This is a genomic window from Citrobacter portucalensis (assembly GCF_002042885.1).
In the GTDB taxonomy this organism is placed as follows: Bacteria; Pseudomonadota; Gammaproteobacteria; order Enterobacterales; family Enterobacteriaceae; genus Citrobacter; species Citrobacter portucalensis.
Map to the genome: position 1 here is coordinate 114,746 of NZ_MVFY01000001.1, position 114,546 is coordinate 229,291.

General features: G+C 50.6%; 113 protein-coding genes, 2 tRNA genes and 3 pseudogenes (2 of these 118 only partly in view). 54 read left to right on the top strand and 64 right to left on the bottom strand.

Going from position 1 to position 114,546, the window contains the following annotated elements; all coding sequences use genetic code 11:
* Positions 1–414 carry the 3' portion of a cysteine desulfuration protein SufE gene (sufE, locus tag BZK40_RS00590; RefSeq protein ID WP_003832654.1) on the top strand. The gene continues 3 nt to the left of window position 1, outside the view, so 414 of the gene's 417 nt are visible here — the last part of the coding sequence; its start codon lies beyond the left edge, outside the window; the stop codon is at positions 412–414.
* Between the two features lie 123 nt (positions 415–537).
* A complete protein-coding gene (ldtE, locus tag BZK40_RS00595; protein ID WP_079933945.1) occupies positions 538–1,542 on the top strand; it encodes a L,D-transpeptidase LdtE in 1,005 nt (334 codons plus the stop codon).
* 68 nt (positions 1,543–1,610) lie between these two features.
* Here ldtE and lpp read toward each other — a convergent pair whose 3' ends face one another.
* The 3 genes from lpp to ynhH form a co-directional block, all read right to left on the bottom strand.
* Positions 1,611–1,847, bottom strand: coding sequence for a murein lipoprotein Lpp (gene lpp / locus BZK40_RS00600; RefSeq protein WP_003029373.1), 237 nt, complete (start codon positions 1,845–1,847; stop codon positions 1,611–1,613).
* Positions 1,848–2,156: 309 nt separating this feature from the next.
* Positions 2,157–3,569: a pyruvate kinase PykF gene (gene pykF / locus BZK40_RS00605; RefSeq protein WP_003029366.1), complete on the bottom strand. Its 1,413-nt coding sequence runs from the start codon at positions 3,567–3,569 to the stop codon at positions 2,157–2,159.
* A 7-nt stretch (positions 3,570–3,576) separates the two neighbouring features.
* The gene (gene ynhH, locus BZK40_RS24730; RefSeq protein ID WP_244293978.1) at positions 3,577–3,771 is read right to left on the bottom strand and encodes a protein YnhH; all 195 of its coding nucleotides are present in this window, start codon (positions 3,769–3,771) and stop codon (positions 3,577–3,579) included.
* A gap of 375 nt (positions 3,772–4,146) precedes the next feature.
* Between ynhH and BZK40_RS00615 the strand changes: the two genes are divergently transcribed.
* The 3 genes from BZK40_RS00615 to BZK40_RS00625 are packed head-to-tail and all read left to right on the top strand — an operon-like array spanning position 4,147 to position 6,664.
* Entirely contained in the window at positions 4,147–5,169 is a 1,023-nt protein-coding gene (locus BZK40_RS00615) for a methionine ABC transporter ATP-binding protein (protein ID WP_032943213.1), read from the top strand.
* The gene (locus BZK40_RS00620; protein ID WP_048214308.1) at positions 5,162–5,830 is read left to right on the top strand and encodes a methionine ABC transporter permease; all 669 of its coding nucleotides are present in this window, start codon (positions 5,162–5,164) and stop codon (positions 5,828–5,830) included. The genes BZK40_RS00615 and BZK40_RS00620 overlap by 8 nt, the downstream gene beginning before the upstream one ends.
* A gap of 21 nt (positions 5,831–5,851) precedes the next feature.
* The gene (locus tag BZK40_RS00625) at positions 5,852–6,664 is read left to right on the top strand and encodes a MetQ/NlpA family ABC transporter substrate-binding protein (RefSeq protein ID WP_003029358.1); all 813 of its coding nucleotides are present in this window, start codon (positions 5,852–5,854) and stop codon (positions 6,662–6,664) included.
* 94 nt (positions 6,665–6,758) lie between these two features.
* Here the strand turns inward: BZK40_RS00625 and ttrA are convergent, their stop codons facing one another.
* Genes ttrA through ttrB form a run of 3 tightly spaced genes read right to left on the bottom strand, consistent with a single transcriptional unit; the run spans position 6,759 to position 11,574 of the window.
* Positions 6,759–9,824 carry a tetrathionate reductase subunit TtrA gene (ttrA, locus tag BZK40_RS00630; protein ID WP_079933946.1) on the bottom strand — a complete coding sequence of 1,022 codons (3,066 nt, stop codon included), beginning with the start codon at positions 9,822–9,824 and terminating at the stop codon, positions 6,759–6,761.
* On the bottom strand, positions 9,817–10,839 hold the full coding sequence (ttrC, locus tag BZK40_RS00635) for a tetrathionate reductase subunit TtrC (protein ID WP_079933947.1): 1,023 nt from the start codon (positions 10,837–10,839) through the stop codon (positions 9,817–9,819). Before ttrC ends, ttrA begins: the two co-directional genes overlap by 8 nt.
* Positions 10,840–11,574, bottom strand: coding sequence for a tetrathionate reductase subunit TtrB (ttrB, locus tag BZK40_RS00640; RefSeq protein WP_020996438.1), 735 nt, complete (start codon positions 11,572–11,574; stop codon positions 10,840–10,842). It abuts the gene before it with no gap.
* A 227-nt stretch (positions 11,575–11,801) separates the two neighbouring features.
* Between ttrB and ttrS the strand changes: the two genes are divergently transcribed.
* The 9 genes from ttrS to ydhT all read left to right on the top strand — a co-directional run bounded on the left by ttrS (position 11,802) and on the right by ydhT (position 20,746).
* On the top strand, positions 11,802–13,535 hold the full coding sequence (gene ttrS, locus BZK40_RS00645) for a tetrathionate respiration histidine kinase TtrS (RefSeq protein ID WP_095533100.1): 1,734 nt from the start codon (positions 11,802–11,804) through the stop codon (positions 13,533–13,535).
* Entirely contained in the window at positions 13,510–14,094 is a 585-nt protein-coding gene (gene ttrR, locus BZK40_RS00650) for a tetrathionate respiration response regulator TtrR (RefSeq protein ID WP_000974596.1), read from the top strand. Before ttrS ends, ttrR begins: the two co-directional genes overlap by 26 nt.
* 92 nt (positions 14,095–14,186) lie before the next feature.
* Entirely contained in the window at positions 14,187–14,396 is a 210-nt protein-coding gene (gene fumD, locus BZK40_RS00655) for a fumarate hydratase FumD (protein WP_003029345.1), read from the top strand.
* Positions 14,397–14,890: 494 nt separating this feature from the next.
* Entirely contained in the window at positions 14,891–15,517 is a 627-nt protein-coding gene (locus BZK40_RS00660) for a ferredoxin-like protein (RefSeq protein ID WP_016152920.1), read from the top strand.
* 119 nt (positions 15,518–15,636) lie between these two features.
* The gene (locus tag BZK40_RS00665; RefSeq protein ID WP_003832676.1) at positions 15,637–17,739 is read left to right on the top strand and encodes an aldehyde ferredoxin oxidoreductase; all 2,103 of its coding nucleotides are present in this window, start codon (positions 15,637–15,639) and stop codon (positions 17,737–17,739) included.
* A gap of 10 nt (positions 17,740–17,749) precedes the next feature.
* The gene (locus BZK40_RS00670) at positions 17,750–18,415 is read left to right on the top strand and encodes a YdhW family putative oxidoreductase system protein (protein WP_079933949.1); all 666 of its coding nucleotides are present in this window, start codon (positions 17,750–17,752) and stop codon (positions 18,413–18,415) included.
* A gap of 64 nt (positions 18,416–18,479) precedes the next feature.
* Positions 18,480–19,148, top strand: a complete 669-nt coding sequence (locus BZK40_RS00675) for a 4Fe-4S dicluster domain-containing protein (protein WP_020996435.1) — start codon at positions 18,480–18,482, stop codon at positions 19,146–19,148.
* Positions 19,145–19,930 carry a thiosulfate reductase cytochrome B subunit gene (gene phsC / locus BZK40_RS00680; protein ID WP_048235471.1) on the top strand — a complete coding sequence of 262 codons (786 nt, stop codon included), beginning with the start codon at positions 19,145–19,147 and terminating at the stop codon, positions 19,928–19,930. The genes BZK40_RS00675 and phsC overlap by 4 nt, the downstream gene beginning before the upstream one ends.
* 51 nt (positions 19,931–19,981) lie before the next feature.
* The gene (gene ydhT / locus BZK40_RS00685) at positions 19,982–20,746 is read left to right on the top strand and encodes a protein YdhT (RefSeq protein ID WP_020996434.1); all 765 of its coding nucleotides are present in this window, start codon (positions 19,982–19,984) and stop codon (positions 20,744–20,746) included.
* Positions 20,747–20,755: 9 nt separating this feature from the next.
* Here ydhT and BZK40_RS00690 read toward each other — a convergent pair whose 3' ends face one another.
* From BZK40_RS00690 to BZK40_RS00705, 4 genes are read right to left on the bottom strand one after another with little or no spacing between them, the layout of a single operon-like run.
* Positions 20,756–21,433, bottom strand: coding sequence for an amino acid ABC transporter permease (locus BZK40_RS00690; protein ID WP_079933951.1), 678 nt, complete (start codon positions 21,431–21,433; stop codon positions 20,756–20,758).
* Positions 21,423–22,208 (bottom strand): amino acid ABC transporter permease, encoded by a 786-nt coding sequence (locus tag BZK40_RS00695; protein ID WP_008784624.1) that lies wholly within the window; start codon positions 22,206–22,208, stop codon positions 21,423–21,425. The genes BZK40_RS00690 and BZK40_RS00695 overlap by 11 nt, the downstream gene beginning before the upstream one ends.
* Positions 22,208–23,026, bottom strand: coding sequence for an amino acid ABC transporter ATP-binding protein (locus tag BZK40_RS00700; protein WP_079933952.1), 819 nt, complete (start codon positions 23,024–23,026; stop codon positions 22,208–22,210). The genes BZK40_RS00695 and BZK40_RS00700 overlap by 1 nt, the downstream gene beginning before the upstream one ends.
* A gap of 1 nt (position 23,027) precedes the next feature.
* Positions 23,028–23,861, bottom strand: coding sequence for an ABC transporter substrate-binding protein (locus tag BZK40_RS00705; protein WP_079933953.1), 834 nt, complete (start codon positions 23,859–23,861; stop codon positions 23,028–23,030).
* A 305-nt stretch (positions 23,862–24,166) separates the two neighbouring features.
* Here BZK40_RS00705 and BZK40_RS00710 point away from each other — a divergent pair, with 305 nt between their 5' ends.
* A complete protein-coding gene (locus BZK40_RS00710) occupies positions 24,167–25,060 on the top strand; it encodes a LysR family transcriptional regulator (protein WP_032943239.1) in 894 nt (297 codons plus the stop codon).
* Positions 25,061–25,112: 52 nt separating this feature from the next.
* Here BZK40_RS00710 and BZK40_RS24110 read toward each other — a convergent pair whose 3' ends face one another.
* Complete coding sequence (locus BZK40_RS24110; protein WP_003832695.1) at positions 25,113–25,253, bottom strand: hypothetical protein; 141 nt, start codon at positions 25,251–25,253, stop codon at positions 25,113–25,115.
* 332 nt (positions 25,254–25,585) lie between these two features.
* On the opposite strand from BZK40_RS24110, the gene BZK40_RS00715 reads away from it, so the two are divergent.
* Positions 25,586–27,067, top strand: a complete 1,482-nt coding sequence (locus BZK40_RS00715; protein WP_003832697.1) for an APC family permease — start codon at positions 25,586–25,588, stop codon at positions 27,065–27,067.
* A gap of 21 nt (positions 27,068–27,088) precedes the next feature.
* Here the strand turns inward: BZK40_RS00715 and BZK40_RS00720 are convergent, their stop codons facing one another.
* Entirely contained in the window at positions 27,089–27,787 is a 699-nt protein-coding gene (locus BZK40_RS00720; protein ID WP_032943241.1) for a cache domain-containing protein, read from the bottom strand.
* Between the two features lie 24 nt (positions 27,788–27,811).
* Entirely contained in the window at positions 27,812–28,537 is a 726-nt protein-coding gene (locus tag BZK40_RS00725) for a FadR/GntR family transcriptional regulator (RefSeq protein ID WP_003029304.1), read from the bottom strand.
* A 315-nt stretch (positions 28,538–28,852) separates the two neighbouring features.
* On the opposite strand from BZK40_RS00725, the gene BZK40_RS00730 reads away from it, so the two are divergent.
* From BZK40_RS00730 to BZK40_RS00745, 4 genes are all read left to right on the top strand, one after another.
* Positions 28,853–30,280, top strand: a complete 1,428-nt coding sequence (locus BZK40_RS00730; RefSeq protein WP_079933954.1) for a gamma-aminobutyraldehyde dehydrogenase — start codon at positions 28,853–28,855, stop codon at positions 30,278–30,280.
* 11 nt (positions 30,281–30,291) lie between these two features.
* Positions 30,292–30,765, top strand: coding sequence for an ester cyclase (locus BZK40_RS00735; RefSeq protein WP_032943249.1), 474 nt, complete (start codon positions 30,292–30,294; stop codon positions 30,763–30,765).
* Between the two features lie 88 nt (positions 30,766–30,853).
* Complete coding sequence (locus tag BZK40_RS00740) at positions 30,854–32,746, top strand: NAD(P)-binding protein (protein ID WP_008784633.1); 1,893 nt, start codon at positions 30,854–30,856, stop codon at positions 32,744–32,746.
* 3 nt (positions 32,747–32,749) lie between these two features.
* Entirely contained in the window at positions 32,750–33,958 is a 1,209-nt protein-coding gene (locus BZK40_RS00745) for a c-type cytochrome (RefSeq protein WP_079933955.1), read from the top strand.
* A 43-nt stretch (positions 33,959–34,001) separates the two neighbouring features.
* Here BZK40_RS00745 and pdxR read toward each other — a convergent pair whose 3' ends face one another.
* Positions 34,002–35,477 (bottom strand): MocR-like pyridoxine biosynthesis transcription factor PdxR, encoded by a 1,476-nt coding sequence (gene pdxR, locus BZK40_RS00750; protein WP_079933956.1) that lies wholly within the window; start codon positions 35,475–35,477, stop codon positions 34,002–34,004.
* A gap of 106 nt (positions 35,478–35,583) precedes the next feature.
* On the opposite strand from pdxR, the gene puuE reads away from it, so the two are divergent.
* The 6 genes from puuE (at position 35,584) to BZK40_RS00780 (ending at position 43,165) form a co-directional block, all read left to right on the top strand.
* Entirely contained in the window at positions 35,584–36,846 is a 1,263-nt protein-coding gene (gene puuE, locus BZK40_RS00755) for a 4-aminobutyrate transaminase (RefSeq protein ID WP_071446917.1), read from the top strand.
* 213 nt (positions 36,847–37,059) lie between these two features.
* Positions 37,060–39,192 (top strand): TonB-dependent receptor, encoded by a 2,133-nt coding sequence (locus BZK40_RS00760; RefSeq protein ID WP_079933957.1) that lies wholly within the window; start codon positions 37,060–37,062, stop codon positions 39,190–39,192.
* A gap of 9 nt (positions 39,193–39,201) precedes the next feature.
* The gene (locus tag BZK40_RS00765; protein ID WP_079933958.1) at positions 39,202–40,212 is read left to right on the top strand and encodes an ABC transporter substrate-binding protein; all 1,011 of its coding nucleotides are present in this window, start codon (positions 39,202–39,204) and stop codon (positions 40,210–40,212) included.
* A 157-nt stretch (positions 40,213–40,369) separates the two neighbouring features.
* Entirely contained in the window at positions 40,370–41,425 is a 1,056-nt protein-coding gene (locus BZK40_RS00770) for an ABC transporter substrate-binding protein (RefSeq protein WP_079933959.1), read from the top strand.
* Positions 41,412–42,416 carry a FecCD family ABC transporter permease gene (locus BZK40_RS00775; RefSeq protein ID WP_079933960.1) on the top strand — a complete coding sequence of 335 codons (1,005 nt, stop codon included), beginning with the start codon at positions 41,412–41,414 and terminating at the stop codon, positions 42,414–42,416. Before BZK40_RS00770 ends, BZK40_RS00775 begins: the two co-directional genes overlap by 14 nt.
* Complete coding sequence (locus BZK40_RS00780) at positions 42,413–43,165, top strand: ABC transporter ATP-binding protein (protein ID WP_079933961.1); 753 nt, start codon at positions 42,413–42,415, stop codon at positions 43,163–43,165. Before BZK40_RS00775 ends, BZK40_RS00780 begins: the two co-directional genes overlap by 4 nt.
* On the opposite strand, the gene BZK40_RS00785 is transcribed toward BZK40_RS00780, so the two are convergent.
* The 4 genes from BZK40_RS00785 to BZK40_RS00805 form a co-directional block, all read right to left on the bottom strand.
* Positions 43,152–43,874, bottom strand: coding sequence for a substrate-binding domain-containing protein (locus BZK40_RS00785; protein WP_079933962.1), 723 nt, complete (start codon positions 43,872–43,874; stop codon positions 43,152–43,154). The genes BZK40_RS00780 and BZK40_RS00785 overlap by 14 nt on opposite strands.
* A 186-nt stretch (positions 43,875–44,060) precedes the next feature.
* Positions 44,061–44,137 (bottom strand) — tRNA-Val (locus tag BZK40_RS00790).
* Positions 44,138–44,141: 4 nt separating this feature from the next.
* A tRNA-Val gene (locus BZK40_RS00795) sits at positions 44,142–44,218 on the bottom strand.
* 199 nt (positions 44,219–44,417) lie between these two features.
* Entirely contained in the window at positions 44,418–44,900 is a 483-nt protein-coding gene (locus BZK40_RS00805; protein WP_032943274.1) for a glutathione peroxidase, read from the bottom strand.
* 44 nt (positions 44,901–44,944) lie between these two features.
* Between BZK40_RS00805 and BZK40_RS24945 the strand changes: the two are divergent.
* Positions 44,945–45,166 (top strand): annotated as a pseudogene (locus tag BZK40_RS24945) (GNAT family N-acetyltransferase); the annotation flags it as partial.
* 2 nt (positions 45,167–45,168) lie between these two features.
* On the opposite strand, the gene BZK40_RS00815 reads toward BZK40_RS24945, so the two are convergent.
* The 3 genes from BZK40_RS00815 to BZK40_RS24925 all read right to left on the bottom strand — a co-directional run bounded on the left by BZK40_RS00815 (position 45,169) and on the right by BZK40_RS24925 (position 46,427).
* A complete protein-coding gene (locus tag BZK40_RS00815; RefSeq protein ID WP_079933963.1) occupies positions 45,169–45,717 on the bottom strand; it encodes a GNAT family N-acetyltransferase in 549 nt (182 codons plus the stop codon).
* 33 nt (positions 45,718–45,750) lie between these two features.
* Positions 45,751–46,083 (bottom strand): EmrE family multidrug efflux SMR transporter, encoded by a 333-nt coding sequence (locus BZK40_RS00820; RefSeq protein ID WP_063941528.1) that lies wholly within the window; start codon positions 46,081–46,083, stop codon positions 45,751–45,753.
* A gap of 161 nt (positions 46,084–46,244) precedes the next feature.
* Positions 46,245–46,427, bottom strand: coding sequence for a GNAT family N-acetyltransferase (locus tag BZK40_RS24925; RefSeq protein WP_128611921.1), 183 nt, complete (start codon positions 46,425–46,427; stop codon positions 46,245–46,247).
* A 168-nt stretch (positions 46,428–46,595) separates the two neighbouring features.
* Between BZK40_RS24925 and BZK40_RS00825 the strand changes: the two genes are divergently transcribed.
* The 5 genes from BZK40_RS00825 (at position 46,596) to BZK40_RS00845 (ending at position 51,168) form a co-directional block, all read left to right on the top strand.
* Positions 46,596–47,231 carry a GNAT family N-acetyltransferase gene (locus BZK40_RS00825; RefSeq protein WP_234692304.1) on the top strand — a complete coding sequence of 212 codons (636 nt, stop codon included), beginning with the start codon at positions 46,596–46,598 and terminating at the stop codon, positions 47,229–47,231.
* A 122-nt stretch (positions 47,232–47,353) separates the two neighbouring features.
* Complete coding sequence (locus BZK40_RS00830; protein WP_079933964.1) at positions 47,354–47,653, top strand: hypothetical protein; 300 nt, start codon at positions 47,354–47,356, stop codon at positions 47,651–47,653.
* A 213-nt stretch (positions 47,654–47,866) separates the two neighbouring features.
* A complete protein-coding gene (locus tag BZK40_RS00835) occupies positions 47,867–48,484 on the top strand; it encodes a hypothetical protein (RefSeq protein ID WP_079933965.1) in 618 nt (205 codons plus the stop codon).
* Between the two features lie 361 nt (positions 48,485–48,845).
* The gene (locus BZK40_RS00840; RefSeq protein ID WP_079933966.1) at positions 48,846–50,072 is read left to right on the top strand and encodes a ParB N-terminal domain-containing protein; all 1,227 of its coding nucleotides are present in this window, start codon (positions 48,846–48,848) and stop codon (positions 50,070–50,072) included.
* Between the two features lies 1 nt (position 50,073).
* Positions 50,074–51,168, top strand: a complete 1,095-nt coding sequence (locus tag BZK40_RS00845) for a hypothetical protein (protein WP_079933967.1) — start codon at positions 50,074–50,076, stop codon at positions 51,166–51,168.
* Positions 51,169–51,884: 716 nt separating this feature from the next.
* On the opposite strand, the gene BZK40_RS00850 is transcribed toward BZK40_RS00845, so the two are convergent.
* A complete protein-coding gene (locus BZK40_RS00850; RefSeq protein WP_079933968.1) occupies positions 51,885–52,799 on the bottom strand; it encodes a LysR family transcriptional regulator in 915 nt (304 codons plus the stop codon).
* A 114-nt stretch (positions 52,800–52,913) separates the two neighbouring features.
* Between BZK40_RS00850 and BZK40_RS00855 the strand changes: the two genes are divergently transcribed.
* The 4 genes from BZK40_RS00855 (at position 52,914) to BZK40_RS00870 (ending at position 58,487) form a co-directional block, all read left to right on the top strand.
* Positions 52,914–54,056: a M20 family metallopeptidase gene (locus BZK40_RS00855; protein WP_079933969.1), complete on the top strand. Its 1,143-nt coding sequence runs from the start codon at positions 52,914–52,916 to the stop codon at positions 54,054–54,056.
* 114 nt (positions 54,057–54,170) lie between these two features.
* Positions 54,171–55,553 carry a C4-dicarboxylate transporter DcuC gene (dcuC, locus tag BZK40_RS00860; RefSeq protein ID WP_071446930.1) on the top strand — a complete coding sequence of 461 codons (1,383 nt, stop codon included), beginning with the start codon at positions 54,171–54,173 and terminating at the stop codon, positions 55,551–55,553.
* A 40-nt stretch (positions 55,554–55,593) separates the two neighbouring features.
* Positions 55,594–57,288: an NAD-dependent malic enzyme gene (locus tag BZK40_RS00865; RefSeq protein ID WP_079933970.1), complete on the top strand. Its 1,695-nt coding sequence runs from the start codon at positions 55,594–55,596 to the stop codon at positions 57,286–57,288.
* Between the two features lie 155 nt (positions 57,289–57,443).
* A complete protein-coding gene (locus BZK40_RS00870; protein WP_079933971.1) occupies positions 57,444–58,487 on the top strand; it encodes a ParB/Srx family N-terminal domain-containing protein in 1,044 nt (347 codons plus the stop codon).
* A 109-nt stretch (positions 58,488–58,596) separates the two neighbouring features.
* Here BZK40_RS00870 and trpS read toward each other — a convergent pair whose 3' ends face one another.
* From trpS to BZK40_RS00890, 5 genes and pseudogenes are all read right to left on the bottom strand, one after another.
* A complete protein-coding gene (gene trpS / locus BZK40_RS00875) occupies positions 58,597–59,601 on the bottom strand; it encodes a tryptophan--tRNA ligase (protein WP_032943285.1) in 1,005 nt (334 codons plus the stop codon).
* 215 nt (positions 59,602–59,816) lie between these two features.
* Positions 59,817–60,872, bottom strand: a complete 1,056-nt coding sequence (locus tag BZK40_RS24990; protein WP_410731045.1) for a sensor domain-containing diguanylate cyclase — start codon at positions 60,870–60,872, stop codon at positions 59,817–59,819.
* Positions 60,852–61,529, bottom strand: a pseudogene (locus BZK40_RS24995) (HAMP domain-containing protein); the annotation flags it as partial. The pseudogene BZK40_RS24995 and the gene BZK40_RS24990, both read right to left, overlap by 21 nt.
* Positions 61,530–61,720: 191 nt before the next feature.
* Positions 61,721–62,830, bottom strand: coding sequence for an AI-2E family transporter (locus BZK40_RS00885; RefSeq protein WP_003832733.1), 1,110 nt, complete (start codon positions 62,828–62,830; stop codon positions 61,721–61,723).
* Between the two features lie 299 nt (positions 62,831–63,129).
* Entirely contained in the window at positions 63,130–63,495 is a 366-nt protein-coding gene (locus tag BZK40_RS00890; RefSeq protein ID WP_008784652.1) for a VOC family protein, read from the bottom strand.
* Positions 63,496–63,815: 320 nt separating this feature from the next.
* Between BZK40_RS00890 and BZK40_RS00895 the strand changes: the two genes are divergently transcribed.
* Positions 63,816–64,775 carry a YbgA family protein gene (locus BZK40_RS00895; RefSeq protein WP_079933972.1) on the top strand — a complete coding sequence of 320 codons (960 nt, stop codon included), beginning with the start codon at positions 63,816–63,818 and terminating at the stop codon, positions 64,773–64,775.
* Positions 64,776–64,787: 12 nt separating this feature from the next.
* On the opposite strand, the gene BZK40_RS00900 is transcribed toward BZK40_RS00895, so the two are convergent.
* The 7 genes from BZK40_RS00900 to BZK40_RS00930 all read right to left on the bottom strand — a co-directional run bounded on the left by BZK40_RS00900 (position 64,788) and on the right by BZK40_RS00930 (position 71,181).
* Positions 64,788–66,716: a putative bifunctional diguanylate cyclase/phosphodiesterase gene (locus tag BZK40_RS00900; protein WP_048235445.1), complete on the bottom strand. Its 1,929-nt coding sequence runs from the start codon at positions 66,714–66,716 to the stop codon at positions 64,788–64,790.
* A gap of 17 nt (positions 66,717–66,733) precedes the next feature.
* On the bottom strand, positions 66,734–67,228 hold the full coding sequence (locus tag BZK40_RS00905) for a putative pterin-binding protein (RefSeq protein ID WP_003832739.1): 495 nt from the start codon (positions 67,226–67,228) through the stop codon (positions 66,734–66,736).
* 410 nt (positions 67,229–67,638) lie between these two features.
* Positions 67,639–68,280, bottom strand: coding sequence for a helix-turn-helix transcriptional regulator (locus BZK40_RS00910; RefSeq protein WP_048235444.1), 642 nt, complete (start codon positions 68,278–68,280; stop codon positions 67,639–67,641).
* 127 nt (positions 68,281–68,407) lie between these two features.
* A complete protein-coding gene (locus tag BZK40_RS00915) occupies positions 68,408–69,376 on the bottom strand; it encodes a threo-3-hydroxy-L-aspartate ammonia-lyase (RefSeq protein WP_079933973.1) in 969 nt (322 codons plus the stop codon).
* Between the two features lie 27 nt (positions 69,377–69,403).
* The gene (locus BZK40_RS00920) at positions 69,404–69,799 is read right to left on the bottom strand and encodes a RidA family protein (protein WP_079933974.1); all 396 of its coding nucleotides are present in this window, start codon (positions 69,797–69,799) and stop codon (positions 69,404–69,406) included.
* Positions 69,800–70,044: 245 nt separating this feature from the next.
* On the bottom strand, positions 70,045–70,353 hold the full coding sequence (locus BZK40_RS00925) for a monooxygenase (RefSeq protein ID WP_057067232.1): 309 nt from the start codon (positions 70,351–70,353) through the stop codon (positions 70,045–70,047).
* Positions 70,354–70,389: 36 nt separating this feature from the next.
* Positions 70,390–71,181: a PhzF family phenazine biosynthesis protein gene (locus tag BZK40_RS00930; RefSeq protein ID WP_079933975.1), complete on the bottom strand. Its 792-nt coding sequence runs from the start codon at positions 71,179–71,181 to the stop codon at positions 70,390–70,392.
* 129 nt (positions 71,182–71,310) lie between these two features.
* Here BZK40_RS00930 and BZK40_RS00935 point away from each other — a divergent pair, with 129 nt between their 5' ends.
* Positions 71,311–72,009: an RluA family pseudouridine synthase gene (locus BZK40_RS00935; protein WP_079933976.1), complete on the top strand. Its 699-nt coding sequence runs from the start codon at positions 71,311–71,313 to the stop codon at positions 72,007–72,009.
* Between the two features lie 37 nt (positions 72,010–72,046).
* Here BZK40_RS00935 and mdtK read toward each other — a convergent pair whose 3' ends face one another.
* Positions 72,047–73,420 carry a multidrug efflux MATE transporter MdtK gene (mdtK, locus tag BZK40_RS00940; protein WP_008784661.1) on the bottom strand — a complete coding sequence of 458 codons (1,374 nt, stop codon included), beginning with the start codon at positions 73,418–73,420 and terminating at the stop codon, positions 72,047–72,049.
* A 217-nt stretch (positions 73,421–73,637) separates the two neighbouring features.
* Here mdtK and BZK40_RS00945 point away from each other — a divergent pair, with 217 nt between their 5' ends.
* Positions 73,638–74,285 (top strand): riboflavin synthase subunit alpha, encoded by a 648-nt coding sequence (locus BZK40_RS00945; protein ID WP_079933977.1) that lies wholly within the window; start codon positions 73,638–73,640, stop codon positions 74,283–74,285.
* Between the two features lie 41 nt (positions 74,286–74,326).
* On the opposite strand, the gene cfa is transcribed toward BZK40_RS00945, so the two are convergent.
* The gene (cfa, locus tag BZK40_RS00950; RefSeq protein ID WP_048214272.1) at positions 74,327–75,475 is read right to left on the bottom strand and encodes a cyclopropane fatty acyl phospholipid synthase; all 1,149 of its coding nucleotides are present in this window, start codon (positions 75,473–75,475) and stop codon (positions 74,327–74,329) included.
* Positions 75,476–75,765: 290 nt separating this feature from the next.
* Positions 75,766–76,971 (bottom strand): purine nucleoside transporter PunC, encoded by a 1,206-nt coding sequence (gene punC, locus BZK40_RS00955; protein WP_079933978.1) that lies wholly within the window; start codon positions 76,969–76,971, stop codon positions 75,766–75,768.
* Between the two features lie 112 nt (positions 76,972–77,083).
* On the opposite strand from punC, the gene punR reads away from it, so the two are divergent.
* Entirely contained in the window at positions 77,084–78,016 is a 933-nt protein-coding gene (gene punR, locus BZK40_RS00960) for a DNA-binding transcriptional activator PunR (RefSeq protein ID WP_003029215.1), read from the top strand.
* Here punR and purR read toward each other — a convergent pair.
* Positions 78,013–79,038, bottom strand: a complete 1,026-nt coding sequence (gene purR, locus BZK40_RS00965) for an HTH-type transcriptional repressor PurR (RefSeq protein WP_003832757.1) — start codon at positions 79,036–79,038, stop codon at positions 78,013–78,015. The genes punR and purR overlap by 4 nt on opposite strands.
* A 297-nt stretch (positions 79,039–79,335) precedes the next feature.
* Between purR and cydH the strand changes: the two genes are divergently transcribed.
* Both cydH and BZK40_RS00975 read left to right on the top strand, forming a co-directional pair.
* On the top strand, positions 79,336–79,425 hold the full coding sequence (gene cydH, locus BZK40_RS24115) for a cytochrome bd-I accessory subunit CydH (protein WP_003029209.1): 90 nt from the start codon (positions 79,336–79,338) through the stop codon (positions 79,423–79,425).
* Between the two features lie 176 nt (positions 79,426–79,601).
* Positions 79,602–80,771 carry an MFS transporter gene (locus BZK40_RS00975; protein ID WP_008784665.1) on the top strand — a complete coding sequence of 390 codons (1,170 nt, stop codon included), beginning with the start codon at positions 79,602–79,604 and terminating at the stop codon, positions 80,769–80,771.
* A 39-nt stretch (positions 80,772–80,810) separates the two neighbouring features.
* Here BZK40_RS00975 and sodB read toward each other — a convergent pair whose 3' ends face one another.
* Complete coding sequence (gene sodB / locus BZK40_RS00980; RefSeq protein ID WP_003029205.1) at positions 80,811–81,392, bottom strand: superoxide dismutase [Fe]; 582 nt, start codon at positions 81,390–81,392, stop codon at positions 80,811–80,813.
* A gap of 127 nt (positions 81,393–81,519) precedes the next feature.
* Entirely contained in the window at positions 81,520–82,350 is an 831-nt protein-coding gene (locus tag BZK40_RS00985; RefSeq protein WP_079933979.1) for a C40 family peptidase, read from the bottom strand.
* A gap of 334 nt (positions 82,351–82,684) precedes the next feature.
* On the opposite strand from BZK40_RS00985, the gene grxD reads away from it, so the two are divergent.
* Positions 82,685–83,032: a monothiol glutaredoxin 4 gene (grxD, locus tag BZK40_RS00990; protein WP_003832760.1), complete on the top strand. Its 348-nt coding sequence runs from the start codon at positions 82,685–82,687 to the stop codon at positions 83,030–83,032.
* 53 nt (positions 83,033–83,085) lie between these two features.
* On the opposite strand, the gene rnt is transcribed toward grxD, so the two are convergent.
* From rnt to BZK40_RS01010, 4 genes are all read right to left on the bottom strand, one after another.
* Positions 83,086–83,733: a ribonuclease T gene (rnt, locus tag BZK40_RS00995; protein ID WP_003029200.1), complete on the bottom strand. Its 648-nt coding sequence runs from the start codon at positions 83,731–83,733 to the stop codon at positions 83,086–83,088.
* Between the two features lie 95 nt (positions 83,734–83,828).
* Positions 83,829–84,236, bottom strand: coding sequence for a lactoylglutathione lyase (gene gloA / locus BZK40_RS01000; protein WP_003832762.1), 408 nt, complete (start codon positions 84,234–84,236; stop codon positions 83,829–83,831).
* 97 nt (positions 84,237–84,333) lie between these two features.
* Positions 84,334–85,431, bottom strand: coding sequence for an alkene reductase (locus BZK40_RS01005; RefSeq protein ID WP_032943320.1), 1,098 nt, complete (start codon positions 85,429–85,431; stop codon positions 84,334–84,336).
* Positions 85,432–85,485: 54 nt separating this feature from the next.
* Positions 85,486–86,085, bottom strand: a complete 600-nt coding sequence (locus BZK40_RS01010) for a TetR/AcrR family transcriptional regulator (protein WP_003832766.1) — start codon at positions 86,083–86,085, stop codon at positions 85,486–85,488.
* A 101-nt stretch (positions 86,086–86,186) separates the two neighbouring features.
* Here BZK40_RS01010 and BZK40_RS01015 point away from each other — a divergent pair, with 101 nt between their 5' ends.
* The 3 genes from BZK40_RS01015 to sodC all read left to right on the top strand — a co-directional run bounded on the left by BZK40_RS01015 (position 86,187) and on the right by sodC (position 87,978).
* Positions 86,187–86,426, top strand: coding sequence for a DUF1289 domain-containing protein (locus BZK40_RS01015; protein ID WP_003832768.1), 240 nt, complete (start codon positions 86,187–86,189; stop codon positions 86,424–86,426).
* A gap of 49 nt (positions 86,427–86,475) precedes the next feature.
* Entirely contained in the window at positions 86,476–87,372 is an 897-nt protein-coding gene (locus tag BZK40_RS01020) for an aldo/keto reductase (RefSeq protein WP_079933980.1), read from the top strand.
* 81 nt (positions 87,373–87,453) lie between these two features.
* Positions 87,454–87,978, top strand: coding sequence for a superoxide dismutase [Cu-Zn] SodC (sodC, locus tag BZK40_RS01025; protein ID WP_060682257.1), 525 nt, complete (start codon positions 87,454–87,456; stop codon positions 87,976–87,978).
* Here sodC and BZK40_RS01030 read toward each other — a convergent pair.
* The 3 genes and pseudogenes from BZK40_RS01030 to BZK40_RS01040 form a co-directional block, all read right to left on the bottom strand.
* A pseudogene (locus tag BZK40_RS01030) lies at positions 87,954–89,994 on the bottom strand (FUSC family protein). The gene sodC and the pseudogene BZK40_RS01030 overlap by 25 nt on opposite strands.
* Positions 89,991–90,854 (bottom strand): efflux RND transporter periplasmic adaptor subunit, encoded by an 864-nt coding sequence (locus BZK40_RS01035; RefSeq protein ID WP_032943329.1) that lies wholly within the window; start codon positions 90,852–90,854, stop codon positions 89,991–89,993. The pseudogene BZK40_RS01030 and the gene BZK40_RS01035 overlap by 4 nt, the downstream one beginning before the upstream one ends.
* 2 nt (positions 90,855–90,856) lie before the next feature.
* A complete protein-coding gene (locus tag BZK40_RS01040; protein WP_003029180.1) occupies positions 90,857–91,093 on the bottom strand; it encodes a DUF1656 domain-containing protein in 237 nt (78 codons plus the stop codon).
* A gap of 192 nt (positions 91,094–91,285) precedes the next feature.
* On the opposite strand from BZK40_RS01040, the gene slyA reads away from it, so the two are divergent.
* A complete protein-coding gene (slyA, locus tag BZK40_RS01045) occupies positions 91,286–91,726 on the top strand; it encodes a transcriptional regulator SlyA (RefSeq protein WP_008784672.1) in 441 nt (146 codons plus the stop codon).
* A gap of 46 nt (positions 91,727–91,772) precedes the next feature.
* On the opposite strand, the gene slyB is transcribed toward slyA, so the two are convergent.
* Positions 91,773–92,240: an outer membrane lipoprotein SlyB gene (gene slyB, locus BZK40_RS01050; RefSeq protein ID WP_003029175.1), complete on the bottom strand. Its 468-nt coding sequence runs from the start codon at positions 92,238–92,240 to the stop codon at positions 91,773–91,775.
* Positions 92,241–92,514: 274 nt separating this feature from the next.
* On the opposite strand from slyB, the gene anmK reads away from it, so the two are divergent.
* The 5 genes from anmK (at position 92,515) to pdxY (ending at position 97,095) form a co-directional block, all read left to right on the top strand.
* On the top strand, positions 92,515–93,636 hold the full coding sequence (anmK, locus tag BZK40_RS01055; RefSeq protein WP_008784673.1) for an anhydro-N-acetylmuramic acid kinase: 1,122 nt from the start codon (positions 92,515–92,517) through the stop codon (positions 93,634–93,636).
* 87 nt (positions 93,637–93,723) lie between these two features.
* Positions 93,724–94,053, top strand: a complete 330-nt coding sequence (mliC, locus tag BZK40_RS01060; protein WP_003029170.1) for a C-type lysozyme inhibitor — start codon at positions 93,724–93,726, stop codon at positions 94,051–94,053.
* Positions 94,054–94,112: 59 nt separating this feature from the next.
* On the top strand, positions 94,113–94,769 hold the full coding sequence (pdxH, locus tag BZK40_RS01065; RefSeq protein ID WP_079933981.1) for a pyridoxamine 5'-phosphate oxidase: 657 nt from the start codon (positions 94,113–94,115) through the stop codon (positions 94,767–94,769).
* Between the two features lie 126 nt (positions 94,770–94,895).
* Positions 94,896–96,170, top strand: a complete 1,275-nt coding sequence (gene tyrS, locus BZK40_RS01070) for a tyrosine--tRNA ligase (protein ID WP_020996426.1) — start codon at positions 94,896–94,898, stop codon at positions 96,168–96,170.
* Between the two features lie 64 nt (positions 96,171–96,234).
* Positions 96,235–97,095 carry a pyridoxal kinase PdxY gene (gene pdxY, locus BZK40_RS01075; RefSeq protein ID WP_079933982.1) on the top strand — a complete coding sequence of 287 codons (861 nt, stop codon included), beginning with the start codon at positions 96,235–96,237 and terminating at the stop codon, positions 97,093–97,095.
* An 83-nt stretch (positions 97,096–97,178) separates the two neighbouring features.
* On the opposite strand, the gene gstA is transcribed toward pdxY, so the two are convergent.
* The 12 genes from gstA to blr form a co-directional block, all read right to left on the bottom strand.
* The gene (gene gstA / locus BZK40_RS01080; protein ID WP_003832787.1) at positions 97,179–97,784 is read right to left on the bottom strand and encodes a glutathione transferase GstA; all 606 of its coding nucleotides are present in this window, start codon (positions 97,782–97,784) and stop codon (positions 97,179–97,181) included.
* Between the two features lie 104 nt (positions 97,785–97,888).
* Positions 97,889–99,394, bottom strand: a complete 1,506-nt coding sequence (gene dtpA, locus BZK40_RS01085; RefSeq protein ID WP_020996425.1) for a dipeptide/tripeptide permease DtpA — start codon at positions 99,392–99,394, stop codon at positions 97,889–97,891.
* Between the two features lie 613 nt (positions 99,395–100,007).
* Positions 100,008–100,643, bottom strand: a complete 636-nt coding sequence (gene nth, locus BZK40_RS01090) for an endonuclease III (protein WP_079933983.1) — start codon at positions 100,641–100,643, stop codon at positions 100,008–100,010.
* Entirely contained in the window at positions 100,643–101,335 is a 693-nt protein-coding gene (locus BZK40_RS01095; protein ID WP_008784678.1) for an electron transport complex subunit E, read from the bottom strand. The genes nth and BZK40_RS01095 overlap by 1 nt, the downstream gene beginning before the upstream one ends.
* 2 nt (positions 101,336–101,337) lie before the next feature.
* Entirely contained in the window at positions 101,338–101,958 is a 621-nt protein-coding gene (rsxG, locus tag BZK40_RS01100; RefSeq protein WP_079933984.1) for an electron transport complex subunit RsxG, read from the bottom strand.
* Between the two features lie 9 nt (positions 101,959–101,967).
* Complete coding sequence (gene rsxD / locus BZK40_RS01105; RefSeq protein ID WP_008784680.1) at positions 101,968–103,020, bottom strand: electron transport complex subunit RsxD; 1,053 nt, start codon at positions 103,018–103,020, stop codon at positions 101,968–101,970.
* The gene (rsxC, locus tag BZK40_RS01110) at positions 103,021–105,138 is read right to left on the bottom strand and encodes an electron transport complex subunit RsxC (protein ID WP_079933985.1); all 2,118 of its coding nucleotides are present in this window, start codon (positions 105,136–105,138) and stop codon (positions 103,021–103,023) included.
* Complete coding sequence (gene rsxB, locus BZK40_RS01115) at positions 105,131–105,709, bottom strand: electron transport complex subunit RsxB (RefSeq protein WP_032943340.1); 579 nt, start codon at positions 105,707–105,709, stop codon at positions 105,131–105,133. Before rsxB ends, rsxC begins: the two co-directional genes overlap by 8 nt.
* Positions 105,709–106,290, bottom strand: coding sequence for an electron transport complex subunit RsxA (gene rsxA, locus BZK40_RS01120; protein WP_003029144.1), 582 nt, complete (start codon positions 106,288–106,290; stop codon positions 105,709–105,711). The genes rsxB and rsxA overlap by 1 nt, the downstream gene beginning before the upstream one ends.
* Before the next feature lie 75 nt (positions 106,291–106,365).
* The gene (locus BZK40_RS01125) at positions 106,366–106,806 is read right to left on the bottom strand and encodes a DUF2569 domain-containing protein (RefSeq protein ID WP_020996422.1); all 441 of its coding nucleotides are present in this window, start codon (positions 106,804–106,806) and stop codon (positions 106,366–106,368) included.
* A 91-nt stretch (positions 106,807–106,897) separates the two neighbouring features.
* A complete protein-coding gene (gene ydgT / locus BZK40_RS01130) occupies positions 106,898–107,113 on the bottom strand; it encodes a transcription modulator YdgT (protein ID WP_008784684.1) in 216 nt (71 codons plus the stop codon).
* Between the two features lie 291 nt (positions 107,114–107,404).
* Positions 107,405–107,530: a division septum protein Blr gene (gene blr / locus BZK40_RS01135; protein WP_003029134.1), complete on the bottom strand. Its 126-nt coding sequence runs from the start codon at positions 107,528–107,530 to the stop codon at positions 107,405–107,407.
* Between the two features lie 241 nt (positions 107,531–107,771).
* Between blr and BZK40_RS01140 the strand changes: the two genes are divergently transcribed.
* On the top strand, positions 107,772–108,812 hold the full coding sequence (locus BZK40_RS01140) for an oxidoreductase (protein ID WP_079933986.1): 1,041 nt from the start codon (positions 107,772–107,774) through the stop codon (positions 108,810–108,812).
* Positions 108,813–108,916: 104 nt separating this feature from the next.
* On the opposite strand, the gene add is transcribed toward BZK40_RS01140, so the two are convergent.
* Positions 108,917–109,918: an adenosine deaminase gene (gene add / locus BZK40_RS01145; RefSeq protein ID WP_079934112.1), complete on the bottom strand. Its 1,002-nt coding sequence runs from the start codon at positions 109,916–109,918 to the stop codon at positions 108,917–108,919.
* A 443-nt stretch (positions 109,919–110,361) separates the two neighbouring features.
* Between add and BZK40_RS01150 the strand changes: the two genes are divergently transcribed.
* Positions 110,362–110,778 carry a hypothetical protein gene (locus tag BZK40_RS01150; protein WP_048235434.1) on the top strand — a complete coding sequence of 139 codons (417 nt, stop codon included), beginning with the start codon at positions 110,362–110,364 and terminating at the stop codon, positions 110,776–110,778.
* 44 nt (positions 110,779–110,822) lie between these two features.
* Here the strand turns inward: BZK40_RS01150 and BZK40_RS01155 are convergent, their stop codons facing one another.
* The 3 genes from BZK40_RS01155 to malX form a co-directional block, all read right to left on the bottom strand.
* Positions 110,823–112,172: a sensor domain-containing diguanylate cyclase gene (locus BZK40_RS01155; protein ID WP_079933988.1), complete on the bottom strand. Its 1,350-nt coding sequence runs from the start codon at positions 112,170–112,172 to the stop codon at positions 110,823–110,825.
* Positions 112,173–112,370: 198 nt separating this feature from the next.
* Positions 112,371–113,543: a MalY/PatB family protein gene (locus BZK40_RS01160; protein ID WP_079933989.1), complete on the bottom strand. Its 1,173-nt coding sequence runs from the start codon at positions 113,541–113,543 to the stop codon at positions 112,371–112,373.
* 10 nt (positions 113,544–113,553) lie between these two features.
* On the bottom strand, positions 113,554–114,546 hold the 3' portion of the coding sequence (gene malX, locus BZK40_RS01165) for a maltose/glucose-specific PTS transporter subunit IIBC (protein ID WP_032943348.1). It continues 600 nt past the right edge of the window; 993 of the gene's 1,593 nt are visible here — the last part of the coding sequence; its start codon lies off the right edge, out of view; the stop codon is at positions 113,554–113,556.

A 114,546-nucleotide genomic window follows, 5' to 3' on the forward strand; every position in this document is an offset into this window, starting at 1 on the left:
GCTGCGCTACCGGATAAAGAAAAGTTGTTGCGTAATTTTCTGCGTTGCGCTAATTGGGAAGAGAAATACCTGTACATTATTGAACTGGGTCAGCGTTTGCCGGAATTAAACGACGACTTACGCTGCCCGGAAAATAGCATCCAGGGATGTCAAAGTCAGGTATGGATTGTTATGAACCAGAATGGCGAAGGGATTATTGAATTACAGGGCGACAGTGATGCGGCAATTGTGAAAGGACTTATTGCCGTGGTATTCATTTTGTATGATCGCATGACGGCCCAGGATATTGTGAATTTTGATGTGCGTCCGTGGTTTGAAAAAATGGCGCTCGCACAGCACCTCACGCCGTCTCGTTCACAAGGGCTGGAGGCGATGATTCGGGCTATTCGCGCCAAAGCCGCAACTCTTAGCTAAACTGATAAAACACGTTAACTTTCAGACCGACTTGAAAGCGTTCGTGTAAGGCAACGCAGTGACTCGTAAGCCGGATTGGGCGCTCGCCGCCGTCCGGCAAGAACGCCAGGGGGGTGAGTGAGTATGAAACGCGCGTCTGTTATTACGTTAATGCTAATCGGCGCTTGCAGCGCTATTCAGGCCGCATGGGCGGTCGATTATCCTTTGCCCCAGGCGAACAGCCGCCTTGTTGGGCAAAACCAAACCTACACCGTGCAGGAAGGCGATAAAAACCTACAGGCGATAGCCCGTAAGTTTGATACCGCTGCCATGCTGATCCTTGAAGCCAACAACACTATTGCCCCCGTACCTAAACCCGGAACCCTGATTACTATTCCCTCACAATTGCTGCTGCCGGATGCACCACGCGAAGGCATTATTGTGAATCTGGCGGAACTGCGTCTGTATTACTTCCCGCCAGGAGAGAATATTGTTCAGGTATTCCCAATTGGTATCGGTTTGCAGGGGCTGGAAACGCCGGTAATGGAAACCCGGGTTGGGCAGAAAATCCCGAATCCTACCTGGACCCCTACACCAGGCATCCGTAAACGCTCTCTGGAGCGTGGCATCACATTACCGCCTGTTGTACCTGCCGGGCCAAATAACCCGTTAGGACGCTTTGCACTGCGTCTGGCGCATGGAAACGGTGAGTATCTGATCCATGGCACCAGCGCGCCGGACAGCGTGGGCCTGCGTGTGAGTTCTGGTTGTATTCGCATGAACGCGCCGGACATTAAAGCACTGTTTGCTCAGGTCCGCACAGGCACGCCGGTCAGGGTGATTAATGAGCCGATAAAATATTCGATTGAGCCGAACGGCATGAGGTATGTCGAAGTGCATCGACCGCTGTCGCCGGAAGAGGAACAAAACGTCCAGACCATGCCGTATGTGCTGCCAGCCGGTTTTACCCAGTTTAAAGACAATAAAGCGGTGGATAACAGTCTGGTAGAAAGGGCGTTGTATCGTCGCGCAGGTTATCCGGTCACCGTCACTGCCGGGCAAGCATCGGTCGCGAGCAATGGGCCAGAAGTGAAGTCTGCGCAAAATGGCGTGCCGGGAGGAGATGCTGAGGTGCGCGCTACGCAATAACAGGGAAGAGGAATTCAGAGCAAAAAAAATGGCGCACAATGTGCGCCATTTTTATTACACAGATACTATTACTTGCGGTATTTAGTAGCTGCGTTGTCCAGACGCTGGTTAGCGCGAGCTGCGTCATCTTTAGCAGCCTGAACGTCGGAACGCATTGCGTTCACGTCGTTGCTCAGCTGGTCAACTTTAGCGTTCAGAGTCTGAACGTCAGAAGACAGCTGATCGATTTTAGCGTTGCTGGAGCAACCTGCCAGCAGAGTAGAACCCAGGATTACCGCGCCCAGTACCAGTTTAGTACGATTCATTATTAATACCCTCTAGATTGAGTTAATCTCCATGTAGCGTTACAAGTATTACACAAACTTTTTTATGTTGAGAATATTTTTTTGATGGGAATGCACTTATTTTTGATCGTTCGCTCAAAGAAGCATCGAATTGTGCAAAAACGGCTAAAAACCCGAGTGAAAACAGAAAGCTTCCATCGGATTCATCTTAGATAATCACGGATTAGATAGTGAAATCCGATTTGATTTTTTATTAATTGTGGCTATCGATAAAATAAAAAAAGCGCCACCAGGGCGCTTTTTTTAGCAAATTAATTCGCGATGGAATTATTACAGCACGTGAACGGATGCGGTGTTGGTGGTGCCGCTCGGAACCAGTGCACCAGAAACCATAACCACAACGTCACCTTTTTGAGCCAGACCGCTTTCCAGAGCGACTTCTTTACCCAGACGATAGAAATCATCGGTAGAGCTGATTTCTTTAACCACCTGTGCAACAACGCCTTTGCTCAGCACCAGCTGACGCGCGGTAGTTTCGTTGGTGGTCAGCGCCAGGATGGTGGCATCCGGGAAGTATTTACGTACTGCGCGAGCGGATTTACCACCCTGGGTTGCGACGACGATCAGCGGCGCGTCCAGTTTTTCAGCAGTTTCAACCGCGCCACGGCAAACGGCTTCGGTGATGCGCAGTTTGCGGCTGTCGTTGTTGAAGTCCAGACGGCTGGTCATCACACGGTCAGTACGCTCACAGATGGTCGCCATGATGGTAACGGCTTCCAGCGGGTATTTACCTTTTGCAGACTCGCCAGACAGCATTACTGCGTCGGTACCGTCGAGGATGGCGTTCGCTACGTCACCGGCTTCAGCGCGGGTCGGACGCGGGTTTTTGATCATGGAGTCCAGCATCTGGGTCGCAGTGATAACGACTTTACGTGCACGGATACATTTTTCGATGATCATCTTCTGCGCGAAGATAACTTCTTCAACTGGGATCTCAACGCCCATATCGCCACGCGCAACCATGATGCCGTCAGACGCTTCGAGGATTTCGTCGAAGTTGTTCAGGCCTTCCTGGTTTTCGATTTTGGAGATGATCTGGATGTTTTCGCCGCCGTGCGCTTTCAGGTGCTCACGGATTTCAACGACATCAGAACGTTTACGGATAAAGGACGCTGCAACGAAGTCAACGCCTTGCTCGCAACCGAAGATCAGGTCTTGTTTGTCTTTTTCAGCCAGTGCTGGCAGCGCGATGGAAACGCCCGGCAGGTTAACGCCTTTGTTTTCGCCCAGGTCGCCGTTGTTCAGCACTTTACAGATAACTTTGTTACCTTCGATAGCGGTAACTTCCATGCCGATCAGACCATCATCAACCAGAACGGTGTTGCCGACGGACAGATCTTTAGTGAAGCCTTCGTAAGTTACAGCAACGATTTCGTTGTTGCCTACGACAGATTTGTCGGTGGTGAAGGTGAAGGTCTGGCCCGCTTTCAGGGAAACGTCATTACCGCCTTCCAGTTTGATGGTACGGATTTCAGGACCTTTGGTGTCGAGCAGGATTGCGGCTTTCTTGCCGGTTTTGCTCATGACGTTGCGCAAGTTCTTGATGCGCTGACCGTGTTCTGCGTAGTCGCCGTGGGAGAAGTTCAGACGCATGACGTTCATGCCCGCGTCCAGCATTTTGGTTAACATCTCTTCGGATTCGGTTTTCGGACCGATGGTGCAAACAATTTTCGTCTTTTTCATGACAGTCTTAGTCTTTAAGTTGAGAAGGATATGGAAATCTGGCTCCCATCGCGCACGGATGGGAAGCTAAACCTGAGTTACGAAAGTTGTGATGCCTCGCTCTAAGGATAGGTGACATCGAAAAAGCGTGCAGAGGAATGTGTGCTTGTGTTTCAGCCCAACGGGATGGTGAGTTCTGTAGTCGTTGAGTTTTACAGGTCAATGTGCTGAAACCATTCAAGAGACAATTGGCGCGCATTATACGCTGAAAATTATCAAAAAGGAAAATGGAAACAGCGTTTCAAAACACTTCTGTGCAGTTTTACAAAAATTATTCATTAATTTGTTCATCGGTATGGATAAAGAGGTTATCGGGCGTTGCGATTTGTTGCGCAACAAAGTGCATTTAACATCTCGATGACTACGTTTTATGCCGTTGACGTCGATGTAGTACTATATTTCTAAAAGTTATATCAAATGCGTTTTAATTCATTTTAAAAGCCAATTCCACTGATTACACTCGTTTGGACATCCATACTGCTAAACAGCTAAAAGCGCTAGCAGAAGAACAATAAGCAGCAGCGGATACCCAAACGACATGATTGTCCTGAAAAATATTTCGAAAGTGTTTACGCCAGGCAGGCTTGCCATCACCGCTGTCGATAACGTCAACCTGACGGTTGAACAGGGGCAGATTTACGGCATTATTGGTTACAGCGGGGCAGGTAAAAGCACCTTAATTCGTTTGCTCAATGGTCTCGAAAAACCAACCTCCGGCAGCGTGACGATTAACGGCCACGATATCTCGGCCGCCAGTGGGGAATCGTTACGCCAGGCGCGACTGAAAATCAGCATGGTGTTTCAACACTTCAATTTGCTGTGGTCGCGGACTGTTAGCGAAAACATCGCGTTCTCTATGCAAATCGCCGGTGCGTCCAAAGCGTCCATCAAAACGCGGGTTGCTGAACTGATTACGCTGGTTGGGCTGAGCGGTCGTGAAAATGCGTATCCTTCCCAGCTCAGCGGTGGGCAAAAACAGCGTGTAGGAATTGCTCGTGCGCTGGCGAACAATCCAGATGTCCTGCTGTGTGACGAAGCCACCTCGGCGCTGGATCCGCAAACTACCGATCAGATCCTCGATTTACTCCTCGATATTAACCGTCGTTTCAAATTGACCATTGTGCTGATCACTCATGAAATGCACGTGGTACGCAAAATCTGCGACCGCGTCGCGGTAATGGAAAACGGCAAGGTCGTTGAGGAAGGTGATGTGCTCAGCGTCTTTACCCATCCTCAGCAGCCTATTACCCGACAATTTGTTCGTCAGGTGAGCCAGTACACCGAAGAAGACGAGTTTAATCCGCAGCTGGCAAGCGAGTTGGGTGGGGTGGTTATCAAATTAACCTTTACCGGGCAACGTACCCATCGGCCTGTGGTTGGGGAATTGACCCTGCGCTATGGCCTGCCGTTCAACATCTTGCACGGCAAGATGACGCAAACCGCACACGGCGTGTTTGGGCAACTCTGGGTGCACGTGGTGGCCTCTGAGGAACAATTGAACAATATTTTGGCCGACCTGCGCCAGAGCGACATTGAAGGCGAGGTGATTCAACATGGCTGAAGAACTGTTTCCCCATCTGAAGTGGGATCAACTGTTAGCGGCAACCCAGGAAACGCTGTATATGACAGCTCTTTCGGGGGCGGCGACCTTTATTCTGGGCATCGCGCTTGGCCTGGCATTGTTCCTGACCGCGCGCGGCGGATTATTCCCTAATCGCGCGGTATATAGCGCTATTTCGCTGGTGGTGAATATCTTTCGTTCGATCCCATTCATCATTTTGATCGTGCTGCTGATCCCGTTTACCAAAGCGATGGTAGGCACCATTCTCGGCGCCAATGCCGCGTTGCCTGCGCTGATCGTGGGGGCCGCGCCGTTTTATGCGCGTCTGGTCGAAATCGCTCTGCGTGAAGTGGATAAAGGCGTTATTGAAGCGACGCGTTCAATGGGCGCACGACTGAGCACACTTATTTTTCGAGTTTTACTGCCGGAATCATCTCCTGCTCTGGTGTCCGGGATCACCGTGACGCTAATTGCGCTGGTGAGCTACAGCGCGATGGCAGGGGTAATTGGTGCCGGTGGTTTAGGGAATTTGGCCTATCTGGAAGGATTCCAGCGCAACCACAGCGACGTCACGCTGGTGGCGACGGTGACGATTTTGCTCATTGTCTTCATCATCCAGCTTTGCGGCGATGTGATCACCTCTCTGTTAGATAAACGCTAATAAAATACGGAAACCATTATCATGAAAAAATCACTGACGTTACTCGCCGCAGCAACCTTAAGCGCCCTGAGCTTTGCCTCCTGGGCTGATACTCTGACCGTTGGCGCGTCTAACGTGCCGCATGCGGAGATCCTTGAACAGGCCAAACCGATTCTGGCGAAGCAGGGGATCGATCTGGAGATTAAACCGTTCCAGGATTACATTCTGCCGAACACTGCGCTGGCTGGCCGTGAGATTGACGCCAACTACTTCCAGCATATTCCGTACCTGAACAGCGTGATTAAAGACCATGCAGGCGATAAAACGTATGACTTCGTCAGCGCCGGAGCGATTCACATTGAGCCGATTGGTATCTATTCGAAAAAAGTGAAATCACTTAAAGATCTGCCGGAAGGCGGCAAAGTCATCATGCGTGACGCGGTATCTGAGGAAGGCCGTATTCTGTCGATTTTCGAAAAAGAGGGGGTGATCAAGCTGAAGCCGGGCGTGGATAAAGTAACTGCGCGCATTAGCGATATCGTCGAAAACCCGAAAAAGCTGAAGTTCCTGCCAAACGTGGAAGCCGCGTTGTTACCGCAGATGTATAACAACGACGAAGGAGATGCGGTGGTGATTAATGCCAACTACGCCATCGACGCCGGGCTGGATCCAGTGAAAGATCCTATTGCCGTTGAAAGTGGTGAAAACAACCCGTATGCCAACATCATTACCGTGCATCGTGGCGACGAGAAGAAAAAGGATATCGTAGCGCTGGTTGATGTCCTGCATTCAAAAGAGATCCAGGACTGGATCCGTACTAAATATAAAGGTGCGGTGATCCCGGTAAACAACTAATCTGCTTTTTGCCGGGTGGCGGCAGTGCTTTATCCGGCCTACGACGTCCTGTAGGCCGGGTAAAACGCGTTCGCGTTGCCATGCGGCACCAGAGCTACACTCGCTCAATTCTCGCTGGCAACCCCTGACGCACCGACGCACCCGACACCCAGTCAAGCCAGGTATTGGTTACCTGTCGGGTTGGGTCCGCAAAACCCAACTCGTTGAGATTAATCCCCGACTTAATCTGCTCATCAAACGCCATCGGCTCACCGTCGAGGGTATGCCGTGCCGCGCCCATTTCTTTATGCCCGTAACCATGCTCGATGGCGATAACACCCGGCATGACGCCATGCAGCAGGCTTATCTGCGCTTGCGCCTGACCACCTGGGGTGGTGATACGCACGATATCGCCGTGTGCTAAACCATACCGCTGACCATCCTGTGGATTGAGCGCCACCAGATTAACCGGCTTCAGATGATGAAGGCGTGGGATAACCGCCGTGGCGCTGGACATGGTATTGGATTTAAAGGAAATCAGTTTCAACGGCCACTCTTGTTCCGGGAACAACTCCTCGACCGCACGTCCATCTGACAGACGTGATGGATACCAGGCCGGGCAGCCGCTGAAGCGCTCGCCGGTAATCGCATGGCGGTGCGCGGCGACGTTCGCATTCCAGATTTGGAGCGGTTTTTCCCAGGCATTGCCGACGCGGTTATCAACTCGCCCGCTGTTGTCCGGCGCAAAGCGCCCGCCGCGGGAGTAGATAAACGCCACTCGGCTGATTTCATCGGTTTTCAACGTTTGGGTCATCACAGGCATGATCCGCTGGACCCCGGTCAGCGCTATGTCTTCCGGCTGTGCTTCAGCAACCGGAGCTTTGCCCATAAACGCAATATTGGCCGCGAGACGCAGGTAGTAATCTTCCGCACGGTTCAACGGATAGTGATTACCTTGTGGATCGGTAATTGCATTGTCGCCGAATCCAGGTAGCCCGATGCGCTTTGCCACTCCGATACAGAAAGACTCCATCGAGGCCGGTTGACCGTAAGCCGTGAGGCTGGTCGCCGATCTGACAACTGGCCAACGCGCGGTGGTGGCTTTGCTGGCCACGCCCGCCCACGGAGCGCTGAATCCCCAGCTTTCGAAGTTGTGGGTATCCGGCACGATGTAATCTGCCAGCGCCGTAGTTTCGTTCATAAAGGCGTCAATGGCAATAAACAGCGGCAGACGAGCAGGATCCTTGAGCTTTTCTTCCGCCACGCCGCGTAACCCCGCAATGCCGTAAAACGGGTTGGTCATGTTGGAGATCCAGGCTTTCAGCGGATAAGGGTAACCTTCAAGCGCCGAGACGAGGAGTTCGGTAAGCTGACCGGCGACAAACGGATACCACGGCGCTTTAGCCGGGAAGGGCGATTGCCCGGCAGCCACCTTATTGCGGTACTCTTCCGAAGACTCATAAGCGGTTTTACTGCGCGCGATGCTTAACCCTTTCGGTTTTACCTTCCCGGCGAAGCTGTCCATGTTGTAGCGCGGACCGTCGGTGGCGCCATTAAATTTGCCGCCGCCGACGAACACGCCGCCTTCAAGACTAAGGTTGCCAATCAACGCATTGAGCATCATCACCGACCAGGCGTTATAAAATCCATTACCTGCCATCATACCGCCGTGCGTGATCACTGCCGCTTTACGCCCGTGGCGGGTGAATGCGTCGGCCAGAGCGGCAATGTCTGCTTCTGACACCCCACACTGCTGGCTGTACTGCGTTAGCGACAGTTTTTCTGCGGACTCACGCAGACACTGGAAGCTGCTTTTTACCGTTACTGTCTGCCCGTCGGCCAGCGTCACTTCACGGGTAACAAACAGCTGAGCGCGCGGGCAACTGCTGGCGGCGACAATCTCACCGGCCTCGTTGACGACCACCGGCTCCTGGGCTGCGTTTGCACTCAGATGGGCGAGGGTCAGGTGTTGTCCGGCAAGCGTTGGAATTTCATCGGTAATCACCAGATGCGTAGCGTTAGTCCAGCTTTTTTCTCCAGCCTGCTGCATGGCCTGCACGCCGGGAATGGCGAGATAATCAGCGTTATAGCGTTGTTTATCGATAATCCAGCTTATCATCCCCATAGCCAGCGCGGAGTCGCTTCCCGGTCGTACGGGCTGCCAGTGACCGCGATCGTCAGCCAGCACCGTGGTTAATGGCAGGGCTGGCGCCACCACAACATAGCGGAAGTCGTCACGTAAACGGGCGCTGGCCAGCTGGCGGGCCTGGCGCTTAAACGGGTTGCCGGATTGCGCCGGAGAGGTGCCCATAAACAGCGCGAATTCGACGTTATCCCAGTCGGGTTTCACGTGGGTATTTTTATCCAGATCGCCCATTAACGCGCCGGAACCGGCCCGATAGGCCAGACCACAGTAAGCGCCATGAGCGCCGAAGTTTTTACTGCCGAAACTGTTCAGTGCGAAGCGACGTAAAAAGGTATCACGTCCTTCATCGCTGGTATTGGTGACCAGCAGTTGATTGGATTTTGGGCCAAAGCCGGGATGTTTCGCATCAAGCGGTGTAGTGGGATCGTGGATAGCTCTCAGACCATCAACGTGGCCTTCACCAAACAAATCGCCACCTTCCACCACCTCTTTGATCAGCTGTTCGAAGCTGATGCGCTGCCATTTTCCCTCACCGCGTTTACCGACACGCTTCATAGGCTCCAGAATACGTAGCGGGCTGTACAGACCTTCGAGTAAGGTTGCGCCACGGGCGCAGGCGGTGGAACGTGCGTCAAGACCTGACTCCCCGGCCAATTGTTCCATTGCCGTGGCAAAGGGGACGGAGGCGTCTATATGGTGCTCGTGCGACAACGGATGATAAGGGTTGCCCGCAATGCGCAGCACTTTGCCTTGCTCAGTGTCAACGCGAACCCGTACACCACACTGCGTCCAGCAACCAAAGCACTGCGTCATCGAGATCACCTGCTGCGGGTTTTGCTGCCAGTGAGGCCGGGCGTTGGCTTCTGGGATTAGCGCGTTGGCAAAAATGCGGTCACGGGTAATTTTGCCCGAGGTTCCGTCCAACAAACCGTCTATCGCGCGCTTTGCCACATCCCGATAACTCAGGCCAAAAGTCACCATGCCACCTACGGCAATGCCCACTTTAAGCCACTGACGACGGGTTAAATTAGCCATGTTGCATTCTCCTTGCGATCGCGTTCAGGGCTTCACGAACAATAATAATCAGTGCTATCCACAGGCCGAAGGTACCCACAATAGCCAGCCAGCCATCGGTGCCGCCGGGCAGGGTATAGGGATTAAACTGCGCGTTAAATTTCGGTACGGTCTGCACCTGGATGAGTAACGTCCAGCGCATTAGCCAGCACAGCGCCATAGCGCTAAAAGCGAGTAATATGCGCAGCGGTAGCGACAAGGGGTAACGTACAACCAACCCGCAAAGAGCAAGCGTAACAAGCCATAGCGCAACCCAACCGATAGCGTAGTGTTGTGCTGAAGAGGCAACATCCAGCCACTGACGGATAGCCGAACCGGAAAGCGTATTTCCACTCGCCCAGATCGCCACCACGATAGCCAGCGCGATCAACGTGACCATTTGCCCCCACGCTAGCTTACGCGGTAGTGCGTCCTTGCTATTTGTCGTGGCAATAAGCAGGGCAAGAAATGTTTGCAGCGCGCTGAGGAACATCGCAACCGGAAAGGCGTAACTGAACCAAATGGGACGCGCCTGTACCACCGACACTTCACGGCCGGTGTAAACCAGCAATCCGATGGCGGACAGCGCGCTACCAAGTGCTAACCATTTTGTGACGCTGTAACTTTTTAACGTTAGTCGTTTCACATGCTGCGCCAGAAACCACAGACCTAAAAAACCGGTAAACAGCGGTAAAAACAGTGCGCCCCACGGCATCCAGGACCATGGCGTCGGATACGCATAGAAATGCCAGACGCGGGCGGTTTGGTGTAGATCAGCGGTCAGCGCCAGTGGCGCGGTAATCGCGCAGGTCAGGGCGATTAACAGCGTCAGATTCTCCAGGTCTACCGTTTCTTTTTTGCGCCAGTGAAGAACGCAGGCGAACAGCGCGGCGCAGGCGGCAATGCCGATGAAAAAGAAGTATTGTACGGCCCAGGGTAACCAGCTTATGTCCTGGGGATGGGCCAGAACCTCGTCGATAATCAGTGAATGGTTCATTTAAACCTCCTGCCATAGAGCGGGTTGAGCTCGTCCCATCAATGGGGTGACAAACGCCTCATCCAGTCCCAGATAGAACACGTGAGGAGACGTACCGCTTTCCGGCTTCAGGACTTTGATGGCGTCATGGTGTTCATGCAGCATTTGTGAAATGCGGCTGTGCGGATCTTTAATATCGCCAATGATGCGCGCGCCGCCGACACAGGATTCCACACAGGCCGGGAGCAGCCCCGCTTCTAGGCGGTGAACGCAAAAGGTACATTTATCGGCGGTTTGCGTTTCATGGTTGATGAATCGCGCATCATAAGGGCAGGCCTGCACGCAATAGGCGCAGCCCACGCAGCGTGTGTTGTCGACCACCACAATACCGTCTTCGCGTTGGAAAGTGGCCTGTACCGGGCAAACGGGCACGCAAGGGGGATTATCACAATGGTTGCACAGTCGCGGCAGCAGGACGTTGGTAACGCTTTGCTGGCCTTCAATCTGTACTTGATACTGGTTGACGAGGGTACGAAATTCGCCCTGTGGCGTCTGGTTTTCAATGGCGCAACTGACGGTACAGGCCTGGCAGCCGATACAGCGTCGCAGGTCAACCAGCATGGCGTAGCGATGCTGTTGTGAGCCTTCGTGGCGTTCAGGCGAAAAGGGAAATTGCGCCTGAGCCAGCGGAACCAGTGATGCGCCAGCGGTCAGGACGCCCAGTTGCTGGAGAAACTGCCGTTTACTGCTGTCCATATTTTCTCCCGTCACGATGCAACAACGAAACATTGGTCACGCCGTTGATTTGCGTGTGATGAATAAAGAATCTCAATGATTTACAGTGTAAAAATCGTGACGGGGTATACTCTATTGTGGTTAACCACATACCCGGCTTGTTGTTGATCTAAAACAACATAATTGACAGGGATAATTGAGTGGGACGCAACGTAGTAAGATGTCTGACGGTGCTGGCGTCGCTGTGGATGCTAAGCGGCGCGGTCAGGGCGCAGACATGGAACATTGGCGTTTTGGCGATGCGCGGGGAGGTTTCTACACGTAATCACTGGCAGCCGCTGGAAACCTTGTTGAATCAGCAAATCCCCGGTGAGCAGTTTCATATTCAACCGCTGGACCTGCACCAGATGCAGGAGGCGGTGAATCGTGGAACGGTACACTTTGTGGTCACCAATCCGGCGCAGTTTGTCCAGCTTAACAGCCGCTCGGCGCTACGCTGGCTGGCGTCGTTACGCTCCACCCGTGGTGGGAAAGCCACCAGTAACGTGATTGGCAGCGCCATTCTCGTCAGGCGCGACAGTGGGTTAACCTCCGCACACGATCTGATCGGCAAAACGGTTGGCGCCATTGATGCTCAGGCGTTTGGTGGCTATTTGCTGGGATATAAAGCGCTCAGTGATGCCGGTCTGCGCCCGGAGCGCGATTTGCGTCTGACGTTTACCGGATTTCCCGCCGATGCCTTACTCTATTTATTACGTGAAAAAGCCGTGCAGGCGGTGATCGTGCCGGTGTGCCTGCTGGAAAAAATGGATGAAGAAGGCCTCATCCGTAAAACCGATTTTATGACCGTGTTGAATCATCCGACTTCAATTCCCTGTTTAACCAGTACGCCGCTCTATCCGGACTGGTCATTTGCCGCACTACCTGCAGTGAGTGACGAGTTGGCCGATCGCGTGACGCGGGTACTGTTCAATGCACCGCAAAACGCGGCGTTTCGCTGGGGCGCGCCCGCCTCGACCCGCGAAGTAGAAGCGTTGTTGCGCGACGTCCGCCAGCATCCGCAGCAGCGTCAGCTGTGGCTGGATGTCAAAAGCTGGTTTATTCAACACCGACTGGCGATGGGGGGCGTGGTCATCGTGTTGCTGTTGCTTACGCTCAATTACATCTGGGTGATGCTGTTGGTTCGCCGACGCGGCAGGCAGTTAGAGCGGAACAACGTGTTGTTGCACAAACAGGAACAGGCGCTGGAGACTGCCCGCCAAATGAGCGTGCTGGGGGAGATGACCTCCGGTTTTGCCCATGAGCTCAATCAGCCGTTGTCTGCTATCCGTCATTATGCCCAAGGCTGTCTAATTCGCCTGCGTGGTCAGGATGAGCAGCATCCGTTGCTGCCCGCGCTTGAGCACATAGACGCCCAGGCACAACGAGGAGCCGATACGCTGCGCAATCTCCGACAGTGGGTCAGCCAGGCACAGGGCAATCCGGTACTCACCGATGGCTGGCAAGCCATCAACGTTCACGATGCTATCCATCACGTCTGGCAATTACTGCGCATGCCCCAGCAATTCCCGGCGGTAACGCTGCACACGCAGGTTAGCAAGGCGTTAACGTTGATGCTGCCAAGCGTTCTTCTTGAGCAGGTGCTGGCTAATCTGGTACTCAATGCCGCCCAGGCAGGCGCTACGACAGTATGGTTTAGCGCCCTGCACAAGGATGGTGGCGTGCGTATTCAGGTGCAGGATAATGCCGGAGGCATTGACGAGGCTCAGTTGTATCAGGCGTTTCAGCCGTTTATGACCACCCGCAAAGAAGGTATGGGACTTGGACTGGCCATTTGTCAGCGACTGGTGCGCTACGCAAACGGAGATATTGAGATCAAAAATCAGCAGGCCCCGGACGGTAAAGCGGGGGCGAGAGTGACATTGTATTTTAAACCAAATCAGAAAGGAGGCCGTAGTGGCGATAATTCATCTGCTGGATGACGACATTGCTGTTACCCAGGCCTGTGCGTTTTTATTGGAAAGTCTGGGATATGAGGTGTCTTGCTGGGAGCAAGGCGAGAAATTCCTCGCCGAGGCAAATCTGCACCAGGTGGGCGTACTACTGCTGGATATGCGTATGCCGGTACTGGATGGGCACGCTGTGCATGAAATCATGCGTCAGAAAGCAAGCACGCTGGCGGTGGTCTTTCTCACCGGGCACGGCGACGTGCCGATGGCGGTTGAGCAAATGAAACGTGGCGCGGTCGATTTTTTGCAAAAACCGGTGTCAGCCGTGCCGCTTCAGGCAGCATTAGAACATGCCTTGCAGGTCTCGGCAGCGGCGTTCTCGCGACAAGAGATCATCTCATGCTACCAACAACTTACGCCAAAAGAACGGGAACTGGCGCATCTGGTAGCAAAAGGGTTAATGAATCGGGAAATTGCTGATGCCATGAATATTGCCGTGCGTACGGTTGAAGTACACCGGGCGCGGGTGATGGAAAAAATGCAGGCAGGAAGTCTTGCTGAGCTCGTTAATCGACTTCAGAGAATTCAGTAGAATGATGACATTTATTTGATTTTCATTGAATTTTGTCTAAATCGTCAGAGTGATATATGCTGTTGGTTTGAGTTAATGACGAGCGGGCAAAAATGGGAAATCAGACGAAAGACGACGAGTTGTACCGTGAAATGTGCAGAGTAGTCGGTAAAGTAGTGCTGGAAATGCGCGATCTGGGACAAGAACCTAAGCATATCGTCATTGCGGGAGTGCTGAGAACCACCCTTGCTAACCAGCGCGTGAAGCGCAGTGAGTTAGAAAAACAGGCTATTGAGACCGTAATTAAAGCATTGGCCGGTTAATTCATAAAAAGAGGACCGCAGAAATTTTTTGCCGTCCTCTTATTCTCGATACGTTAATCTATCAATCTATATAATTTATCTCCGTTAATAATTGGTTGTAGAGAACTATAAGTCGATATGTATTTATTTATATATCGTTTGCCGTGCAGTATTATATTTGGGAGAGGGTTCACAAATATTTGTAATTTAAATGGGCTGCTATTTCACTCCATTTCTTAATGATAATAAATCTCACTCCGCATTAATTATATCCCTTCCGTTTTTTAATTGATGACGATCAAGACTATGCATGCTGAATAACCACATTATTTCTGCGCCTAACCCTAAAGGATTAGATTCATTCAGTTTAACCACCGTCACTTACGCGATCAGGTTAGGGCAAAAATTTACGTGTTGTTGGCAACATTAACCGCCCGATATGGCTTGAGCTGCGCTGGTTTAAATTAGCCTGGAGGTGTTGCTACCACAGCATTTGCGAAGAGGATGCGAAATAAATGAACCAGGTTGATCGTCCATTTTTAGATTGTGGTTTAACGCGACTAGAATTCCTGCGGATATCAGGGAAAGGACTGGCGGGATTAACGATTGCCCCCGCGCTGTTATCCCTATTTGGTTGTAAGCAGGAAGATATCGATAGTGGGACCGTGGGACTTATCAATACGCCGAAAGGGGTTCTGGTGACCCAGCGAGCGCGCTGTACGGGCTGTCACCGCTGTGAAATATCCTGTACCAATTATAACGATGGTGCCGTAGGGACCTTCTTTTCCCGGATAAAAATCCATCGCAATTTCTTCTTTGGCGATGATGGCGTCGGGTCCGGTGGTGGGCTGTATGGCGATTTAAACTATACCGCTGATACCTGCCGTCAATGCAAAGATCCGCAGTGCATGAAGGTCTGCCCAATTGGTGCAATTACCTGGAAACAGGAAGACGGTTGTATTGCGGTGGACCACAAACGCTGTATTGGCTGTAGCGCGTGTACCACAGCCTGCCCGTGGATGATGGCGACCGTAAATACCGAAACGAAAAAGTCCTCAAAATGTGTGTTATGCGGGGAATGCGCCAATGCTTGTCCGACTGGAGCATTAAAAATTATCGAGTGGAAAGATATTACTGTTTGATAGATAACAGGCATACCTGATTCGCGCCATTAATTGCCAAAAATACTGCAGTTTTGGATAAAAAACTGCCTGAAGAATGGCGGGTATATCTATTAAACCTTCTTGCAAAGGAAAACATGATGGCTAATGGTTGGACAGGTAATATTTTACGGGTCAATCTCACCACGGGTAATATCACCCTTGAAGATTCCAGTAAATTTAAAAAATTTGTCGGTGGGATGGGCTTTGGTTATAAAATTATGTACGACGAAGTCCCGCCAGGCACCATGCCTTTTGATGAAGGGAATAAACTGGTTTTTGCCACCGGACCATTAACGGGGTCTGGCGCTCCCTGTAGCTCCCGCGTCAATATCACCTCCTTATCGACGTTTACCAAAGGTAACTTAGTCGTAGATGCCCATATGGGCGGTTTCTTTGCTGCACAAATGAAATTCGCCGGTTACGACGCCATTATTATTGAAGGCAAGTCAGCATCACCGGTCTGGATCAACATCAAAGACGATAAAGTCAGCATCGAAAAAGCCGATTTCTTGTGGGGCAAGGGGACTCGCGCCACAACCGAAGAGATTTGCCGGATTACCAGCCCGGAAACCTGCGTTGCCGCTATTGGGCAGGCGGGTGAGAATCTGGTGCCACTGTCCTGCATGATCAACAGCCGCAACCACAGCGGCGGTGCCGGTACGGGTGCGGTGATGGGTTCGAAAAACCTGAAGGCCATTGCGGTAGAAGGGACTAAAGGCGTCAACATTGCCGATCGTAAAGAGATGAAGCGGCTCAATGACTACATGATGACCGAGCTTATCGGCGCCAACAACAACCACGTCGTGCCAAGCACCCCGCAGGCCTGGGCAGAATACTCTTCGCCAAACTCGCGCTGGACAGCCCGTAAGGGACTTTTCTGGGGCGCGGCAGAAGGGGGGCCAATCGAAACCGGTGAAATCCCGCCGGGAAACCAAAATACGGTGGGTTTCCGTACCTATAAATCTGTGTTCGATCTGGGTCCAGCCGCAGAAAAATACACGGTCAAAATGAGCGGCTGCCATTCATGCCCTATTCGTTGTATGTCGCAGCTCAATGTCCCGCGGGTGAAGGATTTTGGCGTGCCGAGTACCGGCGGCAACACCTGCGTGGCGAACTTTGTTCACACCACCATTTTCCCCAATGGCCCGAAAGATTTTGACGATAAAGACGATGGGCGAGTCGTAGGGAACCTGATCGGACTGAACCTGTTTGACGATTACGGTATCTGGTGTAACTACGGCCAGCTGCACCGTGACTTTACCTACTGTTATTCGAAAGGAGTCTTTAAACGCGTGCTGCCAGCCGAAGAGTACGCGGAGATCCGTTGGGATCAACTGGAGGCGGGCGATCCTAACTTTATCAAAGATTTTTACTATCGACTGGCGCATCGCGTGGGGGAACTCAGTCATCTTGCGGACGGCTCGTATGCCATTGCTGAACGCTGGGATTTGGGCGAAGAGTACTGGGGTTATGCCAAAAATAAACTGTGGTCGCCGTTTGGTTTTCCGGTCCATCATGCAAACGAAGCCTCAGCGCAGGTGGGGGCGATCACCAACTGTATGTTTAACCGTGACTGTATGGCGCACACCCATATCAACTTCATCGGTTCCGGTTTGCCGCTGAAATTACAGCGCGAAGTGGCGGGCGAGTTATTTGGGTCGCAGGACGCCTACGACGAGACCAAAAACTATACCCCAATCAATGCCGCCAAGATCAAATATGCCAAGTGGACGCTGCTGAAAGTCTGCCTGCATAACGCGGTTACGCTGTGTAACTGGGTTTGGCCGATGACGGTATCACCACTCAAGAGCCGTAACTATCGCGGAGATTTGGATCTGGAAGCGAAATTCTTCCAGGCTGTCACCGGTGATGAAACCACGCAGGCGAGTCTGGACCTGGCCGCTGAACGCATCTTTACCCTGCATCGTGCCTATACGGTCAAACTGATGCAAACCAAAGATATGCGTAATGAACACGATCTCATCTGCTCCTGGGTGTTTGATAAAGACCCGAAAATTCCGGTCTTCACCGAAGGCACCGACAAGATGGACAGGGAGGATATGCGTCAGTCACTGACGATGTTCTATCAGGAAATGGGCTGGGATCCCGAGTTGGGTTGCCCAACGCGCGAAACCCTGAACCGACTCGGACTTGAAGACGTGGCAGCCGATTTGGCTGCGCAGGATCTGTTGCCAGCGTAAGGAACGCGAGATGACTAACGTGAGCAACGTTCAGGCACCCGTTGGGGCGCTTCCTGACGAGGTTGATAGCCAAAAGAGACACTGGCTACAGGCGTTTCACCCGCCGGTCGAGCAGGTGACTGCGCCGCAGGTTCAGGAAGCCGCCAGCCCGGAGTCGATTGTGGCAGATTTTATCCGCCAGCATTCGGCATCGGGGCACCTGGTAGCGCGCAGCGTGTTTCTGCAGCCACCTTATTCGGTCCTTGAAGCCGATCTCTCCGCGCTGCTGGATGTACTGTGCCAGGACGCGAATAACGCGGATATCACCCGTGTGCAGGGTGCGGAAGATGTCTATTTCTACTCAACGCAAACCATGACGGCAAACTACGCCGACATGTGCGTGCAGGTGGTGGAAAACGACATCTGTCGTGCGATTGCCGAGGCGGTACGCTTCGACTGTCGAACGTATCCTCGCCCCTATAAGGTCGCCATGTTGACGCAACCGCCGTACAGCTTTGAGTCTCAGCAGATTTCAGCGGCGCTCACGGCCATGGAAACGCATCCTGATTACGCAGATATACGTACTGTGGAATCGTCAAATGCGGAGCCTTATTTGTTCAGCGAACGTTTTATGAGTTATGGCAAAGCGTACGGCCTTTGTGAATGGCTTGAGGTTGAGCAGTATCAGAACCCCTGAAATATTCAGGTTGATGTCATGGAATGTGTGGACGACCACTGTCACAGCATTAGAGGATAACCCGATGTCCTTCACCCGACGAAAATTTGTCATTGGCATGGGGACGGTGATTTTTTTTACCGGCCCAGGTCAAAATCTGTTAGCGAGTACCAGGAGCCCTAAAGCCGTTCGTTACGTCATGATTCACGACGAATCACTGTGTAACGGATGCAATATTTGCGCTCGTGCATGCCGGAAAACCAACCATGTACCTGACCAGGGCAGCCGTTTGTCTATAGCGCATATTCCGGTAACCGATAACGACAACGAAACGCTGTATCACTACTTCCGTCAGTCCTGCCAGCATTGTGATGATGCACCTTGTATTGAGGTGTGTCCGACCGGTGCCTCCTGGCGAGATGAGAACGGTATTGTGCGAGTAGATACGTCTTGCTGTATTGGCTGCAGTTACTGTATTGGCGCGTGTCCTTATCAGGTGCGCTATCTCAACCCGCAAACCAAAGTGGCGGATAAATGCGACTTCTGCGCTGAATCTCGGCTGGCGAAAGGTTTCCCTCCGATCTGTGTTAACGCTTGCCCGGAACATGCGCTGATTTTCGGTCGTGAAGATAGCCCGGAAATTCAGACCTGGTTGCGAGAAAACAAGTATTACGAATATCAACTTGCAGGCGCCGGGAAACCCCATCTGTATCGTCGGTTCGGTCAACATTTGATTAAAAAGGAAAATGTATGAACGCGTCGCAGAATGCCGAACAGTTTCACGCCCAGCTTGCACAGTATGTTCCCCTGTTTTCACCGGACTACTGGCCTGTGTGGTTAGTCGTTGCCGGGTTAATGCTGGTGGGAATGTGGCTGGTGCTGGCGCTTCACGCCATGCTGCGCTTTCGGGCGGCGCATAAAGCGTCGGCAGGGCATGGTGAGAAGGTCTATTTATATTCGAAGGCTGTCCGCCTGTGGCACTGGTCGAATGCGCTGTTATTTCTGTTGCTTCTGGTTAGTGGCCTGGTCAATCACTTCTCTGCCGTTAGCGCACCGGTAATGAAAAGCCTGCTCACCGTTCATGAGGTTTGTGGCTTTTTGCTACTTGCCTGCTGGATTGGTTTTGTGCTGATCAACCTGATTGGCGGCAACGGACATCACTATATTATTCAACGTCAGGGCTGGATCGCTCGTGCGCAAAGACAAACTCGTTTTTACCTGTTTGGCATTATGCAGGGCGAGTCACACCCATTTCCGGCCTCACCTCGCTCTAAATTTAATCCGTTACAGCAGGCGGCCTATGTTGGCGTGATGTATGGTTTGTTGCCACTGTTACTGATCACTGGATTGTTATCGCTTTACCCGGTAGCTGTCGGCGATCTGTTCCCCGGAGTGCGTTACTGGCTGCTTCAGGCGCACTTTGCGCTGGCAATAGTCAGTCTGTTTTTCATTTTTGGGCATCTTTATCTCTGCACTACGGGGCGCACGCCGGGCGAAACCTTTAAGTGTATGGTGGATGGCTACCACCGGCATTAAGCGATGATGATTACGCGAAGTGACTTACGGGCCTGGCGCGTTGGGCCCGTCATGTATCGTTGGTTTCTACGCGCGTTTCCCGCAGGAGGAAGCTATGCCGATGTTCATCGCGCGCTCCAACGGGAAGGGTATACCGATTGGGCAAATAGCCTGGTGGAATACGGCTGGTCAAAATGGCGGGAAGAGGCGAGTTTTGCTCAGCAGGATATTGACGCGATGGGGAATATTTCCCGTGAGCAAGCCGCGGGGGAAACCAGCCGTCCGTTGGCGAGTGCGGAAGATTATGCCCGATTTAGCAGTGCGGGTGATAACGTAAAAATTGCCAGCGCCGGGTATGCTGCGCAGATCGCCTGTGCCGGTTACAGCGCACGGATTGGCAGTGTAGGCTATAACACGCATATCGGCAGTTCAGGCGATCGCGGGCGAATAGCGATTGCGGGAAATTCGGCGCGTATCAGCAGTGTGGGCGACGGAACGCGTATTGCCAGTACCGGCATGCGCGTACGTATCAGTTCGCTCGGCGACCGAAATCGGATTGCCAGTAGCGGTGATTTAACCCAACTGGCCTGTTTTGGCGCAGAGGCGAAAATCGCTAACTGCGCGGACAATATCCACATTATTGCCAGCGGAGAGAACGCCGTTGTTGCCAGTACCGGTGCTGTCGACTCGATAATTCTTGGTCCCGGCGGATGTGCGGCGCTGGCTTATCACGATGGCGAAAGAATGCGTTTTGCGCTTGCCGTTGAAGGGGAAAATAACATTCGGGCGGGCGTGAAATATCGGCTCAACGAAGACCATCAGTTCGTGGAATGTTGAGCCGAGAGGTCATTTTAGTGCGAATCGGCGCTGGGTGATTTTTTCAAGGCTAAAGCACAGCAGGTAATAAACCAGCCCGGTAAAGATAAAAATGGCTGCGGGGTAAATTTGCACCCGGCTGTTAACCTGACCGGCAACCGTCGTGAGTTCCGGCACGTTAACGATAAACGCCAGTGACGTGTCCTTCAGTAGCCCAATAAAAATCCCTGTCAGCGACGGCAGTACGTTACGCAGCACCTGCGGCAGCAAGATAAGCCACAGGGCCTGTTCCGGGCGAAAACCCTGAACGACTGCCGCTTCATATTGCCCGCCAGGCAGTGCGCTAATTCCAGCATACACCGAGTGCATCACCGAGGCGGCGGTGAACCATGCCAGCGCCAGCGTCACTGTAACGGCACCGGGCAGATCACTTCCGGTCAGCATGGGTAGCAAATACCACATCCAGAAAATTACAAAGATGAGCGGAATGCCGCGAATAAATTCCGCCCAGATAAACAACCCGTTGCGAACCGCGCCCGGAAATCGCCAGGCGCAGCAGGCAAGAACGATCCCGCCAGGCAGCGCCAGCAATGCCGCACCAATAGCCATCAGCAAAGTGAGCAGTACACCGCCGGGTTGCCCCTCAGCTACACGTCCCCACAGGAGATAGTCAAGATTGTCGGTAATGACCGAAATATTAGCGATCATGCAGTATGCTCCTGACGCTGAAGATGCGCATTCTTATCTTTGACGATTTACCCGACGCAGACTGCGGGCCAAGACGGGTAAGCAACATACCCAGAATGATGCCGGTAAACAGATAGAGCACGGTGCCAACGGCAAAGGCTTCCAGCGCGTGCGCGTTGTAGCTCTCAATTTGCCGTACCTGGTAGGTGAGCTCAGCAAATCCAATACCGCTGGCAAGCGAGGAAAGCTTCATCAGGTTGAGATATTGCCCAACAATCGGTTGCCAGGCGTTTGCCAGCCCCTGAGGCAGCAGAATGTGACGAAATATCGCCCAGGATGAAAACCCCTGCGCCACGGCAGCCTCGCGTTGTCCGGCAGAAACAGCCTGTAAACCCGAAGCGATCTCTTCAACCAAAAATGCTGAGGTAAATACCCCCAACCCCCATGCTGAACAGATAAATTCCGGCGTTAACCACCAGACATCACCCGGCAAAATTGACCATGGATGATCGGCATTGATAAAGCTAATGACGTCACGGGGTAGCCAGTTCCAGGCGGCAAAATACCAGAACATCAGTTGCACTAGTAAAGGCGTGTTGCGAAACACCGAGACCCACACCCCGACCATCGCTTTAGCGAGACGATTGCCCGTCAGGCGCAGGCCGAGCAGTGAGATGGCAATGAGCGTGGCGAGCACGATACCTGCCAGCGTCACCCAGAGCGTGGTGAGAAAACCGGAAATTATCCATTGCAGGGGTTGCCCGCTCAGCACTCCCTGCCAGTCCATTGCATGCATTATGACGATGACTCCTGGTGTAACGGGTCGAGCACTTTTTTCAGGAAACGCTGGGTTCTCGGGTGCTGTGGTCGGACGAAAAAATCCTCCGGCGCGGCCACTTCCAGAATATCGCCACCATCGATGAAAACCACCCGATCGGCAATTTCGCGGGCAAAATGCATTTCGTGGGTCACGACGATCATGGTGATACCGCTGTGGGCCAAATTTTTCATTACCTGTAATACCTCGCCGATCATTTCCGGATCCAGCGCGGAAGTGGGCTCATCAAACAGAATAATTTGTGGCGATGAAGCCAGTGCGCGGGCGATGGCCACGCGCTGCTGCTGCCCACCGGACAACTGCGCGGCATAGGCGTTGGCTTTTTCCGCCAGTCCTACCTTTTCCAGCAACTCGAGTGCCCGACGATCCGCTTCCGTCTTGTTCCAGCCGTGAACATATTCCAGCGCCAGTGCAATGTTCTGCAGCGCAGTCAGGTGCGAATAGAGATTGAATTGCTGAAATACGAAACCGATACGGCTACGTAGCTGGCGTAACGCCGCCCCGCGCAACTGGCCAATCGGTTTACCATCAATGAAGATTTCGCCACCGCTGAGCGACTCAAGCTGGTTGATAAGACGAATAAGAGTGGACTTTCCTGAGCCGGAAGGCCCCAGAATAGTCACCACTTCACCGGGTTCAACCGCCAGGCTAACGCCGTTAAGGACGATGTGAGCGTCATACTGTTTAATCACATTGCGTAGTTCGACGCTCGCCTGGCGCAAATGGGTAAAATCCGCAGCCGAAGCTGCGGATCGAGGAAAAAGGGCTGAGAGCATATTACTTGGCTTCTATTTTAAAGGCGCGGGCTTGCGGATTTTTGGTTTCAGGACCAAACCAGACATCATAAATTTTGGCTGCCTGCCCGGTAGATTCCAGCTTCAAAAGTTCATCGTTGACGGCTTTCAACAACGCTGGCTCACCTTTTTTCACCCCCACGCCGATCTCTTCTTTGCTCAGCAGGTCCGGCAGAATTTTGAAATCAGCTTTATCCGGCGCAGCGCCTAATAACCCGGCCAGAATCGTACTGTCCTGGGTAATGGCCTGAACATTGCCGTTGCGTAGCGCGGTTAACGCCAGCGGGATATCGTCGTAGGCCAACACGCGCGACTGCGGGAAGCGCTGATGCAGTGCCTGTTCACCAGTAGTGCCTTTTACCGCGCCGATGCGTGCTTTGCTGTATTCATCGAGCTTATCCGGAGATTTTGCTGGCACAAGGAACTGCTGGCCGGTAACAAAATAAGGGACGGAGAAATCTATTACCTGCGCCCGTTCAGGTGTTATCGTGATATCCGCGACGATTAAATCAGCTTTACCAGATTGTAATAACGGAATGCGGTTTGCCGGATTGGTCGCTACCAGTTCCAGTTTTACACCAAGGGATTTGGCCAGCGCTTCGGCAAAATCAACGTCGTAGCCGACAATCTTATGGGTTTTGGCATCGACGGAGCCAAACGGAGGATTCGCGTCAAATGTCGCGACTTTTACGACGCCTGCGGCTTTGATATCGGCCAGTTGGTCAGCCTGAACCTGCGAGACGGTAAGTCCTGAGGCCAGCAGCACGCCCAATGCCAGCCGTGTTTTTTTAGCGCGGTTAGTTTTCGTTGCCATCATTGTATGAAATCCCTGTAGTTTTTGGTTTGTGCTTTTTACGCTCCCATAACTTACGGTTGGGACAAAATAAGAAAAAATTCTTATCTATATACAAAATGTTATTAGTGAAGGATGTGTTAATAGCGGGTGAAAATAATGCAGGAGTGAAAGGTAAAATCGTGCATAAGCCTGGGAATAATTCGCATTTTGTTTTTGTGTGAGAGCACGTTTGAATAAGATTGAGCTGTGCTAATGTCCAGAAATGCTACTGGAATACCCTCCGGACCTGTACCATATATCACAACAGGTCTGGAGTGGGGATAAGCATGCTGCGTGATAATTTTAACGATCTCTATTATCTCATTATCGTTGCCCGCGAGCGTAGTTTTACCCGGGCAGCGGCAAAACTTGGGGTTTCGCAATCCGCGCTAAGCCATGCGATTCGTGGGCTTGAAGAGCGGCTGGATGTACGGCTTCTGACCCGCACCACGCGCAGCGTTGCGCCGACCGAAGCCGGAGAACGGCTTATCAACAGTATCAGCCCGCGTTTTGATGACATTGAAACAGAGCTGCTGGCATTAACCGATGTCCGTCAGCGCGTGGCCGGTAACATCCGCCTGACGCTGGGCGAACATGCATTGCAATCTACCGTCTGGCCCGCGCTGGAGCCGTTTTTGCAGGCTTACCCTGATGTTAATGTGGAAATGACCATCGACAATAGTCTGACGGATATTGTGACTGGCCGTTATGACGCGGGTATTCGGCTCGGTGAGCAGGTGGCAAAAGACATGGTCGCCGTCAGAATTGGCCCGGACTGGCGCATGGTAGTGGTGGGGTCACCGGCGTATTTTGCTCGTCATGGCAAACCGCAAACCCCTCACGACCTGCAAAATCACAGCTGTATTAACATGCGCATGCCGACGTTGGGCGGATTATACGCCTGGGAGTTTGCTAAAGACGGGCAAGATTTGCGCGTACGGGTGGAAGGGCAGCTTATTTTTAACAATCTACCCCCGCGAATTAGCGCAGCGATGGCGGGAATGGGGCTGGCTTTTGTGCCGGAAGACACCGTCGAACAGGCTGTTGCAGAGGGGGCATTAGAAAAAGTGTTGGAGGACTGGTGCGAACCTTTTCCTGGCTATTATTTGTACTATCCCAGCCGAAAACAACATACCGCCGCCTTTGCGCAACTGATTGAGGCCTTACGGTATACGGGCTGAAGTGGGTGGGGTTAACAGGCGATAAAAAACCGGCATTGCGCCGGTTTGGAAATCAGATTTTGCAGGCGTCGCCGCAGTCATTATCAGCAATAATTTCCTGCGCTTTCTTGTCTGCATCTTCCAGACGTTCAGCGTTACGCTCTTGCGCTTCTTCCAGTCCATCAAAGACCAGATTATCGAGATCAATTTCCATCATTCACCTGCTCAGGTTCAGCGTTTAACATCACGTTATTATATTGCAAAAATGTTGCTTAACAGCAGCGATTCTTGCTACTTAGCATCGAACGCAATCCGCTGTGCGTATTTATCCGCCAAAATAGCCTATGGTTCGCAATTGCTAAAGAATCGTTGGTTGTAAATACCGCAAAATCCTCGCTCTCTCTACCGTTTTATCTCCACTTTTTCATTAACGTGATGCGCGATCATTTTTAACAAATCTGCGACAAAATCACTATACATATAACTTAATATCTTTTATACATTAATTGTTCAACCCTGCGACTATTCCACAAAAGAGAAAGCAATATGGAACAGACACCTGATAAGAAAAATGATAATTTTCAAAAAGATGGCAAAGAACAGTTCAATCGCTCGATCGGTCTTATTTCAAACTTTGCGTTGGGTTTTACCTACCTGTCGCCGCTTACTGCCGTCTATTCGCTGTTTGCACTGGCCGTAACGCTGGCGGGGCCGCCCGCAGTATGGTGGATTTTAATCGTCGCATGTGGGCAACTTTTGGTGGCATTGGTGTTTGGTGAGGTCGCTTCCCAGTATCCGATAACCGGCGGGCTTTACCCCTGGGCCAGAAGGTTGTGGGGCAAGAAGTATGCGTGGATCGCCGCCTGGATCTACCTGTGGGCGCTGGTGGTCACCATTACGTCGATCGCGGAATATACATCAACGTTTGTTGAATCACTCTTCCACTATGGTCAGACGCCGGCCACGATGTTGGTGACTTCCGTCCTGCTGCTGCTGTTGATGATGGCCGTTAATATGTCCGGGACTAAAAATCTGGCCCGGGTGGCAAAAATTGGCTTCTGGTGTGAAATTGTCAGCGTGATCGCGCTGGGGATTTATCTGCTGATTTTCCACCGTTCACAGCCGTTCTCTGTGATTTTTGACTCGATGGGCGTGCTGGCTCATGACGGCAGCTACTCCACCGCATTTATGTCTGCTGCGCTGATGGGACTGTTTATGTTCTTTGGCTTTGAGGCCTGCGGTAACGTTGCGGAAGAGGTGCAGAATCCGAGTAAAAAGATCCCGGTGGCGATGATTTTAAGCATCGTATTCGGCGCGATTTCCGCCATTATTTCTGTTATGGGTTATTTGCTGGCTTCACCGAATCTGGTCAGCATCGTGAATGGCAAAACGTCCGATCCGATCCCGGCAATCCTTAATGAAGCTCTGGGCGAAACTGGCGCGACTGTCTTTATCGTGGTTGCAATTATCGCCATGTTGTCGTGCATTTTGTCTCTGCAGGCTGCGTTAAGCCGTCTTATCTTTTCTTTCTCCCGCGACAGAATGCTGCCGGGAAGTGAATGGATGGCCAAAATCTCTAAAAATGGTGTTCCGGATAATGCCATGGTCGTCAGTTGCCTGCTGCCAGTGATCATCTGCGTTTGGGTTTATTTCCAGCCAGATAACCTGTCGCGTATCACCGCGTTTGCTGTTATCGGGATTTACATCTCGTTCCAGATGGTTGTGCTGGCCGCGCTGCGTCAGCGTCTGAAAGGCTGGAAACCGGCGGGGGAGTGGACCATTGGCGGTTGGGGCGTAATCGTGAATGTGCTGGCGTTAGCTTACGGATTGTGCGGGATCTGGTTACTGGCGCAACCGGCAGACAGCAGCGACTTCATCGACCGTTGGACGGTCCTGTTCGGCCTGGCGATTGTTGTTGGCTCGGGGCTTATTTATATGTTCCTGACCCGTCCGTTTGGTCGTTCAGCGGCGCCGGAAAACGACGCCATTGCCTACGCCAATAAGCTCAATATGGGGCAGGATAACTAAAAACTAAGGGCCTTCGGGCCCTTAGTTTTGATAGTGATAAAGGATAAAGTAGTCGCTCCGATACACCACGGTACTGTTTGCAGGTGACAGCAATTCACCCACGCGAAAACGTGGCCAACTGGAGAAAATGATCCTGTTTTCCAGATTAGTCAGAATCACATAGTCAGGATGGGCACAGGAAAGCAGTTCGGCTTCTATCTGACTGACCAGCAGATCGACCGCGGCAACACCGAGAAACTGATCGTTGTAGTAGACCGGGACGGCTGACGTTAGGGTATAGGAGATATTGCAAATATAGTCGACGTAGGGACCGTGGATATAGGCTTTGCCAGCCGGAGGAGAATGCTTAAACCACTCAAAGGTTCTGAAGTCCAGTCGTTGTTGCGTGGCCTGATCCAAATCCAGATGCGCCTGGCTTAAACCATTATCTTTCTTATACCACCACTCCAGCAACCAGTACTCTTTTGTGGTTGCGGTGCTCTCAATATGGCTGGCGAATCCCGCCCCTGAGCAGTAATGGTTGTTATTGAGCGTGCGCTTGATGTGCTGTTGAACGGTGGATCTGACTGAGGGGTCGAGAACGACCTCGGCTGAGGCCTTTTGTACCCCTGAAATCGCCTCATGGATGCTCCTCGCCAGCGCAACGGTAGAATCTACGGTAGAAACAGTAATGTCATCAATTTTACGAATTAATGCGCTTAGGGATGTCGAAGAGCTCATTGTCTGTCCTGCCTTCACTGATTGTCAGTTCGAGTTATATTTCAGCTTTTTTTCAATAAGGTAGTAGGTAAACGTGTCGATGATCCGCGTGGCAAACTGTACTGACTCTGCCTCGTTGTGAGCAGCCAGCGCATCGGCCAGCGCCGAATAAAGCGCGATAATTTCTGCATGAATACTGTCTGTGCGATAAAGTATCGCCACCAGCGATGCCCATTCAGCCTGAACCTGCAGCTCCTGATTGGCCAGTCGCGCTGAATGCGAACTGGCGGCAATCGCCAGCAGACAACGCATATCGGCCTGGGTCATCAGCTCAGGTGAGTTTGCCTTTCTGAGCACCTCGACAAACTCGCGAAATTTGGCGATATCCGCACCGGTCATCCGTCGGGAAGCCAGCCTCGCGCTATGGCTAATAATGGCGCAATGCATTTCACCCAGATCAGACAGATAATCCGTACTGATCGCCTTGAACGGATGCAGGGCGCTATTTTTGCCATCAATATTTTCGCAAACGAAACTCCCGCCATTACGACCACGAACCGTATGGATAAGATTATTAGCCCGAAGCGTGTTTAGCGCTTCCCTGATAGTGATATGTGAGACACCCATCATCTTTGCCAGATCAGTTTCGTTGGGGAGCTGTTCTTTTGGCTCCAGCAACCCCGTGATAATGGCATTTGAAAGGCGTTGGACTATCTGGTCTGAACGACTGACCTGCCCGATAGGCGCAAATATGACCGCGTGAGTAATCATAATCTTTTCTGTACTCAATTCCCTGAAACAACGACCATTTTTAACACATGCCCGTCGGGCAAGGAAGGTAAGAATGGCCGAGTTATTTTACATGCCTGGGCGCAACGTCACTGCACAAGCGGATGTGTGTCCCGATAACCTTATGATGAGCTGGGCGTAACGCGTCAGCTGGCAATAAAAAGCCTCATCCTGCAAATGTGAAAATTAAGTTAAAAATGCGAGGCTTATCATAGTGTCAATGTTGCGCATTTGAAAAAAATTTACAATATATATATTACATAAGATTCTTTATGTATTAATTGGCAGGAGACAAACATGAAAACCCTGAAGCATTTTATTAATGGGCACTATGTAGCAGGCAGTAGCGAAGATAGCTTCGAACTGGTGAGTCCGGTTGACGGTGAAACGTACGCAATATCTCCCAACGCTAACGAGGCGGAGGTAGAGCAGGCTTACTCAGCAGCGGAGGCGGCGTTTAGCATCTGGAGAAAATCGACGCCGGCACAGCGGCAAAAGGCGTTATTGCGGCTGGCCGATGAGATTGAACGCAACGTTGAGCGACTGGTAACCGCGCAGAGCCAGGAAACCGGTCAGCTTCGCCATTTTATTGAGAAAGAGGAGATCGCAGCATCTTGCGATGCCATCCGCTTTTTTGCCGGTGCGGCGCGCTGTCTTGAAGGAAAGGCGGCCGGAGAATATTCCTCAGGATTTACTTCAACCATTCGTCGTGAACCGCTGGGTATTGTTGGGCAAGTGACGCCGTGGAACTACCCGTTCATGATGGCGGTGTGGAAGATTGCACCAGCGCTGGCGGCAGGCAACACGGTGGTGCTAAAACCAAGCGACACCACGCCAGTCAGTACGCTGCTGTTGGCTGAACTGGCCGCACCGTTGTTCCCGAGAGGGGCATTTAACGTTGTATTGGGCAAAGCCAGCACTGGTTCGCTGGTGGTTTCAAACCCGAAAGCCTCACTGGTCTCGATTACCGGTTCGGTCCGTGCGGGTTTGCAGGTTGCGGCTTCGGCGGCGGCAAATCTGACCCGAGCACACCTGGAATTGGGTGGGAAAGCGCCCGCAATCGTATTCGCCGATGCGGATATGGACAAGGCGATTGCGACGATTACCACAGCAGGCTTTTTCAATGCCGGGCAGGATTGCACAGCGGCAACGCGGATTCTGGTAGAGCAATCCATCTACGCAGAGTTTCTTGAAAAACTGATCCAGAAAACAAAAAGTATCAAATATGGGCCGCCAGAAGATCAAAATGCACTGTACGGCGCATTGAATAGCCGGAATCAGCTGGAGCAGGTGAAAGGCTTTATTGAGCGTTTACCGGCACATGCAAAAATTGAAACCGGTGGGCGCGCAGGATCTGGTCCAGGCTTCTATTTTGAGCCGACGATCGTCTCCGGTTTGCATCAAAATGATGAAGCTATTCAGCATGAAGTATTTGGCCCGGTAATGACTATTCAGTCGTTTTCTACTGACGAAGAGGTACTACACAAAGCGAATGATGTGGAGTATGGTCTTGCCGCCAGCGTCTGGACCAGTAACCATGGTCGCGCCCAACGCTTCAGCATTGACCTCGATTTTGGCACGGTGTGGATTAACAATCACATTCCTCTGTGTGCCGAGATGCCGCACGGCGGGTTCAAAAAATCGGGGTACGGCAAAGATATCTCATCTTATTCACTCGAGGAATACACTCGGGTGAAACATATCATGTGCGACATTTCTGAATAGAGAGGGTTACGATGAAAACATTAAAAATCGCGGTGCTTTCATTAGTGATGTTCTCGGGCTATAGCCTGGCAGAAAGTACATCGCTGAATACCGTAAAAGAGTATATGGCGGCGTGGAATGCGCATGATGCTTCGCGAGCCGCTCAATTTCTTGCTGATGATGCGGTCTATTATGATGCCGCCGCAGGAGAACCGATAAACGGCAGGGAAAAAGCAGAAAAAGAGGTTATCGGCGCTTTTATTAAGGCGGTTCCAGATCTTAGCTGGAAAATGGTTGGAAAACCCGTCTACGACGAAGATACCGTGGCCTTTCGTTGGGAATTTTCAGGCAAAAATAGTGGTGAATGGGCAGGGAGTCCGCCGACAAATAATCCGATCAAATTTGAAGGCGTCAGCTATATTCATGTTAAAGCAGGAAAAATCACCTGGCAGGGTGATTATTATGATTCTAAAAAACTGGATGAAGAGTTAAAGCCAGTGAAGTAGTCGGTTGTACCCCTTTATAAATAAGAAGGGGTATCTCTCTTATTTGTGTCGTATTAAAGGCAGTGTGTAGCAATAAGGAAAAAAGTTAATGGCAATTACCAGACGTGATTTTCTCAACGGCGTCGCGGTGACTATTGCGGCGGGACTTACCCCGCTGGAGTGGGTCAGGGCGGCAGGAAAGGGAAACGCATTTATAGATGGAAATTATTATCCTCCTGCGCTGACGGGGCTACGGGGTAATCATCCTGGATCGTTTGAAATGGCGCATGCGCTAGGTCGCGAGCATAAACATTTTGATTTAAACGCTCTGCCCGTTGAGGAAGAGTACGATCTGGTGATTGTGGGTGGCGGTATTAGCGGGTTAGCTGCCGGTTGTTTTTGGCGTCAAGTTGCCGGGCAAAATAGCCGGATCCTGATCCTCGATAACCATGACGACTTTGGTGGACACGCCAAACGTAATGAATTTACCAGCTCGGGTAAGAAATTACTCGGTTATGGTGGCAGCGAAGCATTCCAGTCACCTGCGCATAATTTCAGCCCTGAAGTACAAAAGTTGATGGAAACCGTGGGCGTCAGCGTCACGCGGTTAAAAGAGAGTTTTGACGTAAACTTCTACCCCGACTGGCAGCTCAGTCGCGGCGTTTTCTTCGATAAGAAGAATTTTGGCGAAACAAAAATCGTCAGCGGCGATCCGGGCCGCGCGGTATCTGATGATATTCCGCCGGACAGGCTCAATGGGCGTAAAATTGAAGACTTTATCAATGATTTTCCGCTAAGTGAGAACGACAGAAAAGCGCTGATCGACCTGCACGTCCGGCCCGGGGATTACCTGCCGGGGATGACGGTCGATGAGAAAATGGAATGGCTGGATACTCACAGCTACAGTGAATTTTTGGCAACAAAAGTTGGTTTGAGCAAAATGGCGCTGCTCTATTTCCAGCAGCGTTCCAACGACTTCTTTGCTATTGGTATTGAAGGTATTTCCTGTAGCGATGCCCGTGCGTGCGCCTTACCCGGCATGGAAGGGATGGGGTTACCGCCGCTGGACGGTGAGTCACTGGCCGACCTCGAAGAGCCGTATGTTTACCACTTCCCGGACGGTAACGCCGGGTTAGCCCGTCTGTTAGTCAGATATATGCTGCCGGATGCGCTACCGGGCAACACGATGGAAGACTCTGTCCTCGCCAGATTACATTACGAAAAGCTGGATCTGCCGGAAAACACCACGCGCCTGCGCCTGAACAGCACGGTGATTAATGCGGCCAACGTGCAGGATGGCGTGGCGGTGACCTATCTGCGTGACGGTAAAATGCACCGTGTGCGCGGTAAGAACACCATCATGGCAGGTTATAACATGATGATCCCGTATCTGGTGCCTGAGATGCCGGAACAGCAGCAGGCGGATCTTAAACTGAACGTGAAGGCACCGCTGGTGTACACCAACGTGGTGGTCAAAAACTGGCAGGCGTTCAAACAGCTTGGCGTACATGAGTTTTATTCTCCGGCGGCACCTTATAGCAGGGTCAAGCTCGACTATCCGGTCAGTATTGGTGGGTATCAACATCCGGCCTCCCCGGACGATCCGATGGTCATTCATATGGTCTATGTGCCGACCTATCCGGGCAGTAACCTGTCGGCCAGAGAGCAGTTCCGTCTGGGACGAGCCTATTTGCTGGGGACCACCTTTGCGGCGCATGAGGAGATGATTCGCTCCCAGTTGCAGGAGATGTTTGGCTCAACCGGATTTGATAATCAACGCGATATTTCCGCCATTACGGTTAACCGCTGGGCGCATGGCTATGCGTACTACGCCAACTCGCTGTTCGATGATATGGATAAGATGCCAGAAATTATCGAACGGGCGCGTAAGCCAGTCGGTCGCATTGCCATCGCTAACTCCGATTCTGACTGGAGTGCTTATGCCCACACGGCAATCGATCAGGCATGGCGTGCGGTTAATGAACTCAAGGATATGGGGTGATCTATGCGTAATGTAACCATTCTCGCCGCCTGTTTATTTACCGCTTCGGTTTCCGCTGCTGAATCTAACGGTGAATACATCGCGCGAATTTCAGACTGCGTCGCCTGTCACACAGCTGAAGGTGGTGCGGCGATGGCGGGGGGCAAAAAGTTTCCTACTCCGGTGGGGGATATTTATTCGACCAACATTACCCCGGACAAAACGCAGGGTATTGGAAATTATTCTTACGAGGATTTTGAAAAGGCCGTACGGCAGGGGATCGCCAAAGATGGTCATCCGCTCTATCCGGCTATGCCTTATCCCTCCTATGCAAAACTTTCTGACGAGGATGTTAAGGCGCTGTATAGCTATTTTATGCATGACGTCACGCCGTCAGCACAGCCCAATAAAGAGAATGCTATTCCGTGGCTACTCTCCGCCCGCTGGCCGCTGCATATCTGGAACTGGCTGTTTACCGACGCGCCAGTGTCGGCTGTAGAGGGCGCGAAAACGGATGATAATGCTGCCCTGGTAAAACGGGGTGCTTATCTGGTGGAAGGCCCCGGACACTGCGGTTCATGCCATACCCCGAGAGGCATGGCGATGAACGAAAAAGCGTATACTAATGCTGATGCCGAATACCTGAGCGGCGCGATGATTGACGGCTGGTATGCACCGTCGCTGCGCGGCACCGGTATGTCTGAGCAGGAGTTAAAATCGCTGTTGCTGACCGGTAAAAGCAAGCATGCCGCGGTTTCAGGTTCGATGGCTGAAGTCGTCACGCAGAGTACACAGTATCTGACCGACGAAGATGCCACGGCGATCGCCCAATATCTGTTGAGCCTGAAAAATGCGAAGCCTGAAACGGTACGTGCTGCGGCGACTACAGCATCCTGGTCGAATTCACCTGAGGCGGGCAAAGTGACCTATAACCGCTACTGTTCAACTTGTCACGGTCTGGAAGGGAAAGGTACGGATGATAACGCGCCTTCTTTAGTTAACAATCCACTGGTGATGGTTGATGACCCGACACCGCTGTTCAGAGTGATTGCCCACGGCGCAGAAACACCGACAACGCGTGGCAGCGTCTCCTTTAAGATGCCTGCCTACGGTGGCTTGTTAAGCGACAACGAAATGCGCGACGTGATTAACTACGTGCGTAAAAGTTGGGGTGAAGGGAATAGCGAAGTAAGCCAGGAAGACCTGGCTGGCGTTAAAAAAGCGTCACATTAAACAGTATGCCGGATAAGGTGCTTGCACCTTCATCCGGCAGTGCTTACACGGTGTTTACCCTGATAATATCCACGAGTCGGGTAAACGCCGCCGTCATTTCATGCTCTTCAATACTGGCAAACCCCAGCAGCAGGCCGCTGCGTTTCCCTTCATTTACGTAATAGCGTGACAGCGGGCGCACCAACAACCCTTGCGCATTCGCCTGTTGGGCAATGACCGTGTCATCGCTCCCGGCGGGTAACTGTAAGATCATATGCAGCCCGGCGTTGCTGCTGAAAGAACCAAGAAAATGTTCACCAAGTTGGCGGCTGATAAGCTCTACCAGCATCTGGCGACGACGACTGTATAGCTGACGCATTTTCCGAATGTGTGCCGCGTAATAACCCTCGCGAATAAACTCCGCCAGTGCGGCCTGAATCAACAGATGCCCACCACGATAGAGGTCGTTATGAACCTTTTTCAGCGGAGCGGCTAACGATTTAGGTAGCACGACATACCCGAGTCGTAGTGCGGGATAGAGGGTCTTACTGAATGTCCCGATGTAAATGACCGGTGTCTCTTCTTCCAGCCCCTGCAAAGAGGGAATCGGCTGGCCGGAAAAGCGGAACTCACTGTCGTAATCATCTTCCACTATCCAGCTTCGCGTTTCACGTGCGCGAAAGAGAAGTTGCCGGCGGCGGCTCAGACTCATTACCGAACCGAGCGGGTATTGATGTGACGGTGTCACAAAAATAAGTTTTGGCGGTGTTTCACCTGCATCCGGCGGGACCATGCCTTGTTCATCAACCGGGATAGCCGAAAAATTAACGGCATTGATGCGCAGAATATTTTTGATTCCCCAGTAGCCCGGTTCCTCAATCCAGGCGTGATCGCCGGGGTTGCATAAAGTCCGGGTCACCAGATCCAGGGCCTGGTGAATACCTTCAGTAATCAGAATTTGCTCCGGTGAGCACCGTACGCCGCGAGCAGTGCGCAGATAGTCTGCCAGTGCTTCTTTTAGCTCATTCACGCCGCCTGTGGCATCGTAAGTGAGATACTCCGGGCGCAGTCGTCTTGCCAGCCTGTCCTGAATTTTCTTGAGCACCCGGTGCGGGAAATGCTCTACATCAGGTACGCCTGGAATAAATGCCCCCCACTGACGGGGACTGGCGCTGGCATGACCCAGCAGCTCAAGGCAGCGGTCGGATAAGCGGGTGTGATCTTCCAGAGCGGCAGCAACAGGCTCTTTGTCAGGACGCAGGTCGAGATTGTCCAGCACGCTGTCGGTCACAAATGTGCCGCTGCTGGTGCGCGCGGAAATATACCCTTCAGCTTGCAACTGTTCGTACACCCGCAGGACGGTATTGCGCGATAGCGTCAGCTCTCCTGCCAGGTCACGCGACGGAGGCATTCGGGTAGCCGGTTTCAGGCTACCTTCGAGGATGCAACTACAAATGGCGGCATACAGGCGGCGATGTAGTTTTTCGTCAGTCTGCTGATTAAATGCATGCTTGATCACATCTCCGGCAAGTGAACGCATTTGGATCCTTAAAATAAAACGATTTGGCTCTCGATTAAAGTACCAGACGGCGTCTAAATTTAAAGGGTAATTCAACCGAAATGTATTAATGGACAAGGTGTAGAGAATGAACAATAAAAACCTGCAACAACGTCGTCTGGATGCCACCCCGCGTGGCGTGGGTGTGATGTGTGATTTTTATGCCCAGTCGGCAGAAAACAGCACGATTACCGATATCGAAGGCAATCAGTACATCGATTTTGCCGCCGGGATCGCCGTGCTGAACACCGGACACCGCCATCCTCGCCTGGTGCAGGCAGTCGAAGCGCAACTTCAGGCTTTTACCCATACGGCTTATCAGATTGTCCCGTACGAAAGCTATGTGTCTTTGGCTGAGAAAATCAACGTCGTTGCGCCAATCGACGGCAAGCGTAAAACCACATTCTTCACTACCGGGGCTGAAGCGGTAGAAAACGCGGTGAAAATTGCGCGCGCGCATACCGGCCGTCCTGGCGTTATCGCATTTGGCGGTGGTTTTCACGGGCGTACTTACATGACGATGGCGTTAACCGGCAAGGTGGCACCCTATAAAAAAGGTTTCGGCCCGTTCCCTGGCTCTGTTTACCATGCGCCGTATCCTTCTGAATTGCAGGGTATTTCCACGGCGGATTCCCTAAAAGCGATTGAGCGTCTGTTTAAAGCCGATATCGATCCAACCCAGGTTGCGGCGATTATTTTCGAACCCGTCCAGGGCGAAGGAGGCTTCGTGGTGGCACCGCCAGAATTTGTGGCTGCCATCCGCCGTATTTGCGACGAGCATGGCATCGTGATGATCGCTGATGAAGTACAAAGCGGGTTTGCCCGTACGGGTCAGCTGTTTGCGATGGATCATTACGCCGATAAAGCGGACCTGATGACCATGGCGAAAAGCCTTGCGGGCGGCATGCCGCTGTCAGGCGTCGTGGGCAAAGCTGAAATTATGGATGCGCCTGCGCCGGGTGGTCTGGGGGGAACCTACGCCGGAAACCCGCTGTCGATTGCAGCGGCCCATGCGGTGCTGGATATCATTCGTGATGAGCAGCTATGCCAGCGTGCGGCGGCTCTCGGCGAACAGCTGCGCGCCGCTCTGACAGACGCGCAAGCAGGGTGTCCTGAACTGGCCGAAGTGCGAGGTTTAGGCTCTATGATTGCTGCTGAATTCTGTGATGCAGCGACAGGAGAACCCAACGCTGCTGCCGCACAACGCGTGCAGAAGAAAGCCCTTGAGCAAGGATTACTGCTGCTGACCTGCGGTCAGTATGGCAACGTTATTCGTTTCCTTTACCCGCTGACAATTCCGCAGGATCAGTTCGCTAAAGCGCTCGATATTATCAAAGCAGCAACCAAGTAATTCGTTAGTTGTCATTTACACAAAGCCGACGGTCGTCATCACCGTCGGCTTTTTTGTTGCCGTGGATTTACCAACCACATTCCGTTATATATTTACATATATATCGATTGGATCTATTCTATTCATCATACAAATATAATAACTGTACTCTTCAAGAGAAGGCGCTTGCGTTAGCGGCCTCCAGTCTTTCTATCTAACGAATTGAATTAACGAATGTTAAATAACAAATTTACCCCAGTGGCCTCTGGGTTGTTAACCTTTGCCTGTTTTTCCACCGCCGTCACGGCTCATGCTGAAGATACCGTCATCGTTTCGGCGCCAGCCACGTCACAATCCTCGTTATCGGAACATGAACCTCCGGCGAGCGAAAAAAAAGTCACGTTAGGTAGCCTCGGCGAGCGAGAGTTGATAGACGTTCCCTGGTCGGTGCAGACGTTGTCGAAAAAAGTGCTGGATCAGCAACAAATCAAAGATGTGAAAGACGCCTATCGCTACCTACCGTCCGTTCAGGGTGACGGCGTCCGCCCACAAACCCGCGGCATGCAAGGGAGCGTGGTACAAAACCATATGATTGATGGCCTGAACGCCGTCTCCACGACGGAATATTCGACCGAACAGTTCCAGAACATTGAGGTGTTGAGCGGCATCGCTGGATCGCTGTATGGCCCTGCTAATCCAGCAGGGATGTTTAATTTGGTGTCTAAACGACCTGTCGATACACCGTTGCATCGCGTCACAGTAGGGCAAGGTACAGGGTCGGGAACGTTGGCATCGATGGATTTCAGCGGCCCAATCGATGCGGGAGACCGGGTGAAATATCGCCTCAACTTGCTGAACGATGAGGGCCATAGCTACACCACCGATAGCCATGTCCGTCGACAGTACGCTGGCTTGGGGCTGGACTTTCAACTGACAGATCAAACGGTGCTGGAGAGTAATTTCAGCTATTACCATTATTACGAAAAAGGCATGCCGGGTAGCTTTGCCCTGGCGAAAGGCGTTCACTTTCCCGCGGCATTTGATCCTACGGACAGTAAATATGGTCAATCTTATGCGGGTCATGATGACGAAACGACTACCGTCGATATGCATATTAAGCATGATTTTGACGGCAACTGGATGCTGGATCTGGGGGCGCTGCACCAGGTTGCAGACCGCGAGTCGACGGCCGTGACCAACACCCTGACGGATAACCGGGGCGATTACACCACTACAACCTCTAATTCGGCGGCCAGTCGGTTTACCATCAACAGTTATTTAGCGAACCTGACCGGTAGCATTGATACCGGCTGGCTGACGCAGGATATTGCTACCGGAATGCGTGGATTTGTGTGGAAAAACTATAATCCAAGAAACGGCGGCACTTTCACTCTGGGGCATTCTTCTCTCGATCAACATCCCGACTATCCACGACCACCGTATCCAGATTTTAACGATCGCTATCATTCAGCGACCACCACTCAACATGCATTTTTGCTCAGCGATACGCTGCATTTTTCCCCGCAGTGGAGTTTGCTGCTTTCCGGCAGTGAGAACCTGTTTACCGTCAGTAACTACAACAAAGCTGGACATGAAAGCAGCCGTCAGCAGGACAATGGCATGAGCGGTTCTACCAGCCTGATGTATAAACCGGTGGAGAACGTCACGCTGTATACCACCTGGGCGGACAGTTTGCAGCAGGGCGATATCGCGCCCGCTGGGGCGCGCAATGCCGGGCAGGTGTTAGATCCCTACCGTAGCCATCAACTGGAGGTGGGCGCAAAATATGCGCCAGTAAAAGATCTGCTGCTCACCGCTGCGCTTTTTGAAGCCAAACGCCCCTTTGCCTATACCAACGACAATGGCGATTTTGCTCAGGATGGTACGCAGAAAAACCGTGGGCTGGAACTGATGGCTGATGGGCATATCACCCGTAATTTGCGCGTGTTAGGCGGGGGGGCCTGGCTTGATCCAACACTTCATAATACCGCGGCCAGCAATGCGGATGGTAAGCAAGTTGTTGGTTTGCCGCGCTTCGCCTCGAATATCCTCGCAATCTACACCATCGAACGGGTTCCGGGACTGGATGTCGACACGAACGTGCATTACGTCGGACGTCGGGCTACCGATAATGCCAACGACAGCTGGGTCGGGAGTTACACCACGGTGGACATCGGTACGCGTTATGCCACCAGACTGTGGAACACACCAACCACTTTCCGGTTTGATATCACCAATCTCACCGACCGTCACTATTGGACCAATATTGTTCCGGGCGCATTGACTGGTTACACGGGCGCAGGGGCTGCCAGCGCTCAACTTGGCGCACCGCGCCAGGCTCAGTTTTCTGTTCAGGTTGATTTTTAGGGGTTGCTTATGAAAACGTGCCACACATGGCTGCTTTGTGTGTGGCTGGCGTTTCCTGCCCTGGCAACACGCCAGGTTGTGGATGATGCTGGTCACACAGTTACCGTTCCCGCTCATGTTGAACGTATCGCGGATGGGTGGTTTGCCCATCATTCGGTGCTGATGACGCTGGGTGCTGGTCGTAACATTGTTGCGACGGTCAACCATGAGGAAAACCAGCCATGGATGTTCAAAATCAATCCTTCTCTGAGACAAGCCTTACAGATACGAGGAACATCATTTAATAGCGAGGATTTGCTGGCCCGGCACGTCGACGTCGTGTTTGTGGCAAAAGGAAAAGGGGATGCTCAAAGCTACAGTCAGGCGGGTATTCCGGCCCTTGAAATGGCATTTACTGACTATGCTTCGATGGAAAAATCGGTCACTACGACCGCAGAGGTTCTGGGTACCGAGCAGGCTCGCGTCCGGGCAACGGCTTACAATCAGTATCTCAACCGTGTACTCGCGGATGTGCAGGCTAAAACTGCGGAGCTGGCGGAAAATCAGCGCCCTCGGGTACTTCATATTCAATCGCTAAATCCGCTTAAAGTCGACGGCAGGAACACGTTGATCGATACCTGGATTACGCTGGCGGGTGGACGGAATGCGGCAGGTGAAGTTGACGGCAACATGAAAGAGGTGTCGCCCGAGAGGGTGCTCTACTGGCAACCGCAGGTCATTATTCTCGGTGCGGGGTGTGGTGATATCGCCAGTTCGCCATACGCAGCATTGTTCAAAGAACTTAACGCAGTGAAACAGGGTAACGTCTGGCGCAATCCGGCGGGCGTGTTCCCCTGGGATCGCTACGGCACTGAAAGCGCGTTGCAGCTACAGTGGGCTGCATCGAAACTGCATCCGGCATTGTTTAGCGGCCTGGATATGGTCAGCGTAACGCGAGATTTTTATCGCCAGTTCTTCGATTATTCGCTCACTCAGGAGCAGGCGATGCGAGTTTTAAACGCGTTACCCCCACAGGAGTAGCGCTCACGTATAAAGACAGGCGTGATTAGGATTGCACGCCATTTTTACCCCTCTGAAATGTGGGGTTTGGTGCGCTCATGATGAAAATGGTTTGCCAGGCCTCTCGTTATATAATTTAATGCATATCGTTTTTACTCCTCTATTCAGATGGTATCCCATGTTAACTTTCCGCTCTTTTGTGCTGGTTTGCGCCAGCATGTTGTTTGCGTTTTCTGCTCAGGCCGACCGAACGATCACCGATCAGCTTGGTCGACAGGTTACGATTCCTGACCACGTGGACAAAGTGGTCGTGCTGCAACACCAGACGTTGAATATTCTGGTCCAGCTCAATGCCCAGCAGGACATTGTTGGTGTGATGTCGAGCTGGAAAAAGCAGCTCGGGCCTGAATTTGCGCGCTTTATGCCGACGATTACTACATTGCCGACGCCAGGCGATCTCACCAGCGTGAACATCGAAAGCCTGTTGGCGATTCATCCGCAGGTGGTTTTTGTCGCCAACTATGCGCCCGCGGAAATGATCCAGCAGATTCAGAACGCCGGTATTCCGGTCGTGGCTATCTCATTACGCAAGGATGCCACCGGGCAACAGAATAAAATGAACCCGACCATGGCCGATGAAGAGCAGGTCTACAACGAAGGGTTGAAGCAGGGTATTCGCCTGATTGCGGACGTGGTTGGGCGCAAACCGCAGGCCGAAACGTTAATCGACTACGTTTTTGCCGCGCGGGCAAAATTCAATGCGCCGGTTGCAAAAATCCCGGATGCACAAAAAGTCCGTATTTATATGGCTAACCCCGATCTGATGACTTACGGCTCCGGGAAGTACACGGGACTGATGATGCAGCACGCGGGGGGATTAAATGTGGCGGCTGCCAGTGTGAAAGGTGCCCGTCAGGTTGCGCTGGAGCAGGTATTAGCGTGGAACCCGCAGGTGATTTTTGTCCAGGATCGCTATCCGCAGGTGGTAACTGAGATCCAAAACGATCCGAACTGGCAGGGGATCGATGCGGTGAAAAATCATCGCGTCTGGTTGATGCCTGAATATGCCAAAGCCTGGGGCTATCCGATGCCGGAAGCGTTGGCGATCGGTGAACTTTGGATGGCCAAAAAACTGTATCCGGATGCCTATAAAAACGTAGACGTTGATGCGCAGGCCCAGGACTACTATCAACGTTTTTATCGTGCGAACTGGCAGCCTGATGCAGCTAAGTAACCGTATTTTGCCCCAGCAACCGCTCTTAATCGTTGTGGTCCTGTTGCTGGGCGTCAGTTCGCTATGCCTCGGACAGTATCCGCTGTCGTTAAGCGAAGTGTTTTACCACCTGACGCACTATAGCGACGCTGAGGGAATAGGCAGCCAGGTTATCTGGACGGTCAGGCTACCGCGTATTCTGATGGCACTGCTGGCGGGGGGCGCGCTTGGGTTATGCGGCGCGACGCTGCAAGGGGTATTTCATAACCCTCTGGTCGACCCGCATATTATCGGCGTGACGTCGGGGGCGGCTTTTGGTGGAACACTGGCCATCCTGCTCGGTCTTTCTCCCTGGCTGATGATGGGATCAACGTTTTTCTTTGGTCTGACAGCGTTGATCCTGGTGTATGCCATTGCTGCGTTACAGGGGCTGGAGAATACGCTGGTATTGATCCTGTCGGGTATCATTTTGAGCGGTTTTTTTGCCGCGCTGGTGAGCCTGATCCAGTATCAGGCTGATACCGAAGAGACGTTACCTAATATTGTGTTCTGGCTACTGGGCAGCTTCGCGACGGCCAACTGGCATAAAGTGCTGCTGTTGGCGGTCCCGGTCGGTATCACCGCGACGGTTTTGTACCAGCTACGCTGGCGGATAAACCTGTTGTCGCTCAATGACAAAGATGCCAGAGCACTGGGTGTGGCGGTGGTTCCTCTGCGACGCAGCGTTTTGGTGTGCTGCGCATTTTTGGTTGCTGCTCAGGTGGCGGTCAGCGGCAGTATTGCCTGGGTTGGATTAGTGATTCCGCATCTGGCGCGTTTGCTGGTGGGGGTTGATCATCGTCGTTTACTACCGTGCGCCTTCTGGTTGGGGGGCGGATTTATGATTGTGGTGGACGATATTGCTCGCACCCTGATGCACGCGGAGATACCGTTGGGGATTATTACCGCATTGTTCGGCGCGCCGTTGTTTGCTTTCTTACTCATTCGTACCAGTCGTCGGGAGAAATCATGATACCTGCCGCACTGCGTGTAAATCAGCTTACTTATGGGTATCGTACGCCGCTATTTGAGCCGCTAACGTTCTGTTGCCAGAAAGGTGAGATCTGGGCCGTGCTGGGACGCAACGGCCTGGGTAAAAGTACACTGCTCGATACGTTAACCGGCACGCTGCCTGCTTTAGGCGGGAATATTGAAAATAACGGTGGGATAGGGATTGTGGCACAGCATAGCCATCTGCCGTTTCCGTACACGGTCAGCGACGTGGTGTTGATGGGGCGAGCACAGCACGTGAAGCTGTTTGCGCAACCCAGTCCGCAGGATCAAAAAAGAGCAATGCAGGCGTTAGAGCAGTTGAATATCGCGCATCTCGCCTCCAGCTCATTTGGCTCACTTTCCGGCGGGCAGCAACAGTTGGTGATGATTGCCCGGGCTTTGGTGACGGAGTGTCAAACGCTGTTACTGGATGAACCGTGTTCCGCGCTGGATCTCGCCAATCAGCAGGTGGTGCTGCAGCTCATCAGCGATCTGGCCCATCAACAGGGATGCAGTATTCTCTTTTCGACTCACGATCCGCTTCATGCGTTACAGGTTGCTTCCCATACTTTGCTGCTACTCCCTGAAGGAAAATGGCGGGCAGGGCCCACGAACAGCATTGTGACGGAGGAGAATTTATTCCTGGCCTATGGCTTAACGCTGAGAAAACTCAACGTGGAGAACTACCAGACGCCGTTTATCGCACCGTTGTTTTCTATTCGTCGTTAAGCGTTAAGAATCCTGCGGCGCTAAGAAATTCCTGCCCGCCGCGGGAGAGTATGAAATCAACCAGCGCCATGACTTCATTGGATGCATCAAGCACCGCCAGTTGGTATTCGCAGCGAATATTGTGCTCATCGGGAATAGCCACGTAATGTACGTCGGGCATCGCGCGCAGCGCGTGTGCGTAATGCGCGTAACCGATAAACAGATCGGCCAGTCCCTGGCGCAGGATCCAGGCGCTCGCCAGTTCTCCTTGCGGGATTTTTACCGTATCACGACCACCAACCAGCGGGATTGCCCGCGTCCGAAGCTGTTGCCCGAGTCCTGGTTCCAGTACATCCATATTGTCGAAAAATGCCCAGGTATAGTCTCCGGAAGGGTCGCAGCCGGGCGTTGATGTACCTGGTCGCAGCGTAGGGTCGCGGAGTAAATCCAGCCAGACACCGGTTCGGTTGCTGACAAGGCTCAGTTTGTTCCAGCAAAAAGTGTGCTTAGAGACGGCTATATTACGTGCTAACAGGTTTTGCGGATGTTCCCGGTTGGCCGAGGCAAAGAGCGCACACGGTTCTCCCGCTTCAATACGCTCACGCAATAAACCGGCCGGACCATATTCAACATTAACGTCTATTCCACTCATGCGCGTGAACTGGCTTATCAGTGGCGTAAATGCAGGGCGCAAACTGCCTGCGGCTAACAGGAATATGGAAGAGGGCATGGTATCCGATCTCTGGCGAATGACATTATGCGAAGAATGTGAATGATACGCGTTGAGCATGGAATTTAGAATGATTTAGCGCAGTGCTATTGAATCATCAAAGGAAATGATAAAACTGACGGATACAAACTGAAGATAAAAAAATAGTTTTGAAGTGAAATAGCACCAAATCAAAGGGATATGATTTGGTGCGTCCGAGTGGACTCGAACCACCGACCCCCACCATGTCAAGGTGGTGCTCTAACCAACTGAGCTACGGACGCAAAATGGTGCGTTCAATTGGACTCGAACCAACGACCCCCACCATGTCAAGGTGGTGCTCTAACCAACTGAGCTATGAACGCAACGTTGTAGGTGACAACGGGGACGAATATTAGCGGCACAGACCGAATGAGGCAAGAGGGAAATAGCATTTTTCTTCCTGATCTCACGCGATTGCAGAGTAATTAAGCAAGTTGATTATATTTTGTTGATTTTGCAGCGTGTTTTTTATTCAGACAGCGAACTGGGGCATACCAGGGGCGGTTTGAATTACAGAGGTGCTCAGACTTTAAGCGCTGTAAGGATAGTGGTTTCTATTTTCTCTGGGGTAGTGAAGGGGGCAAATCGCTTGAGCGGCTTGCCGTCACGCCCGATCAGGAACTTAGTAAAATTCCACTTGATCCGCCCACCCAGCACGCCGGGTAATTCGTCTTTCAGGTAACGAAATACCGGGTGCGTAGCGGCACCGTTGACTTCCACTTTCTCAAACATCGGGAAGCTCACACCGTAGTTGATGTGACAGGTTTGCGCGATTTCGTCGGCTCCACCGGGCTCCTGGTTACCGAACTGGTTGCAGGGAAAACCAAGCACCACCAGACCCTGCGCGGCGTACTTCTTGTAGAGCGCTTCGAGGCCTGCATATTGTGGAGTGAAACCACAATGGCTGGCGGTATTAACCACCAGAACCAGTTTGCCAGCGTAGTCGGCCATACAGATGGGCTGGCCATGCAAACTGGTGGCAGTCAGTTGATGAAAGGGGGCCATGCCAGAATCCTCAAATAAGATAGCATTACTCATGTTGCCCGCGAGTGAAAGGCTTCGCTGCGTATCTATTTATTATGATCGCAACTGCAGGATTAATAAACTTGCCATTGGTGCAGGGCAAAATGAATGAAGCACATCTGCGCTGGTTTATTCTCGATGATGGCTGTCGCGGCAGTGGATTGGGCAGAAAACTGATTCAGGAGGCGATGAACTTTCGCGAAGAACAGAAATTCTCTGCGGTTCGGTTATGGACATTCCATAATTTATTTTAACCAACCTGACGATCGTTCCATTCGTCGCGCGTGATTTCCCAAAGTTCAGAATCCAGCAAACCGCTGACATACTCTTTCTTTTCCGTTTTGATAAGCCGCATGCCGCTACTGTCTGAAATACGTTTGGAACGGACATTAAGAGAGGCTTTCGGCGCACGCAGTACCGTCTTATTTAACGTATTAAACCAGTAATCCGTAGCGACATTACTGGCTTCACGCATAAAACCTTGCCCCTGATATTCCGGAGCTAACCAAAATCCACGGTTATTATCCTCAACGTCATAAAGGCAAATTAAACCTATGAGAGCGTCAGGGGCCTCACGGAGTCTGATAGTCCAGATCCACGCAATCCCTTTTTCCATATCAGGCAGGGCAACGTTATTGACGTAATTCTCCGCACCGTTATCAGGATAGGGCCAGGGTACTGAGGAGACCATATAGCGAACTATCTCCCAGCGGGGATAAAGCACCTGAATCTGCGCGGCATCTTCGGCTTCTAATGGTTTTAACAGCAAGCGTTCCGTATGGAGTATTGGTATTTTCATATGCACTTTTCCTACTCGATCAAGATAAGAGGATCAATGTGGGGAGGATTTTGAAAAAATATTAATAACCAGAACCCCAGCACAAATAAGAAGCATACCTGCGATCGCCGGAAAATCTAGCTTTTGCCCACTTACCAACCAGCCCAAAAGACTGATTAATACGATTCCAGCACCTGACCAAATTGCGTACGCAATACCCGTTGGAATGGTCGACAGAGTTTGGGAGAGAAGATAAAAGGCTGTGCAGTAGCACACAATAGTTGCTACAGATGGCCATAGGCGTGTGAATCCGTCAGAGAACTTCATCAGGGTTGTACCTATGACTTCAGCTACGATGGCCCCGGCAAGGAAAATGTATGAATTCAAAATCTGACCCCATATGACAATTTAAAGCAAATATCGTATCACAAAGGGGTGGGTGAGTTTGAACACAGGAGTTATCCGCGCAAGACCTTGAAGCTGCCGTACTGAACTCATAGCGATTAGATTTCCGTTGGTGAGTTCTCCTGCCAAGAGCAAAAGAAAACTCAGGCTGATAATGCGATGGACATATCCATACAACGCAGATCTGTTTGGGCAAGTCTTGATGGGGATGTCGTTTCCTTGATAAACATAAAACCATGCTTTTCGTAGAAAGTTTGCGCGTTTGGTGTTGAGGTCAAGGTTAACTGTTTCAGCCCTCTTTTAATCGCCTCATTACATTTATAGATTTATCATGAAACGGTTTCGTTTCAACATCGTTGTTTAACAAAAGAGGGAAGTCCATTACTGGCACGGAGTGGACAAGTTACCAACATGAGCAGTGAGTAGATAATCGCCTCTTGATGAGTCGATTATTCAATGCAAACGGGGCATAGTAATTCATTCAGTACAGGATTATGCAGCTCAATCAATCGACACAAAATAATTGTGAGGTCACAAATATGACGCCTACATTGCAAGGATCTCTTGTCACGCTCCGTCCTCTGCTTGAGACAGATGCTCAGCTATTGATTGATGCGGCAGCGGATGGGGAACTCTGGTCCCTGCCATTTACGGTGGTTCCGTCTGCTGACACCGCAGATTCTTACATTCAGAAAGCCCTCAAGGGGCAGATCGAAGGCACAGTCATGCCGTTTGCTGTAACGCTTTCGTCCGATCAACGTGTCATTGGATCAACACGTTTCTGGAAGATTGATAGAGAAAACCGAAAGCTCGAAATTGGTCACACCTGGTATTCACAAAGCTGGCAAAAAACAGCTGCAAATACCGAGAGTAAACTGTTATTGCTGCGGTACGCCTTTGAGCAACTGAAGTGTGTTCGCGTTCAGTTTACGACCGATGTATTGAATGAGCGCTCGCAGGCTGCCATTCTCCGTATTGGTGCGATCCAGGAAAGCATCATCAGAAATGAACGAATTATGCCTGATGGTCGAAAACGTACTTCCATACGGTACAGCATAATTGATGATGAGTGGCCGCAGGTTCGGACCAACCTTGAGCACCGCCTTTCCAGTTACAGGAAAGAGAAATAACTCGAGGTCTTGCGGACAGAAGGTCTGCTGTGAGCGAAAAGCGGACATTTTTGTACAAAGCATGACGTCGGATTACAGTGAGATCATTGATTGATAAGTGAGTTGAATCAGAATAGTAGCCAATGAAACAAAAACTTCGCAAACGTAACCAAGACTGGATATCAAGGCAATTGCAACGTGTGCAAAAAGAGGAAATGCCGTTAAGTTTCTTTATTAAATTTCCCTCAATACGAGCAACTGCTTGTAATGGTGAGCGCCTTAAACGGCGTGATCGTCTCAAGCCGGACTGGAGTCGCGCATTGTTTCATCAGGGTTGGGGAGAAGTGCCGATTGTTGGGCCAAAAGGTACAGTTTACTGGTTTGAGGGATTTGATAAGGAACAGTTGCCTGTTGAATGGGTGAAGCTGTGGAAAGATGCCTGAATGTATTGGTTTTGATTTGATCTCACAGTGCAACACACAATCAACTCTTATAGTCTGCTGTGAGCGAGGAGCTGACATTGCTAACAGCATTTTGTGTGAATCAACAGGGAGCAGGTCACTATTGGCTTGCCCAAAAAATGAAACTAGACTGAGCCGCCATTACAATGATTTCAGTTTATTTGGTTCAGGACTTAGCTGGAGTGGGAATAAATAATGAAAAATCGCCTTGAGCAAGCTTTCAAGGAAGCAGCGCACGCAGCAGATCGCGCAGTCAGCGCTGCGATGCAGAAGTATTCGAACGGGTTGGTCACTGATGAAGACGATATCACTGGGGCTCTGATCGGCCGGTTGGACGCTGCTTTTGACGAAAAAATTGGTGGTATCAGTTGGTCTTCATCCATTCTCAGACACCGTAAGGGTGTCGCTGCACAAGAGAAGAGAGCTGGTGCAGACATGCTGTTTCACGTCTCAATCGAAACACCTCAGCTCACCTATTCAAAGGGGGTTCTGATTCAGTCAAAGAGAATTGATGAAGGTACTGCAATGACAGCAGGTGGTCACAAAGAACTGCTGAGACAGTGCGACAAAATGCTGAATATCACCCCGGCTTCGTTCGTTTTCAACTATACAAAGTCAGAGATGCGCTGCGCTTCCGCAACGAAGATTTCTGGGGCAAGTAGTCGAATATTAAACGACGAGTGCAACCTGACCTCATATCGATTCTTCTTAGAACTGTTCCGATGCACTACTGGAGATCGTAACATTACATCGGCCAAATTTGATGATCTTCAGATACCTCAAGGCATCGCCATCAAGGGAACGCTAGGGTAAGGACCATTCCATCACAGACCATGAAGTGGCGTAGGACCCTAGAATGGCATGCAGAAATAAAGGTGACCTGCTGCTCCCAATGGTTAATGTATTGAAACGACCGCTCTTGGCACGCAGCGGACCGCTTGAAGATCCGTGTGGTCTGCTAAGAGCGAGGAGCGGAAGTTCATGATTGTTATCACCGGTGAGGGCGTAGTACTAACATTACCGTGTGTTTATCAACGGGGACGACGTCAGGCTAAATTCAGTGTGTCACAACCATTAACAAGATTTTCTTGTAGCAATCGATAACTGCTTAAGTTAAAAATAGAAAAAACTAATCTTGTAGCTATACATCGCCACAATAGACTCGGAGTTTGCAATGTCAGATCAGCGTTTTATAAGTAAGATTCAGGATACCAGGGTTGATTGTTGGTCAGCTTTAGTTGAATTTAATGTTAAAGACTATCTTGGGCTTGCAGAAAAAGCTTACGTTAATAGAGGTGGTATACGACATCAACGCGAAGCTCTTAAAACCACAACAGCGAAACGCATTCGCACTAGGCTCGTCGAGGACTTGAGGCGAGGTGCTGTAATCCCTCCCCTGGTCATTGGTATAGTCGCTGACAATGACGATTGGCAGACAATTGAAGGTATCTCAGAGTCGGAGCAAGTAAAGCAACTCCTTAAAAAATATTATGAAGAATTGTCGATTATTGATGGAATGCAACGCACCACAGCTCTTAAAGAAGCATTAGCTTTAGATGGAAGCGTAGCCGATCATGTGATTAGGGTAGAAGCTTGGATTGCGAAAGGCACTGAGAGTTTAATATATCGAATGCTTGTTTTAAATACTGGGCAGGTACCGTGGAACCTGAAACAACAACTAGAGGTTGTTTATGCTCCACTTGTGAAAACTATTAGCCAAAAAGTCAACTTTCGTAGGCTTCTTTCTGCATCGGATAGACGATGGCAAGGAGGGGAGTTTAAAACAGACTCGTTGATTGAGTCTTACATAGCTTTTGGATTGCGTCGAACTGAGGTCGACACTCAAGAGAGTCTAGCCGATGAGTTTTCAAGGCTAGATATCGCAGAGGCGCTCACCAATAAAAAATATGACCATTATTTTTATCGTGTCGTGCAAATGTTAGTTAATTTCGATATTGCGCTATCGAAATATAATGAAGTGCCAAATATCGATATTGCAGACCCTTCTGAGGGTTCCGATAGTCTAGAGGTAGGAATAAAAGCCAGGAAATTAGTAAGAGGCCGAAATATTTTTGATACGCAAGCTGCGCGAGTTGGTTTTATCGTTGCTTGTGCAGTCAGCATCCTTGGCAGAGTTGGCATGGACAAGGAAGAAGAAGTCAGTGAAGAGAGATGTGCCTCACTAGAGGAATCTTGTGATGCTCTAGTTAAAAGGATTGCCGCCTTAAATAGAGAAAATTTAGAAGAATTTTTATCGCTAGATGTTTTAGCTGAAAAATTGTCCCGGAGACCGAGTTCAGCAGTTGGTAGGTGGGAGCGTTCATTCTTTGAGGCTGCGTTCCGTGTATTAGTAGAAGAAAACTTTAATATACCCAACATGGAGCCGTGCTGGCGGGCATAATATGTCTAGAAATAAAATAGAAATGTCGACGGACATTTTTCAAAAAATACATGATTCTGCATCTGCTCAGGACTCTACGTACATAGCCGATAATAAAAAAAGATGGCTTGCTCGTAAAGATGACGAGGATTTAAACCTTATGATTAATGCTGAGGTTAACGTTCTTATTTTGGGGGCGAAGACGTTCGCTGTCTCTATTAAGAATGGTTCTGATAACTACTTCTGTTTTAGCGGCTTAGATATCCCTGAACAACTTCCCGTCAATCTCACTGAGATTGAGCCCACGCCTGGCATATTTTCATGCGTTGTATTCACCGTCAATCTCCCAGCATTAGCTACAGCGGCTAAGGCTAGAGACATTTTAGAACAGCAATACCGTGGGCAGGAAGGTTACGTCGGGCATGAACTTAACGAGATCGCTCCACTCTTTCCAAAACTATACTTTGTGAAGGCTAACGATAATATAAGCACTACTTATTTAAATAATTTAGAGCGTGTAGCTGGTGCCTATATTGCAGCAGGATACGTTAGCCACCCTTTGGAGGTTAATGATAATTTAAAGTCGCGACTACTATCTCTATTTGAGGCTGGAGCAGAAACCATACCGTTTGGTCTACCTCTACAGGGTCTATTATCTTATAATTGGTCATCGTTATTTTTGGATCTTTATCGATGCTTAGAACAGTTATATACCGCGCTAAAGTTGAAAAATTTGGTCACTAAACTCCCATACAAAGGTGCTTTGGCAGATCTCGCATATTTACTGGAAGATGAATTGTCATGGAGACCCAAAGAGCAGGATGCATTAGCTAGTATACTGGCACACTCAACTGAAAATACACGTTCGAAAATTCTATCTGCATTTAAATTCAACGTGTCCGAGTTAACCGAGTACTCGGCAAGCAAGTGCGCAAGCAATATATATAAGCTGAGGAATTCTCATGTTCATTTTCGACCGGCAATGAAAGCAGAAAATAAATCCGCCGAACAGTGGAATGAAATTGTGATAGCTATGTGTGATGCCGTTGATGACGTTTATGAAGCTCTCGGTGTTGAGTTCTTAATAGATAGGTCAAGCTTAGAATCGGTCAGGTAATATGCATAATTAAAATTTTCATGCGTAACCTAAGCTTACAATTTATCTCTCATCTTCATCCTAGATACATGACTCTATACTCATCCTCCAGATGAATATATTACAAGCCTTAAAAAGCCGTCCTAAAGGACGGCTGTAAACTCTATATTAAACTGACTCTTATTTTTGCGATCAATGACTTCCACTTTTTATCAAATGTAGGCTGAGCAATAAGAAAAAACCTCCGCTTATATTAACCAAATGCATCTATTTGTTATCCACGTAATATCTTGAGCGAAATAAACATACCAGCAGGTTTCTTAGCATTGACCTGCGTCCCATTGATTAAAACAGCGTGATGTTTGCAATGTCCGTTCTTGGCACTGAGCAGTCGTATGAGGAGGTACTGTTTTTCACGTGAAATTTGAATAGTTGAAGGCCATAAGTACGGATGATGAGAGACTTGAATAACCTGTGTGGTTTTGGAGTGGTTTTACCCCACTTGAAGCGTGATTTTGGGGGCATCTTTTGGAGCAGGGACATAAAAAGGGACACATTAATAGCTGCTATAACCCGCTATTAACTGTCCCAGTAATTGTTTATCGTAATGATTTATATGTTTTTTTTTTGAGTTTTGAAATGATTGTATTTTGTTAATTTTGCAGAATGCTATTTACTCAGGCTGTGCGTCGGGCGAGTCACACCTGATTGTTAAACTGCGTGATGTTTTTACATTTCTACGCGCTGGAGTCACTTAAATAATTACACAGTAACTTCCATAAGTAATGAGCAGCCGGTGTAAAACGATGATCGGAGCTACGCAATACATGCCACTGACACTCTCTGGCAATATGATGATCAATCGGTATTGCCGTCAATTCCCCAGGATAAGAATTTGCATTAGCGGTTTGTTCTGTCATAAAAGCAATCCCCAGTCCCGCACGGCACAGGGCTATTGCGCTGGTAAACAAATTACAGCAGTAGGATGGCCTGAACATAATCGCTTCATCGCGAAACATCGCAGTGAGATATCGCTGAAGCCCAAAATTGTCATGCATAGCAATCAGGCGATGCCGGGAAAGTTCCTGAAGCGTTACTTTCTTTAAATCAGAAATAACATGATCCTTCCTGACAATGGCACAAATGGCTCCCCGGTTATAGCTATACCGTTTAAGTGCCGGTTGCCCAACTGGACCAAATCCTACGGCCATATCCACTTCACCTCTTGCAATGAGTTCCATCGATGTTTCCATGTTGCCAGAGGTGATATCGACAAACACATTCGGGTAGATTTGGGCAAAATCGCTCACGACGTGGGTAATGATTTCATGGACCATCCCTTGCCCAACGCGCAGCGTAACTGTCCCTCCACGCATATGGCGCATATCGCTGAGTTGCCGCTCAAGTTCATTGCGTTTTTGTTGAGTAATGGCGTAGTCATCAGCCAGTAATCTTCCCGCCTCGGTGAGGACAACGTTACGTCCTCTTTTCTCCAATAATGGCAGCTGTATTGTTCTTTCCAGAAGAGAGATTTGGCGACTGACAACCGAAGGGTTAAAGCCAAGGATGTCGGCGGCTCTGCGGATCCCACCGTACAATCCGACCATATATAAATAACGGATCGCTTTTTCTGGATAGGTGCTCAATGTCATGTTTTTGCCATTATTGTTGACCTGAAAGCAACAATAATAGCATAGGAGCCTGATTCTTTTTCAACCGGGATTCATCACATACTAATGCTAAATACCTATGCGGAGAGTGTGGCAATGAAGAGCGTTGTTAATTACTTACAGAAACATACTGACCTTATCATGGAAGATATCAGCGATTTGGTACTGGCTGAGTCTCCTTCAACGGATAAAGCTGCTGTTGACCACTGTGGTGACGTTTTAAAAGCTATTTTCGAAAAGCGTCTGGGTATACAGGCTGAAACTGAAAAACAGACACATTACGGTAACCAGTTAAAATTTGTTCTGGGAAAAGAGGGCCCGCAAACCACAATTTTGGGGCATTTTGATACGGTCTGGGATAAAGGGGTACTCTCACTTCGCGAAGAAGAGGGGAAATGGTATGGCCCGGGGATCCTCGATATGAAAGCCGGGATGATTCAATCTATCTGGGCAGTTCGTGCGTTAAAAGAGAGCGGGCAGCTCGGCGGTAAGCGCATTGTTTTCCTGTGCAATAGTGATGAAGAACTCGGAAGTCCAAGTTCGAAGGAATGGATTATCCGTAATGCTACAGGATCTGAGCAAGTTTTGGTTGTTGAACCGGCGACAACTCATGGTGATTTAAAAATTGCCCGTAAAGGCACTGGCCGCTACCGCATTGCTATCACAGGTCTTGCTGCGCATGCAGGCAATAATCCTGGTGAGGGGGTTAGTGCTATTGAGGAAATGGCTTTTCAGATCCTCAAATTGCGAGAGTTGAATGATCCTGAGCGCGGTATCACCGTTAACGTTGGTATTGTACGGGGTGGCAGTCGGGTCAATGTCGTCGCGGATTATGCCGAATTAGAAATTGATACCAGAGTGGAAAATCAGTCAGAAGCTGCACGGATCCATGATGCTATCACCCGTTTGACACCTCATTTGCAGGGTAGCCAACTCAGGATTGAAGGAGGGCAAACTCGCCCACCGATGGAACGTTCTTCAGCTTCCGAACAGCTATTTGAAAAAGCGCAAAAGATTGCGGAAATACTGGGCATTACGATTACCGCGAAATCGGCTGGAGGTGGTAGTGATGGAAACTTCACCGCGGCGTTAGGTATTCCTACATTAGATGGCCTTGGTGCGACAGGAGCCGGTATCCATGCGCTCCATGAGCATATATTACCCGAAAATATCGTTACCAGAACCGCACTGGTTGCTGGAATGATGCTTAACGATATTAATTCTGATGATGGAGCATAATTTTAGCTAAATACATCATGCACACTCAACGACATTATTGTTTGTTATCCTCATGTAACCACTGTGGCTATATGGATTATTAATATCTTGACGAATAAATAACAGGACATATCCATGAGTGCTTTTATTATTGCGATAGTTATTACTGTCGTTGCGGCTTGGTTAATTATCAAGAATTACCAGCCGCAAACTATTTTGCTGTTAGCGGGGCTTTCCTTGTTAACAATTACAGCCATTTTCTACCCTGAAAAAAGTATCTTATATGGAAATGCAAAATCCACAGGGTCTGTCTGGATTGATATATTTGCTTTTGTAAAAGGTTCATTATCAACGCAGGTAGCAGGGATCGGTTTGATTATTATGGCGGCCGGTGGTTTCGCCAGCTATATGGATCATATTAAAGCTTCAAAGGCCATGGTTGATGTCTGCATTCGGCCGCTGGAGGCTTTAAAAGCACCTTACCTGATCCTTGCCATCGGCTACATTTTTGCGCAATTGCTCCATGTTGCCATCTCCAGTGCTGCGGGCCTTGCAATGTTATTACTGGTGACATTTTTCCCGGTCTTGGTTCGACTTGGGGTAAGTAAGGCCGCTGCCGCGGCCATGATTGGCATGTGTGCCTTTATGGATCTTGGGCCGGCCGTTGGCACCGCGAACTTAGCTGCTGAATATGCTGGCATGGAAACAGCACTGTATTTTGCTCATTATCAGATGCCGGTAGCTGCGGCGGTGATGGTTGTCGTTTCTATATTAATCTATTTTACGGCGAAATATTTTGACAAAAAAGATGGACATGTTGTTGCGTCACAACGTGCTGTGCCTCCCGAGATTGCTGAAAAAGATGACGCGCCAGCACCTAAGTTCTACGGGTTATTGCCCATTTTTCCTGTCGTTCTGGTATTGGTGTTCAGTCCGTTGGTTGTTGATACCATTAAAGTCGATGTCGTGACTGCAATGGTTATCGGAACTATTGTCGCCTTTATTTTTGAGCTATGTGTAAAACGAAACTTTAAAGAGTGCTGCAAGGGAGTACAAGTCTTCTTTAAAGGTATGGGGAGTATGTTTACCAGTATCGTTTCATTACTGGTATGCGCCGAAATTTTCGCACAGGGATTACAAAAAATTGGTGCAGTGGATTATTTACTCGATGCGACACATAACGCTGGCTTTGGTTTCACCAGCATGACGATTGTAATGGCATGTTTGGTCGGGGTAACGGCCGTACTGACAGGATCGGGGGTTGCAGCCTTCTTTTCATTTGCCGGTATGGCGCAGTCTATTGCAACAAAGTTTGGTATGAACGCCGTACATATGCTTCTGCCAATGCAACTGATGGCTGGGATGGGGCGCGCAATGTCGCCCGTAGCCGGTATTATTATTGCCGTCAGTAAATCGGGTGAGTGTTCCCCATTTATGATCGTGCGCAGAACGGTCATTCCGGCACTTGGTGGAATCATAACTATGCTAATCGCTAATACGCTAATTTCCAGTATGTAATAGTAACTGAATACGGAAGATTTTTATCTGGATGAACACTATGTTAAATGAAAATGTAGATAATTTACTCTATATTCCTTACTCAGGTTCTGTCCTACTCGAATCTCCTCTTCTTAATAAAGGAAGTGCTTTTAGCAAAGAGGAACGAGTGATATTCAATTTGGAAGGATTGCTACCCAATGCAGTTGAAACAATTGAGGAGCAATCCCATCGAGCATATCGCCAGTTTAGCGATTTTAAGTCTGCTATTGCACAGCATATCTACCTTAGGAACATTCAGGACACTAACGAAACGCTATTCTATTATCTGGTAAATAAACATTTAGCAGAAATGCTACCTATTATTTATACACCTGTTGTTGGCCATGCATGTGAACATTTTTCTGATATTTACCGTAGGGCCAGAGGCTTGTTTATCGCATGGCCGGATCGCCATAAAATTGATGATATATTGCATAATGCCACGAAACAGCATATTCGTGTCATCGTCGTCACCGATGGTGAACGGATCCTGGGACTTGGGGATCAAGGTATTGGCGGCATGGGGATTCCAATCGGCAAACTGTCTTTGTATACCGTCTGCGGTGGTATAAATCCGGCAAATACATTACCCATTCTGCTGGATGTTGGAACCAATAATTCTCAACTGCTAAATGATCCTCTTTATATGGGATGGCGTCACCCAAGAATTACCGGGGAAGATTATTTTGAGTTTGTGGATATGTTCATAAACGCGGTTAAACGTCGATGGCCTGAGGTCCTACTGCAATTCGAGGATTTTGCTCAGCAAACGGCACTTCCTCTTCTGGAGCGATACAGAGATGAGATGTGCTGTTTTAATGACGACATCCAGGGAACTGCTGCCGTCGCGCTAGGATGTTTAATGGCGGCGAGCTCAGTCTCCGGTCGTTCATTATGCGAGCAAACAGTCGTATTACTGGGGGCCGGATCGGCTGGTTGCGGTATTGCTGAGCATATTGTTCAGCAGATGGTCGCTGAAGGCTTGTCTGAAGTGGAAGCTCGCGCCAGAATTTTTATGGTGGATCGGTTCGGATTGTTGACTGATGACCAGGCAAACCTTCCACCTTTTCAGCGACAACTGTCACAGCCTCGAACGATCGTCGAAAGCTGGGGTGTGGAAAGCGAAAAAATGACGCTGATGGATGTTGTTTGTCACGCGCATCCTACGGTGTTGATAGGTGTTACCGGCCAACCAGGCTTATTTAGCGAAGCTATTATTAGGGAAATGTACAAGTACTGTAAGCTCCCAATAATCATGCCGTTATCCAACCCAACTTCACGGGTCGAGGCGAGGCCGGAAGATATTATTGAATGGACAGAGGGAAACGCCATTGTTGCAACGGGAAGTCCATTTAATCCCGTAATATACAAAGGAAAGGAGTATCCCGTTGCACAATGTAATAATGTTTACATCTTCCCTGGTATTGGACTAGGGTGTCTGGCAAGCTGCGCCACACGAATTACAGAAAATATGCTAATAACGGCAAGCCGAACGTTAGCCTCTTTTTCGCCAATGAAAAGCAATAAAGATTCTCCATTATTACCGGATATAAATAATATTCAGGAAGTAACAAAGGCTATTGCCTTTAGTGTTGGTATTGCAGCGCAACGCGATGGCGTAGCCATTCGTATACCGGAGGAATCATTACTCGGCAAAATTGACGAGATTTTTTGGCATCCGCAGTATCGTCAATACAGACGGACCTCATACTGACGCTAATCAACCCCCTCTCTGGAGGGGGATTGACGCCACTCATCGATAGGGAGGTTGGATTTTGGCACAATGCATCTTATTCTCAACGCAAGACACCCTTGCTGACCGATGGCGAAGGTCATGGGATATTAACCCGTTACTCAGGGAAGGCGGCAATGACAGATTATTGGTGGAAAGACCTGGTTGATCGTAATAACCAGTGGCAAGGGTTGGAACTGACCGTCAAAGAAAATCAAAGAACTGAGCCAGCGATGGAAATGCTCAGTGGCCATTTTGGGCGTATGGCATTGCAGCTCGCCGGAGAGCCGTTATTCTGGGCTTCAATGCTTGAAGATCATTCCGGCGTTTGGCTGGTTTTTAATGCAGATCATCCACGGAGCCAGGAGATGTTACCTGCGGTAACTTCTGAATATATTGAACGGATAAAAGCCAAAGGCGAGCAGGTGCGGATCGGCGAATGGTGCCGGTATTTTGTTCGTCAGTTAATGAATGCGCCAACACCATTACTCTCACCGCAGCGTTGGTTGATAAGACCGATGTTACCGATTCAATGTTCATCGCGCTATTCCAGTCCCCAACCCGTTGCGTTAGAAAACTGGCGTTTCTCAGCGCCAGAAAGCACTGAAAATATTAACTGCCAGTGGACGCTGTACGGTGAAGATTTCCCTGATCTGACGCAGCCGGAAAACGTCAGATTGGTTGACTGGTGGTGGGGCGGTTATTTGCTGCGGGGGCGTTATGCCATTCAACCCAATACGGGGAGAGTAAAATGGTGGCGTAAAAAATGCCGAGAGGGGACGTTGCCGCCGATACTGGTCTGGTATATCGCCGGATTAGGATCTTATGTGATCCTTGATGGGCATTATCGATTACAGGCGGCGATCGAAGAGCAGATCCCCCCTTTATTTCTGGTGTTGAGCGAGCTTAATGAAACGGAATATCCTGCCGATGCTGCCCATCAGGCGCGTATCGTTCAGTCGCTGGAAAAGCAGCTGGCTAACAACCCCAATTACAGTTTCAATGCGGTAAATCAGACGCTGATTAGTCTCTATGACAGACGATATCTTTACGCGTCAACGCATAGCCGCGCTACTCTCGGTGAGGGAACCCAATGGGCTACGGAGGTGGAACGTTATCTGCAAAAACATCATCTTGATGCGTATCGGGACAAGATTTTTCAGCGGGTTAAAGGAGATTGATTTTTACCCTAAATTTTTTCGATAAAACGCGAGCCAGCTTCTGATAACTCCCGGCGGTGGCATTCAGACGGGAGTCATCGTTACTTATCGCTCCTGTTGCAACTCGATATCAGAACACCGGCAAACCCAGTCCTTGCTTCACTTCTCTTAATGTCTGCTGCGTAATCTCGTGCGCCTGCTCGCTTCCTTTTTTGAGCATCGCCATCAGCATGCCTTTATCCTGAATGTAGGTTGCACGCCGCTCGCGCATTGGCGCGATGAGTTCTTGCAAGCACACTTCCAGCTCGTTTTTGCATGTCCGGTCACCCAGTCCACCCCGTTGGTAATGCGCTTTCATTTCCGCCACTTTTGCTTTATCCGGATGAAAAGCATCGAGGTAAGTGAATACCATATTTCCGTCTATTTGCCCTGGGTCGGACACTTTCAGATGATTAGGGTCGGTGTACATTGCGCTGACCGCGCGGTGAATGGTTTCTTCGCTGGCTGACAGGAGCAATGTGTTACCAAGCGATTTTGACATTTTGGCATTTCCGTCGATCCCTGGAAGGCGGCTGGTTTCACTCAGCAGCGCTTTGCAGTGCGATAAGACGGGGGCCGGTAACAGGCTATTCATCTTATGTACTATCTCATTAGTCTGTTCAATCATTGGCAACTGATCGTCGCCGACGGGAACGACTTCGGCTTTGAAGGCCGTAATATCTGCCGCCTGACTGATGGGATAAACCAGAAAACCAACCGGTAATGAGCGAGCGAACCCTTTCTGCGCAATTTCGTTTTTGACCGTAGGATTACGCTCCACGCGAGCCACGGTGACGATGTTCATATAAAGCGCGGTTAACTCTGCGAGAGCAGGCAGTGCAGATTGCAGACAGATGGTAGTAAGTGACGGGTCTATTCCTGCGGCAAGATAGTCGGCAAGTACTTCGGGAATATTGTTGCGGATCTTTTGCGGTGTGCTGCCGTTATCGGTTAACCCTTGTAGGTCAGCCACCAATATAAACTGCTGATAATCGTGTTGCAGCGTGGCGCGCTGGCGCAATGACCCCACATAATGGCCAAGATGCAGCGGGCCGGTGGGACGATCGCCAGTGAGGATGATGGTTTTATTGTTCATGTAAGACTCCTTAGTCATAAAACCGAAAGGGGTCTCTAAATGCAAATAACCGCCTTTCGGCGGTTATTTAAAATGAGGAAAACACATTCTGACCGCCTTTAAGAAGGCAGCCACCACAGGTTGAGATTAAAACCGTTGATATCATGTTTTGTGTTCATCTAATTAACATACCACCTGGCGTAGAGGTAAAGCAATGCCCGAAGTGCTGGCGCATATCAGCTCGCTTCCAGCATGCCAAAGCTCACAATGCGCGAACGACCTAACTCTTTCGCGCGGTACAGTGCGACATCTGCGGCGCGTAACAGGTTGTCGCTCTGGGCGTGCTGCGGGTAACTGGCGACGCCTATAGAGACATCCACGTGTCCAATATCGGAAACGCCAAAGCGCAGCGACAGTTCGCGTACGCCGTTGTAGATTTCTGTAGCAAAGCGGTTAGCGGCCTGTTCATCCGTATTGGCCAGCAGTACCAGAAACTCTTCACCGCCGTAGCGGAAGGCCATGCCGCTGTCGTGGACAACGCGCTGAATAGTCGCAGCGATACTTTTAATCACGCTATCGCCAGCCTCATGGCCAAAGCGGTCATTAATACTTTTAAAATGATCGATATCGATCATCAGGCAACTGATTGGTTCTTTGTTACGCACTGCCTGGCTCATCTGGGTACGCAGTGTATCTTCAAGATGATGACGGTTGCGCAGTCCGGTTAGCGGGTCGTAGAGCGCTTTCTCCAGCAGGGCGTCACGCAGACGCTGGTTGGCTAATGCGAGGCCGAGTGCTTCTGCCATCAGCTCCAGATATGCACGGGAGGGGGCGGAATCATCGCTAAGGTTCTGGAATGAGAGCAGACCGATGGCTTCGCCCTGGGCAATCAGCGGAACACACAGGGTGTGGTGCTGGCATGACTCTGGCAGATGGTAGCAGGCGATATCGGGTTCACCTTGTACCGGAGGATGACTCTGGCCGCGGCGCACAGCCCAGCATTCGTCCGGGTGGAACGCATCCGCTTTACCCTGCGGAGAAAGCCATTGTGCAACGCAGCGCATTTGCCAGGGTTCCTGGTCCAGTATGTAAAGCCGCCCGGCAATACCTGGAGCAATATTCGGTGCAAACAGCTCTGCCACATTGATGACATCGGCAAAACTCTCGCAGCCTTGCAGACGCTGCGTCATACGCGCCAGCAGATCGCGGATTGCCCAGTCGGCATCTCGTTCTTTCTCAAGTCTCTGACGCGCCAGACCGTTCTCGCGAAATATCCGGATCGCCTGCGCCATGTCGCCTATTTCATCTATCTGGTTAAAGCTGGGCGTCTCAACGGCATAATCCTGCGATGCGAGACGGTTTACGACATCGCTCAAACGCACGACGGGGCGCAGGACGCGACGCTTTAAAATGAAACCGAGAACGAATAAAAACAGCAGCGCCGTCAGACCGACCATCACTTCAGAGGCCGTCCGCAGCATGCGGGATGACTGGGTTGCATCTTCAATTGTATTGCGTACGCGGTTATCGAGCAGTTGGCGGAAATGATCTATCCGGTCCTGGGCGCGTTCCAGTTCCTGTTCATAGCTTTTCCCATAGAGCAGGGCAATAGCCTGCGACTCTTCTGCGCGCGCGACGCTGGCAAGCGCCGCAGCTTGCTCGTCCTGCAGGGCATCAACAATCTGTAGCCCTTCGTGCAATAGCGCTAGCTCTTCATCCGTTGCCCCAAGGTCTTTGAGCTTTGACAGCCGATGCTCAACAGCTTTCAGCGTCGCTTCTTTCTGACGGTAGGCGTTAAGCACCTCAGGATCTTTTGCAATAACATAGTCGCGCGCCAGGTCGGACAGCGACCAGGCATCGAGTTCGACTTCTTCGGTAAGTTGATCGAACTGATAACGCTGTTCTACCACCTGGCGTTCTGTGTTATCGGCGCTGGATGCCATCAGCATGACAACGCCTGAAGCGATGGTCAGGCATACCGTCGCGCTATAGGCCCAGTTGGTGATTGTGGCAATTCGCACTGATTAGTTCCTTCTGCGACGATTAATGAATACGCATGATTGCAATTATAGGAAACGCATGATTTTGCGTGAAAATAAAAAAGGCGGTCCAGAAACCGCCTTCTGTTATCGTCCTGCAATCATAAATCTGGAGGATTTTTTCCTTCTTCCATAAAGGCTTCGTCGATTCCTTCCACGTTACCTTCATGGTCACGCCCGGAAAACAGGTTCCAGCAGGTTATGAATAGTGCAGCAATCAGGGGGCCAATCACAAAGCCGTTAATGCCGTAGATCTCCATGCCGCCGAGAGTGGTAATCAAAATCAGATAGTCCGGCATTTTGGTGTCTTTACCTACCAGCAGCGGGCGCAGGATATTGTCCACCAGCCCAACGATAATCACGAAGAAGCCAACGATAAACAGCCCTTGCCATAGCTGGTGGGTGGCGAACAGGAATATTGCTGCTGGTACCCAGACGATCGCTGAGCCCACGGCAGGCACGAGGGAGAGAAACGCCATCAACGCACCCCACAGAACGCTGCCGTCGATATCCACAATTGCAAACGCGATGCCGCCAAGAATACCCTGAACCAAAGCGACGACCGCCGTGCCCTTAACGGTTGCCCGCGTCACGCCGACGAATTTGGCAAACAGGTGCTGTTTGGCAAAATCAGAAAGGGGTAATGAGTCCAGAATCTGGCGCACCAGATACGGTCCATCCTTCAGTAAGAAGAACAGCAGATACAGCATGATGCCAAAACTGATAGCAAAGCCGAATGTCCCTTTCCCAATCAGAAATGCACTGCCAGCAAGGTACTGCCCGCCTTGCAGCACGACATCGGACAGTTTTTTCTGGATCTGCGCGACATCATCCAGATTGTGTTCTGCCAGAAATCCTCTGGCCCAATCAGGAAGGTACGAAAGAATAGAAGTGACGACTTCCGGGAACTGCGTGTCATTCTGTTGCAGTTTGGTGTACACCACGTTCAGTTCAATGGCCAGCGATGACAGGATTACCATCAGCGGGATAAAGACAATCAGACAGATAATGACGATGGTAATCAACGATGCCAGCCCGTTGCGTTCGCCAAGCGCGCTACGCAGTCTGTTTTTTACCGGGTTAAAGATAGTCGTTAATATCGCGGCCCACAAAATGGCGGAAAAGTAGGGGGACAATACATCGAAGAACGCCCAGGTCACGAGGGCAAGTATGAAAATGAAGAAACCTTTAGTCAGTCCGTTAAATCGCATTAGTAAACCCTGTAATGAGAAGCAGTCCCGACTATAGAACCGTTCAGGGGATTTACCAACTTTAGCTGCAGATATTTAGAATAAAGATGTTGCACTAAGGCTACATTCTTATTGTCCTTGCTTCACTGGCGGGAGAGCTATCCTCGCCTCAGTTCAAACTTAATCTTAGACATATACGAATTCCTTCTTTTCAACGATACTCTTATGTCTTGACTTCAAATAAGCAGCGTTATTACAGCTCTTCAGACAGATTCAATATCAACGTCGAATAATTTTTCGATATCCAAACTGCACCTTAATCAGTCCGGCGCATGGCAGACAGCCTCAATATTATGGCCATCAGGTGCAATGACAAATGCGGCATAGTAGTTTTCGCTATAGGAACGTAAACCAGGTGCTCCGTTATCCTGGGCTCCCGTGCGCAATGCAGCATTGTAAAATTCATCAACTTGCTGCCGGGTTTTTGCGACAAACGCCAGATGCAGAGGAGCCGGCTTGTCATTCGTGTGGAACAGACAAAGTGAAACATTCTCGGAGCCCATTTCAACACCGTAGCTTGGTGTGCCTTCATCGATGAGTTCTACGCCAAGCGGCTGAAGCGCGTTGAGAAAGAAAATTTTACTTTTTTCGTAATCACTTACACCGATTTTTACATGATCGAACATTCTTTATTCCTCATGAAGATATGAATAAATAAAGAGTATATAAAGAGATTGAAGTCGAATTCACGTAAGAACCTGTCAATGTGATGAACATCAATTTAGAGATCTATATATCTACAGTACCTGCCTTTGCTGTTTTAATTGGATTCTTTGATTGCCTGGTTTGTATCCCGCCTAAATATTCATTAGGAATGGCACGATTATGGGGGATACTTACACTTGCATCTATCAGTTCAACTCACAGCAGATAACTTACGCTATGATTTAATAGTGAAACCGTCATTTTTTCCCGAAAAGGGTCGTCAATTAACGAGAGGGTCGCTATGAACACTCAGCCTGTCATCGGGATTAGTGGATGTTTAACTGGTTCAGCCGTGCGATTTGACGGTGGGCATAAACGGATGGGGTTTGTGATGGACGACCTGGCTCAGTGGGTGACTTTCAAACCTGTCTGCCCAGAGATGTCCATCGGTTTGCCTGTACCACGTCCCGCGTTGCGTCTGGTTCAATCCGCCCAAGGGAATGTCCGCATCTGTTTTAGCCATGCGCCTGGTGAGGATGTAACCGATAAAATGTCCGATTTCACCAACTCATATCTTCAGGGACTTGGTGGCTTCTCGGGTTTTATCGTCTGTGCTAAATCACCGAGTTGCGGTATGGAAAGAGTGAGACTGTATGACGAGAAGGGAAATCGTGGGCGAAAAGAAGGGACTGGTCTGTTTACTGGCGCGTTAATGGAAACCTACCCGTGGTTGCCAGTCGAAGAAGATGGCCGCTTGCACGATCCAGTGCTGAGGGAGAACTTTGTCGAACGCGTGTTCGCATTGCATGAGCTTAATAGGCTGCGGGCCAATGGTCTTACTCGCCATGGCTTACTCAACTTTCACAGTCGCTATAAGCTACAGCTTCTGGCACATCACCAGGCCGGTTACCGGGAAATCGGCCCATTCGTTGCCTCGCTTCACCAGTGGGATGATTTGGACGCTTTTTTCGTTGTCTATCGTGAAAAGCTCATGACGATCCTCAAAAAGCCCGCCTCACGAAAAAATCACACCAACGTACTGATGCATATCCAGGGCTACTTCCGCGAACGGTTGAACTCCCGCCAGCGCGGAGAGTTACGTGACGTTATCCTCAACTATAGCGGTGGGCTGCTGCCAATATTGGCGCCTCTGACGCTACTCAAGCACTATCTGGCTGAATACCCAGACAGCTATCTGCTTACCCAGAACTATTTTGATCCTTATCCGAATGATTTAGCGCTACGGTTGATGATCAAATAGTCTGAGAGCGATTCAACCGTTTCTGATTTTCTCATCGATACAAGGCTGAGGTTTACCAAACAGATATCCTTGGGCGAAATCGCAGCCCAGCGCCTGAAGGCTTTTTAGTTGTTCCTGCGTTTCAACACCTTCAGCAACAGCCTTCATATTGAGGGATTTCGCCATGCCGGTGATCAGTTTGATGATATTAAGCGCATCTTCCTGTGTGGATATTGAATGGACAAACGACTTGTCTATTTTAATTTTATCGAAGGCAAGCCTGCTCAGGCGCGAAAGGGAAGAATATCCGGTGCCAAAATCATCGATGGAGATTTTTACACCCATGGCTCTGAGTTTATTAAGTGTATTCATCGGCGTCGTACTCTCAGTGAAGAGAGAGGATTCTGTTACTTCCAGTTCAAGACGATCGGCTGGGAGTCCAGTTTCTTTCAGAATAGACAGTACGATACCGACAAAGGCTTTGCTGCTTAGCTGGACAGGAGAGACATTCACTGAAATTTTAGCCGGAACCGCCCAACAAGCCGCTTCCCGGCAGGCAATTTCAAGCACAGCTTTCCCCATCTCATTAATCATTCCGGTTTTTTCAGCAACAGGAATAAAGTTATCCGGCGACAGGAGGCCCTTTAGAGGATGGAGCCAACGAATTAGGGCTTCATAGCTATAAATTTCCTGGCTGAAGGAGTCAACAATGGGCTGATAATAAACCACGAATTCTTTGTTCACTATTGCCAATGCCATATCATGCTCAAGTGTTCTGCTTTCTTGTAGCTTTTCTAACATTCGTTGTCGGAAGACTTTTATCTTACCAGAGCCTTCACCTTTGGCTTCATAAAGGGCCAGATCGGCAAATTTATAAAGATAGTCGGAACGACGTTCAGTGTCTGAGATAACAATGCCAACACAGGTGGTTATGTTGATAATCGTGTTATAAATAGTGTAGGGCTGGCTGATAAATTCACATATTTTCTGGGCGCGCGAAACGGCGTGGCTTTCTGTCAGGCCACTTGAGAGAAACGCAAATTCATCTCCACCCAGGCGATACAGCGTATCCGAAGTAAGACTCATCGAAACCAGTCGGTCAGATATCTGGCGTAGCAACATATCACCGGCATCATGACCATACGTATCATTTACTTCTTTGAATCGATCTAAATCAAACAACATCACAGTCACAGAATCGTGATTTTTTTCTGCTCTCTCAATTGTTTTATTTAAATCGCTCCAGAATAGCTGACGGTTATTCATCTCGGTAAGAGAGTCATGGTAGACGTCATATTCCAGTTTAGCATTCTGAATTTGCAGTTTTTCTTTAGATTTCTGCAGTTCTTCGGCAAGACTCTTGACCTGCAGGTGCGCCCGCAGAATATTTCTGTTTTGATAGAAAATGAGCACGCCCAGAATCGCACTCAGTATTATCAGCAGCACAGAGGTTGCAGAATAAATATAGTACAGCGTCTGGATTTTTTGGTTGGCGTTATTGATCGAGTTAACATCTTTGTTTAACGCACCAGATGAAAGACGACCCAGTGGCGCATCCAGAGTATGCATTTTTTTCAGATAAGCCTGGAGTGCTGAACGGTTCATTTTTTCTAGATTAACATCCAGAAAACTAAGGGTATTTTCAAGTTTTACCGCCAGTTCACGGTGGGCTATATTGCTTTCGATGTAGCGCCCCAGGTCACCTTCTTTTATCAAATCACTCTGGCTAAGCATAATGTCGAGGCGCATGCGTACATCATCGAGATTCATCGTATCATCGATAGTGTAAAGACCAAGCAACGATTCAAATCGGTAATATTGTGATACCAGCTGAGCAGCAGACCAGGAATCGGTGTAGTGAGTCAGTTTCTGTAACTCTTGTTGCCGTTCATGCACGAGGAAAGAGATATACCCGGTAGATATAAAAAGAAAAAAGATGATGCCAGCCAGTATTCTGTTCATGATGTTCCTCTGAACGCTTACTCAATATCCATACTACTGACCTGCCATGCAGACCTTGAATAATAAATCTGATTATTCAGTTCTGGCATGCTGTCATAGGGGTACACAATGAATAACGGGCCTTTGTCACGGATGCGCATATATTTTCCGTTGATTTTTAACGCAAGGATAGCATTGTATTTTTTGAAATCACTAAGAGGGATAACGGTGGTGTAGTCATTGAGCGCAGTGACCTTAACAACAGAGCCGTTCGCCCCGACATAATCCATGAGTTTTTGTAGCGGAATACCCGTAAAGGTAGTGCGCCCATTATACCAGGGGGAGGTGGTCTGGAAACTGACCATGCCCAGCTTCTCAAGGCTGGCGGTATCAAAAACGGCTTTCCCGTCTGCATTTGTATTTTCAATATTACCCGACAGCGTTAAAAGCACTTTACCGGTGGGCCTGGAAAGTTCACCTGCCCATAGCTGGGTGGAGAGTACAAAGCTTACCAACATGACCATTAATCGCATTCTTACCTCACCAATCAGCCGGATGTTAAAGAATTATAATTTAGATATCACGCTATTTATATATATTGCATGGGTATTATTGGTGTAATAACTTCAATGGTTTTTTAACTCTTTTAAATCAGTTAGTTAGTTGTTACCTGTTCTGCTGTGGTGCATTAAAATGCTAGTGTGTTATTTGAGTAAAGCTAAATTTCACTATGTATGTACAAAAATAAATCATCTATTTACTCAGTGCCAATAAATGCGCACGAAAATAAAGGTTAATTTTTTTCACTGCAGCTGGATTTGGTTGTTTACTGGTGGGTAACTATATCGGGCACGAAGCCGCCTTTAGTGGAGCGGGAGCGCTTCGTGTCGGTAATCAAGGACAGAAATTCTCTACGTGGCAAGTGTGGTCTATCTGAACCCGTTTATTCACCCGCCTGAGCTGACTGGCGGGCATACAGATAGGCGGTGGCCCTCGATACGCCCAGATGCTGTGCAACCGTATCCATAGATTTGCGTACGTTCAGCAAACCGTCCTGGCGTAATTGTTGAATCAGCAGCTTACGGTCTTGAGGTTTAAGGGCTCGGGCCGTCGTCGCGCGTTTAGCGGCAAAGTCATCAATACGCTGGCGGATGACTTCATTACTGCCGGGATCGATATGTTCCTTAATGGGGGAATTTTCAGTTTCAGTAAAACGCGCAAGAGCACTCTGCATACCACGGAACAGCGTCATATCGACATTCAGGCAAAGTGCCGCTACGTATTTGCCGTCTTCGTCCTTGATGCCAATCGATGTACTTTTCACCGGGCGGCCATCGGCAAACTGATTACTGTAGTTCGCAATGATGCTGGGAAAGTCAGGTGATGCGATTCTCGCTAGGCCAAGCTCGGTTGCTGGCTGGCCGGGTTGACGTCCGGACAGATTATTATGGATGGACAAAATGGCATGATCAGGATTTTTGAGGTCATGAACCACCACTTCGCAAAACGGAGAGAAGGTCTCACTCAATCCCCTGGCGATAGTATCAATTTGGCTGAGAAGCGAGTTATTGTCGGTTTTTGGCATGCCAGTCTCCTGCGGTGATGTCTGTTGCCATGATTGCGAGCAGTTTACAGTGACCTGGGAACGTTTTTCCAGACGGGAGTGTACAGACAGTAAAAGTAGGGTATCTGCATGGCAGATACCCTGTTTATCATCCGGCCAGAAATTCACTGTAGCGACTGATATCCACGTTTCCGCCGCTGATGATAATGCCGATTTTCTTGCCGCGAAGCTCAGCTTTACGCGCTCTGGCGGCAGCAAAACCCAGACACCCGGTCGGCTCTACGACGATTTTCATGCGTTCAGCGATAAATTTCATTGAGGCGATTAACTCAGCGTCTGAAACAGTCAGAATATCGTTCACGTTTTGCTTGATAATCTGAAACGTATAGTTCCCGAGATGTTGAGTCTGAGCACCGTCAGCAATGGTTTTGGGCGTATTGATATGAACTATTTTTCCACTTCGGAACGACTGTTGACCATCGTTACCCGCCTCAGGTTCGACACCATAGATGATGCAGTCAGGAGACAGATGTCTGGCCGCCAGGGCGGATCCTGAGAGCAGGCCGCCACCGCCCAGACACACGAAAAGAGCGTCTAACTGACCCACTTCTTCAATTAGCTCTTTTGTGGCGGTGCCCTGGCCTGCTATCACGTGCGGATGGTCGTAAGGGGGGATTAGCGTTAACCCCTGTTTCTCTGCCAGGTCCCGACCAATTTTTTCACGATCCTCAGTATAGCGATCGTAAGTTACCACTTTTCCGCCATAGCCTTTCGTCGCCGCAACTTTGGCCGCCGGGGCATCATGCGGCATGATAATTGTTGCTGGAATGCCTAACAACTTTGCCGACAAGGCAATGGCCTGTGCATGGTTGCCGGAAGAAAATGTCACGACGCCCGCAGCGCGTTGTTGTGGCGTGAACTGGCGTAGCGCATTCATAGCGCCGCGAAATTTGAAGGCGCCCATTCTCTGGAAGTTTTCGCACTTAAAGAAGACTTCCGCGCCAAATTCTTCGTTAACCGTTCGGGAGGTCATCACCGGCGTTTTGTTAGCATAATCTGCGATGCGCTCTGCCGCAGCGGCAACATCGTTATAATCAGGCAGTGTCATTTCAGTCATTGTTGTTCACCTGTATGTTGTTAAACGTCACGCTTGCGGGGCCAACGCAATAGCTTCAACTTCCAGCGCAAAACCATAATGAAGTTCCGCAACACCTGCTACTGCACGGGATGGACGGAAATCACCGATCCACTCTCCATAGATTTTGTTAAACGTCGGCCACTGGTTCATATCCGTCACATAGACGCGAACAGACACCAGATGCTGACGTGATGCCCCAGCACCAGCCAGACAAGCATCAATATTCTTGAGTACCAGCCGGGTTTGATCTTCAAAAGAGGCATCCGCTTTTTTCTCGCCGTCGAAAGTGACCGGCAATTGCCCGGAAATGAAGACGAATCCGCCAGCCGTTGTACTGTGCGAGTAATGACCTGCTGGCGGGAAGCTTCCAGCAGATGAGTTCAGTGTAATGTCCGAGGTCATATGAGAATCTCCAGTCGCAGTTTGTGATTCATTTTGTATAAAATAATACTGTTTGTATTATTTTATACTCCTTCATAGTGCGTTCGGCCAGCGATAGTTTTCGCTAACGCTGATTTTGTGAACTACTGCAAACGTGGCCCAGGCTAAATCACTGTCTTGGAGCGGTGACGGGGATATCGCTGTTGAAAGGGGAAAGCAGGGGGAAATGAAGAAACGCCCCGGGAGGGGGCGTCTAAGCCAAAAGTTTAGCTGATATGACCGTGGTTAATTTTACTTAGCGGTTCATTGATATCGAAGATTTTGAACGTTACTTCCTCCACACCCAGGTGCTTCAGGCGGGCGGTATGCTTTTTGATATAGGCCTGAGCGGTGTCTTCGTCCTGGAACAGGTAGATGCCTCCCGCTTCGTGATTTGCTTCGTTCTCGGTCCAGATTTTCCAGATGAACCCCGGCTCCTGGTTGATTGATTCGGCCAGTTCAACGAGCTGATTCGACATCTCAGCCCCAAACGGACCATGAAAATCAAAGTGTATCTGCACGAGTTTGTTCGACATAAATCCTCCATGGATTGGTTATTTTGGGTAAGGCTGCTAGCGCAACAGCACTTTACCGGTCAGATAAGTTATCGCCTGCCCACTGATATATACACGCGTTCCTGCTAACTGACAGCGTAAATCCCCGCCGCGTTCAGAGACCTGGCGTGCCAGCATCTGTGTTTTATTCAGTTTTCCAGCCCAGTAAGGGATCAGCATGCTATGTGCCGAGCCTGTGACCGGGTCTTCCGCGACGGCTTCGCCCGGGCAGAAGAAACGGCTGACAAAATCGTATTCCCCGTCACCTGGCGCGGTGATGCATACCATTTTCCCCAGCGGAATCATGGCGTGGATGTTTGGGCGCACAGCCTCAACCTGCTGTTGATTTTCCAGCACCACCATGTAATCGCGTGCCACACGCACCTCTTTGTATTCGGTGATGCCTAATGTTTCCAGCAGTAAAGCGGGCGGCACGGCAGATTCGCTTTGCCAGGCCGGAAAATCAAGCGTCAGCCATTCAAAGCTGCGCGTGACCGTCAGCGGTCCTACAAAGCGGGTAGCAAAATGGATTTTCGTATCCGGGTAATCCAGATGTTTAAAGATGACATGCGCAGCGGCAAGCGTGGCATGCCCACACAGATTGATTTCACCTTGAGTGGTAAACCAACGCAGCTCAAAGCCATTCTCATTGGCGACAAAAAAAGCGGTTTCTGACTGGTTATGCTGCTGCGCCATCTTTAATAATGTTTCATCGGGCAACCAGTCCGTGAGCGGACAGACTGCTGCGGCATTACCACCAAATGTCGTGGTGGTAAAGGCATCTACCATGTAAAAATCGATTTGTTGCACAGAGTAACCCTCTCATCGCACTCAGGATAAATCACACTCTACCATGCCAGCCATTGGGTCAATGCTCAGATTCGCCACTGTGGTGAAAATTCGTTATCATCCGTTCCCACACCTCATTCTGGCCGCCTGATGTCTACGATCTTCGATACCTTTATTGCCCCGCCTTGCCATGACGAGATAGAGACCCTCTATCAGGACGAGCATCTGGTGCTCATCAATAAACCCAGCGGGTTGCTTAGCCTGTCGGGCAAAAATCCGCAGAATCTCGATTCGGTACATCACCGGCTGGTACAGATTTACCCTGGCTGCACGCTGGTACATCGGCTTGATTTCGGCACCTCTGGGCTGATGGTGGTCGCTCGTAACAAGGCTATCAACGTCGCGCTTTGCCAGCAGTTCAGCCAGCGGACGATCACTAAGGTGTACAGTGCGCTGTTATGCGGGCATCTGGAAAACGACGAAGGGGTTATCGACGCCGCAATTGCCAAAGACCCGGCGCTGTTTCCATTGATGTCGATTTGTGCTCTCAACGGCAAACCCGCGCGCTCGCGCTATCAGGTTGTCGAGCGTTTTTATCATCGTCAGGAAGAGGGGACGTTGCTCCCCTTGACGCGGGTACAACTGACCCCTGAAACCGGGCGCACCCATCAACTACGGATCCATTGTCAGCAGTTGGGACATCCTATTTTGGGGTGCGATCTGTACGGTGGACGTCTGCTGCCGGGGACTGAACAAACGCCACGGCTGATGCTGCATGCCAGTGAACTGCATTTCAGGCATCCCATTAGTGAAGCGTGGATGAACGCCAAAAACGCCAGCCCGTTTTGAGGCGAAAAAAAGCCGCCTGGTGGCGGCTTTTATGAGGTTATCGCGCAGCGCGTTGTAAAATAACCGCTGACGGCTGGCGTTGTAGAAACCGCATCCGCAGCATCATCAGTATCGCCGCAGAGGTCAGGCCGATAATAAAGCCCATCCAGAATCCCGCCGGTCCCATCCGGTCAACTACCAGATCGGTAAGCGCCAGAATATAACCGCTCGGCAGGCCCAGCACCCAGTATGCCGTAAAGGTAATAAAGAAAATGGAACGCGTATCTTTATAACCACGCAGGATCCCGCTGCCAATAACCTGGATAGAGTCCGAAATTTGATACACAGCGGCCAGTAACATGAGCTGAGCCGCCAGGGCGACAACTTCCGGGTTATTGTTATAGAGCAGGGCAATATGCTCGCGGAATGTCACGGTGAAAATCGCTGTTACGACCGCCATGCACACACCAACCCCCAGACCCGTTCTGGCTGCGGTTTGCGCATCCAGCGTGGAACCCTGGCCCAGACGATAACCGACACGAATGGTGACGGCGGCAGCCAGAGACATTGGCAGGACGAACATTAACGAGCTGAAGTTCAGTGCGATTTGGTGTCCGGCTACGTCGACAATCCCCAATGGAGAAACCAGCAGCGCGACCACCGCAAACAACGTCACTTCGAAAAATAACGCCAGCGCGATAGGTAAACCCAGCTGTACCAGACGCTTCATTACTGCGGTGTCAGGTTTCTGGAAACCACGCTCATTACGGATATCGCGCATTGAACGCGCACGTTTGATGTAAGAGAGCATGGCGATAAACATCACCCAGTAAACCGCTGCTGTTGCCACACCACAACCCACGCCACCCAGTTCCGGCATGCCTAAATGCCCATAGATGAAAACATAGTTAACCGGAATGTTCACCAGCAGGCCGAGAAATCCCATCACCATCGCCGGTTTAGTCTTGGCTAATCCTTCGCACTGGTTACGGGCTACCTGGAAGAACAGATAACCCGGTGCGCCCCACAGCAGGGCACGCAGGTAGCCAACGGCTTTATCTGCCAGCGCCGGGTCGATGTTATGCATGGAGCGAATAATGTACCCCGCGTTCCATAGCACAACCATAATCAGCACGGAGACGCTGCCCGCCAGCCAGAATCCCTGACGTATTTGATGGGCGATACGGTCGCGGCGTCCGGAACCATTGAGTTGCGCAATTACCGGCGTCAACGCCAGCAGTAGTCCGTGACCAAACAGAATGGCCGGTAGCCAGATGGACGTACCAATGGCGACTGCCGCCATATCCGTCGCGCTGTATCCGCCCGCCATGACGGTATCAACGAATCCCATTGCGGTTTGAGCGATTTGCGCAAGAATCACCGGAATTGCCAGAGCTAATAACTGACGCGCTTCACTTACATACTTTTGCACGTGTACACCACTATATTGTTGTTATTTGAGAGACTAAAAAAGCCGCCTTATATGGCAGCAAGGAGAAAAAGCAGGGGAAATTTCAGTCTATTGTAGCGAGGAATACGTAATTCTCCAGTGAAAAAACAGGCGCTGGTGGCGCATTGCTGGCAACCTGAATTTCCACCTGCTATTGTGCTGTGCAGAGATGTCTTAATTGAGTTCAGGAGTAGGAAGTATGTTTACGGGTATTGTGCAGGGCACCGCAAAATTGGTGTCCATTGATGAAAAACCAAATTTTCGTACGCATGTTGTGGAGTTGCCTGAATATATGCTGGATGCGCTGGAGACCGGCGCATCGGTTGCCCACAATGGATGCTGCCTGACGGTCACCGAAATTAACGGTAACCAGATAAGCTTCGACCTGATGAAAGAAACGCTGCGTATCACCAACCTGGGGGATCTGAAGGTCGGAGATTTGGTTAACGTTGAACGTGCGGCAAAATTCAGTGATGAGATTGGCGGACATTTAATGTCGGGCCATATTATGACCACTGCCGAAGTGTCGAAAATTCTGACCTCGGAGAATAACCGTCAGGTGTGGTTTAAAGTCCAGGATCCGTCGCTGATGAAATATATCCTGTACAAAGGATTTATTGGTATTGACGGTATCAGTCTGACGGTCGGTGAAGTGACGCCGACGCGTTTCTGTGTACATTTGATCCCGGAAACGCTGGAGCGTACGACGCTTGGCAAGAAAAAGCTGGGCACACGGGTTAATATCGAAATCGATCCCCAAACGCAGGCGGTGGTTGATACCGTTGAGCGTGTCCTAGCGGCGCGTGAAAGCGCCATCAGCAACATAACGGGCGAAGCGGGAGCCTAAGCCTGAGAGTAAAGCCCCCGTTGCTACGGGGGCGAAAACGATTAGCGGGGAACGCGCAGACCGTGTTCAACACCGCGGGAAAAGACCACCTGCCATAGCTGAATATCTCGAGCACGAAACGCCCCGGCGCAGGCGTTCAGATAATAGCTGAACATCCGCTTGAAACGTTCGGTGTAGTTATCGGCGATTTCAGGCCAGGAGCTCATGAAACGCTCGTGCCATGCCATCAGCGTCGTGTCGTAATCCGCGCCAAAATTATGCCAGTCCTCCATCACAAAATGTGGTTCGCTGGCGTTGGCAATCTGGCGAACTGACGGCAAACACCCGTTTGGGAAGATATACTTATTGATCCACGGATCAACGTTATTGTCGGTCTTTTTGGAGCCGATGCTATGCAGTAAAAAGAGACCATCCGGTTTTAAATTACGATCGACCACCTCAAAATAGGTGGCGTAGTTCTTCGGTCCAACATGTTCAAACATGCCGACGGAGACAATGCGGTCAAATTTGTCGTTCAGGTCGCGATAATCCTGCAGCAAAATGGTGACATCCAGCCCAGCGCAACGTTCCTGTGCCATTTTCTGCTGTTCTGCCGAAATAGTCACACCCACCACGCTCACGCCATATTGCGATGCCATAAACTGGGATAAACCACCCCAGCCACAGCCAATATCAAGCACCCGCATTCCTGGCTTCAGTTGCAATTTTTCAGCAATCATTTTGAGCTTCGCCTGCTGGGCAGATTCCAGAGTGTTGGCATCTTTCCAGTAGGCGCAGGAATACTGCATATAGGGGTCAAGCATGCGGGTAAAGAGATCGTTGCCCAAATCGTAATGTTCTTTGCCGACCATCCACGCACGTTTTTTGGTCTGTAAATTGAACAGGCGAGCCGTGGCGATACGTAGCGTATCTTTAAAGTGGCGGGGGAGTTGGTTTTCAAGACCGGCGCGCAAGACTTTACTAAAAAACATGTCCAGCCGGTCGCATTCCCACCAGCCATCCATATAACTTTCACCCAACCCTAACGATCCTTCCTGCAATACGCGTTTGAAAAAATCGGGGTTCTTTACTCGAATATCAGCCGGTGCAGGCCCATTAATAGCAATACCTGCACGGCTCAATAATTCATTGGTAATGCGGTACCAGTCATCATCCGGTACGCTGACGTCTTCTATACATGATGAACTCATAGCTTCTCCATCACTGGTCGGTGATCAGAACCTTAAAACAGCGTAGACGCTTTTTTGGGCTTTGTGAGAAATCTCACGGAATTAATCCGCGAATCTATAATCCGACGTAGAACAGAGGAAGGGAGAAACCCTTGCCGAAAAGGCCATCCGTGGTAAAACGGGAACGTTCTTGTCCCCGTTAACGCATTAAAATTATCGTTTTTTTAACAACTGAAAATCAGTATATGCCTGAATTTTTGACGATTCAACCAATAATTGTTAGCGGGCTAACTAAATGCCCGCAACCATTATTAGTGCGACTCTCCGTGGGCAACTTGCGCACGATCATCTGTTTGCGGGGCGTCAGTTTTCTGCGACTGCATTTTGTAACCCACAGCAGCCAGCAATACTGTTGTCAGCATAACGCTGGTGGTGGTGAGCAGTGGGGTGGCAATCAACCAGGAAACGACAAGGCTTGCCAGGAAGCATAAACCCAGTTGCAGCGTATTCTGCAATGCGGCTGCGCGTCCAGTGGCCTGTGGGAAAGGGCGTAATGCCTGCGCGACAACGATAGGGTAGATTGCGCCGTTCGCAATCGCCATAACGCAGAATGGGATCAGGATTTCAGCCAATGCAACATGATGAATAAAGCCGGTCGCCCAGGTGCCTACAACGCTGAAGGCATACAGAACGAGTAACCAGGGTAGCAGCTGACGACCCTGCCATTTTTGCAGCGCTGCACGACAGCCGTAACCACCAATTAAGAAGGCGATAGTTTGCGGAACATAGCTCAGACCAATTACCGCTGGGCTATAACCCATTTCGCTGAGGATGAACGGGGAACCCGTCAGCCATGCGAAAAAGCTCGCGGAACAGGCGGCATAAATCAGCACGTTTCCACGGTAAGTTTTCGAGCGCAACAAGGTGGCGAAAGTCAGTTTATCCTGGCTGTCATCGCGCGCTTTAGCCGTTGGCTTTAGACGCAGAGCCGGAAGCATCAGAATCAGAGTAATGGCAAACAGAGTTGCAAAAATGGCCTGCCAGGAAAAATGTACCAGGATCCAACTGCCTAAAAGCGGGGCGAGTGCAGGAGATAACCCGACCAGCGGCATAATAGTGGCAAAGATGCGGTTTACTTTTTGTGAAGGATAATAATCGGTAACCAGCGCTTGCCAGATAACCGATGCCGCACAGACGCCAACGGCCTGAACAAATCGCAGTACCAGCAGACCAGTGGCGTTTTCAACCCATAGCATGCCCAGACTGCCCAGTGCGAAGATAGATAAACCCAGCAGCAAAATAGGCTTGCGACCATAGTGGTCAGAAAGCGGCCCCCACAGCAGTTGCGCGACGGCAAACCCCGCTAAGAACAAGCTCAGGCTGGCGCTGACGGCAGATGCAGGTGTTTGCAGATCGGACTGAATAGCAGCAAAGGCGGGTAGATACATATCCGTTGCCAGAAAACCGAGCACGCTAAGACCTGCCAGCCAGACTAAAAACCCTTTCCCAGGTTGCATCATCATTTCTCTTTTTTAGCAGTAGAACAATGCCGCTGAGTGTAGTGAGTGTAATTCTCGCTGTGAAACGCTAATATTTGCTTACTGATTTCAAATTTTTTGCAGGCAGAATATGTGGTCGGAATATTCACTTGAAGTGGTTGATGCGGTTGCGCGTAACGGCAGTTTTAGTTCGGCCGCGCAGGAGCTGCACCGTGTACCTTCGGCAGTAAGCTACACCGTACGCCAGCTGGAAGAATGGCTAGCGGTGCCACTTTTTGAGCGACGCCATCGGGATGTGGAATTAACGCCTGCCGGGGCATGGTTTTTAAAAGAAGGCCGCTCTGTTATCAAAAAAATGCAGATCACGCGCCAGCAATGTCAGCAAATTGCCAACGGCTGGCGCGGACAGCTGGCGATCGCCGTCGATAACATTGTCCGCCCGGATCGTACCCGACAGATGATCGTGGATTTCTACCGTCACTTTGATGATGTGGAGTTGTTAGTTTTTCAGGAAGTGTTTAACGGCGTGTGGGACGCACTGTCTGATGGGCGTGTGGAGCTGGCCATCGGGGCCACACAGGCCATTCCGGTCGGGGGGCGCTATACCTTCCGCGATATGGGAATGCTGAGCTGGAGCTGCGTGGTAGCCAGTCATCACCCACTGGCGTCAATGCCCGGACCGTTAAGTGATGACACGTTGCGCAACTGGCCGTCACTGGTGCGCGAAGATACCTCCCGAACATTGCCGAAGCGTATTACCTGGCTGCTGGACAACCAAAAGCGCGTCGTCGTGCCGGATTGGGAATCCTCTGCGACCTGTTTGTCCGCGGGATTGTGCGTGGGCATGGTACCGACGCATTTTGCCAAGCCGTGGATCGATAGTGGTAAATGGGTTGCACTGCAACTGGAGAACCCCTTTCCTGATGCCGCATGTTGTCTGACATGGCAGCAGAACGATACGTCACCAGCATTGAGTTGGCTGCTGGACTATTTAGGGGATAGTGAAACGTTGAACAAGGAATGGCTGCGGGAGCCAGATGAGACTCCCGCACAACAGGCTTAACGGCGGTAATCGCGGAACGGACCGTCGGCAACGGAGCGACGCTCAACCAGGCGCGGATGCACCTCGATAGACTGTGACTCTTCACGTTTATTCACGATACGGTCTAACAGCATGTTGAATGCCGTTTCACCCAGTGAATCCTTCGGCTGGTGAATGGTCGTCAAGGCCGGCGTGAAGAAGCGGGCGTTGCGCACGTTGTCGTAGCCGATGAGTGAGACATCCTGCGGTACGCGCAGTCCCATTTCGTCAGCGGCGCACAGCGCACCCATTGCCATAATATCGCCACCGCAGAAGACCGCGGTCGGACGATGAGACTGCGACAGAATTTGCTGCATGGCGCGGTAGCCGGATTCAGGCTCAAAATCGCCCTGGACAATCCAGTTTTCAGGCACTTTAATCAGCGCTTCTTCCATCGCTTTCATAAAGCCAGCCAGACGCCCGGCCCCGGTGTTACGTTCCATTGGGCCAGGGATCACGCCAATCTCACGATGACCGCGTTCTACCAGATACCGGCCCGCCATGTAACCGCCTTCGAAGGCGTTATCAATGACCGTATCAGTAAAGTCGGCTTTTGCTTCGCCCCAGTCCATGACGACCATCGGGATATGGCGATACTCTTCGAGCATCGAAAGCAGCGACTCCGGATACTCAGAACACATCACCAGCAGACCATCAACGCGCTTTTGCGCCATCATCGACAGATAAGCCTGCTGTTTTTCGAGACTGTTCCATGCGTTACCCAGGATCAGGGTATAGCCTTTCTGGAAACAGTTTTTCTCAACGGCTTCGATAATTTCGGCGAAATAGGCCGCTTCGCTGCTGGTCGCCAGCAAGCCGATAGACTTGGTGTGATTTACCTTCAGGCTGCGGGCAACTGCGCTCGGAGAATAGTGCAGTTCTTTGATTGCTGCCCAGACAGCATTACGTGTTTCTTCCGCGACAAAGCGCGTCTTGTTAATTACGTGTGATACGGTTGTAGTGGAAACGTTTGCTCGCTTCGCTACATCTTTAATTGTTGCCATTACATCTCACTCCAGACCATATCCTAAGCTCCTGAGAATACTCCAGGTAAACGTTTGCCTTTACACACCCTTATCGCAACGTAAGGGTTGCGGCACGCCGGGAAAACGACACGGAACGTCAGGAAGGGGTCAATGGCCGGTACGCTAATCAAGTAAGCGTGGAATTTTGTCTGATCTTAACGAAAAGGGGAAGAGTTAAAAGCAGTTATCAATATAAATCGTGAGAGATTTTTGCTTTCAAGTGTGTAAAAATGCGCAATATCACTTTTTGTGTGGGAATAAAAAGGAGAAAACTTGATGAGCACCGATCTGAAATTTTCGTTAGTGACTACCATTATTGTTCTGGGTTTGATCGTCGCGGGTGGTCTGACCGCAGCGCTGCATTGATTCCCCCCGAGGGAGTTAGCTCTCCCTCATCCCTTCGACTCGTTTTTCCCCTCTATTGTTTGCGAATAAGCAAAAGTCTTTTGCAGTTTTGTTAACTTTATTAATTTTGCGATCAATGTCATGCTTTTGACTCTTATTTTATGTCGTGCCACGGCTCGACGATACGGAGTCGAAATATGAAAATCAATTACCCTTTACTGGCGCTGGCAATCGGGGCGTTTGGTATTGGCACCACCGAGTTTTCGCCAATGGGGTTATTGCCCGTCATTGCCAAAGGTGTGGACGTCTCGATTCCGGCGGCTGGCATGCTGATCAGCGCTTATGCGGTAGGTGTGATGGTAGGTGCACCGCTGATGACATTGCTGCTGTCTCATCGTGCGCGACGTAATGCTTTGATATTCCTGATGGCGATTTTCACGCTGGGTAATGTGCTTTCGGCTATCTCGCCGGATTACACCACGCTGATGCTATCGCGTATTTTGACCAGTCTTAATCATGGAGCCTTTTTTGGTCTCGGTTCTGTGGTTGCAGCCAGTGTGGTACCCAAACATAAGCAGGCCAGCGCCGTGGCAACGATGTTTATGGGGTTAACCATCGCCAATATTGGCGGCGTTCCGGCGGCGACCTGGCTTGGTGAAACCATCGGCTGGCGCATGTCGTTTATGGCCACTGCGGGGCTGGGTGTCATTGCGATGGTCAGCCTGTTCTTCTCATTACCCAAGGGTGGAGCAGGAGAGCGCCCGGATGTCCGTAGCGAACTGGCGGTACTTATGCGCCCGCAGGTGCTGTCGGCGTTACTGACTACCGTACTGGGTGCAGGGGCGATGTTCACGCTGTATACCTACATCTCGCCGGTTCTGCATACTATCACTCATGCTACACCGGCATTTGTTACCGGGATGCTGGTGTTGATAGGCGTTGGCTTCTCGATCGGTAACTATTTTGGCGGCAAACTGGCTGACCGTTCAGTCAACGGTACGCTGAAAGGCTTTTTACTGCTGCTGATGGTTATTATGCTGGCCATTCCTTTCCTTGCGCGTAATGAGCTGGGAGCTGCGGTCAGTATGGTGGTCTGGGGCGCGGCGACGTTTGCGGTCGTTCCACCGTTGCAGATGCGTGTGATGCGCGTTGCCAGCGAAGCGCCTGGATTATCATCGTCAGTCAATATTGGCGCGTTTAATCTGGGGAACGCTCTGGGGGCTGCGGCCGGTGGGGCGGTGATATCTGGCGGCCTGGGCTACAGTTTTGTACCGGTGATGGGGGCGATTGTGGCGGGTCTTGCGCTGCTACTGGTGTTCATTTCCGCAAGAAGACAGCCTGAAGAGGCTTTCACTACCGCGAATTAATGCAAAAACGCAGAAGGAACTCCTTCTGCGTTATCTTTTTTATGCTGCGAAGTTCTTCGCAACAAATTCCCAGTTCACCAGCGCCCAGAAATGTTCCAGGTAGCCAGGACGAGCATTGCGATAGTCGATGTAGTAGGCGTGTTCCCATACGTCAACGGTCATCAGCGGCGTCGCGTCGGTGGTCAGCGGAGTACCTGCGTTGGAGGTGGAGACGATTGCCAGTTTGCCATCCGTTCCTTTAACCAGCCAGGTCCAGCCAGAACCGAAGTTTTTGATAGCGGCATCGGTGAATTGCGCTTTGAAATCTGCAAAGCTGCCAAAGGAAGCGGCGATTGCATCGGCCAGTTTACCGGTCGGTTCACCACCTGCGTTTGGTGCCAGGCAGTTCCAGTAGAACGTGTGGTTCCATACTTGTGCTGCGTTATTGAATACACCGCCTTCAGAGCTACGAACGATCTCTTCCAGTGATTTGCCTTCAAACGCCGTGCCTTTAATCAGATTGTTCAGATTGGTCACGTAGGTTTGATGGTGTTTGCCATAGTGATATTCCAGCGTTTCGGCAGAAATGTGCGGTGCCAGAGCATCTTTGGCATACGGTAATGCAGGTAATTCAAACGACATTGCTTCTCTCCTTATTATTTATATTGAGTACACACAATAGCCTCATTGTGAGTAAGGATAGGGTAGCAAATTGAAAGGTTATGCAAAAGAAGAACTTACCCTACAGCATGTTCTGTAGGGTAAGTTTTTAGCGAATTGTTTTTGGCGTCATTACCCGACGAGCGCCCACATAGTGGCGCTGCCAGTAATCTTCGCTCAGAGAGGTGATTTGAATTTCCTGCCCGCTGCGCGGTGACTGAATAAACTTACCGTTGCCGACGTAGACGCCGACGTGATCGGCTGTTCCGCGACCCTGGGTACGAAAGAATACCAGATCACCATTTTTCAGTTCGCCACGTTCAATTGGTGCGGCATCACGCAGATGATACATTTCGTTCGCGGTACGCGGAATGCGGAACTTCACCAGATCTTTATAGGCGTAATAAACCAGACCGCTGCAGTCAAACCCGGTTCTTGGCGAGGAGCCGCCCCAACGATAAGGTTTGCCGATTTGGTTCATCAAGGTGGACATAGCGGTTTTAGTCGCTTTCTGCACTTTCACTTTATGTGCATCAGCAAGCGTAGTCGGTGCAGTAGTTTTCACCTTCACGCAGCGTGGTTTGTGACCTTTGCGCGGTGTGCATTTTTCCGTCCAGGTAACGGCTGCGGTTTGTGCTGCGGCAGTTTTACTACGGCGATTTGCAGTTTTAGTCGACTTTGCCGGAGTGGCAGTGCGTTTTTTAGAAGAGGAAGCGGTTTTGGTGCTGGTTTTGCTGGTGGTTTTTGTCGCCGTTTTCTTACTGGTCTTTGTTGTTTTTTGGCTGGTTGTTGCGCTTTTCTTTTTATCTACCGTTTTGATGGTGTGAGAATTGGTAGGTGTCGTCCTGGCCTGCTTGGAAGCATGAGCCATAGGCGTAAAAGGCAGTGTAGTAAAAAGCAAAGCACAGAGCGTGATCGAGATTCGGTTTATCCGCGCCACTGAGCAGTCCTCTGGTAAGGCAGGTCTATCGTGCCTGCGTGTGATTTTCAAAACTTGACGATTCTAATCTATAGAAAGAGGGAAAGTTAATAGCTTTTTTAGTTTAAAACTGCGTTTCGTAACCGACCGCAAAAAAAAACAGCAAATAGAGATAGAATTGGTGAACAGATAATCAAATCCACATGTTTGAAGGGGATAAGTGAGATTGTGAATGCAACTTTTAGCGTCAGGGGATAAAATAATAACGCGTAATGAAAATGTTATTTTCCGTTGCCTGTCTGACCCGTTACAATGTCAGACTACTGCCGTAAAAGAAGTTTAAGGAAGCAAGATAATGAGCACCACTATCGAAAAAATCCAGCGCCAGATCGCTGAAAACCCGATTCTCCTGTACATGAAAGGTTCCCCTAAACTGCCAAGCTGCGGTTTTTCCGCACAGGCTGTGCAGGCGCTGTCAGCCTGTGGTGAACGCTTTGCTTATGTTGATATTCTGCAGAACCCGGATATTCGCGCCGAACTGCCGAAATACGCAAACTGGCCAACTTTCCCACAGCTGTGGGTTGATGGTGAGCTGGTTGGCGGTTGTGACATTCTGATCGAAATGTACCAGCGCGGTGAGTTGCAGCAGCTGATTAAAGAAACAGCAGCGAAATACAAAACCGAAGAGCCTGACGCTGAGTAATACCAGCAGAAGTAAAAAAGCGACCTGAAATGGTCGCTTTTTTTATGTCGCCGTTACGCTTCTTCAGGCACGGGAAGAGGCCAACCGCCGAGACGTTTCCAGCGGTTAACGATTTCGCAAAACAGCACGGCCGTACGTTCGGTGTCATACAACGCCGAGTGCGCCTGATTCCCGTCAAACTCCATTCCCGCCGCCAGGCACGCTTTTGACAATACAGTCTGCCCCAGAGACAGACCGCTTAATGCCGCCGTATCAAAGGTTACAAATGGGTGGAACGGATTACGTTTGAGCGAGGCGCGTTCTGCTGCAGCCATCATGAAACTGTGGTCGAACGTAGCGTTATGCGCCACCATGATTGCCCGATTGCAGCCGCTGTCTTTAATGCCTTTACGCACCATTTTGAAGATGGCATGCAGAGCATCATATTCGCTGACCGCACCGCGTAGCGGATTGTTAGGGTCAATACCGTTAAAGGCGAGCGCTTCCGGTTGCAAATTGGCACCTTCAAACGGCTCTACGTGGAAATGTAACGTCGTGTCCGGCATCAGCCAGCCTTGTTCATCCATTTTCAGTGTGATGGCGGCAATCTCAAGCAGCGCATCGGTTTTGGCATTGAACCCTGCGGTTTCGACATCAATGACGACAGGATAAAAACCACGAAAACGGTCACACAGACCGGAAAGTTGAGCGTTATCGGACATCTGGGTCTCTTAATACGGGAAAATTGCAGCGCGTATTATGGCAAAATGATGAGTATAAAACTATGGGCACAGACGATCTGCGCCCGAGGGGGTGATTAATCGCCCAGGCCGCGCCCGGCGTCTTTCTCTTCGATCAGCTCAATTTTGTAGCCGTCCGGATCTTCAACGAACGCAATCACTGTGGTGCCGCCTTTTACTGGACCTGCTTCACGCGTTACGTTACCGCCATTCTGGCGAATACGTTCACAGGCTTCAGCCGCGTTGTCTACGCTCAGGGCGATATGGCCATAGGCAGTACCCAGATCATACTTGTCGACACCCCAGTTATAGGTCAGTTCGATTACTGCTTCACTGGTTTCAGGACCGTAGCCGACAAAAGCCAGAGAGTACTTGTATTCAGGGTTTTCGCTGGTACGCAGCAGCTTCATGCCCAGCACGTTGGTATAAAACTCGATGGAACGCTGCAGGTCACCCACGCGCAGCATGGTATGGAGTAAACGCATCTTTTTCCCCTTCGAAAATGGCTAATACATTCAAAATGTTGTTTTAGTATAGCGGCGTTGTTACGCCGCTATCAATGGCAGAACGGAGATTGTGATGTTAGAGGGTAGGATAGTCGGTGTAACCTTCCGCGCCGCCGCCGTAGAAGCTCTCGGCACGTTGCGGATTCAGTTCTGCTTTGCGTTGCAGACGCGCCACCAGATCCGGGTTAGCAATATAGGCGCGACCAAAAGCAACGGCGTCGATCAGACCTTTCTCGATCAGCGCTTCTGCTTTTTCTGGGGTGTAAGCACCAGCACCAATTATAGGGCCGTGGAAGCGCGCGCGCACTTTTTCGCGGAACGCATCGGAATACGGCTCGCCACCGGCCCAGTCCGGCTCAGACATGTGCAGGTAAGCGATTCCACGCTTGCCCAATTGTTCAATCAGATACAGCGCATCGGCTTCTTCGTTTGGACCATTGTCTACGTTCTGGAAAGTGCCAATCGGCGAGACGCGAATACCAATGCGATCGGCACCCCATTCTTTAATACCGGCATCAACCACTTCCAGCACCAGACGCGCACGATTTTCTACGCTGCCACCGTATTGATCGGTGCGCTGGTTAGACGTTGGCGACAGGAACTGGTGCAGCAGGTAGCCGTGGGCAGAGTGCAGTTCAACCATATCGAAACCCGCTTCGCGCGCATTGGCTATCGCCTGACGGAAGTCATTAACGATGCCCGGAATCTCTTCAGTTTCCAGCGCACGCGGCATTGAGGTATCGGCACGCGTTGCCAGGCCGTTTTCATCGCGCAGCGAGGTGCGGGTTCCAGCGCTAATCGCGGAAGGTGCAACTGGAGCTTGACCGTTTGGCTGCAGACTGGCGTGAGAGATGCGTCCAGTGTGCCACAACTGGACAGCAATATGACCTTGCTCAGCGTGTACGGCAGCAGTGATTTTCTTCCATGCGGCAATTTGCGCTTCGCTGTGTAAGCCGGGTGCTCCGGCATAGCCTTTCGCCTGTGCGGAAATCTGCGTCGCTTCGCTGATGATAAGACCCGCGCTGGCGCGTTGACGGTAATACTCGGCCATCAGCGGAGTAGGGATGTCGCCAGGCTCAATACTGCGCAGACGCGTCAGTGGCGCCATAAATACGCGGTTTGCTGCCGTAATGGCACCCACTTTCAGTGGGGAAAACAGTTTTTCAGATGACATGTGGTACTCCTGAATAGACCGGTCGTCTAGTGATAAAGAAAATAAAAACGCCTGTTAAACGGCAGGCGTTGTGATGATGTTTTTAACGTGCGCCAGCGCATTTTCCAGCGGAGTGGCGCTACGAGAAATCTTGGCCTGCAGGTTGGCGCCAAGCCACAGCGCATACAGTACCTGCGCCTGCTGTAACGGCTCGCCAACAAAAGACAGACAATGGCTGGCCTGACCTTTCTCCAGCGCCTGCGCTAACAGCACAATAATGTGCCGCGCGCCTTTATCCATCGCTGTGCGCATATCTTCTGACAGATCGCACACTTCGGCAGACAGTTTTACAGTTAAACAGCCGCTAATAATGCCGTGCTGGCTAAACTGGTTCAGGGTTTCCTGATAGTAGGCCAGAATGCGATCGCGGTAGTTTCCCGCTCCCGTATCAAAGTGCGTAGCCAGTCGCCGATGATAGGCCGCATAGTGGCGTTCCAGCATCGCGACACCGAACGCTTCTTTAGAGCGAAAGTAATGATAAAACGAACCTTTGGGTACTTCAGCGGTTTTCAGTAGTTCGCTTAACCCCATGCCGGTGAAGCCGCGCTGCATACACAGCAGTTCGCCAGTCGCCAGCAGATGTTCGCGTGTATCGTGTTCAGTGATTTTGTTCATGGGAAGGAGTGTAATAGACCAGTCGGTCTAATGCAATAGCGCTTGCGAGAAATTCAGTTAACGTCTTCAATAGGTATATCAATCTTATTAAAGGAGGGGATGTGGCCGAACAGCTGGAGTTTTTCCCCGTCCAGAGCCCATGCCGTGGAATATGTCAGTCTGACGAACGCGGCTTTTGCCGTGGCTGTTTTCGCAGTCGGGATGAGCGTTTTAACTGGCAAAAGATGAGCGATACCCAAAAGCAGGAAGTGCTGCGGCTTTGTCGTCAGCGCCTGATGCGTAAATTACGTGCAAACAAAGCCAACCCTTCGGAAGAACCGCAACAACCTTCACTCTTTTAAAAGCGTAATTGCGTATACTCGAGACACATTCACTTAAAAGGAAGCTGCTATGGTTCAGCGTATTACTATTGCGCCGCAAGGCCCGGAATTTTCTCGCTTTGTGATGGGGTACTGGCGCCTGATGGACTGGAATATGTCCGCGCGCCAGCTAGTCAGCTTTATTGAAGAGCATCTGGATCTTGGCGTGACCACCGTCGATCACGCCGATATTTACGGTGGATACCAGTGTGAAGCGGCGTTTGGTGAGGCAATGAAACTGGCTCCGCATTTGCGTGAAAAAATGCAGATTGTGACCAAATGCGGGATCGCGACGATGGCGCGCGCGGAAAATGCGCTGGGCCACTACATCACCGACAGTGCACATATTATTGCCAGTGCGGAAGAGTCGCTGAAGCTGCTGGCGACCGATCATATTGATCTGCTGCTGATCCACCGTCCCGATCCGCTTATGGATGCTGACGATGTCGCCGACGCTTTTAAAAAATTGCACCATAGTGGCAAAGTGCGTCACTTTGGCGTCTCCAACTTCACCCCGGCACAGTTCTCATTGCTGCAATCGCGTCTGCCGTTCACTCTGGCGACCAACCAGGTAGAAATTTCACCAGTACATCAGCCGCTCCTGTTGGATGGTACTTTAGATCAACTGCAACAGCTGCGCATTCGCCCGATGGCCTGGTCCTGTCTCGGCGGTGGTCGCCTGTTTAATGATGATGCTTTCCAGCCTTTACGTAATGAGCTTGCCGTGATCGCAGAAGAGTTGAATGCGCAGTCTATTGAACAGGTGGTATACGCCTGGATTTTACGTCTGCCGTCTCAGCCGCTGCCGATTATTGGCTCAGGAAAAATAGAGCGTGTACGTGCTGCCATTGAGTCTGAGTCGCTGAACATGTCTCGCCAGCAATGGTTCCGCATTCGTAAAGCGGCGCTGGGTTACGACGTACCCTAATCGCGTTTTTGGCGCATCTCCGTTCAAATTTGTGTCACTGGTTTACACTTAACAATCAGACACCTTTTGGACGGAGGTCTTATGAAGCGTTTGAGTTTGGCCATCATCACTCTACTCGCCTGTGCAGGTGCGCAGGCTGCCAATGAAGAAAAAGTGACGATGAATCTGGTCACGTCGCAAGGCGTCGGCCAGGCGATTGGTACGGTCACTATTGCTGAAACCGCAAAGGGGCTGGAGTTTACGCCCGATCTGAAAGCGTTGCCGCCAGGTGAACATGGATTCCATGTGCATATGAACGGCAGCTGCCAACCCGCGATTAAAGAAGGGAAAGCCTCAGCCGCAGAATCGGCTGGTGGCCATTATGATCCTCATCAAACCGGTAAACATGAAGGCCCGGAAGGCGCAGGTCATATGGGCGACCTGCCGCTATTGGTGGTGAATAACGACGGTAACGCCACAACGCCGGTCGTTGCGCCGCGCCTGAAAACGATCGATGAGGTTAAAGGCAAAGCGCTGATGATCCATGTGGGCGGCGATAATATGTCCGATCAACCGAAACCGCTTGGCGGTGGCGGAGCGCGCTACGCCTGTGGTGTTATCAAATAATCAACGACTGAGAGTACCCGGCGGCGGCGCCTGTTCGAGTTGTGAAAGCGAACAGTGTAGCCGCCAGACCAGTGCCGACAGTTCCTGCGCAGCGGGTTGATGATGGTGGGCAAGCGTATCGCAGATGCGCTGTAGCTCATTCAGCGTGGCATTCAGTGGTCGTTGCTGGACGCCACGTTCGCTCATTACATCGCGCAGCAGCGAGATACACACGTCCCTGACGCGAGCCAGCGGATCGGAACGCGCCTCCCAGGTGCGCAGTTGCCACACCACGTGCGAGCAGTTCAGTAAAACGACCCCCCAACGTAATAACCAGCGTCGCGCCAGCGCATCCTGACTGTTGCTGAGCTGGCTGACGTGATGATAGGTCAGCGATTCAAATTCGTTTTCACTGAGTGATGGATGTCGGCTGAGCTGATCGACAAAATCCCGGCGCAGGGCGCGAATATGGCGGCGACTTTTCCGTGCATCCGATCCGGGGCGCAGAATGGCGAAGGCCAGCCATGACAGCGCCACGCCGGTGATTTTCGCCATATTGTCATTCAGGAAATCAGCAAAATCATATACCGGCGGATTGGTCACCGCGATAAACGAACCCATAAATACAATCAACTGCCCCCAAAGACCTGCCAGGGCAGGCATTTGTAGCTTCAACAGTTGCATGGTGGCGAGTAGCGGGAAGAGAAAGAGAATAAACTGCCAGAGGTCGGAAATTTGCACCATCAGGCCAAACTTAACCACAAAGCTAAATAGCGACAGTAGAACCAGCGTACGCATCAGCAAAGAAAGCGACTTGAACGGTGTGGCAACGGCGGAATACAGCACACTGCTGATCGCGGCGAGCGTGAGTGCGCCAGAGCCTGATTCCCATTGTGCACCAATGCTCCATGCGCCGATAAGCATCAAAGTGCAGAACGTACGCAACCCGCTCCAGATAGCTTCCGCATTATCGGTATGACGGGCAAGTCCCGGCGTGCGGGCGATATTAATACGCTCGGCGGTAACACCATTTTCCAGTAAATGCAGATAATGACTGCTGCGCAGGTAGAGCCGACAAAAATAACGCAGTCGTTGCCAGAAGGCGACGTGTCGATAGTCGCGGGCATCGACGGGCCGCAGTGGGGCAATTATACGTGCGACGGTGTAGCTATTCGCATTGGATTTTATTAGTTCGCTGAGCAACTGCTCAATGATTTCCCGGGTGTTGGACGGGGGATTAGGCCAGTTCAGCAGCATCCTGCGCAGACTGGAAATCACGCTGGTCATCCGTAACTGCTGGTGCAACAGCGAATTGAGCAAAGCATTCTGGCGACGAAAGCGGTAATGACTCCAGAATGCCTGAATACGCAGCAGGTTCATGGTCAGAATCTGCCCGATAACACCTTCATGGGCTGTGCGAATGGCATCCGTGGTTTCTGGTTGCCAGAGTAGGCTGGCATGTTCCAGTAAACGTGAATGCATGTTTTTCAATGCAGTCAGTAACGTGGTGCCATCGGAGGTGCTGGGCAGGATCATCATCATCACGCCGCCACACAGGATACCGACGATGACTTCACACACGCGTGCCTGCGCGATATCCCATAACTGCGTAATTTCCACGGTATTGACCATGGGAAACGCAATGATCGCCGCCGTATAACCCGCCAGTTGAAAGGCGTAGGCAACGTTATTGGTGAAGTGCGCGCATGCCCAGGTACAAAAACCGATCCACACTGACATGCTCAGCAAAAACAGCCACGGCTCATTGAGAGTATGACCGGCAATAATCAGTGCGGCGGTGGCTCCCAGTAGGCTACCCGCCACGCGACCCAGACTTTTGCTGATAACCCCGCCAACGGTGGGAAAACTAACCACCGCCGCAGAGGTCATCGCCCAGTAGGGCTCATCCAGATTCAGATAATAAGCAAAAGTTAACGCCAGGCACATCGCAATGGTGTTACGCAGCGCATAACGCCACTGTGCCGCCGTGGCTTTAAACCACGGCAAATTGCCTGGTGTCAGGCGGGGCAGTTTCATTTACGCTGGCCGATGGATACGCTGCAGGTTGTACCTGACACCAGCGTGACCTCCCGCGGCAGGGCGTCGAATTCGATGCGTACCGGGACACGCTGCGCCAGACGCACCCACGGCACGTTGGGTTTGATGTCGGGAATCAGGCCGGAATCACTTTCCACACTTTGATCGTAGATGGCACGGCCAATACTGGAAACGTGACCCTGTAACTTTACATTGCCGCTGTAGAGTGTAATCGTCGCAGGTGCGCCTTCTCGAATATGGCGCAATTTGGTTTCTTCAAAATACCCCATCACATAAAAAGAGTGACTGTCGACAAGGGCAAACAGGGGCTTACCGGTTGAAGCGTAGTCTCCGCTACGGGTTGAAAGATTGGTGACCCAACCCGCTACGGGGGCTTTGACCACCGTTTGCGTCAGCTGCCACTGGGCCTGGCGCAAACTGGCCTCAGCCGCTTCAACGCTTGCCTGCATGGCTTTCACGTTGAGATTTGCGGTATCCAGATCCTCGGCTGAGATGTAATTTTGCGATAAATGACGGCGGCGGTTGGCTTCGTTATTGGCTTTCGCCAGGTCAGACTGCGCTTTTGCCAGTTGCGCTTGCGCATTCAGTTCAGCAATGTGAAATGGCGTCTTGTCGATAATAAAAAGGACATCGCCTTTATTCACAAACTGGTTATCTTTTATATAGAGTTCGCTAATGCTGCCTGACACCTGCGGCGTGATGCTGACCTGCTCAGCACGTACTTTGCCATCACGTGTCCAGGGCGATTGCATATAGTAATTCCACATCCACCATCCGGCGAAAACTGCGATTGCAGCGACTATAATAGTTGAGAAGTATTTAATGGTTTTAAGCGACATAATCACCACGCTATCAGCATAACAAAGGCCAGACATACGCAAAGCGTAAAGAGTGACAGATCCATTAGCAGGGGATGCCAGATTTCGCCGGAGTAAATCCAGTCGCGCAGCAGGCGATGAACAACTAGCCAGAGAATAAATCCTGCTACAATCGCCTTGAAAACAGGAGGGAAGTAGACAGATGCGCCGATCATTAAATCTTGTAGGGGCAATCCTGTTGCATTAAACATAAACTTCACGGGCAAAATCCTTGACGGAAGAGAGCATTGCTATAGGTTTAGCAAAAAAGAGACAATGAGTCTCCGTAACGCATAATGTCTGAAAAAATGTCAGCCGGTAAGCAAATTTGGCAATACATTTGTTTTGGGAATACAAATGCTGCACACTATTCTAAAATCAGCACAATAACTTAGCAAGCTAATTATAAGGAGATGAAATTGGAATCGCCATTAGGTTCTGATCTGGCACGGTTGGTGCGCATTTGGCGTGCTCTGATTGACCATCGCCTGAAACCTCTGGAGTTGACGCAGACGCATTGGGTTACGCTGCACAACATTCATCAGTTGCCGCCGGATCAATCGCAGATTCAGTTGGCTAAAGCGATTGGCATCGAGCAGCCTTCGTTGGTACGTACGCTTGACCAGTTGGAAGAAAAGGGACTCATTTCACGACAGACTTGCGCCAGCGATCGTCGAGCTAAGAGAATTAAACTGACAGAGAAGGCTGAGCCGCTGATCGCTGATATGGAAGCGGTGATCAACAAAACACGTGGAGAAATTCTGGAAGGGATTTCAGCTGAGGAAATTGATCTGCTGATTAAGCTGGTTGCCAAACTCGAACACAATATTATTGAACTGCAGTCACAAGGTTGAAACGATAAGTTACGTGTGGCCAGAGCCTGACCACACGTGAATTCGATTAGCGTGGCGACACGGTAACCTGGCTGCCGTTGTTAGCCATAACAACGCGCTGGCCGGCTGAAAACTTGGTCGCACCCTGTTTCTGAACCACCATGATGGTATTACCATCATCCTTACGGATTTCCAGTTCCACACCCTGGGTTTTATTCATCGCACCTTGTACGCCTTGACCTGCTACGCCACCGGCAACTGCACCTGCAGCCGTCGCTAATGAACGACCCGTACCGCCGCCGACGGTGTTACCAAGGAACCCGCCAAGTACCGCACCACCAATAGCACCAATCACGTTTGCGTCATCGCCACCCTGGATTTGCACCGGACGAACATGAACAATCGTACCGTAGGTAACGTTCTGAACTTGTTTCGCTTCGGATGCGGTATATACGTCGCCTGAAAGGCTGTCATTGTTAACGCAACCCGCTAAAGATACGCCCATTAATGAAACAATCAGCACACGTTTAATCATTTACAAATCTCCTTTGTCACCACGAAACGCTAATAAAGCACCCTTCATGGCTAAATTATATGGCATTTGTGAGCCTAAGGTCACATGTTCTACTGGAACAATATGAAAATCTTAACCGAAATCGGATCAACCGAGTATAAACGAATCATTCATGTAATTGATGTAATTAAACGATCATTGTAATGATTAGCCACCAAAAATCATTAAGGAAGCATGGCATTAGTCGACACTTTATGGTTGAGTGTCAAGGCTAATTTGCTTAAAAGGATGACCTATGAAATCGGGCCGTTTTATCGGTGTAATGTCTGGAACCAGCCTTGATGGCGTCGATGTTGTGCTGGCGACAATAGATGAAACGATGGTTGCGCAGCAGGCGAGTCTGACCTGGCCCATCCCCATCCATGTTAAACAAGCGATTCTGGATATCTGCCAGGGGCAGCAGCTTACACTTTCTCAGTTTGGTCAGTTAGATGCACAGCTCGGTTATCTATTTGCTGAGGCGGTGAATGCGCTGTTGGCGCAAGAAAAATTGAAACCGCAGGATATCGTTGCGATTGGTTGCCACGGGCAAACCGTGTGGCATGAACCGAACGGTGCTGCTCCGCACACGCTGCAAATTGGTGATAATAACCAGATTGTCGCGCGTACAGGGATAACCGTAGTCGGCGATTTTCGTCGACGTGATATCGCCCTCGGCGGGCAGGGTGCACCGCTCGTTCCCGCGTTTCACCAGGCACTTCTGGCACATCCAACGGAACGGCGAATGGTGTTAAACATCGGCGGAATTGCCAATCTGTCTCTGCTTATTCCGCAACAACCCGTTCGCGGATACGACACCGGGCCGGGCAATATGCTGATGGATGCATGGATCTGGCGGCAATGTGGCCAGCCCTACGACAAAGATGCGCAGTGGGCCATTTCAGGAACGGTGATCCTGCCGTTGCTGCAGAATATGCTTAACGACCCTTATTTTTCCGCGCCTGCGCCGAAAAGTACCGGCCGTGAGTATTTTAATTACGGCTGGATAGAGCGTCATCTGGCGCAGTTTCCGGGAATTAGTCCACGAGATGTACAGGCGACGCTTGCCGAACTGACGGCAGTAACCATTTCAGAGCAGGTCTTGTTAAGCGGCGGCTGTGATCGACTCATGGTATGTGGTGGTGGCAGTCGTAATCCACTGCTGATGATGCGTCTGGCGGCATTATTACCGGGGACAGAGGTTACCTCTACCGATGAAGCCGGGATCAGCGGTGATGATATGGAAGCGTTAGCCTTTGCCTGGCTGGCGTGGCGAACGCTGGCCGGATTACCGGGAAATTTACCGTCTGTGACTGGGGCGTCAGAGCCGAGTGTTTTAGGGGCAATTTATCCTGCCAATCCACGAACTCAGAGTTAACTGAAATTATTCAGCGCGGTGTGCCGGTAAACTAAGGATATTAGGGAGGGTGCCATTACCCTCCAGGACCAGGAAAGTCTTCAGGATATGGCTATGAAAAAACTGTTGTTAGTGTGTCTGCCCGTACTGCTTAGCGGTTGTAGTGTGTACAACCAATTTGTCGAGCGTATGCAAACGGATACGCTTGAATACCGCTGCGACGAAAAACCGCTGACCGTGAAGCTGAACAATACCCGCCAGACGGCAAGCTTTGTTTATGATAATCAGCTATTGAACCTCAAACAGGGCGTGTCGGCATCAGGTGCACGTTATACCGATGGTATCTACGTATTTTGGTCTAAAGGCGACGAGGCAACGGTCTATAAACGAGACAGAATTGTGCTAAATAACTGTCAGTTACAGAACCCGAAGCGTTGAGATTTTCACCTGGGCGGCGCACAATAGCGTCACCCACTGACAATCCGTAGCCCAACATCATGTCTGATAACGACGAATTGCAGCAAATCGCGCATCTGCGCCGTGAATACACGAAAGGCGGTCTTCGCCGCCGCGAACTTCCCGCCGAACCCCTTGCGCTGTTTGAGCGCTGGCTGGGGCAAGCCTGTGATGCCAAACTGGCCGATCCCACCGCAATGGTCGTTGCGACCGTCGATGAAAATGGTCAGCCGTATCAGCGCATCGTGTTACTCAAACATTATGATGACAAAGGGCTGGTGTTCTATACCAACCTTGGTAGCCGTAAGGCGCATCAGATCGAGAAAAATCCACGCATCAGCCTTTTATTTCCCTGGCATACGCTGGAACGGCAGGTGATGGTGATCGGCAAGGCAGAGCGTCTTTCCACACTCGAAGTGGTGAAATACTTCCACAGTCGCCCGCGCGACAGTCAGATTGGCGCCTGGGTCTCAAAACAATCCAGTCGAATCTCCGCGCGCGGTATTCTCGAAAGCAAATTCCTCGAACTGAAGCAGAAGTTTCAGCAAGGGGAAGTTCCTCTGCCCAGTTTCTGGGGCGGCTTTCGCGTGAGTATTGAACAAATGGAGTTCTGGCAGGGCGGTGAAAACCGTCTGCACGATCGTTTTTTATACCAACGCGAAGATAACGCGTGGAAAATTGATCGCCTGGCCCCCTAAAGATGCAAATTTCTTGTTTTAAGCGCTGGTGCTGATCAATCCGGCGCTTTATTCTATGTTTCTTTCGCATCAGGCGAAAAGTCGTGTACCGGCAAAGGTGCAGTCGTTTTATACATGGAGATTTTGATGGCAAGCAGTAACTTGATTAAACAATTGCAAGAGCGGGGGCTGGTGGCCCAGGTGACGGACGAGGAAGCGTTAGCAGAGCGACTGGCGCAAGGCCCGATCGCGCTCTATTGCGGCTTCGATCCTACCGCTGACAGCTTGCATTTGGGGCATCTGGTTCCATTGTTATGCCTGAAACGCTTCCAGCAGGCAGGCCATAAGCCTGTTGCACTGGTAGGTGGCGCAACCGGTCTGATTGGTGACCCGAGCTTTAAAGCCGCCGAGCGTAAACTGAATACCGAAGACACTGTGCAGGAGTGGGTGGATAAAATCCGCAAACAGGTTGCACCGTTCCTCGATTTCGACTGTGGCGACAACTCGGCGATTGCTGCGAACAACTACGACTGGTTTGGCGGTATGAACGTACTGACTTTCCTGCGTGATATCGGCAAACACTTCTCCGTTAACCAGATGATCAACAAAGAAGCGGTTAAGCAGCGTCTGAACCGTGACGATCAGGGGATCTCCTTTACCGAGTTTTCTTACAACCTGCTGCAGGGTTATGACTTTGCCTGCCTGAACAAACTGCACGGCGTGGCACTGCAGATTGGTGGTTCTGACCAGTGGGGTAACATTACTTCGGGTATCGATTTAACCCGTCGTTTGCACCAGAATCAGGTGTTTGGTCTGACCGTTCCGCTGATCACTAAAGCTGATGGCACCAAATTCGGTAAGACGGAAGGCGGCGCAGTGTGGCTGGATCCGAAGAAAACCAGTCCGTACAAATTCTACCAGTTCTGGATCAACACCGCCGATGCGGACGTTTATCGCTTCCTGAAATTCTTCACTTTCATGGACATTGAAGAAATCAATGCGCTGGAAGAAGAAGATAAAAACAGCGGTAAAGCGCCGCGTGCCCAGTATGTTCTGGCCGAACAGGTTACGCGTCTGGTTCACGGTGAAGAAGGTCTGGTCGCGGCAAAACGCATTACCGAAAGCTTGTTCAACGGCAATCTCAGCGATTTGAGTGAAGCAGATTTCGAACAGCTGGCGCAGGATGGCGTGCCGATGATCGAGATGGACAAAGGTGCCGATTTGATGCAGGCGCTGGTGGACTCCGAGCTGCAACCTTCTCGCGGTCAGGCACGTAAGACTATTGCGTCAAACGCGGTAACCATCAACGGTGAGAAACAGTCCGATCCGGAATATTTCTTCCAGGATAGTGATATCCTGTTCGGGCGCTATACCTTACTGCGTCGTGGCAAGAAGAACTATTGTCTGATTTGCTGGAAGTAAGATTGAGTTAGCAGGGGCGTGGGAAACTACGCCCCTTTATTTTTTCAGGGTTGTGGTAAGTAAAATGAAGAATATCCTCGCCATCCAGTCCCACGTTGTTTTTGGTCATGCGGGCAACAGTGCAGCAGAATTTCCGATGCGTCGTCTTGGCGCAAATGTCTGGCCGCTGAATACCGTTCAGTTTTCAAACCACACGCAGTATGGCAAATGGACCGGTTGCGTTATGCCGCCGAGCCACCTGACTGAAATTGTTCAGGGCATTGCTGATATTGATAAACTCCAGACCTGTGACGCAGTACTGAGCGGCTATCTTGGTTCAGCAGAACAGGGCGAGCATATTCTGGGTATTGTTCGCAAGGTAAAAGCGGCAAACCCGCAGGCAAAATACTTTTGCGATCCGGTGATGGGACACCCTGAAAAGGGGTGTATTGTCGCACCCGGAGTGGCGGAATTTCATGTACGCCATGCGCTTCCGGCTAGTGACATTATTGCCCCGAATCTGGTTGAACTCGAAATTCTGTGCGAGCATGCGGTGAACAATGTCGACGAGGCCGTTGCAGCAGCGCGTGAACTGATCGCTCAGGGACCTGAAATTGTACTGGTGAAGCATCTGGCACGCGCAGGTATCAGCACCGACCGTTTCGAAATGCTGCTGGTCACCGCTGAACAGGCGTGGCATATCAGTCGCCCATTAGTCGATTTTGGCGCACGTCAACCGGTTGGTGTGGGTGATGTGACGAGTGGCTTGTTGCTGGTGAAACTGCTGCAGGGCGCGTCTTTACAGCAGGCGCTTGAGCATGTGACTGCGGCAGTGTACGAAGTGATGATCACTACTAAAGAGATGCACGAGTATGAGCTACAGGTCGTGGCCGCGCAGGACCGTATCGCCATGCCTGAACACTACTTTAGCGCAACGCAGCTGTAATCGATGCCCGATGGCGCTCACGCTTATCGGGCATATTTTTAGCTGTAGGCCGGGTATGTGCAAGTGCCACCCGGCAACAACAATTAATTTAACCCTTCTGCTTTCAGCGCAGCGGCAACCGCCGGGCGTTCAGCCATTCGCGCCATATAGGCATCAATATTACTTAATCCTGCCATATTCAGCTTAACCGCATAGGCCCAACGCAGTACGGTAAACAGATAGGCATCGGCGATGCTGAAGCGCGGGCCGCAGATCCATTGGTTATCTTTCAGCGAGTCGTTCACATACTGCATTTTTTTCTCCAGCAGCGCGCGAACGGTTGGCTTGAAGTCTTCCGGCGTATCGGGACGGAACAGTGGCGTAAAGCCTTTATGCAGTTCAGTCGCAATGTAGTTAAGCCATTCGATGGTTTTGTAACGGGAGAGGCTGCTGGTAGGGGCAAGGAGCTGGCGGTCTGGCACGCTGTCCGCCAGGTATTGCATGATGGCAACACCTTCGGTAAGTAGCGTACCGTCATCCAGTAGCAGTGCGGGAACTTGCCCTTTTGGGTTTACCGCGAAAAAATCATCGCCATTTTCCAGACGTTTCTTCATCAGATCAACACCATCCAGCGTGAAATCTTTACCGCTCTCACGAAGTGTGATGTGGGAAGCGAGAGAACAAGCGCCCGGTTTGTAGAACAGTTTCATCGGTAACTCCTTTTGGCTGAGGTATATCGTATGGTAGTGCTACCTCAGGCAAAAAAAAAGCCGCTAACAACAGTTAGCGGCCTGAAAATGAGTTTCCCTGAGAATTACGCTGTCGCGGCCTTAGAGGCTTTCTCATTGACGTCATCGTCCTGAGTCATACGGTTCAGTTTCGGAGCCGTCAGCAGCATCAGAACAGCGATAACAGCCGTCGCAACACCAATCTGCAGGAACACACGACCGTAGACTTCAAGGGACATCAGCGGGTCAGTCACGTTCTCTGGTACAGCCATCATGTTAGCGACGTAGCCACCGATGATGTTTGCACCGGCAGTGGTCAGGAACCAGCTACCCATGATGAAGCCCATCAGGCGCTGCGGAACCAACTGTGCCACCATTGCCAGACCCAGACCGGAGATCATCAGCTCACCGATACTTTGCAGACCGTAGCAGATAATCAACCAGTTAACGGAAACGATGCCCGCATCGGTAGCGAATTTCGCGCCCAGCGGCAGGATCAGGAATGCACCGGAACACAGCACCATACCAATCGCAAACTTGGTCGGCATCGGCAGGGTATCGCCCATTTTGTTATAGATAGCGGCGAGGATTGGGCTACCAATGATGATCCAGAACGGGTTCAGTGCCTGGTACTGTTCAGGTTCGAAAGCAATGCCAAGAATAGAGTGCTCAACGTTACGAATCGCAAAGAAGTTCAGTGAGGTCGGCATCTGGCTGTACAGCACGAAGAAGATAATCGCTTCCAGCATCAGGATGAAGGCGACGATCATTTTACGACGCGCAGCACCGTGCATGGTGAAGGCTTCTTTACCGAAGATGAACACGATACCCAGCGCAATGACGCCCAGAACCATACGAGCGATCTGCTGGTTGTGCAGCAACCAGGTTGCAATCGCGATCAGTACCACAACGCCAGCAATGGTCAGCAGCAGGTTACGGAAGTTGATCGGTTCAAAGTCCGGTTTAGAACCGTACTGTTTAACCCAACGCTGGCAGAATGCGAAGTTAACAACGGTAATCAGCATACCCACGACGCTCAGAGCGAACGCGGTGCTCCAGCCGTAACGCGCAGCTAACCATGGCGTTGCCAGCATAGAGAAGAATGAACCGATGTTGACGGACATGTAGTACATGGTAAATGCACCATCAAGACGCGGGTCATCTTTGGCATAGCAGGTAGAGAGCAGGGAGGATGGGTTTGCTTTAAACAGGCCGTTACCGACCGCGATGGCCGCCATGCCCATATAAACGATACCCGCATCGTGACCGGACCATGCTACCAACGCATAACCGATGGCCAGCACAACGGCACCCAGCATAATGACACGTTTTGTTCCCAGAACTTTATCACCTAACCAGCCGCCAATGGCAACCAGACCGTACACCAGGGCGCTAAAGGACGAGAAAAGGGTGATGGAATCCGCTTCTGACATACCCAGCTGTTTAACCAGGTAGACGGCCATAATCCCTTGCAGGCCGTAATAACCAAAACGTTCCCACAGCTCAATAGAGAAAATGAGATAGAACGCTTTTGGTTGTTTGAAGGCGTTTAAACTTACGCTTTCTGTTGGTTTATTGTTTGCAGTAGACACTTTTACCTCTTTTTTTACATCCCATATCAACGGGGGTGTTCAGGTACGTGATGAGTCAAGTTCATCCGTCCGATTGTTATAGTGGGAGGGGAAACGGCAAGTAATGTTCACTATCTTGACCATTCAGACAAGTGGTTTGTAATAATCTGTTACATATATCATGACTGGTGAAATCGTCGGGGCTGTGAAATGTTATCTAGCGTTAAATTTCTTCATTTCTAAAATGGCAGATTTTTACACTGTTTAATCACCGCCATAACCGCAATGTGGCGATATGTTCTGCTATTTAAGGTTGAATCCAGTGATATAGGCCATTATCTGAAAAATAGGTAGTGTAATGTTTTGTTTAGAAACTGTGCAGTTAGGTCATCTAATTGTCACCTTAACTAAAAAATAAAAATTTATTAACATTGTGTTAGCTGGATGATCTGGATCACGTATAGATAGAAATTTCTTTTGCTAAAAAAACGATTAACCTGCTCAGGTGTTAATTAACAAGAATATTGCATTAGATATGAGCAATTGAATGGCATCATTGTCGGGAAAATAAACGCTGGGGAGTGCATAACTAATCGTTATGTATGTAAGGGGCGAGGAGGATGCCCCGGCAGCATTAGATATCGACTTTCTCTTTGAATTCGCAGAGATCTTCAATAATACAGGAACCGCAGCGCGGCTTTCTGGCGATGCAGGTGTAGCGACCATGAAGAATTAACCAGTGATGGCAATCGACTTTAAATTCACTGGGTACGACTTTCAGCAGTTTCTCTTCAACCTGCTCGACGTTTTTACCCGGGGCGAATTGCGTGCGATTACAGACGCGAAAAATGTGGGTATCTACAGCGATAGTGGGCCAGCCAAAGGCGGTATTTAACACCACATTAGCCGTCTTTCGCCCAACTCCAGGGAGAGCTTCTAACGCCGAACGGTCTTCAGGCACTTCACCATTATGTTGTTCCAGCAGAATGCGGCAGGTTTTAATTACGTTTTCTGCTTTGCTGTTAAACAAACCGATTGTCTTGATGTAGGACTTAACACCTTCAACACCGAGCTCCAGCATCGCAGCCGGCGTATTGGCGACGGGGTATAGCTTAGCTGTCGCTTTATTGACGCTGACATCGGTCGCTTGTGCGGATAGCAAGACCGAAATCAACAGTTCAAACGGCGATGTAAAATTGAGCTCGGTTGTCGGATGCGGGTTGTTATCCCGCAGACGCGTCAGTATTTCCAGACGTTTTGCTTTGTTCATTACGCATTCCCTGTTTCACCCGCGGGACTGTCCACGACAGCCGCCTCGGCACGACGTTTCTTCATTTTCTCATCAATCAGATACTTCACTGCCAGCATCAGACCCAGGCCAATAAACGCGCCCGGTGGCAGCATGGCCAGCAGAAACGGCGTATCAGTATGGAAGATCTCAACGCGCAAGACTTTGGCCCAGCTACCCAACAAACCGTCTGCACCATCAAACAGTGTACCGTTACCAATTATTTCACGCAGCGAGCCCAGAACAAACATGGCACCTGTTGCGCCCATGCCGATGGAGAAACCATCAAGTGCGGATAACGCAGGGCCCTTTTTGGCGGCGAAGGCTTCTGCACGACCAACAACAATGCAGTTGGTTACAATCAGCGGGATGAAGATGCCCAGAGACTGATACAGGCCGAAGGCGTAGGCATTGATCAACATCTGTACCGCACTCACCACGGAGGCGATAATCATGACATAAATCGGAATACGAATTTCTGGCGGTGTCCAGCGGCGAAGGGCTGAAATCGTCAGGTTGGTCAGCGTCAGGACGAGCGTAGTCGCAAGTCCAAGACCCAGCGCGTTAGTGGCGGTAGAAGTGACGGCCAACAGCGGACACATCCCGAGTAGTTGCACAAGCGCGGAGTTATTTTTCCATAACCCCTGGACAATCACGTCTTTAATTTCGCTCATGGTTATTCTCCACAGGCGTTAAGTTGAGGGAGTTGCGCAGGCAGCGTCTGCGCATACAGGCCGGCACGTTTAACCGCGTTAACCACCGCACGTGGTGTAATGGTTGCGCCAGTAAACTGGTCAAAGTCGCCGCCATCTTTTTTCACTGCCCAGTGAGAGGTGTTATCCGCAGAAATTGTTTTACCGCTAAAATGGGTGATCCAGTCGGACAGTCGCAGTTCGATTTTATCGCCCAGCCCAGGCGTTTCATGGTGTTCGGTAACCCGCGTACCCAACACGGTACCCGTGAAATCGACACCCACCAGCAGTTGAATCGCCCCGGAATAACCATCTGGCGCCGTAGCTTCAAGAATCGCAGCAACAGGACGATCGTCCTGGCGGGCAATATATATACGGTGCGTACCTTTGCCTAACGCTGGCGCATTGACCAGATAACAACTTTCAGACAAGTTATTATTGTAGCGATCGCCAGGCAGAACCTGATCGAACAGCGTTTTTTGCTGTATCGCGGCCTGTTCATCAATGGTTGACTTGGTTAATTGATTGATTGCTGCGGTTAACCCCGTTGAGCCCGCAGCAAACAGCGCCAGTGTAATACCGTGTTTACGAATCGTTTTCAGCATATCTAGTCCTTAGCGATGTCCGTACACGCGAGGGCGGGTGTAATAATCAATCAGGGGAACCGTGATATTGGCCAGCAACACGGCAAAAGCCACGCCATCAGGATAACCACCAAAACTGCGTATCAACCACACTAACAGGCCCGCAAGCGCGCCAAAAATCAGACGACCACGGTTGGTTGTTGATGCTGTAACGGGATCGGTAAGAATAAAGAACGCACCTAACATCGTCGCGCCGGAAAGCAAATGCAACTGAGGCGATGCCAGTGAGTCTGGCGAAAAAATCCAACCTAAAGTGGCGCAAACGGCGAGCGACAGCAGGAAGCTAACCGGGATATGCCAGCGAATCGCTTTTTGCCATAACAGCACGATGCCACCAACCAGCCAGGCAAGGTTCACCCACTGCCAGCCAGCGCCTGCCAGCATGCCGCTGTAGATCGGGTATTGCATCACCTGCTCAACGGTACGTCCGGCATGCAGGGATGTCTTAAAAGTATCAAGAGGTGTTGCCTGACTGATACCATCGATACCCATACGCAGCGAATTCATATCACCTCCGCTGGCGGTATGCCCGTTAAAGATAACGTTCAGGGCGTCAAAGAAACCAGGCACCGTGGCCGCAATTTCATGCGGCGGCAGCCAACTGGTCATCTGTACCGGAAATGAGATGAGCAGCACGACATAACCAATCATGGCAGGGTTAAACGGGTTCTGCCCGAGCCCGCCATACAGCTGTTTCGCAATGATAACCGCAAATACCGTGCCTAATACCACCATCCACCATGGCGCGAGGGGCGGAATACTGACGGCCAAAAGCAACCCGGTGAGTAACGCAGAGTTGTCTTTTAAAATTGCCACAATGGGTTGTTTACGCAGTTTAAGCACACCCGCTTCGGCAGCAATAGCGCTGATGGCAGCGAGAACGATCTGGAACAACGTGCCCCAGCCGAAGAACCACAGCTGAGCGGCGATCCCCGGCAATGCAGCAAGTAACACCAGCATCATGATACGCGATGTCTGGCGCTGGTTATGGGTATAAGGGGAGCTTGCTATTCTGAATACCATTTATTCCTCGTTTACAACCTGCTGCTGTGCGGCTTTCTTTGCCTGAGCGCGTGCGATGGCGGCCGCGACGGCGGCTTTACGTGGATCAACCGGCTCGGCTGTTTCGGCTACCGCCTGCTGCTCTAGCTTGCGGGCTTTGGCGCGGGCGATTGCCGCTTCGACGGCAGCTTTACGCGGATCAATCGGTTCGACTGTTTCTGTTACCGCTTCTTGTTTAAGTTTGCGGGCTTTGGCGCGAGCGATTGCCGCTTCCACGGCAGCTTTACGCGGATCAACGGGCTCGGTTGTTTCTGTTACCGCCTGCTGCTCGAGCTTGCGAGCTTTGGCGCGGGCGATTGCCGCTTCCACGGCAGCCTTACGCGGATCAACCGGTTCGGCCGTTTCTGTTACCGCTTCTTGCTCAAGCTTGCGGGCTTTGGCGCCGGCAATTGCCGCTTCCACGGCAGCTTTACGCGGGTCTGTACCCGTGCTGCTGCCTTCACTTTGCGGCGGGTTTTCCTTACGGGAAGCACGAGCTTGCGCCTTACGCGCCTCGCGTGCGGCAATCACGGCGCTATTGTCAGGTTTTTCACCTGCCTGAATGACCACCGGTTGCAGCGCCTGAGCCTGCTTTTCTTTTACGCGAGCCAGCGCGGCGGCAATGGCATCATGATCTTTGGCCGCCGGCTGAGCAGCGGCGCTCTTATGGCGTTCAAGACGTGCTGCTTTTTCACGTTCAAGGCGCGCCTGTCGGGCTTCAAACCGAGCTTTTGCTTCTGCGGCGCGCTTTTCTTCCTGACTAATGGCGTAAATCTCGGCTTTTTCCTGACGGAAATACTGTACCAGTGGAATATTGCTTGGGCATACCCAGGCGCAGGCACCGCATTCAATACAGTCGGCGATATTGTGGGCCGTCGCTTTGTCGTGCTGTTGCCCTTTACTGAACCAGTAAAGCTGTTGTGGCAGGAGATCGGCCGGACAGGCATCGGCGCATGCACTACAGCGAATGCAGCCTTTCTCTTCTGGCGTTTCACCCATTTCACTGGCCGAGGGGGCCAGAAGACAGTTGGTTATCTTCACCACCGGGACATCCAGCCACGGCAGCGTAAAGCCCATCAGCGGCCCGCCCATAATCACCATCTGGTCGGCGGAAGGGCAGAAGCCCGCATCGTTGAGCAGATGACGAACCGGCGTACCTAAACGCGCCCAGACGTTGCCCGGACGACTGACTGCTTCACCTGTTAGCGTCACGACACGTTCGGTGATCGGCTCTCCGTCGATTACTGCACGTTTAATTGCATAGGCGGTTCCGACGTTTTGCATCAATACGCCGATATCAGAGGAGCGTCCGCCGTGGGGAACCTGCTTGCCGGTCAGGATTTGTGTTAACTGCTTGGCCCCGCCGGACGGGTACTTGGTGGGGATCACGCGTAGGCTAATGTCGTGTGAATCAGCCAGCACCGCGCGCAGCATAGATATTGCCTGCGGTTTGTTATCTTCGATACCCAGGAGGATCTCGCGTGGCTGAAGAATGTGCGCCAGGATGCGGATACCTTCGACGACCTGAGCGGCACAGTCCTGCATCAGGCGGTCATCTGCCGTAATGTACGGCTCGCATTCGGCGGCGTTAATGATCAGCGTTTCAATTTTATCTCCGCCGCCCTGCAGTTTAACGCCGGTGGGAAAACCTGCGCCACCCAGCCCGGCAACGCCGTACTGATGAATACGCGCAATCAGCTCTTCCCGGCTGTGGGAGCGATAATCGGTCCAGCCGTCTCGCTCAATCCAGCGATCTTCGCCATCGGCGTCTATGATGACGCTCAACTCAGCCAGTGCCGAAGGATGCGCGGTGGAGTGCGGGGCAATGGCAACAACGGTGCCTGATGTTGGCGCATGGACTGGAAGCATTCTGCCACGTCCGCGGGTTAAGGCCTGACCACGCAGCACGGTGTCACCCACGTTTACGCACAGTTCACCCTCCGCACCAATATGTTGTTTCAGCGGAATAACGAAACGCGGCGCCAGCGGAACCTGTCGCAACGGCGTTCCGTTTGACTGGGTTTTCATTTCTGGTGGATGAATGCCGCCATCAAAGTCCCAGATTTTATTTTTTCTGAATGCAGAGAATAACTTAAACATGTTGTTCCACGGGAATGATGCGCACAGGGATGGTGTTTAAATCCCATTTCCAGCTATCGGGTGTCTCGGCTACCGGGCGTAATTCAATACATTGCGTCGGGCACGGGTCAACGCACAGGTTGCACCCGGTGCAGAGATCGCTCATTACCGTGTGCATGGCGCGGGTCGCGCCCACGATGGCATCGACCGGGCAGGCCTGAATACACTTAGTGCACCCAATACAGTTATTTTCATCAATGACCGCCAGCATTCGCACCGGCGTAACGTCTTGTTCATCGCCATCAATAGGCTGCGGATCGACATTCAGCAGGGCGGCAATTTTTAACATCACCGCTTCGCCGCCGGGGGCGCAACGGTTAATTTTTTCACCCTGAGACCCGATCGCTTCAGCATAAGGATGACAGCCCGGATAGCCGCACTGGCCACACTGGCTTTGCGGGAGAATTTCATCAATTTTCTCCACGACCGGATCATCTTCAACGGCAAAACGTCGTGAGGCGTACCCCAAAATAGCGCCGAACGCCAGACCCAGTAGACTCACTGCGGCAACGGCAATCCAGATAGCATTCATTACAACTTCACCAAACCACTAAAGCCCATAAAGGCCAATGACATTAAACCAGCGGTAATCAGCGCAATCGCATTGCCGCGAAACGGCGCTGGGACGTCCGCCACGGCGAGGCGTTCGCGGATCGCGGCGAACAGTACCATCACCAGCGAGAAGCCGACGGCGGCGGAAAAACCGTATAGCGCCGACTGTAAAAAGTTATGGCCGAGGTTGATGTTCAGTAGCGCCACACCTAACACTGCGCAGTTAGTGGTGATCAGCGGTAGGAAGATCCCCAGCAGGCGGTACAGCGCAGGGCTGGTTTTGCGCACAACCATTTCGGTAAACTGCACGACGACGGCGATAACCAGAATAAAAGCCAGCGTGCGCAGATAGATGAGATTGAGCGGAATTAGGATCCAGGTATCAATCAGCCAAGCGCAGATGGATGCCAGTGTCATGACAAACGTCGTGGCAAGGCCCATACCCATTGCGGTTTCCAGTTTTTTGGAAACGCCCATAAACGGGCAAAGGCCCAGAAACTTCACCAGTACAAAGTTATTGACCAGTACAGTTCCGACAAACAGCAGCAGGTAATCAGTCATTTTTCGGCCTGAAATAAAAAGCCGCCTATTATCTGACAATCTTCAACAGGCGACAACAGGTTAACTGTAGGGTTATTACGGGTTCACAAACGTCGATTTAACGCGCTGCGATCGTTTGAAGTAGGGCACCAACAGTGCTGCAGCCAGTAATGGGAACAGCAGTTGGCGCACGGCAAAAGCGTCTGGGACGGGTGAAAACGCAAACGCTTTAATCGCCAGCAACACGGAGATCAGCAGCCACAGAATGTAATGCTTAGGTACACAGGCTCTGCGTTTGAAAAACGCAATCGTCAGCCACAGTGTGTAATACCACATGGCGATCGCGGTAATAAAGGAAACACCCCATAACAGCAAATTTGCCGTACTTTGCTCACCCAGCGTTTTGAAGGTTTGTGGTGTAGCCAGCGCAGTGACATAAAGTAATAACGCCAGCGAAGCGCTCAACAACGCGACTAACAGCCAGGCCAGTGGCCCAAGTAGCCAGCCTCCGATACGTTGTGCCGGTGTCGTAGTCATCTCTTCTCCAGGTTTACGCGCGCAATCAATCATGCCATTCATTTTGGGGCAATTATTATAAAGCTTTTAACGTTGAGCGCTACTTTCTTCTTTATTGCACGTAATGCCAGACTGATTTAGGTACCTGACCAACATCAAACAGACGACCTCCGGAGATAAGCTCCGCACGGCGATGGTCTGCGGCACGGTACATATTGATAATGTCGTTATCATCGGTGAGCGTGTAGTTAAGATGGTCGAACAGTTTTTCCAGACTTTCGAGCGAACTGATTTTGCGGAATTTTAATAAGTAATCCTGAACGGTCATAAATGCAGATCCATATTAATAAAATAATACCAACGGAGTAGAAAATATAAAAATAAACAACGAGCACAGGTAAAAGCGCATTTACGTGCAAATGTAAGAAGAGTGTTCATACCTGTGAAAAATCAGGCGCTATGCGCGTCTTGAGCAAGGGTAACGCGCTTAGCGATCGCTGGCAATATGCAGCGGAGCGGGACGCGGCATAATTCGCTTTTTTTGACAGAAAGCGATCTTTTACCGGCAGACCCTGCAACTACCAATGTTAATTGTCGGGCAATAAAAGGCTGCGGATGCTTATTTTTTCTGCACTGCCGCAACGGGCTCTGGTGGCTGGTAATTGTCAATATGATTGGCAACACCCAGCAGGATCACGGAGACGGCGAGAACAATCCAACCTGTTAATTCAATAAGACGATTCATTACTGATGACATTTGCTTTGATTTATCCATAAACACAGGCTGCAAATGTTACTAATCTCTCATTAATACAGCAAGATGATAGGGAACGATTTCTACCTCTTTTTCGCTGCAAGTTAAGCATAAGTGGCATATGTTTGACTTAAGTTAAAAAACAACCTTTGTAGCGCAATGGTTATTAAACTATTGAGACGTTGCAAGGTATGGTGTGAAATAGGTCAGTCCTGAATTGAGAGGCAATAACATGAGTGACAACATCCGCGTTGGGCTAATTGGCTATGGTTATGCCAGCAAAACCTTCCATGCCCCACTGATTGTGGGCACGCCGGGTCTGGAACTGGCTGCAGTGTCCAGTAGTGATGAAGCAAAAGTGAAGGCAGACTGGCCTACGGTAACGGTTGTTGCTGAGCCTAAGCATCTTTTTAACGATCCAAATATCGACCTGATTGTGATCCCCACGCCAAACGACACGCACTTCCCGTTAGCGAAAGCAGCGTTGGAAGCGGGCAAACATGTGGTTGTTGATAAGCCCTTTACCGTGACACTGTCACAAGCACGTGAGTTGGATGCGCTGGCACGTAGCCTGGGGCGTGTGTTGTCTGTATTCCATAACCGTCGCTGGGACAGTGATTTTCTGACGCTGAAAGCTCTGCTGGCGGATGGTGTTTTGGGAGAGGTGGCGTATTTCGAATCCCATTTCGATCGTTTCCGCCCACAGGTTCGTGACCGTTGGCGTGAACAGGGCGGTCCGGGAAGCGGTATCTGGTACGATTTAGCACCGCATCTTTTGGATCAGGCGATTAATCTGTTTGGTTTGCCCGTCAGCCTGACGGTAGACCTGGCCCAGCTGCGTCCGGGCGCGCAGGCGACGGATTACTTCCATGCCATCCTGACGTATCCGCAGCGTCGTGTGATCCTGCATGGCACCATGCTTGCTGCTGCAGAATCGGCCCGTTATATTGTGCATGGATCGCGTGGCAGCTATGTGAAGTATGGTCTTGACCCGCAGGAAGAGCGCCTGAAAAATGGCGAGCGACTTCCACAGGAAGACTGGGGTTATGATATGCGCGATGGCGTATTGATGCGAGTCGAAGGCGAAGAGCAGGTTGAAGAAACCTGGCTGACCGTACCGGGCAATTATCCGGCGTACTATGCTGGCATTCGGGATGCGCTAAACGGCAACGGTGAAAACCCGGTACCGGCGAGACAGGCTATCCAAATTATGGAGCTGATTGAGCTGGGTATAGAATCTGCGAAACATCGTTCGACGCTGTGCCTTGCCTGATTAGGTAAATGGCGCAAGGCGATACCTTCCTGGCATCGTATCCGGCCTACAATGAAAACCAACGTAGGCCGGATAAGCGTTAGCGCTACGCGGCACTTTACCTGTTACGCTGCGGCGACTTTCTCGCGCAAGGCTCGTTTTTCCTCGTTACTCAGGAATGCCATTTCCAGACCGTTGATTTGCGCCTGGCGGATCTGTTCGCGCGTTAGGCCTGCAGCTGGTGCGGCAATGGTGTACTCGTGAATAATATCCACACCCTGAACAGCCGGGTCGTCCGTATTCAAACTGGCGATAACGCCATGCTCAAGGAACGTTTTCAGCGGATGGTTCGCTAGTGAGGCAACGGTGCTGGTCTGAATGTTTGATGTCAGGCAGGATTCGATGCCGATACGGTGCTCGGCGAGGTAATCCATCAACGCACGATCTTCAACGGCTTTAACGCCGTGACCAATACGCTCAGCGCCTAGCTCTTTAATGGCCTGCCAGATGCTTTCTGGTCCCGCGGCTTCGCCCGCATGCACGGTAATACGCCAGCCGGCGTCGCGTGCCTGGTTGAAGTGAGATAGGAACAGGCTGCCCGGGAACCCCAGTTCGTCACCGGCCAAATCCAGCGCCGTAATATGGTCTCGGTGGGCTAACAGCGCATCCAGTTCCTGCAAGCAGGCGGCTTCGCCAAAAGTACGGCTCATAATGCCAATTAAGCGTGCTTCGACGCCAAAGGTCTTGCAGCCCTCGCGTACGCCTGCGATGACGGCTTCAACCACACCTGCAACCGGGAGCTGATGCGCCATCGCCATGTAGCCTGGGGAAAAACGCAGTTCAACATAGTGCAGGCCGTTACGTGCTGCGTCCTCAATATTTTCAAATGCCACGCGACGACACGCATCCAGCGAGGCCAGTACCTTCACGCCCCAGTCGAGCTTGGATAAAAAACTCACTAAATCTGGCTCAGTTGATGTGACTTGCACATGAGGGATCAGCGTTTCCAACGTTTGTGCCGGAAGCGTTAAGTTGAACTGACGGCCCAGATCCAGGATCGTTTGTGCACGGATGTTACCATCAAGGTGGCGATGGACGTCGGTCAGGGGGAGGGAAGTATCAATCATGGTCGCACTCGTGTATTTAGGTAAAGTGCAGGCCATTATACAACAGAAAAATGTTCCTCTAAAAACTTTAAAAAAAGCAGTGCAGAGTTCGGGGTTATGGGGAAGCAAGCATCGCCAAATTGTTGACCATGCTGTTAGCGTACCAACAGAGTGGTGTTCCGACTCCCTGATCCTTGAGAACGTATCACGATGCTTTTTGCCTTGCGGTGGTAAGACGGGCGTAAAGTAAGCAATAACGCATTTCCTGCAGCATGTGTGTAATAAAATGATTTTAATTTAAGATTATTTACCTCGTTTTTATTTAATTACTGTCTGTCAGTGTTATTTCATTCGGATATTTATTGAATAACATTGCTAATAGCGAAAAATGGACACTTTCCAGTTTATGAATGTGCTGCGAGGTATGTTATAAAAACACAATAACGACTGAGGGTATTAATAAAGTGAAAAGTGTAAAGCTAATTGTCAGTACAATGTTCTGTGGAAGTTTGCTGCTGGCAACTGTGCCTGCGCATGCGGCGTATAAAGCGGATGAAACGCATGTAATCCAGTTTAAGAAAGGTACCAGTGGCGCAGATATCAAGGGGACAATTACGGGTGATAAAACAAAAGATTATACGTTTGTCGCCAAAAAAGGGCAGACCATGCAAGCAGTTCTGAAAAGCGCCTGGCCTCATCCTTTCATGAGTATTATTGCACCGGGCGAACAATTCATTTTTGATGGCATGATGAGTGGTGACACTTATAAAAATACGCTGCCTGCCAGCGGTAAGTATACCATCAGAATATATCAAAAAGGCGCGGCGAAGGATGAGGGGAAAACCAACGCATTCCAGCTGCACATGAAAATTACCAACTGATCATGAGGAAAAGATCGCCCTGGTGGTGATCTTTTCCTTTGCTATTAAACTTCTTCGCCAGAATAAGCCACAACGCAATTACGGCCTCGGTTTTTTGCCATATACAGGGCGCGGTCTGCGCAATCAGCAAGTTGTTCAGGGGCTGAACGGTTATCAAGCGAGGTTACGATACCCAGGCTGATGGTGATGATGCGTGGAAAATCACCTTTAGTCGTGGCCTGAGTTTGTTGTTCTACGTGTTTTCTGATTCGCTCTGCGATGTTAAATGCTGCATCAGCGTTAGTTTCAGGTAGCAAAATAGCAAACTCTTCTCCGCCAATACGCGCCACGATGTCGTTACGTCGACTCAGTCGCTGCATAATTTCTGACAGTTTAATTATCACTCTGTCACCCTGCAAATGTCCCCAGGTGTCATTGACCGACTTAAAGAAATCAATGTCGCAAAAGACAATGCTCAGGGGTTTATGGGTCGCTGTCATTTTAATCTCATTGCTGAGTGCGTTATAAAAATAGCCACGGTTGAAAAGTCGGGTCATCGGGTCGCGGACTGAATTTTCATAGGATAATTCATAGGCCTGACGTGAGGCTTTGTAGCGCTTGAAAATATCAGACATGAGCACGATCATCACGGCCATTGCGCTAAGGCACTCCAGGCCTCTGGCGAGATACCATCCAGCGGAGTCTATATGCGTGTACTTCAGCATAATGATGACACTTAACAGATTGCTCAGGGCAACCAGTGACATACTTACCCAAAACTGTGTTTTTAGCCGGGTTAATTTTGCCCCTAATAAAACGATACAGGTCCACAAGATAATGAGGACATAAATAAAGCTACCACGCCAGGGTCTAAGCCATTCAAACGTTTCTGTGTCAACCAACTGAAACGATATTGGCGTAATACGGATGGAGTAGAGGATAGCCATTACCAGATGCAACATGCACCATAAATAAGTGGCGTAAATAACTGTTTTACCATGCTTTTCTTTTTTATTTTTAAACGTATATAAATAGTATGTTGCAAAGAACAACCCCGTAATTAACATGTTCCTCATAAAGTATAAAACAGCAATGTCATTGTAGATGACACCAGGAAGACCGTTTTTATAAAAATAAATATAGAGCGCAAGAAATAAGAAAACCCCTGAGAAATAAAACGCGCAGGCCAGGGGTAAAAGATATTTTTTGCGCCGATAACTCATGTAATTCATCGTCATAAAGCACCCAGTCTGAATGTGCAATACACCAGCAAAGGTTGCAATAACCGGGTAAAAAGATAGGCTATAACGCTGATTACTAAAAGGGATATACCAAAGAAAAATGGATGTTGTTAGGGACAGGAGTAAAAAAAAAGTTAAATTCTTTTTGTGAATGTTTATTTGTGTTGTATTCATGATTTTTATGTATATAAAACAGCGCTATATTTCGGCTATCTTCTCAGCTTTGTATTTTGTCTTTTTGATTTTTATTGCTGTTGATTTTGACTGGCAGGAAAAGTCAGGGAGGAATTGGTATTAAAAAAAACGATAAAAAACAGATTTGTTTTTTTATATAAGGAGTTGCGCAATGAGTTCTTCATTGCGCAAGACTATTTAACGTATTGTGCGGATGGCGTTAATCAACCCCTGAACGCCTTTTTCAAGCTTGGAACGTGGACATCCGGCATTGAGGCGCACAAAACCGCGTCCTTCTTCTCCGTATGTGTATCCGGGCATGATGGCGACTTTCTGCTGATGGATGAGTGCATCCTGCAGTGCGTGGTCATCAAGGTTGAGTGGACGCAAGTCAATCCATGCCAGATAGGTGGATTGCGGAACCTGCCAGTTCAGTTCGGGGAATGCGTTATTCAGCTCGTGCGCGATGTAATCCAGGTTACTGGCAAGATAATCCCGCAGCGCATCAAGCCAGCTAGCGCCCTGTTGGTAGGCTGCGATATGTGCGCTAAGCGCGAGCACTGCAGGTGAGGAAAGACCATCCCGACCCTTTAACGCACTGAGGTAATCGTTGCGACTCTGCTCATCCTCAATAATCCCGTAAGCCCCGGTTAATGCCGGAATATTGAAGCTCTTTGAACCGGAGGTGAACAGCGCCCAACTGTCGCGCGCGACGTTACTCCACGGGATGTGCGGCTGGTCTGCCCATACCATATCCATATGGATCTCATCAGAGATGACTTTTACACCGTGGCGCTGACACAGCTCCGCCATGGTTTCCAGTTCATCGCGCGTCCACACCTTACCGGTTGGGTTGTGCGGGCTGCAAAGCAGGAGAATTTTGCTTTCAGGCCGGGACAGGGCTTTCTCTAGTGCAACCATGTCGCAAAACCAGCCGTCAGCGCGTTTTTCAAGTCCGACAGCGCATACCTGGCGCTGATTACCTTCAATCGCTTTGTAAAACGCGTCGTAAGCCGGCGTATGAATAACCACCGCATCACCCGCAGAAGACCACTGGCGGATTAGCTCCGATACCATATAGATGACTGAGGGGCCATAAACCAGCGACTCAGGATCGATTTGGGTATTATGACGCGATAGAAACCAGTGGCTAATCGCCGCCAGAAATTCATCATTTTTCCAGCGACTGTAACCCAACACGCCATGTGACAGGCGCTGAGTCAGCGCCTCCAGAATGCAGGGGGCGGTGGCAAAATCCATATCGGAGATGGTGAACGGCAGAAGGTCGGCTGAACCAAAACGGTCGGCAACGTAATCCCACTGAGTACACCAGGTACCATGCCTGTCCACAACCTTTGAAAAATCAAACATATTGTTGTCCTTAAGCCTGTACGGTGTTCATCAGAACTGCGATCTCGTCTTTCACTGACTGGACCTGCGGACCAATAACAACCTGAAGATTATGCTGATTGAGTTGCACTACGCCAATGGCGCGATTGTCCTTCAGTGCCTGTACGTTCACAAGCGACATATCCTTTACTGACAAGCGCAGACGGGTAATGCAGTTATCAAGGCTGACAATGTTTTCCGCACCGCCCAGCGCCGCCAGAATGGCAGGGACGTTGTAACCGGATTTACCCGGTGCTCCCGCCATGACTTTATCGATATTGCTGGCAATTTCGACGTCCCGACCCGGGGTCTTCAGATTGAAGCGTGTGATGGCGAAACGGAAGATCACGTAGTACACCGCGAACCAGATCGCAGCCACGACAGGGACCAGATACCACTTGGTAGAGAGTCCGTGCAGGATGCCGAATACCACAAAGTCAATCAGGTTACCGTCCGTGTTACCGATGGTGACGCCTAACACCGCCATCACGGTGAAACCAAGACCGGTCAGCAGGGCGTGGATTACATACAAAACAGGGGCAACGAACAGGAATAAGAACTCGAGTGGTTCGGTTGTACCGCCGATCACGCAGGCAATGAGACCAGAAATTAACAACCCTTTAATTTTATGACGATTTTCAGGGCGAGCACAGTGGTACATAGCGAGCGCTGCCCCCGGCAAACCACCGAGGAACGCCGGCATTTTACCCTGCGACAGGAAGCGGGTTGCGCTTTCAGAGAAACCTTGTGTTGTCGGGCAGCTCAGTTGAGCCTGGAAAATAGTCAGTGCGCCGCTCACGCTGTGACCGCAGACTTCCTGCGTGCCGCCAGCTTCGGTGAAGCGAATGAGTGCCACCAGAATATGATGCAGACCAAACGGCAGCAGCAGACGTTCACCGGTACCAAACAGCATTGGACCAAATTCGCCCGCGCTGTTGATGATGTGGCCGAGCCCGTTAATGCCCATGGCGAAAACCGGCCAAAC

What these genes read in the sequence shown, in the direction of transcription:
- ldtE (WP_079933945.1), top strand. Translation starts at nt 538, where the DNA reads ATGAAACGCGCGTCTGTTATTACGTTAATGCTAATCGGCGCTTGCAGC.
- lpp (WP_003029373.1), bottom strand. Translation starts at nt 1,847, where the DNA reads ATGAATCGTACTAAACTGGTACTGGGCGCGGTAATCCTGGGTTCTACT.
- pykF (WP_003029366.1), bottom strand. Translation starts at nt 3,569, where the DNA reads ATGAAAAAGACGAAAATTGTTTGCACCATCGGTCCGAAAACCGAATCC.
- BZK40_RS00615 (WP_032943213.1), top strand. Translation starts at nt 4,147, where the DNA reads ATGATTGTCCTGAAAAATATTTCGAAAGTGTTTACGCCAGGCAGGCTT.
- BZK40_RS00620 (WP_048214308.1), top strand. Translation starts at nt 5,162, where the DNA reads ATGGCTGAAGAACTGTTTCCCCATCTGAAGTGGGATCAACTGTTAGCG.
- BZK40_RS00625 (WP_003029358.1), top strand. Translation starts at nt 5,852, where the DNA reads ATGAAAAAATCACTGACGTTACTCGCCGCAGCAACCTTAAGCGCCCTG.
- ttrA (WP_079933946.1), bottom strand. Translation starts at nt 9,824, where the DNA reads ATGGCTAATTTAACCCGTCGTCAGTGGCTTAAAGTGGGCATTGCCGTA.
- ttrC (WP_079933947.1), bottom strand. Translation starts at nt 10,839, where the DNA reads ATGAACCATTCACTGATTATCGACGAGGTTCTGGCCCATCCCCAGGAC.
- ttrB (WP_020996438.1), bottom strand. Translation starts at nt 11,574, where the DNA reads ATGGACAGCAGTAAACGGCAGTTTCTCCAGCAACTGGGCGTCCTGACC.
- ttrS (WP_095533100.1), top strand. Translation starts at nt 11,802, where the DNA reads ATGCTAAGCGGCGCGGTCAGGGCGCAGACATGGAACATTGGCGTTTTG.
- fumD (WP_003029345.1), top strand. Translation starts at nt 14,187, where the DNA reads ATGGGAAATCAGACGAAAGACGACGAGTTGTACCGTGAAATGTGCAGA.
- BZK40_RS00660 (WP_016152920.1), top strand. Translation starts at nt 14,891, where the DNA reads ATGAACCAGGTTGATCGTCCATTTTTAGATTGTGGTTTAACGCGACTA.
- BZK40_RS00665 (WP_003832676.1), top strand. Translation starts at nt 15,637, where the DNA reads ATGGCTAATGGTTGGACAGGTAATATTTTACGGGTCAATCTCACCACG.
- BZK40_RS00670 (WP_079933949.1), top strand. Translation starts at nt 17,750, where the DNA reads ATGACTAACGTGAGCAACGTTCAGGCACCCGTTGGGGCGCTTCCTGAC.
- BZK40_RS00675 (WP_020996435.1), top strand. Translation starts at nt 18,480, where the DNA reads ATGTCCTTCACCCGACGAAAATTTGTCATTGGCATGGGGACGGTGATT.
- phsC (WP_048235471.1), top strand. Translation starts at nt 19,145, where the DNA reads ATGAACGCGTCGCAGAATGCCGAACAGTTTCACGCCCAGCTTGCACAG.
- ydhT (WP_020996434.1), top strand. Translation starts at nt 19,982, where the DNA reads ATGTATCGTTGGTTTCTACGCGCGTTTCCCGCAGGAGGAAGCTATGCC.
- BZK40_RS00690 (WP_079933951.1), bottom strand. Translation starts at nt 21,433, where the DNA reads ATGATCGCTAATATTTCGGTCATTACCGACAATCTTGACTATCTCCTG.
- BZK40_RS00695 (WP_008784624.1), bottom strand. Translation starts at nt 22,208, where the DNA reads ATGCATGCAATGGACTGGCAGGGAGTGCTGAGCGGGCAACCCCTGCAA.
- BZK40_RS00700 (WP_079933952.1), bottom strand. Translation starts at nt 23,026, where the DNA reads ATGCTCTCAGCCCTTTTTCCTCGATCCGCAGCTTCGGCTGCGGATTTT.
- BZK40_RS00705 (WP_079933953.1), bottom strand. Translation starts at nt 23,861, where the DNA reads ATGATGGCAACGAAAACTAACCGCGCTAAAAAAACACGGCTGGCATTG.
- BZK40_RS00710 (WP_032943239.1), top strand. Translation starts at nt 24,167, where the DNA reads ATGCTGCGTGATAATTTTAACGATCTCTATTATCTCATTATCGTTGCC.
- BZK40_RS24110 (WP_003832695.1), bottom strand. Translation starts at nt 25,253, where the DNA reads ATGGAAATTGATCTCGATAATCTGGTCTTTGATGGACTGGAAGAAGCG.
- BZK40_RS00715 (WP_003832697.1), top strand. Translation starts at nt 25,586, where the DNA reads ATGGAACAGACACCTGATAAGAAAAATGATAATTTTCAAAAAGATGGC.
- BZK40_RS00720 (WP_032943241.1), bottom strand. Translation starts at nt 27,787, where the DNA reads ATGAGCTCTTCGACATCCCTAAGCGCATTAATTCGTAAAATTGATGAC.
- BZK40_RS00725 (WP_003029304.1), bottom strand. Translation starts at nt 28,537, where the DNA reads ATGATTACTCACGCGGTCATATTTGCGCCTATCGGGCAGGTCAGTCGT.
- BZK40_RS00730 (WP_079933954.1), top strand. Translation starts at nt 28,853, where the DNA reads ATGAAAACCCTGAAGCATTTTATTAATGGGCACTATGTAGCAGGCAGT.
- BZK40_RS00735 (WP_032943249.1), top strand. Translation starts at nt 30,292, where the DNA reads ATGAAAACATTAAAAATCGCGGTGCTTTCATTAGTGATGTTCTCGGGC.
- BZK40_RS00740 (WP_008784633.1), top strand. Translation starts at nt 30,854, where the DNA reads ATGGCAATTACCAGACGTGATTTTCTCAACGGCGTCGCGGTGACTATT.
- BZK40_RS00745 (WP_079933955.1), top strand. Translation starts at nt 32,750, where the DNA reads ATGCGTAATGTAACCATTCTCGCCGCCTGTTTATTTACCGCTTCGGTT.
- pdxR (WP_079933956.1), bottom strand. Translation starts at nt 35,477, where the DNA reads ATGCGTTCACTTGCCGGAGATGTGATCAAGCATGCATTTAATCAGCAG.
- puuE (WP_071446917.1), top strand. Translation starts at nt 35,584, where the DNA reads ATGAACAATAAAAACCTGCAACAACGTCGTCTGGATGCCACCCCGCGT.
- BZK40_RS00760 (WP_079933957.1), top strand. Translation starts at nt 37,060, where the DNA reads ATGTTAAATAACAAATTTACCCCAGTGGCCTCTGGGTTGTTAACCTTT.
- BZK40_RS00765 (WP_079933958.1), top strand. Translation starts at nt 39,202, where the DNA reads ATGAAAACGTGCCACACATGGCTGCTTTGTGTGTGGCTGGCGTTTCCT.
- BZK40_RS00770 (WP_079933959.1), top strand. Translation starts at nt 40,370, where the DNA reads ATGTTAACTTTCCGCTCTTTTGTGCTGGTTTGCGCCAGCATGTTGTTT.
- BZK40_RS00775 (WP_079933960.1), top strand. Translation starts at nt 41,412, where the DNA reads ATGCAGCTAAGTAACCGTATTTTGCCCCAGCAACCGCTCTTAATCGTT.
- BZK40_RS00780 (WP_079933961.1), top strand. Translation starts at nt 42,413, where the DNA reads ATGATACCTGCCGCACTGCGTGTAAATCAGCTTACTTATGGGTATCGT.
- BZK40_RS00785 (WP_079933962.1), bottom strand. Translation starts at nt 43,874, where the DNA reads ATGCCCTCTTCCATATTCCTGTTAGCCGCAGGCAGTTTGCGCCCTGCA.
- BZK40_RS00805 (WP_032943274.1), bottom strand. Translation starts at nt 44,900, where the DNA reads ATGGCCCCCTTTCATCAACTGACTGCCACCAGTTTGCATGGCCAGCCC.
- BZK40_RS00815 (WP_079933963.1), bottom strand. Translation starts at nt 45,717, where the DNA reads ATGAAAATACCAATACTCCATACGGAACGCTTGCTGTTAAAACCATTA.
- BZK40_RS00825 (WP_234692304.1), top strand. Translation starts at nt 46,596, where the DNA reads ATGCAGCTCAATCAATCGACACAAAATAATTGTGAGGTCACAAATATG.
- BZK40_RS00830 (WP_079933964.1), top strand. Translation starts at nt 47,354, where the DNA reads ATGAAACAAAAACTTCGCAAACGTAACCAAGACTGGATATCAAGGCAA.
- BZK40_RS00835 (WP_079933965.1), top strand. Translation starts at nt 47,867, where the DNA reads ATGAAAAATCGCCTTGAGCAAGCTTTCAAGGAAGCAGCGCACGCAGCA.
- BZK40_RS00840 (WP_079933966.1), top strand. Translation starts at nt 48,846, where the DNA reads ATGTCAGATCAGCGTTTTATAAGTAAGATTCAGGATACCAGGGTTGAT.
- BZK40_RS00845 (WP_079933967.1), top strand. Translation starts at nt 50,074, where the DNA reads ATGTCTAGAAATAAAATAGAAATGTCGACGGACATTTTTCAAAAAATA.
- BZK40_RS00850 (WP_079933968.1), bottom strand. Translation starts at nt 52,799, where the DNA reads ATGACATTGAGCACCTATCCAGAAAAAGCGATCCGTTATTTATATATG.
- BZK40_RS00855 (WP_079933969.1), top strand. Translation starts at nt 52,914, where the DNA reads ATGAAGAGCGTTGTTAATTACTTACAGAAACATACTGACCTTATCATG.
- dcuC (WP_071446930.1), top strand. Translation starts at nt 54,171, where the DNA reads ATGAGTGCTTTTATTATTGCGATAGTTATTACTGTCGTTGCGGCTTGG.
- BZK40_RS00865 (WP_079933970.1), top strand. Translation starts at nt 55,594, where the DNA reads ATGTTAAATGAAAATGTAGATAATTTACTCTATATTCCTTACTCAGGT.
- BZK40_RS00870 (WP_079933971.1), top strand. Translation starts at nt 57,444, where the DNA reads ATGACAGATTATTGGTGGAAAGACCTGGTTGATCGTAATAACCAGTGG.
- trpS (WP_032943285.1), bottom strand. Translation starts at nt 59,601, where the DNA reads ATGAACAATAAAACCATCATCCTCACTGGCGATCGTCCCACCGGCCCG.
- BZK40_RS24990 (WP_410731045.1), bottom strand. Translation starts at nt 60,872, where the DNA reads ATGGCGCAGGCGATCCGGATATTTCGCGAGAACGGTCTGGCGCGTCAG.
- BZK40_RS00885 (WP_003832733.1), bottom strand. Translation starts at nt 62,830, where the DNA reads ATGCGATTTAACGGACTGACTAAAGGTTTCTTCATTTTCATACTTGCC.
- BZK40_RS00890 (WP_008784652.1), bottom strand. Translation starts at nt 63,495, where the DNA reads ATGTTCGATCATGTAAAAATCGGTGTAAGTGATTACGAAAAAAGTAAA.
- BZK40_RS00895 (WP_079933972.1), top strand. Translation starts at nt 63,816, where the DNA reads ATGAACACTCAGCCTGTCATCGGGATTAGTGGATGTTTAACTGGTTCA.
- BZK40_RS00900 (WP_048235445.1), bottom strand. Translation starts at nt 66,716, where the DNA reads ATGAACAGAATACTGGCTGGCATCATCTTTTTTCTTTTTATATCTACC.
- BZK40_RS00905 (WP_003832739.1), bottom strand. Translation starts at nt 67,228, where the DNA reads ATGCGATTAATGGTCATGTTGGTAAGCTTTGTACTCTCCACCCAGCTA.
- BZK40_RS00910 (WP_048235444.1), bottom strand. Translation starts at nt 68,280, where the DNA reads ATGCCAAAAACCGACAATAACTCGCTTCTCAGCCAAATTGATACTATC.
- BZK40_RS00915 (WP_079933973.1), bottom strand. Translation starts at nt 69,376, where the DNA reads ATGACTGAAATGACACTGCCTGATTATAACGATGTTGCCGCTGCGGCA.
- BZK40_RS00920 (WP_079933974.1), bottom strand. Translation starts at nt 69,799, where the DNA reads ATGACCTCGGACATTACACTGAACTCATCTGCTGGAAGCTTCCCGCCA.
- BZK40_RS00925 (WP_057067232.1), bottom strand. Translation starts at nt 70,353, where the DNA reads ATGTCGAACAAACTCGTGCAGATACACTTTGATTTTCATGGTCCGTTT.
- BZK40_RS00935 (WP_079933976.1), top strand. Translation starts at nt 71,311, where the DNA reads ATGTCTACGATCTTCGATACCTTTATTGCCCCGCCTTGCCATGACGAG.
- BZK40_RS00945 (WP_079933977.1), top strand. Translation starts at nt 73,638, where the DNA reads ATGTTTACGGGTATTGTGCAGGGCACCGCAAAATTGGTGTCCATTGAT.
- cfa (WP_048214272.1), bottom strand. Translation starts at nt 75,475, where the DNA reads ATGAGTTCATCATGTATAGAAGACGTCAGCGTACCGGATGATGACTGG.
- punC (WP_079933978.1), bottom strand. Translation starts at nt 76,971, where the DNA reads ATGCAACCTGGGAAAGGGTTTTTAGTCTGGCTGGCAGGTCTTAGCGTG.
- punR (WP_003029215.1), top strand. Translation starts at nt 77,084, where the DNA reads ATGTGGTCGGAATATTCACTTGAAGTGGTTGATGCGGTTGCGCGTAAC.
- purR (WP_003832757.1), bottom strand. Translation starts at nt 79,038, where the DNA reads ATGGCAACAATTAAAGATGTAGCGAAGCGAGCAAACGTTTCCACTACA.
- cydH (WP_003029209.1), top strand. Translation starts at nt 79,336, where the DNA reads ATGAGCACCGATCTGAAATTTTCGTTAGTGACTACCATTATTGTTCTG.
- BZK40_RS00975 (WP_008784665.1), top strand. Translation starts at nt 79,602, where the DNA reads ATGAAAATCAATTACCCTTTACTGGCGCTGGCAATCGGGGCGTTTGGT.
- sodB (WP_003029205.1), bottom strand. Translation starts at nt 81,392, where the DNA reads ATGTCGTTTGAATTACCTGCATTACCGTATGCCAAAGATGCTCTGGCA.
- grxD (WP_003832760.1), top strand. Translation starts at nt 82,685, where the DNA reads ATGAGCACCACTATCGAAAAAATCCAGCGCCAGATCGCTGAAAACCCG.
- rnt (WP_003029200.1), bottom strand. Translation starts at nt 83,733, where the DNA reads ATGTCCGATAACGCTCAACTTTCCGGTCTGTGTGACCGTTTTCGTGGT.
- gloA (WP_003832762.1), bottom strand. Translation starts at nt 84,236, where the DNA reads ATGCGTTTACTCCATACCATGCTGCGCGTGGGTGACCTGCAGCGTTCC.
- BZK40_RS01005 (WP_032943320.1), bottom strand. Translation starts at nt 85,431, where the DNA reads ATGTCATCTGAAAAACTGTTTTCCCCACTGAAAGTGGGTGCCATTACG.
- BZK40_RS01010 (WP_003832766.1), bottom strand. Translation starts at nt 86,085, where the DNA reads ATGAACAAAATCACTGAACACGATACACGCGAACATCTGCTGGCGACT.
- BZK40_RS01020 (WP_079933980.1), top strand. Translation starts at nt 86,476, where the DNA reads ATGGTTCAGCGTATTACTATTGCGCCGCAAGGCCCGGAATTTTCTCGC.
- sodC (WP_060682257.1), top strand. Translation starts at nt 87,454, where the DNA reads ATGAAGCGTTTGAGTTTGGCCATCATCACTCTACTCGCCTGTGCAGGT.
- BZK40_RS01035 (WP_032943329.1), bottom strand. Translation starts at nt 90,854, where the DNA reads ATGTCGCTTAAAACCATTAAATACTTCTCAACTATTATAGTCGCTGCA.
- slyA (WP_008784672.1), top strand. Translation starts at nt 91,286, where the DNA reads ATGAAATTGGAATCGCCATTAGGTTCTGATCTGGCACGGTTGGTGCGC.
- slyB (WP_003029175.1), bottom strand. Translation starts at nt 92,240, where the DNA reads ATGATTAAACGTGTGCTGATTGTTTCATTAATGGGCGTATCTTTAGCG.
- anmK (WP_008784673.1), top strand. Translation starts at nt 92,515, where the DNA reads ATGAAATCGGGCCGTTTTATCGGTGTAATGTCTGGAACCAGCCTTGAT.
- mliC (WP_003029170.1), top strand. Translation starts at nt 93,724, where the DNA reads ATGGCTATGAAAAAACTGTTGTTAGTGTGTCTGCCCGTACTGCTTAGC.
- pdxH (WP_079933981.1), top strand. Translation starts at nt 94,113, where the DNA reads ATGTCTGATAACGACGAATTGCAGCAAATCGCGCATCTGCGCCGTGAA.
- tyrS (WP_020996426.1), top strand. Translation starts at nt 94,896, where the DNA reads ATGGCAAGCAGTAACTTGATTAAACAATTGCAAGAGCGGGGGCTGGTG.
- pdxY (WP_079933982.1), top strand. Translation starts at nt 96,235, where the DNA reads ATGAAGAATATCCTCGCCATCCAGTCCCACGTTGTTTTTGGTCATGCG.
- gstA (WP_003832787.1), bottom strand. Translation starts at nt 97,784, where the DNA reads ATGAAACTGTTCTACAAACCGGGCGCTTGTTCTCTCGCTTCCCACATC.
- nth (WP_079933983.1), bottom strand. Translation starts at nt 100,643, where the DNA reads ATGAACAAAGCAAAACGTCTGGAAATACTGACGCGTCTGCGGGATAAC.
- BZK40_RS01095 (WP_008784678.1), bottom strand. Translation starts at nt 101,335, where the DNA reads ATGAGCGAAATTAAAGACGTGATTGTCCAGGGGTTATGGAAAAATAAC.
- rsxG (WP_079933984.1), bottom strand. Translation starts at nt 101,958, where the DNA reads ATGCTGAAAACGATTCGTAAACACGGTATTACACTGGCGCTGTTTGCT.
- rsxD (WP_008784680.1), bottom strand. Translation starts at nt 103,020, where the DNA reads ATGGTATTCAGAATAGCAAGCTCCCCTTATACCCATAACCAGCGCCAG.
- rsxC (WP_079933985.1), bottom strand. Translation starts at nt 105,138, where the DNA reads ATGTTTAAGTTATTCTCTGCATTCAGAAAAAATAAAATCTGGGACTTT.
- rsxB (WP_032943340.1), bottom strand. Translation starts at nt 105,709, where the DNA reads ATGAATGCTATCTGGATTGCCGTTGCCGCAGTGAGTCTACTGGGTCTG.
- rsxA (WP_003029144.1), bottom strand. Translation starts at nt 106,290, where the DNA reads ATGACTGATTACCTGCTGCTGTTTGTCGGAACTGTACTGGTCAATAAC.
- BZK40_RS01125 (WP_020996422.1), bottom strand. Translation starts at nt 106,806, where the DNA reads ATGACTACGACACCGGCACAACGTATCGGAGGCTGGCTACTTGGGCCA.
- ydgT (WP_008784684.1), bottom strand. Translation starts at nt 107,113, where the DNA reads ATGACCGTTCAGGATTACTTATTAAAATTCCGCAAAATCAGTTCGCTC.
- blr (WP_003029134.1), bottom strand. Translation starts at nt 107,530, where the DNA reads ATGAATCGTCTTATTGAATTAACAGGTTGGATTGTTCTCGCCGTCTCC.
- BZK40_RS01140 (WP_079933986.1), top strand. Translation starts at nt 107,772, where the DNA reads ATGAGTGACAACATCCGCGTTGGGCTAATTGGCTATGGTTATGCCAGC.
- add (WP_079934112.1), bottom strand. Translation starts at nt 109,918, where the DNA reads ATGATTGATACTTCCCTCCCCCTGACCGACGTCCATCGCCACCTTGAT.
- BZK40_RS01155 (WP_079933988.1), bottom strand. Translation starts at nt 112,172, where the DNA reads ATGAATACAACACAAATAAACATTCACAAAAAGAATTTAACTTTTTTT.
- BZK40_RS01160 (WP_079933989.1), bottom strand. Translation starts at nt 113,543, where the DNA reads ATGTTTGATTTTTCAAAGGTTGTGGACAGGCATGGTACCTGGTGTACT.